The organism is Streptomyces sp. NPDC056452, from assembly GCF_042796085.1.
Taxonomy (GTDB): domain Bacteria; phylum Actinomycetota; class Actinomycetes; order Streptomycetales; family Streptomycetaceae; genus Streptomyces.
Genome location: NZ_JBHTRI010000007.1, coordinates 166,730 through 265,174 on the forward strand (window position 1 = coordinate 166,730; position 98,445 = coordinate 265,174).

At 71.0% G+C, this 98,445-nt stretch carries 78 protein-coding genes, 1 tRNA gene and 1 other RNA gene (1 of these 80 running past the window's edge); 29 read left to right on the forward strand and 51 right to left on the reverse strand.

All coding sequences use genetic code 11. From position 1 onward, the window contains the following. Window positions 1-147, forward strand: partial view of an isochorismatase family protein gene (locus ACFQ6X_RS09820; RefSeq protein WP_383178619.1) — the 3' portion only. 438 nt of this gene lie to the left of the window's left edge; only the last 147 of its 585 coding nucleotides appear in the window; the start codon falls outside the window, past its left edge; it ends in the stop codon at window positions 145-147. A gap of 14 nt (window positions 148-161) precedes the next feature. On the opposite strand, the gene ACFQ6X_RS09825 is transcribed toward ACFQ6X_RS09820, so the two are convergent. After that, entirely contained in the window at window positions 162-506 is a 345-nt protein-coding gene (locus tag ACFQ6X_RS09825) for a hypothetical protein (protein ID WP_356427374.1), read from the reverse strand. Between the two features lie 122 nt (window positions 507-628). Then, window positions 629-3,028 carry an immune inhibitor A domain-containing protein gene (locus ACFQ6X_RS09830; protein ID WP_383178623.1) on the reverse strand — a complete coding sequence of 800 codons (2,400 nt, stop codon included), beginning with the start codon at window positions 3,026-3,028 and terminating at the stop codon, window positions 629-631. A gap of 382 nt (window positions 3,029-3,410) precedes the next feature. Between ACFQ6X_RS09830 and ACFQ6X_RS09835 the strand changes: the two genes are divergently transcribed. Further along, complete coding sequence (locus tag ACFQ6X_RS09835; protein ID WP_383178626.1) at window positions 3,411-3,701, forward strand: hypothetical protein; 291 nt, start codon at window positions 3,411-3,413, stop codon at window positions 3,699-3,701. Between the two features lie 12 nt (window positions 3,702-3,713). Here the strand turns inward: ACFQ6X_RS09835 and ACFQ6X_RS09840 are convergent, their stop codons facing one another. Both ACFQ6X_RS09840 and ACFQ6X_RS09845 read right to left on the reverse strand, forming a co-directional pair. Further along, complete coding sequence (locus tag ACFQ6X_RS09840) at window positions 3,714-4,391, reverse strand: RDD family protein (RefSeq protein ID WP_383178629.1); 678 nt, start codon at window positions 4,389-4,391, stop codon at window positions 3,714-3,716. Window positions 4,392-4,501: 110 nt separating this feature from the next. Further along, window positions 4,502-6,022, reverse strand: coding sequence for an RDD family protein (locus ACFQ6X_RS09845; RefSeq protein WP_383178632.1), 1,521 nt, complete (start codon window positions 6,020-6,022; stop codon window positions 4,502-4,504). Between the two features lie 272 nt (window positions 6,023-6,294). Here ACFQ6X_RS09845 and ACFQ6X_RS09850 point away from each other — a divergent pair, with 272 nt between their 5' ends. Next, the gene (locus ACFQ6X_RS09850) at window positions 6,295-6,771 is read left to right on the forward strand and encodes an SsgA family sporulation/cell division regulator (RefSeq protein ID WP_329210539.1); all 477 of its coding nucleotides are present in this window, start codon (window positions 6,295-6,297) and stop codon (window positions 6,769-6,771) included. A 71-nt stretch (window positions 6,772-6,842) separates the two neighbouring features. Here ACFQ6X_RS09850 and ACFQ6X_RS09855 read toward each other — a convergent pair whose 3' ends face one another. Next, on the reverse strand, window positions 6,843-8,210 hold the full coding sequence (locus ACFQ6X_RS09855) for an FAD-binding oxidoreductase (protein WP_383178635.1): 1,368 nt from the start codon (window positions 8,208-8,210) through the stop codon (window positions 6,843-6,845). 97 nt (window positions 8,211-8,307) lie between these two features. Here ACFQ6X_RS09855 and ACFQ6X_RS09860 point away from each other — a divergent pair, with 97 nt between their 5' ends. Beyond that, window positions 8,308-10,002, forward strand: a complete 1,695-nt coding sequence (locus ACFQ6X_RS09860) for a tetratricopeptide repeat protein (protein WP_383178638.1) — start codon at window positions 8,308-8,310, stop codon at window positions 10,000-10,002. 96 nt (window positions 10,003-10,098) lie between these two features. On the opposite strand, the gene ACFQ6X_RS09865 is transcribed toward ACFQ6X_RS09860, so the two are convergent. Both ACFQ6X_RS09865 and hppD read right to left on the reverse strand, forming a co-directional pair. After that, window positions 10,099-11,310, reverse strand: a complete 1,212-nt coding sequence (locus ACFQ6X_RS09865; protein WP_383178640.1) for a hypothetical protein — start codon at window positions 11,308-11,310, stop codon at window positions 10,099-10,101. A 234-nt stretch (window positions 11,311-11,544) separates the two neighbouring features. Next, the gene (hppD, locus tag ACFQ6X_RS09870; RefSeq protein WP_383178644.1) at window positions 11,545-12,690 is read right to left on the reverse strand and encodes a 4-hydroxyphenylpyruvate dioxygenase; all 1,146 of its coding nucleotides are present in this window, start codon (window positions 12,688-12,690) and stop codon (window positions 11,545-11,547) included. A gap of 122 nt (window positions 12,691-12,812) precedes the next feature. Here hppD and ACFQ6X_RS09875 point away from each other — a divergent pair, with 122 nt between their 5' ends. The 8 genes from ACFQ6X_RS09875 to ACFQ6X_RS09910 all read left to right on the forward strand — a co-directional run bounded on the left by ACFQ6X_RS09875 (window position 12,813) and on the right by ACFQ6X_RS09910 (window position 19,242). Further along, window positions 12,813-13,286, forward strand: a complete 474-nt coding sequence (locus tag ACFQ6X_RS09875; protein WP_351175531.1) for an Lrp/AsnC family transcriptional regulator — start codon at window positions 12,813-12,815, stop codon at window positions 13,284-13,286. A gap of 15 nt (window positions 13,287-13,301) precedes the next feature. Continuing rightward, window positions 13,302-13,949: an ABC transporter permease gene (locus ACFQ6X_RS09880; RefSeq protein WP_329210527.1), complete on the forward strand. Its 648-nt coding sequence runs from the start codon at window positions 13,302-13,304 to the stop codon at window positions 13,947-13,949. Beyond that, window positions 13,942-15,210, forward strand: a complete 1,269-nt coding sequence (locus tag ACFQ6X_RS09885; protein WP_383178649.1) for an ABC transporter ATP-binding protein — start codon at window positions 13,942-13,944, stop codon at window positions 15,208-15,210. Before ACFQ6X_RS09880 ends, ACFQ6X_RS09885 begins: the two co-directional genes overlap by 8 nt. Next, on the forward strand, window positions 15,207-16,061 hold the full coding sequence (locus ACFQ6X_RS09890; RefSeq protein WP_383178652.1) for an ABC transporter permease: 855 nt from the start codon (window positions 15,207-15,209) through the stop codon (window positions 16,059-16,061). The genes ACFQ6X_RS09885 and ACFQ6X_RS09890 overlap by 4 nt, the downstream gene beginning before the upstream one ends. Continuing rightward, complete coding sequence (locus tag ACFQ6X_RS09895) at window positions 16,058-17,029, forward strand: glycine betaine ABC transporter substrate-binding protein (RefSeq protein ID WP_383178655.1); 972 nt, start codon at window positions 16,058-16,060, stop codon at window positions 17,027-17,029. The genes ACFQ6X_RS09890 and ACFQ6X_RS09895 overlap by 4 nt, the downstream gene beginning before the upstream one ends. Window positions 17,030-17,107: 78 nt before the next feature. Continuing rightward, window positions 17,108-17,725, forward strand: coding sequence for an ArsR/SmtB family transcription factor (locus tag ACFQ6X_RS09900; protein ID WP_383178658.1), 618 nt, complete (start codon window positions 17,108-17,110; stop codon window positions 17,723-17,725). 13 nt (window positions 17,726-17,738) lie between these two features. Next, the gene (locus ACFQ6X_RS09905) at window positions 17,739-17,921 is read left to right on the forward strand and encodes a hypothetical protein (protein ID WP_383178661.1); all 183 of its coding nucleotides are present in this window, start codon (window positions 17,739-17,741) and stop codon (window positions 17,919-17,921) included. A gap of 1 nt (window position 17,922) precedes the next feature. Next, window positions 17,923-19,242: an MFS transporter gene (locus tag ACFQ6X_RS09910; protein WP_383178664.1), complete on the forward strand. Its 1,320-nt coding sequence runs from the start codon at window positions 17,923-17,925 to the stop codon at window positions 19,240-19,242. On the opposite strand, the gene ACFQ6X_RS09915 is transcribed toward ACFQ6X_RS09910, so the two are convergent. Both ACFQ6X_RS09915 and ACFQ6X_RS09920 read right to left on the reverse strand, forming a co-directional pair. Next, complete coding sequence (locus ACFQ6X_RS09915; protein ID WP_383178666.1) at window positions 19,172-19,960, reverse strand: S16 family serine protease; 789 nt, start codon at window positions 19,958-19,960, stop codon at window positions 19,172-19,174. The two genes, ACFQ6X_RS09910 and ACFQ6X_RS09915, sit on opposite strands and share 71 nt — an antisense overlap. A gap of 117 nt (window positions 19,961-20,077) precedes the next feature. Beyond that, on the reverse strand, window positions 20,078-20,722 hold the full coding sequence (locus tag ACFQ6X_RS09920; RefSeq protein ID WP_069173008.1) for an IclR family transcriptional regulator: 645 nt from the start codon (window positions 20,720-20,722) through the stop codon (window positions 20,078-20,080). 666 nt (window positions 20,723-21,388) lie between these two features. On the opposite strand from ACFQ6X_RS09920, the gene ACFQ6X_RS09925 reads away from it, so the two are divergent. The 3 genes from ACFQ6X_RS09925 to ACFQ6X_RS09935 are packed head-to-tail and all read left to right on the forward strand — an operon-like array spanning window position 21,389 to window position 24,827. Next, window positions 21,389-21,838 (forward strand): hypothetical protein, encoded by a 450-nt coding sequence (locus ACFQ6X_RS09925; RefSeq protein WP_383178670.1) that lies wholly within the window; start codon window positions 21,389-21,391, stop codon window positions 21,836-21,838. Next, a complete protein-coding gene (locus tag ACFQ6X_RS09930; RefSeq protein WP_383178673.1) occupies window positions 21,838-24,132 on the forward strand; it encodes a DUF6571 family protein in 2,295 nt (764 codons plus the stop codon). The genes ACFQ6X_RS09925 and ACFQ6X_RS09930 overlap by 1 nt, the downstream gene beginning before the upstream one ends. 5 nt (window positions 24,133-24,137) lie before the next feature. Continuing rightward, window positions 24,138-24,827 (forward strand): hypothetical protein, encoded by a 690-nt coding sequence (locus ACFQ6X_RS09935; RefSeq protein WP_383178676.1) that lies wholly within the window; start codon window positions 24,138-24,140, stop codon window positions 24,825-24,827. A 63-nt stretch (window positions 24,828-24,890) separates the two neighbouring features. On the opposite strand, the gene ACFQ6X_RS09940 is transcribed toward ACFQ6X_RS09935, so the two are convergent. The 4 genes from ACFQ6X_RS09940 to ACFQ6X_RS09955 form a co-directional block, all read right to left on the reverse strand. Then, complete coding sequence (locus ACFQ6X_RS09940) at window positions 24,891-26,672, reverse strand: DEAD/DEAH box helicase (RefSeq protein ID WP_329210512.1); 1,782 nt, start codon at window positions 26,670-26,672, stop codon at window positions 24,891-24,893. 152 nt (window positions 26,673-26,824) lie between these two features. Continuing rightward, window positions 26,825-27,214, reverse strand: a complete 390-nt coding sequence (locus tag ACFQ6X_RS09945) for a type II toxin-antitoxin system death-on-curing family toxin (protein ID WP_383178680.1) — start codon at window positions 27,212-27,214, stop codon at window positions 26,825-26,827. Beyond that, entirely contained in the window at window positions 27,211-27,405 is a 195-nt protein-coding gene (locus ACFQ6X_RS09950; protein WP_383178683.1) for a ribbon-helix-helix protein, CopG family, read from the reverse strand. The genes ACFQ6X_RS09945 and ACFQ6X_RS09950 overlap by 4 nt, the downstream gene beginning before the upstream one ends. Window positions 27,406-27,432: 27 nt before the next feature. Beyond that, window positions 27,433-28,896 (reverse strand): MFS transporter, encoded by a 1,464-nt coding sequence (locus ACFQ6X_RS09955; RefSeq protein WP_383178686.1) that lies wholly within the window; start codon window positions 28,894-28,896, stop codon window positions 27,433-27,435. Between the two features lie 188 nt (window positions 28,897-29,084). Between ACFQ6X_RS09955 and ACFQ6X_RS09960 the strand changes: the two genes are divergently transcribed. Together ACFQ6X_RS09960 and ACFQ6X_RS09965 are read left to right on the forward strand one after the other, a co-directional pair. Further along, a tRNA-Cys gene (locus ACFQ6X_RS09960) sits at window positions 29,085-29,159 on the forward strand. Between the two features lie 133 nt (window positions 29,160-29,292). Then, window positions 29,293-29,850, forward strand: coding sequence for a hypothetical protein (locus ACFQ6X_RS09965; RefSeq protein ID WP_383178689.1), 558 nt, complete (start codon window positions 29,293-29,295; stop codon window positions 29,848-29,850). A 19-nt stretch (window positions 29,851-29,869) separates the two neighbouring features. On the opposite strand, the gene ACFQ6X_RS09970 is transcribed toward ACFQ6X_RS09965, so the two are convergent. The 9 genes from ACFQ6X_RS09970 to ACFQ6X_RS10010 all read right to left on the reverse strand — a co-directional run bounded on the left by ACFQ6X_RS09970 (window position 29,870) and on the right by ACFQ6X_RS10010 (window position 40,870). Next, window positions 29,870-32,206 (reverse strand): xanthine dehydrogenase family protein molybdopterin-binding subunit, encoded by a 2,337-nt coding sequence (locus ACFQ6X_RS09970; protein WP_383178692.1) that lies wholly within the window; start codon window positions 32,204-32,206, stop codon window positions 29,870-29,872. Window positions 32,207-32,297: 91 nt separating this feature from the next. Then, window positions 32,298-33,812 carry a 2Fe-2S iron-sulfur cluster-binding protein gene (locus tag ACFQ6X_RS09975; protein ID WP_383178694.1) on the reverse strand — a complete coding sequence of 505 codons (1,515 nt, stop codon included), beginning with the start codon at window positions 33,810-33,812 and terminating at the stop codon, window positions 32,298-32,300. After that, window positions 33,809-34,705 carry an FAD binding domain-containing protein gene (locus ACFQ6X_RS09980; protein ID WP_329210503.1) on the reverse strand — a complete coding sequence of 299 codons (897 nt, stop codon included), beginning with the start codon at window positions 34,703-34,705 and terminating at the stop codon, window positions 33,809-33,811. Before ACFQ6X_RS09980 ends, ACFQ6X_RS09975 begins: the two co-directional genes overlap by 4 nt. Before the next feature lie 248 nt (window positions 34,706-34,953). Then, window positions 34,954-36,585 (reverse strand): beta-N-acetylhexosaminidase, encoded by a 1,632-nt coding sequence (locus ACFQ6X_RS09985; RefSeq protein ID WP_383178697.1) that lies wholly within the window; start codon window positions 36,583-36,585, stop codon window positions 34,954-34,956. 1 nt (window position 36,586) lies between these two features. Next, window positions 36,587-37,429, reverse strand: a complete 843-nt coding sequence (locus ACFQ6X_RS09990) for a carbohydrate ABC transporter permease (protein WP_383178823.1) — start codon at window positions 37,427-37,429, stop codon at window positions 36,587-36,589. 8 nt (window positions 37,430-37,437) lie between these two features. Beyond that, window positions 37,438-38,409, reverse strand: coding sequence for a carbohydrate ABC transporter permease (locus tag ACFQ6X_RS09995; RefSeq protein WP_383178700.1), 972 nt, complete (start codon window positions 38,407-38,409; stop codon window positions 37,438-37,440). Window positions 38,410-38,411: 2 nt separating this feature from the next. Then, window positions 38,412-39,716 (reverse strand): extracellular solute-binding protein, encoded by a 1,305-nt coding sequence (locus ACFQ6X_RS10000; protein WP_383178703.1) that lies wholly within the window; start codon window positions 39,714-39,716, stop codon window positions 38,412-38,414. 263 nt (window positions 39,717-39,979) lie between these two features. Next, the gene (locus ACFQ6X_RS10005) at window positions 39,980-40,279 is read right to left on the reverse strand and encodes a DUF3039 domain-containing protein (protein ID WP_329210492.1); all 300 of its coding nucleotides are present in this window, start codon (window positions 40,277-40,279) and stop codon (window positions 39,980-39,982) included. Window positions 40,280-40,309: 30 nt separating this feature from the next. Further along, window positions 40,310-40,870 (reverse strand): YqgE/AlgH family protein, encoded by a 561-nt coding sequence (locus ACFQ6X_RS10010; protein ID WP_329210490.1) that lies wholly within the window; start codon window positions 40,868-40,870, stop codon window positions 40,310-40,312. A 297-nt stretch (window positions 40,871-41,167) separates the two neighbouring features. Between ACFQ6X_RS10010 and murA the strand changes: the two genes are divergently transcribed. Beyond that, window positions 41,168-42,508 (forward strand): UDP-N-acetylglucosamine 1-carboxyvinyltransferase, encoded by a 1,341-nt coding sequence (murA, locus tag ACFQ6X_RS10015; RefSeq protein ID WP_015608864.1) that lies wholly within the window; start codon window positions 41,168-41,170, stop codon window positions 42,506-42,508. Between the two features lie 360 nt (window positions 42,509-42,868). Here murA and ACFQ6X_RS10020 read toward each other — a convergent pair whose 3' ends face one another. The 6 genes from ACFQ6X_RS10020 to ACFQ6X_RS10045 form a co-directional block, all read right to left on the reverse strand. Then, window positions 42,869-43,150, reverse strand: coding sequence for an HU family DNA-binding protein (locus tag ACFQ6X_RS10020; RefSeq protein WP_003968811.1), 282 nt, complete (start codon window positions 43,148-43,150; stop codon window positions 42,869-42,871). Between the two features lie 378 nt (window positions 43,151-43,528). Beyond that, window positions 43,529-44,962: an NAD-dependent malic enzyme gene (locus tag ACFQ6X_RS10025; RefSeq protein ID WP_383178708.1), complete on the reverse strand. Its 1,434-nt coding sequence runs from the start codon at window positions 44,960-44,962 to the stop codon at window positions 43,529-43,531. 452 nt (window positions 44,963-45,414) lie between these two features. Then, complete coding sequence (locus ACFQ6X_RS10030; protein WP_383178711.1) at window positions 45,415-47,790, reverse strand: HelD family protein; 2,376 nt, start codon at window positions 47,788-47,790, stop codon at window positions 45,415-45,417. Window positions 47,791-47,874: 84 nt separating this feature from the next. After that, entirely contained in the window at window positions 47,875-48,750 is an 876-nt protein-coding gene (locus ACFQ6X_RS10035) for an anti-sigma factor family protein (protein ID WP_383178714.1), read from the reverse strand. Next, entirely contained in the window at window positions 48,747-49,334 is a 588-nt protein-coding gene (locus ACFQ6X_RS10040; RefSeq protein WP_329210482.1) for a sigma-70 family RNA polymerase sigma factor, read from the reverse strand. Before ACFQ6X_RS10040 ends, ACFQ6X_RS10035 begins: the two co-directional genes overlap by 4 nt. A gap of 103 nt (window positions 49,335-49,437) precedes the next feature. Continuing rightward, window positions 49,438-50,034 carry a CGNR zinc finger domain-containing protein gene (locus tag ACFQ6X_RS10045; protein ID WP_383178718.1) on the reverse strand — a complete coding sequence of 199 codons (597 nt, stop codon included), beginning with the start codon at window positions 50,032-50,034 and terminating at the stop codon, window positions 49,438-49,440. Window positions 50,035-50,143: 109 nt separating this feature from the next. On the opposite strand from ACFQ6X_RS10045, the gene ACFQ6X_RS10050 reads away from it, so the two are divergent. Then, complete coding sequence (locus ACFQ6X_RS10050) at window positions 50,144-50,767, forward strand: GNAT family N-acetyltransferase (RefSeq protein WP_383178721.1); 624 nt, start codon at window positions 50,144-50,146, stop codon at window positions 50,765-50,767. Here the strand turns inward: ACFQ6X_RS10050 and ACFQ6X_RS10055 are convergent. The 7 genes from ACFQ6X_RS10055 to ACFQ6X_RS10085 form a co-directional block, all read right to left on the reverse strand. Beyond that, a complete protein-coding gene (locus ACFQ6X_RS10055) occupies window positions 50,700-51,263 on the reverse strand; it encodes a GNAT family N-acetyltransferase (protein WP_383178724.1) in 564 nt (187 codons plus the stop codon). The two genes, ACFQ6X_RS10050 and ACFQ6X_RS10055, sit on opposite strands and share 68 nt — an antisense overlap. A gap of 20 nt (window positions 51,264-51,283) precedes the next feature. After that, window positions 51,284-52,426, reverse strand: coding sequence for a uroporphyrinogen-III synthase (locus ACFQ6X_RS10060; protein ID WP_383178727.1), 1,143 nt, complete (start codon window positions 52,424-52,426; stop codon window positions 51,284-51,286). Window positions 52,427-52,556: 130 nt separating this feature from the next. Continuing rightward, entirely contained in the window at window positions 52,557-53,888 is a 1,332-nt protein-coding gene (locus tag ACFQ6X_RS10065) for a nitrate/nitrite transporter (RefSeq protein ID WP_383178730.1), read from the reverse strand. 153 nt (window positions 53,889-54,041) lie between these two features. Then, window positions 54,042-55,454, reverse strand: a complete 1,413-nt coding sequence (locus ACFQ6X_RS10070; protein WP_383178732.1) for an acyltransferase family protein — start codon at window positions 55,452-55,454, stop codon at window positions 54,042-54,044. Then, window positions 55,451-57,580: a glycosyltransferase gene (locus ACFQ6X_RS10075; protein WP_383178826.1), complete on the reverse strand. Its 2,130-nt coding sequence runs from the start codon at window positions 57,578-57,580 to the stop codon at window positions 55,451-55,453. Before ACFQ6X_RS10075 ends, ACFQ6X_RS10070 begins: the two co-directional genes overlap by 4 nt. 72 nt (window positions 57,581-57,652) lie before the next feature. Then, window positions 57,653-58,312 (reverse strand): hypothetical protein, encoded by a 660-nt coding sequence (locus ACFQ6X_RS10080; RefSeq protein ID WP_383178735.1) that lies wholly within the window; start codon window positions 58,310-58,312, stop codon window positions 57,653-57,655. A gap of 165 nt (window positions 58,313-58,477) precedes the next feature. Next, window positions 58,478-59,458, reverse strand: a complete 981-nt coding sequence (locus ACFQ6X_RS10085) for a LysR family transcriptional regulator (protein WP_383178739.1) — start codon at window positions 59,456-59,458, stop codon at window positions 58,478-58,480. An 84-nt stretch (window positions 59,459-59,542) separates the two neighbouring features. Here ACFQ6X_RS10085 and ACFQ6X_RS10090 point away from each other — a divergent pair, with 84 nt between their 5' ends. Beyond that, window positions 59,543-60,724: an MFS transporter gene (locus ACFQ6X_RS10090; RefSeq protein WP_383178742.1), complete on the forward strand. Its 1,182-nt coding sequence runs from the start codon at window positions 59,543-59,545 to the stop codon at window positions 60,722-60,724. 84 nt (window positions 60,725-60,808) lie between these two features. Here the strand turns inward: ACFQ6X_RS10090 and ssrA are convergent. The 5 genes from ssrA to ftsE all read right to left on the reverse strand — a co-directional run bounded on the left by ssrA (window position 60,809) and on the right by ftsE (window position 64,712). Further along, window positions 60,809-61,197: a transfer-messenger RNA gene (gene ssrA, locus ACFQ6X_RS10095) on the reverse strand. Between the two features lie 109 nt (window positions 61,198-61,306). After that, the gene (gene smpB, locus ACFQ6X_RS10100; RefSeq protein WP_383178745.1) at window positions 61,307-61,795 is read right to left on the reverse strand and encodes an SsrA-binding protein SmpB; all 489 of its coding nucleotides are present in this window, start codon (window positions 61,793-61,795) and stop codon (window positions 61,307-61,309) included. Window positions 61,796-61,813: 18 nt separating this feature from the next. Further along, window positions 61,814-63,001 carry a S41 family peptidase gene (locus ACFQ6X_RS10105; RefSeq protein WP_383178748.1) on the reverse strand — a complete coding sequence of 396 codons (1,188 nt, stop codon included), beginning with the start codon at window positions 62,999-63,001 and terminating at the stop codon, window positions 61,814-61,816. Between the two features lie 68 nt (window positions 63,002-63,069). After that, complete coding sequence (gene ftsX / locus ACFQ6X_RS10110; RefSeq protein ID WP_329210457.1) at window positions 63,070-63,987, reverse strand: permease-like cell division protein FtsX; 918 nt, start codon at window positions 63,985-63,987, stop codon at window positions 63,070-63,072. A gap of 35 nt (window positions 63,988-64,022) precedes the next feature. Beyond that, window positions 64,023-64,712 carry a cell division ATP-binding protein FtsE gene (ftsE, locus tag ACFQ6X_RS10115; RefSeq protein WP_014046319.1) on the reverse strand — a complete coding sequence of 230 codons (690 nt, stop codon included), beginning with the start codon at window positions 64,710-64,712 and terminating at the stop codon, window positions 64,023-64,025. 258 nt (window positions 64,713-64,970) lie between these two features. Here ftsE and ACFQ6X_RS10120 point away from each other — a divergent pair, with 258 nt between their 5' ends. Beyond that, the gene (locus ACFQ6X_RS10120) at window positions 64,971-65,162 is read left to right on the forward strand and encodes a hypothetical protein (protein WP_329210455.1); all 192 of its coding nucleotides are present in this window, start codon (window positions 64,971-64,973) and stop codon (window positions 65,160-65,162) included. A 328-nt stretch (window positions 65,163-65,490) separates the two neighbouring features. Here ACFQ6X_RS10120 and ACFQ6X_RS10125 read toward each other — a convergent pair whose 3' ends face one another. The 4 genes from ACFQ6X_RS10125 to ACFQ6X_RS10140 all read right to left on the reverse strand — a co-directional run bounded on the left by ACFQ6X_RS10125 (window position 65,491) and on the right by ACFQ6X_RS10140 (window position 70,879). Further along, window positions 65,491-66,312: a hypothetical protein gene (locus tag ACFQ6X_RS10125; protein WP_383178753.1), complete on the reverse strand. Its 822-nt coding sequence runs from the start codon at window positions 66,310-66,312 to the stop codon at window positions 65,491-65,493. Window positions 66,313-66,666: 354 nt separating this feature from the next. Next, a complete protein-coding gene (gene prfB / locus ACFQ6X_RS10130; protein ID WP_383178756.1) occupies window positions 66,667-67,773 on the reverse strand; it encodes a peptide chain release factor 2 in 1,107 nt (368 codons plus the stop codon). Window positions 67,774-67,843: 70 nt separating this feature from the next. Next, a complete protein-coding gene (locus ACFQ6X_RS10135) occupies window positions 67,844-69,082 on the reverse strand; it encodes a serine/threonine-protein kinase (protein WP_383178759.1) in 1,239 nt (412 codons plus the stop codon). 147 nt (window positions 69,083-69,229) lie between these two features. Continuing rightward, window positions 69,230-70,879, reverse strand: coding sequence for a serine/threonine-protein kinase (locus ACFQ6X_RS10140; protein WP_383178763.1), 1,650 nt, complete (start codon window positions 70,877-70,879; stop codon window positions 69,230-69,232). Window positions 70,880-71,299: 420 nt separating this feature from the next. Here ACFQ6X_RS10140 and ACFQ6X_RS10145 point away from each other — a divergent pair, with 420 nt between their 5' ends. The 5 genes from ACFQ6X_RS10145 (at window position 71,300) to ACFQ6X_RS10165 (ending at window position 80,944) form a co-directional block, all read left to right on the forward strand. Further along, a complete protein-coding gene (locus ACFQ6X_RS10145; RefSeq protein ID WP_383178766.1) occupies window positions 71,300-74,653 on the forward strand; it encodes an FHA domain-containing protein in 3,354 nt (1,117 codons plus the stop codon). A gap of 215 nt (window positions 74,654-74,868) precedes the next feature. After that, window positions 74,869-76,227, forward strand: a complete 1,359-nt coding sequence (locus ACFQ6X_RS10150) for an ABC transporter substrate-binding protein (RefSeq protein WP_383178770.1) — start codon at window positions 74,869-74,871, stop codon at window positions 76,225-76,227. Between the two features lie 4 nt (window positions 76,228-76,231). Next, window positions 76,232-77,608, forward strand: coding sequence for a carbohydrate ABC transporter permease (locus tag ACFQ6X_RS10155; protein ID WP_383178773.1), 1,377 nt, complete (start codon window positions 76,232-76,234; stop codon window positions 77,606-77,608). Then, on the forward strand, window positions 77,605-78,522 hold the full coding sequence (locus ACFQ6X_RS10160; RefSeq protein WP_383178776.1) for a carbohydrate ABC transporter permease: 918 nt from the start codon (window positions 77,605-77,607) through the stop codon (window positions 78,520-78,522). Before ACFQ6X_RS10155 ends, ACFQ6X_RS10160 begins: the two co-directional genes overlap by 4 nt. A gap of 181 nt (window positions 78,523-78,703) precedes the next feature. Continuing rightward, window positions 78,704-80,944 carry a CDP-glycerol glycerophosphotransferase family protein gene (locus ACFQ6X_RS10165; RefSeq protein WP_383178778.1) on the forward strand — a complete coding sequence of 747 codons (2,241 nt, stop codon included), beginning with the start codon at window positions 78,704-78,706 and terminating at the stop codon, window positions 80,942-80,944. Between the two features lie 57 nt (window positions 80,945-81,001). On the opposite strand, the gene ACFQ6X_RS10170 is transcribed toward ACFQ6X_RS10165, so the two are convergent. From ACFQ6X_RS10170 to ACFQ6X_RS10195, 6 genes are all read right to left on the reverse strand, one after another. Next, window positions 81,002-82,150 (reverse strand): glycosyltransferase, encoded by a 1,149-nt coding sequence (locus ACFQ6X_RS10170; RefSeq protein ID WP_383178781.1) that lies wholly within the window; start codon window positions 82,148-82,150, stop codon window positions 81,002-81,004. Next, window positions 82,147-84,993: a CDP-glycerol glycerophosphotransferase family protein gene (locus tag ACFQ6X_RS10175; protein WP_383178784.1), complete on the reverse strand. Its 2,847-nt coding sequence runs from the start codon at window positions 84,991-84,993 to the stop codon at window positions 82,147-82,149. The genes ACFQ6X_RS10170 and ACFQ6X_RS10175 overlap by 4 nt, the downstream gene beginning before the upstream one ends. Beyond that, window positions 84,990-88,508 carry a CDP-glycerol glycerophosphotransferase family protein gene (locus ACFQ6X_RS10180; protein ID WP_383178787.1) on the reverse strand — a complete coding sequence of 1,173 codons (3,519 nt, stop codon included), beginning with the start codon at window positions 88,506-88,508 and terminating at the stop codon, window positions 84,990-84,992. The genes ACFQ6X_RS10175 and ACFQ6X_RS10180 overlap by 4 nt, the downstream gene beginning before the upstream one ends. 121 nt (window positions 88,509-88,629) lie before the next feature. Beyond that, a complete protein-coding gene (locus ACFQ6X_RS10185; RefSeq protein ID WP_383178790.1) occupies window positions 88,630-89,541 on the reverse strand; it encodes a TylF/MycF/NovP-related O-methyltransferase in 912 nt (303 codons plus the stop codon). An 11-nt stretch (window positions 89,542-89,552) separates the two neighbouring features. Next, window positions 89,553-90,287 (reverse strand): methyltransferase domain-containing protein, encoded by a 735-nt coding sequence (locus tag ACFQ6X_RS10190; RefSeq protein WP_383178793.1) that lies wholly within the window; start codon window positions 90,285-90,287, stop codon window positions 89,553-89,555. A gap of 91 nt (window positions 90,288-90,378) precedes the next feature. Then, on the reverse strand, window positions 90,379-92,409 hold the full coding sequence (locus ACFQ6X_RS10195; protein WP_383178796.1) for a CDP-glycerol glycerophosphotransferase family protein: 2,031 nt from the start codon (window positions 92,407-92,409) through the stop codon (window positions 90,379-90,381). 101 nt (window positions 92,410-92,510) lie between these two features. On the opposite strand from ACFQ6X_RS10195, the gene ACFQ6X_RS10200 reads away from it, so the two are divergent. Next, window positions 92,511-95,918, forward strand: a complete 3,408-nt coding sequence (locus ACFQ6X_RS10200; RefSeq protein ID WP_383178799.1) for a CDP-glycerol glycerophosphotransferase family protein — start codon at window positions 92,511-92,513, stop codon at window positions 95,916-95,918. Window positions 95,919-95,945: 27 nt separating this feature from the next. Here ACFQ6X_RS10200 and ACFQ6X_RS10205 read toward each other — a convergent pair whose 3' ends face one another. Further along, complete coding sequence (locus ACFQ6X_RS10205) at window positions 95,946-96,551, reverse strand: TetR/AcrR family transcriptional regulator (RefSeq protein WP_383178802.1); 606 nt, start codon at window positions 96,549-96,551, stop codon at window positions 95,946-95,948. Window positions 96,552-96,692: 141 nt separating this feature from the next. On the opposite strand from ACFQ6X_RS10205, the gene ACFQ6X_RS10210 reads away from it, so the two are divergent. Beyond that, a complete protein-coding gene (locus ACFQ6X_RS10210) occupies window positions 96,693-97,634 on the forward strand; it encodes an ABC transporter permease (protein ID WP_383178805.1) in 942 nt (313 codons plus the stop codon). 10 nt (window positions 97,635-97,644) lie between these two features. Further along, window positions 97,645-98,421 carry an ABC transporter ATP-binding protein gene (locus ACFQ6X_RS10215; RefSeq protein ID WP_383178829.1) on the forward strand — a complete coding sequence of 259 codons (777 nt, stop codon included), beginning with the start codon at window positions 97,645-97,647 and terminating at the stop codon, window positions 98,419-98,421. Window positions 98,422-98,445: the final 24 nt, after the last annotated feature.

A 98,445-nucleotide genomic window follows, 5' to 3' on the forward strand; every position in this document is an offset into this window, starting at 1 on the left:
GCCACGGCGCTGGACGCCGCCCGCGAGGGCTTCACCACGCACGTGCTGCTGGACCTGACGGCCGGCGTCGCCGAGGGGACCACTGAGCGGGCCCTGGAGGAGCTCCGCACCGCGGGCGTGGAACTGTCCGGCAAGCCGGTCGTCTGACCGCTCCCGGGCCCTCAGGCGGCCGGGCGGACCGGTCCCGCGTATCCGGTCGGTCCCAGCAGGGCCCGGATCGGGTGCCATAGCTCCTGGCCGGTCTGCGGCGCGGTCCGCCAGAGCAGCCCGTCCGGATGGTGCAGCACCGCTGTGACCTCGTCCTCGGTCGGCGGCTGGGAGTTGCCGCGGAGGTAGACCGCGCGCAGCCCCAGGTTGCGCAGCCTGGTCAGGGCCCGCGCCCGGGTGGCCGCGTGCACCAGTACGCGTACCGGGCCGCCGGGCCCCGTTCCGTCCGCCGGCCGGTTGAGGGCGACCGCCACCACCACCGTGCCGTTGGGCAACCTGCAGAAACCTCCGCCTGCCATGCTTCGAGCTCCCCCGTGAGACATCGCGTCAATAAGGATCGAACAAGACGCACCTAAACACGATCGGCCGCCGCCCGCTAGAGGGCGACGGCCGATCATGTTCTGACCTGCGGTGTTGCTGACTACTTGGTCGAGCGTCCGACCTTCACGGTCATCGTGGAGCCGCTGAGCGGCTCGCTGATGATCGAGATCCGGGTGTTGGTGTCAGAAACCTTGACACTTCCCGTCGGGTTCTCCGCGTACCAGTAGGTGCCCTTGCGGTCGTCGAAGACCGGGACGCCCAGCGAAGGCTTGATCTTGAGCGCCACGTCCGCGTTGTGCAGCGTGAAGCCCTTGTTCGGGTACCAGCTGAACGGCGCGTCGAAGGGCTGGATCTTGTTGCGCAGGAGCGAGCCGTTCGTCCACTTCAGCGGCTTGGCGTGCGAGTCCACCGGCAGGATCAGGCCCTGTCCGTGGTGCTGCGAGGTGTTGTTGTCCTTCTGGGCGGTGTCCCAGAGCCACACCATCAGACCGTTCTGGTACGAGTAGTGCTCGACCCAGTCGGGGCGGGTGGTGGAGAAGCCGAAGTTGTACGGCCCGACCTCGAGGGTCTCGTCGTACGACACGTACTGGCGGTTCTCGGCGATGTAGTACTGCGGGTAGTCGTTGGTGAACGACTCACCGATCCGCGAGAAGCCCTTGGCCGTCCAGCCGTTGTCGTCGCCCTCCGCGTTGTCCGTGAAGAGCGCGGCACCGTCGGCGTTGACCGTGATGGCGTCCGCCGTGAAGCCCTTGCCGCCCGCGCCGCCGTCCGTCTGGTAGCGGAAGCGGAGGTCGAACTTCTTGCCCGCGTACGCGTCGAGCGAGTACGAGAGCTTCTTGTACGTGCCCGACACGTCGGTCAGGGCCGGCTTGTCACTGGCGTCGCGCGGGATGGCCTGGCCGTCGGCCTTGCCGTCGAGCGCGGTCCAGCTGGAGCCGCCGTTCTCGGACACCTCGGTGTAGAGGTAGTCGTAGTCGGCCTCGATGTCGTACCAGCCGGACAGGTCCAGCGAGGCGGACGTCTTGCCGGTCAGGTCGACCGAGCGGGTCAGGGTGTTCGACAGGTCGTCACCCATGTCGCTCCACCACTGCTTCGAGCCCTCGGCGGGCTTCGTGACAGTCGTGGTGACGGCCTTGTCGGGCAGCTCGACGACGAGCGCCTGCTTGTTCTTGGTGTTGTACTCCGAGACGCCCAGCTTGTGGACGGAGTCCGTCGCGGCCTTGGCCGTGGCGTAGTCCAGCCAGCCCAGCTGCAGCTTGTCCCAGGCGGTCATGTCGCCCGGCAGGTTGCCGATCTCGCCCGTGCCGGTGCCGAGCCAGGAGCCCGCCGACATCAGGGACCAGAAGCCGACCGAGTTCTCGCCGCCGCCGGAGGTGTCGTACAGGTCCGGCAGACCGAGGTCGTGGGCGTACTCGTGGGCGAAGACGCCCAGGCCGCCGTTCTCGGGCTGCGCGGTGTAGTCGCCGACCCAGATGCCCGTGTCGCCGATCTGGGCGCCACCGGCCTTGTTGCCGGCCGGGCCGGTCGCGCCGGCGTTGGTGCCGTACGCGTACCAGCGGTGTGCCCAGAGCGCGTCGGTGCCCTGTGCGCCGCCGCCCGCGGACTCGTCCTCACCGGCGTGGACCAGCTGGAAGTGGTCGATGTAGCCGTCGGCCTCGTTGAAGTTGCCGTCGCCGTCGAAGTCGTAGCGGTCCCACTGGTCGTAGCCGGCGAGGTCCGCCTTGATCTGCTCCAGCGTGCGGCCCTTGGCCTTCTGGTCGGCGACCCAGGCGTTGACGCCGTCGCGGACCGTGTCCCACACGTTGGCGCAGTTGCTGGAACCGCAGTAGTTGGAGCCGTAACGGGCCTCGTTGTACGGGACCTTGACCCAGTCCGAGATCTCGCCGTCGACCGAGTAGCGCCCGGAGGACGTCTTCTCGTAGTACGTCTTCAGCGATTCCTTGCCCTTGCCCTCACCGAAGTAGAGGTCCTGGAAGTGCGCCTGGTTGTAGTCGGCCTGCCAGGCGGTGCTGTTGTCCTTCGCCGGGTCCGGCTCGGCTATCTCGTTGTGCTGGGGGCCGGGCGTGCCGCCGTACTTCTTGACCGGCGGCTTGGGGCCCTCGCCGTCCGGGTCGAACATCGTGGTGTCGTCGACCTGGTCGCCGAACTCCACGAGGATGGTGAAGATCTTGTCGGTCTTCTCCCGGCCGAGCTCGACGTACTTGTTGCTGCCGAGCTTGACGACCTTGGAGCCGCCGCGGGTCGAGACCTTCTTGTCCCCGGCCAGCACCTGCTCCAGCGCGGCCTGACGCTGGGCGTCCTGCTCCTTGCTGAAGGGGCCTTCCAGGTCGTGCTCGCTCGCCTTGACCGGTGCGGGATCCCGTCGGTCAACGATGGAGGCGCCGGATCCCGACGCCTTGTCATCCGCCTGGGCGGTGGCGAAAACCGACGCCGTCGCGGCGGTGGCGGCCAGCGCCACGGCTACCGCGGTGGCGCGTAGCGCCCGTCTCTGAGTGATCACTTGATGCAGTCCTCCCCGGCGTTTCGCGTCCGCGGCCAGGGGGTTGAGCAAAGCCGCGCGCGTCAACGCGTCACAAGTGACGACATTCGATCGGAAGTATGAGAGAAAAGACAGATCTTGACTTGCACAGGCCAACTGCACTATGCAGGAGCCGAATTCCGCTATCCGGACGTTCGAGGCTTTACCGTCGTCCGGTACAACCGGCGCGCCACGCCGCCCGATCGGCGATCGTGTGACTCAGTGCGCCCCCCGTGCACCGGTACCGTGGGTTAGGTCACGCTTACTACGTGTTCCTCCCGGGCATCCACCGTCGTAGAGTCGATTGACAGTGCGACCGTGTTGAGAGACTCCCCCAGCCGATGCCCCGAGGACGGATACCGCCATGCCGCGTCCGACTGCCGCACAGTTCTCCTACGGTTCGGTCACCGTCGTCTTCGCGACCCTCGCCATGCTGCTGCTGTCCCGCACGAACTCGGGCATCGGTGTGGCCGTCATCTGCACCGCGGCCCTGGGGCTCGGTCTGCTGGTGGCCGTGACCGTACCCCTGCCCAAGCGCACGAAGGTCCGGACGTCACCGGCGCCTGCCGCTGTCCGTACCCACCGCACGATCGAGGACATCGAGATCGCCACCGCGAACACGGAGCGCATCGGCGAGCACTCACTGCACCGCTGAAAGGCCCCGGCCTCACTGGATGGCGACCACGACCGTCTTGGACGCCTTGTCCTGCAGCGCCTGCCGGTACGGCTTGTCCGTGAACATCAGCACGATGTTGATCAGCCACCACAGGCAGGGGCAGCACAGCAGCGCCGGGACCCACAGCACGACGGCCCGCATCAGCGCCGAGCCGGTGTCGGGCACCGAGCCGTCGTTGAGCATCGCCACGCGCATCTTCAGCAGCCGCTTGCCGAGCGTCCGCCCGTCCTTGTGCGTCAGATACGTGTCGTAGGCGACGTAGACCACCAGGCCGATCAGCGACCAGAGCAGCTGATGCCCGCTGTAGGTGTTGCCGATGGCATCACCGAAGTCGTCGTCGCCACCGTCCGAGGTGACGTCGACCGCGCCGCCGAACGGCAGCGAGATCAGATACAGCGGGATCGAGATGATGAGGAAGTCGATCAGCCGCGCCAGGATCCGCTTGCCCGGCTCGGCGAGCGGCGGCATGCCTGCCAGCGGATCCGCACCGCCGTACTGCCCGCTGCCGCCGAACGGATCCCGGTCGTGCGGCGGTGGCGGCGGGGGTGGCGGCCCGCTGCCGTAGGGCGAGCCGCCGGACGGGGGCTCGGAGCCGTGCGGCGGCCTCTTGGAGAACGGATCGTCCTCGGGCGGCTGTCCGGGTGGTGGCGGCGGCGGTTCGTTGCTCATGGGGGCAGTGCACCCCGCCCCGCACAGGCCCGCAACGGCTCAGGTGCTTTCGGGGGACGGGGGTCGGCACACGGCGTAAGCGGGGCCGCCCCCCGACGGCTGACCCGCCCTCAGCCGGCGACGAACGTACCCGCCGCCTTGTCGTGCCAGCACTGACGCCACGGGCGGTCGAACAGGCACCACAGCACGTTGACCACGCCGATGACGAGGAGGCCCAGCACCCCGTACACGAGCCAGCGGCGCAGCGCCGCCCCGATCGTGGGCGGTCCGTGCGACTCGATGTCCCGCACCTCGAGACCGCAGAGCTTTTTGCCCAGCGTGCGGCCCCACTTGGCGGTGGGCAGCGCCTCCAGCACGAAGCCGAGCACCAGGAACGCGCCGAGCACGGCACCGAACAGCCCGGCCGTGGTGGAGTCCAGGAGCCAGACGGTGACCGTCTCGCCGGACTGCTTGGCCGCCTCAATCTTCTCGTCGATGTGGTCCATCGCCTGGGTGACCAGCGGGAATCCGATCGCGCCGACGACCGCGCCGAGCAGGACCGTGTCCAGGATCCGGGCGGTCAGCCGCTTACCGAGCCCTGCGGGCCGGGCGGAAGCCTGGGCCCGGGCGAGCTGCTGGAAGGGGTCCTCGACCGGAGGCTTCCAGGGCACGACGGGCGGCTGCTGCTGTTCGGGCCGGGCGCTCTGCTGCTGTGCGGGCATGGGGCGCTGCGGCTGTTGCTGCTGCGGGCGGGCCGCCTGCTCGGGCCGGCCGAGCTGATGCGCCTGCTGCGCCCAGGACGCGGACCCGCCGCCGGGACCGGGAGTCAGGGGCGTGTTCACCTGGGGCGCCTGCGCCGATGGCTGCGCCTGTGCCGGCGCCTGGGGCCGGGCCTGTGCCTGGGGCGGGTTCGGGGCCTGCGGCGGGGACGCGGCACCGGGCTGCACGGCGCGGATCGCCATCGTGCCGTCGGCGGGCGCCGGTCCCTCCTCGCGCGGACGCGGCGGACGGGCGCCGCCGTCCCGTCCCACGGCGCGGATCGTGACCGTGCCGTCGGTCGGCGGACGGTCGGCGTCACCGCTGCCGCCGGGCCTGTCGACCCGAATGGCGACGGTGCCGTCGGTCACGTCACCACTGCCGTCCCGCATACCGGGAAGAGCGCCGCGCGTCGGGTCCGCCACCCCGGGCCTGCGCGGGTCCTCGGGTGCGCCGGCCGCCGGAACGGCGGGGGACGACGGTGCGCCGTCGCCGGGCGTACGGGGATCCGGGCCGCCCCACGAGACACGGCGGTCACGTTCGCCGCCGAAGCCGGTCTGCCGTGACGTGTCGGCCTGCCAGGCCGTCGCGGGCTCCGGGCGGCCGCCGGCGGCACCCGCCTCCCCGCCCCCGCCGAGCCCGTCGGCCTCGTCGAAGAACATCGGCCCGGTCTCGTCCACCGGGGCGGTCCGCCGCGCCACCGGCTGCGGGGCGGCGTCCTCCGCCGATTCGGGCGGCGGCGCAGGGGTCGCCTCGCCCTGCCTGGGTGCGGGCCGGCTCGTACCGGGAACCCAAGACGCGCCGTTCCAGTACCGGACGTATCCGGGAATGGACGGGTCGGGGTAGTAGCCCTCGCGGGGGCTTTCGTCACCGGGTGCCGGGGTTGGGGCGCTCATCACCGTGGTCCCGTATCTCTTCGAGGCCTCAGACCGGCCGGCGGTCGGAGGGTGGCGTGGCACCGTCCGATCGCCGGCCGGCCTCCATACAAGGGTCCACATCTATCAGACCGCCGCGCACCCCCGGGCCGGTCCTGCCGTTTGGACCACTTTCCGGGTCCGCGGAAGTTTTTCTGGGAAGTCGCGTCATAGACGGCCGGGAGGGCGCTCTCTCCTTGTGCGGACCGGTCGAGGGACCGGCTCCTACGAGCATCGGAAGGTCGTGCACCCTCATGCAGAACATCGTGGAACGGGAACTGGAACTGAAGCTGGTCCTCTCGCCGGAGCGCTCCGTCCCCGTACCCGCCCGGCTGTCCTACCTCACCGACGACCCGTACGCCGTGCACATCACCTTCCACATCGGATCCGAGTCGCCGGTGCACTGGACGTTCGCCCGTGAGCTGCTCGTGGAAGGGGTGTTCAGGCCGTGCGGGCACGGGGACGTACGGATCTGGCCGACCAAGGTCGACGAGCACAGCGTCATCTGTGTCGCGCTCACCTCGCCCGACGGCAACGCCCTTCTGGAGGTGCCGTCGGCCGCCGTCTCCGCCTGGGTGGAGCGCACCCTGCGGGTGGTCCCCCCGGGCTCGGAGAGCGCGCTGCTCGGCCTGGACGGCGCGCTCGCCGAGCTGCTCACCCCCCTGCCGGCCGACGACCTGTGGCTGAGCGACCCCTGGCCCTCCGACGAGTCCCAGGACGGCGAGGCCTGAGTGCGGCGGGGCAGGAGCACCGGCGGGCAGGAGCGCGGCGGGCAGAGGGGGCAGGGCAGGAGCGGGACGGGTCAGAACAGTTTGCCCGGATTGAGGAGGCCCAGCGGATCGAAGGCCGCCTTGATGCCGCGCTGCACCTCGACGCCCACCTCGCCCAGTTCGCGGGCGAGCCATTCCTTCTTGAGCACGCCGACCCCGTGCTCGCCGGTGATGGTGCCGCCCAGTTCCAGACCCAGCGCCATGATCTCGTCGAAGGATTCGCGGGCCCTGCGGGACTCGTCGGCGTCGGTGTGGTCGAAGCAGACGACGGGGTGGGTGTTGCCGTCCCCCGCGTGGGCGACGACGCCGATGGTGAGGCCGAACTTGCCGGCGATGGCGGCGGTTCCCTCGATCATCGCGCCGAGCCTGGAGCGCGGCACGCACACGTCGTCGATCATCGTGGCGGACTTGATGGTCTCCATCGCCGGGAGCGACAGCCGACGCGCGTGCAGGAGGAGTTCGGACTCGGCGGCGTCCTCGGCGGGCACGACCTCGGTGGCGCCGGCCTCGGTGCACAGCTCGCCCACAGCGGTGAGGTCGGCCGCCGGGTCAGGGGTGTCGAAGGCGCAGAGCAGCAGCGCCTCGGTGGATTCGGGGAGTCCCATGGAGGCCATCGCGTTCACGGCACGGACGGTCGTACGGTCCATCAGTTCGAGGAGTGACGGGGTGTGGCCGCGTTCCATGATCCGGCAGACCGCGTCGCAGGCGGCCGCCGCGGAGGGGAACTCGGCGGCCAGCACGAGCTGTTGCGGGGGCTGGGGCCGGAGCGCGAGGACCGCTTTGACAACGATGCCGAGGCTGCCTTCGGAGCCGACGAAGAGCCGGGTCAGGTCGTATCCGGCGACACCCTTGGCGGTACGCCTGCCGGTGTTGAGGAGACGTCCGTCGGCGAGGACGACCTCCAGGCCGAGCACGTACTCGGCGGTGACGCCGTACTTCACGCAGCACAGTCCGCCGGACGCGGTGCCGATGTTGCCGCCGATGGTGCACATCTCCCAGCTGGAGGGGTCCGGCGGGTAGTACAGCCCGTGTTCGTTGACGGCGCGGGACAGCACGGCGTTGATGACACCCGGTTCGACGACCGCGATCCGGTCGACCGGATTGATCTCCAGGATCCGGTCCATCTTCACGAGGGAGAGCACGATGCAGCCGTCGGAGGCGTTGGCCGCACCGGACAGGCCCGTCCTGGCACCCTGCGGCACCACGGGGACGCGAAGCGCCGTGGCGGTCCGCATGACGTGCTGGACCTCCTCGACCGTGCGTGGGAGCACGACGACGGCCGGAGCCCCCGCGTCGCAGAAGCTCGCCATGTCGTGCGCGTATGCGGCGGTGACGTCCGGGTCGGTGATCAGGGCTTCGGCCGGCAGGCCCGCGCTCAGCTGTTCGAGAAGATCGTTCATGATCCAAGCCTGACACCCGGGGCCAATGGTGTGAACCCGTCTGCGCCAGCGATCGCGCAGCGCGATGTGATCTTCGCACTGACGCAGAGTGAGGCGCATGGATGCCATGCCGCAGCAGAATCCGGAGCCACCCCCCTCCACCCTGCCGCCGGAGGGCGCGACGGCCGTGCCACCGCCTCCCACGTCGATGCGCACGACACTGCGCAGGGCGGCGTTCGGTGCGGTGGCGGGCGCCGTGCTCGTGGCCGGCGCGGTGGTCGCCGTACCGGACGGCGACCAGGAAGCGGGGCCGCCCCTGCCCGGCCCCGTCGCCCGGGCGGAGGCAGCGGCGGCGGCCGGCTCCCCGGCGTCCCTCTCCGACCTCACGGCACTCATCGGGGACCGGCAGGAGTGGGTGGAGACGCATCCCTCCGACGCACCGTCCTGGGCGGTGCTCGGTACGGCGTACGTGGAATGGGGCCGGCGTTCCGCGGACGCGGCGTACTACACGCGGGCCGAGCAGGCCCTGCAGCGCTCACTGGCCGCGCAGCCCGGTGAACGCGGCAACGAGGAGGCCTGGGTGGGGCTGGGAGCTCTCGCCAACGCACGGCACGACTACCTCGCCGCGAAGAAGTGGGGCGAGACGGTCCGGGCCCGGCAGCCCAAGAACTGGACGGCCTACCCGGTCCTGATCGACGCGTACAACGGCCTCGGCGAGTATGCGGCCGCGAGCAAGGCCACGGAGAAGTTCGGTTCGCTGCGCAAGGGTGTCCCCGCACTCGCCAGGACCGCGGAGATGTACCGCGGCCAGGGCTGGCGCGAGGACGCCCTGGCCACTGCCCAGGAGGCCGCGGACCGCGCCACCACCCCCGCGGAGAAGGCCGAGGCCCTGCACCGCCTCGGCGACCTGGCCTGGGAGCGCGGCGAGCCCGCGGAGGCCGTCGCCCAGTACGAGGCGGCCCTGCGCACCGACGGCAACCACCTGGCCTCCCGCGCGGGCCGGGCCCGCGCCCTGGTGGCCCTGGACCGCACGGACGAGGCGCTGGCCGACTACCAGACGGTGACGGTGAAGCTGCCCCGCCCCGAGTACGTACTCGAACTGGGCGAGCTGTACGAGTCCCTGAGCCTGGACGGCGACGCCCGCACCCAGTACACGGAGCTCCGCAAGCTGCTCGCGCAGGCGAAGGCGGCCGGGGTGAACGAGTCCCTGACCGAGGCCCGCTTCGAGGCCGACCACGGCGACCCGGCGGCGGCGGTGGAGCTGATGCGCGCCGAGTGGTCGGCCCTGCACCGCAGCTCGGCGGCGGCGGACGCACTCGGCTGGGCGCTGCACCGCGCGGGCCTGTCGGAGGAGGCACTGCAGTACGCGGAACAGGCGGTGGAGACGGGCGTCCGGAACGCCTCGTACACGTACCACCTGGGTGCCATCGAGAGCGCCCTCTCCCAGAACGGCCCGGCCCGCGGTCACCTGGAGGAGTCCGTCCGTACGAATCCGTTGTTCTCCCCGCTGGCAGCTCCCCTGGCCCAGGCCGCCCTGGACTCCCTGGGCGAACCGGCTCCGGGCGGGCCGGCGGACATGCAGCCGGACCCCGCACCGGTCCCCGAGCCGGAACCGGCGAAGCCCGAACCTGCGAAGCCCGAATCCCCCAAGTCCGATGCGGCGAAGGGCGAGGCGCCGAGGGGCGAGGTGTCGGAACCCGAAGCCTCGAAGCCCGAACCGGCTCCCGCACGGCGACAGGCGCCGGCGAGACCCGCGCCCTCCGTATCCCCCGGAACGGGGCAGAGCGCGACGGCGTCCTCGCAACGCCCCTAGGAGGGCGCACGACCCGTCGGGGGTCACGCGAACGGGGCGCGGAGCCGGTCCTCACCGGCTCCGCGCCCCGTTCTCGCGATCGGTGGCGCGAGGGCGTCAACGCACCGTGGTGCTGGTGCTCACACCGGTCGGCCGGAGGGGCTCGTCGCCCGTGGCCAGGAGTTCGGCCCTGACCTTCAGACCGACGCGCCCGCCCGTACCGCCGTCACCGCCGTCACGCGACGGGTGGTCGCGGTGGGTGACGACGAGCGCGGTGCGGTAGGTGCCGTTCGGGTTCAGGTCGGCCCTCGGCGTGGGCGACACGACCGCGGTGAGCGTCCCGCCCGGACCTGCGATAAGGGTGAGGGGCCGGCCGTTCGCCGTCACGGTGAGGTCTGCGGGGGCGAGTGCCCGGCCGTCCGAGAAGACCAGGCGGGTGCCGACGCCCCGGTACCCGGGGCCGTCCGCCGGGCCTGCGAAGGAGACGAAGCCGCTCGCGGTGCCGCCCTGCGTGCGCGGGCAGGGCTGACTGACGTGGTGGCAGGGCCGGTCCTGGTTGCCTCTGTTCAGCACGATGCGGCCCCGGGCGAGCCCTTCGACGGCGAAGTCGTACGTGGTTCCGTTCGCGGTCAGGTTGTCCACGTAGGCGTCGAGCGGGGCTTCGACGTCACCGGGCCTGCCGACGTTCGCGAGGAGGCCGATGACCCCGTCACCGGGGGCGTCGCACCCGGCGGCATAGGTGCTCAGCGGCGCGTCGGATCCGGCGGGCAGCGCGGGGTCCGTCGGCAGCGCCCGTGAGGTGCGCCAGAGCGAGGCGCCGGTGGACTCGAAGTGCTGCCAGGTGTCCGGCACCACGCCGGCGCGGCCCCGGCTGTCGGTGGCGAGCTGCGGCTGGAAGCTGAGAGTGGTGAAGGCGCCCCGGCAGATCATGGGGAGCTGGAGGTTCGCGGCGGTGCCGGTGGCGCCCCCCTCCACGGTCTTCACGTAGGAGTCGTAGGACAGCTCAGCGGCCGCGACGGTGCTCAGCGGAACCTGGGCCGTGTAGTGCGCGGCCTGGGCCTGCTGCCCGCCCGCGATCGAGAGGTGAAGGCTGCCGTTGAACCGGACCGGGTCGGCGAAGGGCGAGACCTCCTGGACGCCGGGCAGCCTGTTCACGTTGGCCTGGTCGTCCTGGAGCCGGAGCCAGGGCCTCCACGGTCCCAGGTCGGCGGCCCTGACCTGCTGTACGACGTTCGCTGCCGCCGCGCCCACGGCGGAGGGGGCGAGCAGGGCGAGGCATGCGCCGGCCGCCACTGCGGCGGCGGAGACGGACGCGGTGAGGCGGTTCATCGAGTGGGGGCTCCCGTCGGAAGCTGCGGCGCGCTCGGCCGCAGGCCGCGAGGTCGCGGCTCCCTCATCCGTCCCACGCCCGGTCGGGACAACTCCCGCCGCGCCTCTACCTCACCCGATCAGCACGGTCAAGGACCCCGCCGGCCCCGAGCGTGTCCCCGTCGGCCGCACGCGGCACCACGCGGCGGGCGGGGCCCTCCGGCTGTCGGATGGCCCCGCCCGTCGCTCGGTGGATCAGAGGTTGCCGCGCTTCTCCTGCTCGCGCTCGATCGCCTCGAACAGCGCCTTGAAGTTGCCCTTGCCGAAGCCCATCGAGCCATGGCGCTCGATCATCTCGAAGAAGACCGTCGGACGGTCCTGGACCGGCTTGGTGAAGATCTGCAGCAGGTAGCCGTCCTCGTCGCGGTCGACCAGGATCTTCAGCTCGCGCAGCGTCTCGACGGGGACCCGGGTCTCGCCCGCCCACTCGCCGAGGGTGTCGTAGTAGGAGTCCGGAGTGTCCAGGAACTGCACGCCGGCCGCCCGCATCGCCTTCACGGAGGCGACGATGTCGTTGGTGGCGAGTGCGATGTGCTGGACGCCCGCGCCGCCGTAGAACTCCAGGTACTCGTCGATCTGCGACTTCTTCTTCGCGATCGCCGGCTCGTTGATCGGGAACTTCACCTTCAGCGTGCCGTCGGCGACGACCTTCGACATGAGGGCGGAGTACTCGGTGGCGATGTCGTCGCCCACGAACTCCTTCATGTTGGTGAAGCCCATGACCTTGTTGTAGAACGCCACCCACTCGTTCATCCGGCCGAGCTCGACGTTGCCCACGCAGTGGTCGATGGCCTGGAAGGTGCGCTTGGCCGCCGGTTCGACGATCGGGGCCGCCGCGGTGAAGCCGGGCAGGTACGGGCCGTCGTAGCCGGAGCGGTCGACCAGCGTGTGGCGGGTCTTTCCGTACGTGGCGATGGCGGCCAGGACGACCGTGCCGTGCTCGTCCTTCAGCTCGTACGGCTCGGTGATGCCCTGCGCACCGTGCTCGACGGCGTACGCGTACGCGGCGCGGGCGTCGGGGACCTCGATCGCGAGGTCGACCACGCCGTCGCCGTGGGCGTTGACGTGGTCGGCCAGGAAGGTGCCCCACTCGGTGGACGCCTTGATGACGGAGGTGAGGACGAAGCGGGCGGAACCGTTGGTCAGGACGTAACTCGCGGTCTCGCGGCTGCCGTTCTCCGGTCCGGAGTAGGCGACGAGCTTCATGCCGAAGGCGGTCGAGTAGTAGTGCGCCGCCTGCTTGGCGTTGCCCACGGCGAAGACCACCGCGTCCATTCCCTTGACCGGGAAGGGATCGGCCTGCCGGGCGGTGTCGGGGGTGGTGTGCAGAGTCTCAGTCATGTCCGAAGGTTCCCGCCGCTTCGCAAGGTGCGCAACAGTTCGCGTAATCGCTGGTCAATCTGTACAGCGGCTGGCGATGATGGGCAGGCTATCCGTACAGGGTGCCCATCAGGAGGCGGATCATGGCGATCGATCATCTGGACGGCCGGCTCATCGTGCTGCTGGCCCGTGAGCCCCGTATCGGTGTACTCGAGGCCTCACGGCGGCTCGGAGTGGCGCGCGGGACCGTGCAGGCGCGGCTGGACCGCCTTCAGTCGAATGGCGTCATCCGGAGCTTCGGCCCCGACGTCGATCCGGCGGCGCTCGGCTACCCCGTCACCGCGTTCGCCACGCTGGAGATCAGGCAGGGCCAAGGTGCCGATGTACGGGCCCATTTGAGTGGCGTGCCCGAGGTGCTCGAACTGCACACCACCACCGGACAGGGCGACATGCTCTGCCGGCTCGTCGCCCGCTCCAACGCCGATCTCCAGCGGGTGATCGACCGGGTTGTCGGTTTGGATGGCATTGTCCGGGCGTCCACGGCCATCGTCATGGAAAACCCGGTCCCCCTGCGTATTCTCCCGCTCGTCGAGCAGGCTGCACAGGACACCGACTGATCCGAGGAGCGTCATGTGAACTTCTGGGAGTACGTGAGCACCCGGCACCAGCAGCTGCTCACCGACGCGTTCCAGCACGTCAGCGCCGTCTTCCAGTGCATGGTCATCGCCACGTTGCTCGGCGTCCTGATCGGCGTGGTCAGCTACCGGAGCAGCTGGGGCGGGTCACTGGCCGTCACGTCCACGGCCATGATCCTCACGATCCCGTCGCTCGCGGCGATCGGCCTGCTGATCCCCCTGGTCGGCCTCGGGGTGCCGCCGACGGTGATCATCCTGACCCTCTACGGGCTGCTGCCCGTCGTCCGCAACTCCATCGTCGGGCTACGGGGTGTGGACCCGGCCCTCGTCGACGCGGCGAAGGGCATCGGGATGTCACGTACGGCGCAGCTGTGCCGGGTGGAACTGCCGCTCGCCTGGCCGCCCATCCTCACCGGGATCCGGGTCTCCACCCAGATGCTGATGGGCATCGCCGCCATCGCCGCGTACGCCTCGGGCCCCGGCCTCGGGAACGAGATCTTCCGCGGTCTCGCCTCGCTGGGCAGCGCCAACGCGATCAACCAGGTCCTCTCGGGCACGCTCGGCATCGTCATCCTCGCCCTGCTCTTCGACGCCGCGTACGTCCTGCTCGGACGACTCACCATCCCGAGGGGGATCCGTGTCTGAAACCGTCACCGGACCGACGGGGACTCCCGCGTCCGGCACCACCACCTCGGGTGCCACCATCCAGCTGGAGAACCTCACCAAGTCCTATCCCGGCAGCCCCGCTCCGGCCGTCGACAACGTCTCCATGGACATCAAGGCCGGCGAGACCGTGATCCTCGTGGGGCCCTCCGGCTGCGGGAAGTCCACCACGCTGAAGATGATCAACCGGCTGATCGAGCCGACGTCCGGGCGGATCAGGATCAACGACGAGGACGTCACCGACATGGACGGGGTGAAGCTGCGGCGCAAGATCGGCTACGCGATCCAGTCCTCGGGGCTCTTCCCGCACATGACGGTCGCGGAGAACATCGCCCTCGTACCGAAGATGACCGGCTGGTCGAAGTCAGGGGTGAAGAACCGGGTCGAGGAGATGCTCGACCTCGTCGGTCTCGATCCGAGGGAGTTCCACGGGCGGTATCCGCGCCAGCTCTCCGGCGGCCAGCAGCAGCGGGTCGGCGTGGCGCGGGCACTGGCCGCGGACCCGCCGGTGCTGCTGATGGACGAGCCGTTCGGCGCGGTCGACCCCATCACCCGCGACCACCTCCAGGACGAGCTGATCCGGCTCCAGCACGAGCTGCACAAGACGATCGTCTTCGTCACGCACGACTTCGACGAGGCGATCAAGCTGGGCGACCGGATCGCGGTGCTGCGGGAACGTTCGCACATCGCCCAGTTCGACACCCCGGAAGCCATCCTCACCAATCCGACGGACGACTTCGTGTCCGGGTTCGTGGGGGCGGGCGCGGCGCTGAAGAGGCTCAACCTCACCCGCGTACGGGATGTCGGGATCGCCGACTTCCCGACGGTGACCGTCGAGGACCCGCTCCAGTCGATCTTCGACAAGCTGCGCGACGGCGGGCAGAACGAGCTGCTGATGCTGGACCGCAGGAACCGCCCGTACAAGTGGCTCCGGCGCGGTGACCTGATGCGGGCCAAGGGCTCGCTGGCCCGGGCCGGACAGTTGGTGCACGACACCGTGACCCGGGACGCGACGCTCCACGACGCGCTGGAGGCCGTGCTGACCGACAGCAGCGGACGGGTCGCGGTCACGGGGCGGCGCGGGGAGTTCATCGGCGTCGTCGACATGCAGACGCTGATGAACTCCGTGCAGGAGCTCCTGGAGGCGGACCGGCTCACCGCGATGGAGCACCAGCACGATCTGGAGCACCTGCGGGTCCATCAGACGGAGCAGGAGCTGGAGGGGGGTGGCAGCGGGCTATGACCCCCAGTCATCAGGCACCCCCCGAGGGGACGCGGCCGCCCGGGGAGCAGGATGCGGGAGGCGACGCCTTTCGTGACGAGGAGGCGGAACCCTCCCCCGCGCCGCCCCGTCCGGCCCGCCGGATCACCTGGAAGAAGCTCGTGGTGGTACCGGCCGTCTGCGCGGTCGTCCTCGTGGCGACGTACCTGTGGATCTCCAACGTCGACCTCGACTCGATCGCGGAGAACTCGCTGGCCGGCGACATCGTCGAGGTGCGCTGGTGGCAGCACGTCAGACTGACCGCGATCTCCACCTTCTGGGTGCTGATCATCGCCATCCCCCTCGGTATCGCGCTGACCCGGCGCGGCCTGAACAAGGCGGCCCCCGGGGTCACGGTCCTCGCCAACATCGGCCAGGCGACCCCCGCGATCGGGCTGCTGGCGCTGCTGGTGATCTGGCTGGGCATCGGCCCGTCCACGGCGATCGTCGGGATGGTGATCTACGCGGTACTGCCGGTGCTCTCCAACACGGTGGCCGGCCTGAAGGGGATCGAACCGACGCTCGTGGAGGCGTCCCGGGGCATCGGGATGTCGCCCATGGGGACGCTGACCCGGGTCGAACTGCCGCTCGCCGTCCCGCTGATCCTGGCGGGCGTACGGACGGCCCTGGTCCTCAACGTGGGCACGGCGACCCTGGCCACCTTCGGGGGCGGCGGCGGACTCGGCGACCTGATCACCTCGGGGATCCAGACGCAGCGCATGCCCGTGCTGGTCCTCGGTTCCGTACTGACGGTGGTCCTGGCACTGCTGGTGGACTGGCTGGCCTCGCTGGTCGAACTGGCGCTGACACCGCGCGGACTGGAGGAAGCGTGAGGGTACGTACGGGCCTGGCATCGGCTGCCGCGCTCGCCCTGCTGCTCACGGGGTGCGGGCTGAAGAGCGGTTCGCCGCTGGTGGACGAGGTGGAACCGGGGTCGGTCGGGCAGGGGCAGCCGCTCAGGGGCGCCTCGCTGACGGTGACCTCGAAGAACTTCAGCGAGAACATCATCCTGGGGCAGATCATGGGCCTGATCTTCAAGGCGGCCGGCGCCGAGGTGCTGGACCGGACGAACCTGCCGGGGTCGATCAGCGCGCGCGAGGCGGTCGTCAAGGGCGAGGCCGACGCCCTGTACGACTACACGGGCACGGCATGGATCACCTACCTGGGCCATGCCAAGCCGGTCGTCGACCCGCAGAAGCAGTGGGAGGTCGTCCGCGACGAGGACAAGGGCAACGGGGTGACCTGGCTCCCGCCGTCCACGCTCGACAACACGTACGCCCTGGCCATCAGCAAGAAGAACAACGCCAAGTACCACCTCAAGACCCTGTCGGACGTGGCCGCACTCGCGAAGAAGGACCCGAAGGCCGTCACGGTCTGCGTCGAGAACGAGTTCGCCTCCCGCGACGACGGGCTGCCCGGTATGCAGAAGCTGTACGGGATGAACCTGCCGGCCTCGAACATCAAGAAGATGGACGCCGGGATCATCTACACCCAGGTGTCCAAGTCCGACTCCTGTCTGCTCGGCGAGGTGTACACCACCGACGGCCGTATCAAGGCGATGAATCTGGACGTCATGGAGGACGACAAGCAGTTCTTCCCCAACTACAACGCGGCCCCCGCCATCCACACGGCGACCCTGAAGAAGTACCCGGAGATCGCCGGACTGCTGGCCCCGGTCACCGAGATGCTGACGACGCAGCTCGCGCAGGAGCTCAACTCCAAGGTCGACGTTGACGGGGAGGACCCGCACGAGGTGGCGAAGGACTGGCTGGTGGAGGAGGGGTTCATCCGGGTGGGCTGAGCAGGCCGACAAGACTTCCAAAGAAGTCGTTGCAAAAAACGTGTTGCAAAGCAGTCTTTGCAACTCTATGGTCGTGTCATGCCACCGAACGAGCCCGAGGACCGGCCGGTCCCGTACGCCGACGACCCGAAGATCCACCACGTCGACGCCCGCACCCTGCGCGGCCTCGCCCACCCCCTGCGCATCCGGCTGCTGAACGCCCTGAGGGAGTTCGGCCCCGCCACCGCCTCCGGTCTCGCCGACCGGCTCGGCGAATCGAGCGGCGCCACCAGCTACCACCTGCGCCAGCTCGCCTCGTACGGCTTCGTCGAGGACGACCCGGAGCGCGGCAAGGGGCGCGAGCGGTGGTGGAAGGCCGTCCACGCGGGCACGATCTTCGGGCGCAGCGAGAACTTCATGCAGCACCCGGACCCCGAGGTGCGCGGCGCCATCGGAGTCGTGCTGCACGAAGTGGCGACCACGCACGCCCAGGAGCTGAACACCTGGCTCGGCACGATGCACGAATGGCCCGAGGAGTGGCGTCGGTCCTTCGAGATCAGCGACTTCAAGCTGCGGCTCACCCCCGAACTCTCGATGGAGCTCGCGGAGAAGATGCTCGACCTCGTGAACAGCTACCGGGGCCGCGTCCCCGAGGACACCGAGGGGTCGGCCGTGGTCCGCACCCACCTGCACATGTTCCCGCGCCCCACCGACTGAGGGGATCACCGTCATGCACAGCGACATCCACCACCTGTTGCACACCTACCGCGCCACCGAGCTCCGGGGCGACGCCGCAGAGTTCTCCCCCGTACGCCCCGGGCTGCGCCACCGGATGGGCTGGACGATGGTCGAGCTGGGCCTGCGTCTGGCCCAGTGCACGCCGCCCCCGGCACGCGCCGCTCGAACGGCCTGACGTGGACGGGGGGCAACAGGCGCGGGACCGCATCCCGCTCGCCGCCGTCCTGGCGGCCAACTCGATATCCACAGCAGGCACGTCACTGACCCTCATCGGGGTCCCGTGGTTCGTCCTGGAGACCACCGGAAGCGCCGGCCGGGCCGGTGTCGTCGCCTTCTGCGCGACCCTGCCGATCGTCGTCGCCGCACTGATCGGCGGGCCCGTCATCGACCGGATCGGCCGGCGCCGGGTCGCCGTCGCCTCCGACACGGTCTGCGGCGCGGCCATCGCCACGATCCCGCTGCTGCACTACGCGGGCGCACTCGAATTCTGGATGCTGTGCGCGCTGATGGCGCTGAACGGGCTGGCCCACACGCCCGGCAACACCGCGCGCTACGTCCTCGTACCCGATCTCGCCGAGCACGCGGGCACCACGCTCGCCCGCGCCGCCAGCCTCTTCGACGCGGTTTCGCGCGGCGCCCGCATGGTCGGCGCGGCGCTCGCGGGCGTACTGATCGCAGTCGTCGGCGCCGAGACCGTGCTCCTGCTGGACGCGGCGACGTTCGCCCTGTCCGCACTGCTGGTCGCAGCCGGCGTACGAGGGGTCGGTGCGGCCGAGCCCCGCAAGGCCGCCGACCCCGTGTCGCTGCGTACGTACCGCGCCGAACTCCGCGAGGGCTACACCTACCTGCTCGGCAACCGGCTGCTGCTCGCCGTGGTCGTCATGGTGATGTTCATGAACGGCACGGACCAGGGATGGAACGCCGTCCTGCTGCCCGTGCACGCCGAGGGCGAGCTGGGCGGGGCCACCGATCTGGGGCTGCTCACCGCGCTGTTCGGCGCGGGCGGCCTCACGGGCGCCCTGCTGTACGGGGCGGTGGGGCACCGCTTCTCGCGGCGGGCCGTGTTCACGGTGTGCGTGATGCTGTGCGGGGCGCCGAGGTTCCTGGTCGCCGCGCTGACCGGGACGACACTGCCGCTGGCGGTCACCATGGCGCTGGGCGGTGTCGCGGGCGGCATGCTCAACCCGATCCTGACGACGATGACGTACGAACGCGTACCCCAGGAACTGCGCAGCCGGGTGTCAGGGGCCCTCACCGCGGGCTGCGAGCTCGCCATGCCGGTGGGCGGTCTCGCGGCGGGCCTGCTGGTCGAGGGCATGGGAGCGACGGGCGCGCTGCTGGCGATGGGCGGGGTGTACTTCCTGGCGACGCTGAGCCCTCTGGTGTTCCCGGCCTGGCGCACCATGGAGGGGACCGGGGAGCCGGTCAGCAGCTCGGGACCTTGTTCCCCTGCTCCAGGGCCTTCAGCGAGGACACCGCGTTCTTCAGTGTCGTGACGGGGATCAGCCGCAGGCCCTTCGGCTGCTCCGCCTTCGCTTCCTTGCACTCGGCCCTGGGCACGAGGAAGACGGTCGCACCGTCGCGCCGGGCGGCCTGCGTCTTCAGGGAGACCCCGCCGACGGCCCCGACCGAGCCGTTGGCCTCGATCGTCCCCGTACCGGCGACGGTACGGCCGCCGGTCAGGTCGCCGCCGGAGCCGTCACCCGCGAGCTTGTCGATGATGCCGAGCGAGAAGAACAGACCCGCGCTGGGGCCGCCGACGTCCGCGAGGTGCAGGGTGATGTCGACGGACCCGGGGGCCTTGCCGAGGTACTTCAGGGCGGCGTCGACGGCGACGTCCTGCGACTCCTCCATGTCCTGGAGATTGTGCTGCTCGATCTCCTTCTCGGAGCCGCCGGTCGGGTAGACGGAGTCGCGGGGCATGACCGCGCGGTCCGTCCTGAACCAGCTGTCGACCACGTCCCCGATCCCGACGTCGGCCTCCGGTCCGGTGGCGACGATGGTCGTCATCCGCAGCTCGCCGTCGGTGGTGCGGGTCGGCGCGCCCTTGATCGTGATGACCGGCTTCCCCTGGTCGTCCCCGAGGACGTCGGCGGTCGTCCCGGGCTGCGCCAGGGTGAACGGCAGCGGCGCGAAGGCGGCCGTGCCGAACAGGGCGAGGACCGGCAGCGCGCAGAGGGCGAGGATGCGGGGGCGCGAGAGACGAATGAGCACCGGCCCAATCTATCCGCCGCCGCACGCCCCCTGTTCCGCAGGACTGCGCGGGGGGCCGGGTCCCCCCGGCCCCCCGCGCAGTCCCGGGGCGGAGGCGACTCCTGCCCCCACGCGCTTTCAGCGCAGCGCGTCCGCGACCTCCCGGGCCGCGTCGAGCACGCGCGGGCCGACCCTCTCCGGTACGGCGTCGGCGAGCATGACCACGCCCACGCTGCCCTCCACCCCGGACACCCCGACCAGCGGCGCAGCGGCGCCGCAGGCGCCGGCTTCGAGCTCTCCGTGGGTGAGGGTGTAGCCGGGATGGTCGGCGACCGTCTTCTGCCGGGCGGTGAGAATCGCCCGGCCCGCGGCGCCCCTGTCCAGTGCGTGACGGAAGCCGGCCCGGTAGGCGACGTGGTAGTCGGTCCAGGTCGGTTCGACGACCGCGACCGCGAGCGCATCGGCCCCGTCGACGAGGGTGAGGTGGGCGGTCGCCCCTATGTCCTCGGCCAGGGAACGCAGCGCGGGCAGCGCCGCCTCCCTGACGAGCGGATGCACCTGACGGCCCAGGCGCAGCACGCCCAGGCCCACTCTGGCCCGGCCACCCAGATCACGGCGGACCAGCGCGTGCTGTTCCAGAGTGGCGAGCAGTCGGTAGACCACGGTGCGGTTGACGCCGAGTTTGTTGGACAACTCGGTGACGGTCAGACCGTGGTCGGTATCGGCGAGCAGCTTGAGGACACGCAGTCCCCGGTCGAGCGTCTGAGAAGTCTCCGCGGTCACGACGCCCTCTCCCTCTTGGTGAGCGGGGCGGTTCTCCCGGAAGTGAGACGCCGGTCCCAGCGGCGACGCACGGAGAGGCCGCCGACTGGCCATGGCACCGGCTGCGCTCCGCGGCCACGCTGCCACGGGGCGTTTCATGTTTCGGGGACATTAGCGAGCGGGTCCGCTCAGCGGAAGCCCTCGTCCAGAATCCGGGCGCTCCCAAAAACGCGATGACATAACCGCCGGTCAGCGCGGAACCGTCCGGAACGCGAACATCTACGCGCGTTCAAGTCGCGTGACGTCGTCGCGACGCTCCGTACACCACACGTGAACGGTTGTTAACCCATCGTGAATAAAAATTTCAAATTTTTCCCACGCCCGGCGCCAACCGCGACTTCCCACGCCCCTCGGTGACGGATCGCGCCTCCGCGGCCGTGCCGCCCGGTGCGCCGCTTCACCCTGGCCGCGCGCGCCGATCGTGCACCGTGACCGTAGACACTCGCGGTCGAACCGGCCACCCCGGGCGGCCTTACAGGTCCTCCACACATCACCTGGAATTGATCATTTCAATTCATGGTCAACTCTTAAGCAAAGTGTCGGGCTCGACGGATGACTGACCCGCCACATCCCCATCGCAAGTGGGGCATACGGGAATTATCGGTGCTACGGGGAGGGGTAACCGCAATGGCGTGGGACGAATGGGAGCAGCTGAAATCCGAGGCGGCGGACAAGCACTCTGCGCGGATGCAGTTGAACCAGGTGCCGCCCGAAGCGGGCGGAGGGCCGCCACCTCAGGGAGACCTGAAGGTCAATCAGCAGGATCTGGCGGCGATCGGCAATACCGCGTACCGGCTGTACGGCGACCTCGAAAAGGCCGGTGACCACGCCCGCACGTCCACCCAGAAGGCCGCCGGAACCCTGAAGACGGAGACGTTCGCCCTGGGCGGGGCCCTCGATCACGTGGCCTCACGCTGGATCGACCAGGTCCGCTCCCTGTTGGACGCCTGCGCCCACATCTCCAACCACCTCGACTACACCAAGGGCGCGCACGCCGGCGACGAGGTCTACATCGCCACGGTGGTCAGCAACATCGACACCCTTGACAAGGGCTTCGATGAAAGGTCCGGCAACTGATGGATCTCGATTCCCTGCGCTTCGCAAACTTCTCCGACCTTGACGCAGCGATCACCGACTGGGAACAAATGGTCGCAAAGCTCAAAATTCTCCAGGAGGACGCGAAGGACGACCTCAAAGCCAAGTCCGACAAAGCGAACTGGGCCGGCGAGAACGCCACCGTCACCCGCGCTTTTGTGGACAAGACGGCCGGCGAGTTCACCGACGCCCACACCCAGGCCGAGACGATCAAGAAGATCGTCACCGACACCCGCGGTGAACTCGTCGGATATCGCACGCAGCTGAATGCAGCCATCGACCGCGGGCTGAAGAAGAACCTCACAGTACGTGACACGGGCGAGGGATCCTTCACCGTCACCATGAACATCCACCCCGACCGGGCGGCGAAGGGCACCTCGGTGCCCGAGCACACTCAGCAGGACGTCGACGCGTTCCGGGACGAGATCCAGAACATTCTGAAGAACGCCACGGAGAGCGACACCTCGGCGGCCAAAGTGCTCACGCTCCTGGTCGACCAGGCCAAGTACGGCTTCTCCGACGCCAGCTACGCGGACCGGGACTCCGCGGCCAAGGCCGTGGAGGAGGCGGAGAAGGTCGCCAAGATCCTCAAGAAGGACCCGCACGACGTCACGCTGACAGAGCTCGACACCCTCAACACCACGCTGTCCACCTACAAGAACGACCCGCTCTTCGCCGAGCGGTTCGCCACCCAGGTGGAACCGAAGAAGGTGCTCGAGTTCTACGCCGGCGTCGCCGACCCGTACCAGGGCATGGGGCGGGACCCGAAGTTCTACGAACAGGCGAAGCAGCTTCAGAAGAACCTCGGCATCACCCTGGGCACGGCCACGCTCTCCGACAGCGACAGGATGCAGGGCTGGGAAGCGAAGATGGTGAAGCTGGGCCCGGACCGGCTCGGCATCGACGACGCCAACGACCCCACGGGCTTCGGCGTCATGAGCAACCTCATGCGGTTCGGCGACTACGACGACCAGTTCCTCAACGCGTACGGCGACAAGCTCATCGCGTACGACAAGGAACGCAACGTCGAGGACATGAGCCCCTGGGTCAACAACTGGAACCAGGGCGACCTCAACTTCTGGGACAAGAACGACCGGGGCCGCGACCCGATGACGGGCTTCATGCAAGCCCTGGGCCACAACCCCGACGCCTCCACCCAGTTCTTCGCGCAGCCCGACGGCGCGGGGGACTCGGTCGACAAGGCCGATGAGGTCAACGAGCACCTCAAGTACCTGACCCAGGACCGCATCTGGCTCGCGGACCCGACGCTCGACGGCGACAGCAAATTCAACGCCGGCAAGGACGCACTGGGCCACGCGCTGGAGTCCGCCACCACCGGCTACGCGTACGACTCCGACCCGCTGACCGGAAAGGACCCCCTGCACCCCGGCAGCGGGGACCACCGCACGGCGGCAACGGCCGGGGTCATGGAGCAGGTGGCGTACCTGTACGGGAGCGATAAGGGCCCCGAGATGCTGCACAAGCAGTCGGAGCTGGCGGACAGCCTGGGCAAGATGGGTGCGGCGTACATCGACGACATCGACTACAGCCTGTCGGGCATCGGCGACCACGCGAAGGACGACGGCGCCTTCCCAGCCAAGTACGAGGGGCGTGCGAACTTCGGCAACACGGGTGCCATCAACTTCCTGAGTGTATTGGGCCAGAACGAGACCTCCCACGGGGTGGTCTCAGCCGCCCAGCACCTCTACACGCTCAGCGCGTTGGATGCTTTCCCGGCCACCAGTGACGGGAACATCGACAGTGCCCACGACGCTTTGACGACCGGCGCCGAGGCGCGGGGCATCCTGGACCACTCGCGCGTGCAGCAGGCGGAGACGGACTACGAGAAGGGCTCCGAAGAGGCCAACAAGTCCCTGGGACGGTCGGGGGACTGGATCGGCCTGGGCGCCGGCATCGTCGTGGGAGGAGGCATCGCCGCCCTGCCCGTGCCCGGCACCACCGTCGCGGGCGTGGCGATCGCTCCGCTGGTCACCGAAGCCGTCGGCGAGGCCGTCAACACCTTTATCGGGCAGGAGATCGACAAGGGTGTCGACGCAAGGGAGAAGGACCCCACGAAGGAGGCTCAAATGACCAGCGAAAAATTCTACGACAAGGGATTCGACCAGCTCGGTAGTGCCTACGACACCTATGTCAAGGAGAATCCCGAGCTGGGTGAAACCGGCGATGAGGAGAACTGGGCAGAGGGCATCAAGAACAGCTACGACCTGGGCTCAGGCCAAGACGACTATCGCGGGCGCGCCCCGTACGAGGGCTGATCGGCATGCGACGAGCAGTCACCCGTACCAGGAACGAAGCGCATGTGCGGGCGTCGGTGCGCTGGGTCGTCTGCGCGGTGCTCGCGGGAGGCGGGGCCACCGCATGCTCCGACAGCGACGCGGACCGCGTGAAGCCCCCTGAGGTCCTCTCGGCCTCCCAGGTCTGCGGCGGAACGCTGTCTGCGGAGGGCGTGGCCGCGCTGGAGCGCATCGGGGGAAAGACCGGGTACACCGAGCTGGAAGATCCGGAAAGGTGGTCGCCTGCTTCAGCCGCGAAGCGCCTTGAGGACTCCGCGGTCTCCCAGTACGAGTGCAACCTGTACCGGGAGGGCGACGAGAGCGGACGCCCTCTGATGACCATCGGGTTCATGGCGAGGAAGAGCCACCCGGATCCGGCTGAGGCAGCCAAGGACAAGGACTACAACCAGCTTTTCTACCCGCTCGGGTTGTACGCGTCGGCAACTGGAGACCTCGCCACCTCCTTGTTCTTCGCATGCCCCACGGAGCGAGCCGAAGGCAGTACTCCCTACGTGAAGGCCGACATGTACTCGGCGAAGAACAAAATGAACGCCGACAGCACCGGCAAGGACCGCATGACGATCCTCAATGACGTGTCCCGCGCCCTGGCCAAAGAACTGGGCTGTGCGGCACAGGCGAACCTGCCCGCCGAAGTGCCTGACGCCCTGCCCGGATGACACCGCGGCCCCGGTGCGGGAGCGGATCACGCCGCCCGTGCACCGGGGCCCTTCGGGCCGGGCTCACCGCATCCGGGTGGCCCACTCCTGGACCTTCTTGATCCGGTCCTGGATCTGCCCGGCCGTCGCCTCCGCGCTCGGCGGCCCGCCGCACACCCGCCGCAGCTCGGTGTGGATCACACCGTGCGGCTTGCCGCTCTGGTGCGTGTACGCCGACACCATCGTGTTGAGCTGCTTGCGCAGCTCCAGCAGCTTCTTGTGCGTGACCACCGGCCGGTTCTCGGCCGCCTTCTCCAGGAGGTCGGCCTCCGCGGCCGGCTTCTGGCGGCTGTGCGCGATCTGCCGGGTCTGCCGCTTCTGGAGGAGCAGCTGCACCTGGTCGGGTTCGAGCAGTCCCGGGATACCCAGGTAGTCCTGCTCCTCCTCGCTGCCCGGGTGCGCCTGCATGCCGAACTCGGCACCGTCGTAGAGCACCCGGTCGAAGACCGCGTCGGACTCCAGCGCCTCGAAGGGCAGCTGTTCCTCGGTCTCCTCGTCCTCGAGCCTCTCCGCGTCCGCGAGGAGCTGGTCCTCCTCGGCGAACGGGTTCTCCTCGTCGCTGCCCTTCTTCGGCTTGTCGAGCACGTGGTCGCGCTCGACCTCCATCTCGTTCGCGAAGTCGAGCAGCATCGGGATCGTCGGGACGAAGACGGAGGCGGTCTCGCCGCGCCGCCGCGACCGTACGAAACGGCCGACGGCCTGCGCGAAGAAGAGCGGCGTCGAGATGGTGGTGGCGTACACGCCGACCGCCAGGCGCGGCACGTCGACGCCCTCCGACACCATCCGCACCGCGACCATCCAGCGCGAGCCGTCCTCGGTGAACTGGTCGATCCGCTTGGAGGCGGCCTTCTCGTCGGAGAGGACGACGGTCACCTTCTCGCCGCTGATCCGCTTGAGGATCTTGGCGTACTCGCGCGCCGACTCCTGGTCCGTCGCGATGACCAGGCCGCCCGCGTCCGGAATGCCCTTGCGCACCTCGGTCAGCCGTTTGTCGGCGGCGCTCAGCACATTGGGGATCCAGTCGCCGGTGGGTGCCAGCGCGGTGCGCCAGGCCTGCCCGATGGCGTCCTTGGTCATCGGCTCGCCGAGCCGGGCGGCGATCTCGTCACCGGCCTTGGTGCGCCAGCGCATGTTGCCGCTGTAGCTGAGGAAGATCACGGGCCGGACGACGCCGTCGGCGAGCGCGTTGCCGTAGCCGTACGTGTAGTCGGCCGAGGACCGCCGGATGCCGTCGTTGCCCTCCTCGTACGCGACGAAGGGGATCGGGTTGGTGTCCGACCGGAACGGCGTACCGGTGAGCGCGAGCCGCCGGGTCGCCGGGTCGAACGCCTCCTGGCACGCCTCGCCCCAGGACTTCGAGTCACCGGCGTGGTGGATCTCGTCGAGGATCACGAGCGTCTTGCGCTGCTCGCACCGGTTGCGGTGCAGCATCGGACGCACACCGACTCCCGCGTACGTGACCGCGACCCCGTGGTACTCCTTGCTCACGGGCCCGGCGCTGTAGTCGGGGTCGAGCTTGATGCCTATGCGCGCCGCGGCCTCCGCCCACTGCTTCTTGAGGTGCTCGGTGGGTGCGACGACGGTGATCTGCTGCACGACGTGGTGGTGCAGCAGCCATGACGCGAGGGTCAGCGCGAAGGTGGTCTTCCCCGCGCCGGGGGTCGCGACGGCGAGGAAGTCGCGCGGCTGGTCCTGGATGTACCTCTCCATGGCGCCCTGCTGCCAGGCTCGCAGCTTGCCGGCCGTACCCCAGGGGGCGCGGCCGGGAAAGGCGGGTGAGAGGTGGTGGGAGGCGGTAGTAGTCACGGTCTCCGGTTCGGGGCACTCGGGTACGTGTGGCGCTGTCCGTACGGGGCCGGACCGGGCCCGTACGCGATACGACAACCGGGCCACCCTACCGGGGGCTCGACCGGAACCCGCCCTGAACTACGCCGCCGAGTACGTGATTGCGACGCCTCTCACACATCGACGACCACCAGTTCACGCAGCCCCTGGGAGATGGCTTTCACCTCGTCCGTCTCACCGGTCGCCACTGCGATAACCAGGCGTTCCGCCGCGTCGATGTCCGGGCGCAGGTCCACGCCGTTCATCGCCAGGAACGTGACGCACGACAGCCACGCCATCCTTTTGTTGCCGTCGAAGAGCGGACGGTTGATCGCCAGGGACTGCAGGAGGGCGGCCGCCTTGTCGACGAGATCCGGGTAGGCCTCCTCGCCGAACATGGCCGCGGACGGGCGATGGGCCGCCGATTCGAGCAGCCCTGCGTCACGTACGACGATCTGCATGTCCGCACAGGCGTACCCGGCGATGACGAGGATGTCCTCGGAGTTCAGATAGACGCAGCTCACTTCAGCCGCTCCATCAGCTCGCCCCACTTGGCGGCCTGCTCCTTCGCCGTCTTGCGGACGATGGCCTGCTGGGCGGTCCTGGCCAGGTAGTCGTCCACAGCCTGGAGGAGTATCGCGTGCATGCTGGTGCCCTCCTGCTCGGCCCGCTGCTTGAGTGCTTCGGTCTGGTCGTCACGAAGACGCAGGTTCATCCACCCGGTGGGGTCAGAGTGGTACCACTATTCCGTCCGCACCCGCGTGGCCACCCACGCCCCCACCAGCGCCACGCCCGCCATCGGCAGGAACACCGCCGCGAACGCCCCCGGGTGCGACCCGGCGGCCCCGCTCCCCACCGCCCCGTGCGCGGCCGCCCCCACCGCACCCCCGCCGAGCGCGGCGAAGGCCGCACCTCCGCCGGCGAGCAGCAGCACGTTGGACAGCCCGTCCGAGATCTGCAGGGCGGCGGAGTTGCCGCCCGCCTCCTGCGGGGCCGACAGCTTCAGCAGCAGCACGCTCGTCGACGCGATCACCATGCCCATGCCGAAGCACCCGACGGCCCACGCCACGGCCACGATCCAGACCGGCACGGACTCGATCAGCACGGTCGGCGCCGCCGCGATCGCCAGGGCGACGAGAACCATGCCCACGACCATCAGGGACTCCCTGCGCTCCTCCAGGCGGGGCCGGGCCAGGACGTACGAGCCGAGCGCCCAGGTCAGCCCCCCGGCCGCGAGCGAGAGCCCGGCCATCGTCGGGGACATCCCGCGCTGGGTCACCAGCATCAGGGGGACGAAGGACTCGGCGGCGATGAACGACCCGGCCGACACCCCGCGCAGCAGGATCACGGCGGGCAGCCCCCGCGCGGCCCGCATCGTCCCCCGGGGCAGCAGCCCGCGCACGGCGGGTACGAGCAGCGCGGCACCGGCCGCGGCGGGGACCAGCGAGAGCCAGCGCAGCTCCTGCCCGGCGAACTGGAGCAGCCCCGCACCCAGCGAGATCCCCAGCGCGAGCCGGATACGCCGCCCGTCGAACGGCTCGGCCCCCGCCGCGGCGTCCGTGGGCCCGGCGGCCATCCGCCGTATCGCGGGCAGCGCCAGGCCCAGCGGCAGCACGATGAGCACCGGGATCCCGACGAAGACCCAGCGCCAGCCAAGGTGCTCGGTCACCGTCCCCGACGCGAGCGGCCCGACGACGGACGGGACGATCCAGGCCGCCGAGAACGCGGCCATGATCGCCGGACGGATCCGTTCGGGGTAGGCCCGCCCGATGACGACGTACAGCGCCACGATCACGAGCCCGCCGCCGACGCCCTGGACGGCCCGCCCCAGGATGAACATCCACATGCTCCCGGCCGTCCCGGAGAGCAGCAGCCCGGCCCCGAAGGCACCGATCCCGGTGGCGAGCGGCGCGAGCGGCCCACGCCGGTCGGCCCACTGCCCGGAGAGCACCATGGCGAAGAGGCTGGTCGTGAAGTACGCGGAGAACGCGAACGCGTACAGCGGAATGCCGTGCAGCTCACGGGCTGCGACCGGCATCGCGGTGCCGACGGCGGTCGCCTCGAAGGCGATCAGCAGCACGACCGAGACGATGCCGGTGCTGAGCGCCCGGTAGGTCCGGCCCAGCACGCCCTCCGGCGGGGCCGCGTCGACGGTGTCTTCGAAGGGGATCGTGACGTCGGCGTCACGCGGTTCCAGGGCGCTCATGGAGTCAGAGTAAGGGGCAAACAATCAATTGGACCCTGTCGGTGGGCGGGGTCCCCCTCGTCCCTTGGTCGTAGGACCGTCGGCGGAACATGAACGCGGTATGGCAGTCGCGTTGCAGCGCGCCCGGCACCCTTGAGGCCCGTGCGTCCCGCGCCTAACGTCGACACCGGAACGAAGAAGAGGCACATGGCCGTGTGCCCGAGTGGTTTAGGGGCTCGACTGCAACTCGAGTTACACCGGTTCGATTCCGGTCACGGCCTCCAGCGGGAGAACCCGAAAGGGAACGGCCGCCCCCATGGTGCGGGGGCGGCCGTTCCTGTGTGCGCCCACGGCTGCGCGGGGGCCGGAGCGTAGGATCTGGCGCCTTGTCCGGCCGGGTCCTCGGGGAGTGCGTGCATGGGTGTCGTCGTCTTCTTGTTCGTCATAGCCGCGGCGTTCCTCGTCGTCGCCCTGGTCGGCCCGTACCGGCTGTACTGGCGGGCCAGGCCGCGGGCGGCGCGGCAGCCGTCGGAAGCGGCTCTCGCGGTGGGGCGGGTGGCCGCGCTCGGGGTCGCCGGGGTGTTCGTCTTCGGGGGCTGCCAGGTCCGGGCGGGCGTCGACGAGCGGTCCTGGAGCGCGAGCGAGGTCCGGGAGGCCGCCGAGAGCGCGGCGGGGTCCCTGGCCGCCGAACCGCAGACGCGCCGCGACCCGTCGGACGGTTACGCCTCACTGATCGAGGCGGACGTCACGAGGGCGGGTGAGGACCAGGGGCCCTCGTACGGGATCTCCGTGGAACGGGCCGGAGGCGGGCACGACTACGAGATATCCGCAGGCAGCGCCGGCACCACCGTCTGCATGCACGTCACGGAGGAGGAGTCCGCACAGGGCGGAGTCTTCGTCCCGGGAGCGGACGGCGGCAGCAGCTCCATCCCCGAGTACGACCTGACCGCCACCGTCGACGACGGCGCCTGCTGATCCGACAGGCGCCGCCGGATCAGGACTTGGGAGTGGCCACCGCCGCCTGCGGACGGATCGGGAGGCGGTTGACCGGTCGGCCCGTGGCCGCGCGGACGGCCGCGGCCACCGCCGCGGGGGACGTCACCACCGGTACCGCCGAGGCCGCCTTGGCGCCGAAGGGGGCAACCACGTCGCGTTCCTCGATCAGTTTCACGATGCGGATGTCCGGGGCGTCCAGGGACGTCGGAAGCGCGTACCCCGTGAGGTCCGGGTGCCGGATCAGGCCGCGGGCCGTGCGGAGGTTCTCCGTGAGGGCCGCGCCGATGCCCTGGGTGACTCCGGCCTCGATACGGGTCGCCAGCTGGGACGGGTTGAGGACCCGGCCGACGTCCTGGGCGACCGCCATCTCGACGACACGGATCGAACCGAGCTCGATGTCGACGTCGACGACCGCGCGGACCGCACAGAAGGCCAGGCCGACGAAGGCGTCTCCCTGGCCCGACGCGTCCAGGGGTTCGGTGGGGTGCGGGCGGCACTGGGCCGTGGCCCAGAGTTCCTTGCCGTCCATGGCTTCCATGACCGTCGTGGAGAGCACACCGTCGTACGAGGTGATCTTGCCGTCGGCGATCTGGAGGAGCTCCGTGGACATGCCGAACTTGTGGGCCAGGGGCTGGAGGAGCTGCGTGCGGACCATCTTGGCCGCGCGCTCCACCGCACCGCCGGAGACCCAGGTGTGGCGGCCGTGCGTCGCCGGGCCCGCGGGGGGCTGGTCGGTGTCCACCGCCGCTACGTGCACCTCTTCGATGCCCAGGGTCTCCTGGACGATCTGGCGGGCAAGCGTGGTGAAGCCCTGGCCGGTTTCGACGGCCGCGCAGATGACCGTGGCGACGCCGTCGTGGACCCGGACGGTGGCCGTGGAGACCTCGTCCGTGCCCTCGGCGCCGAGCATGTGGACCATGCCGAGCGCGTAGCCGACTCCGCGGCGTACGGCTCCGGGCTCACCCGCGCCCTCGGGGCCGCCCGGGAGCAGCCAGTCGTCCTCCGGGGCGTCCTTCGGGAGCGCGGGGAGGGGGAAGTCCCGGACCTCGCGGAGCAGTTCCGCCACGGGGGCCGGGCACGTCACGGTCTGGCTGGTGGGAAGGATGTCGCCGGTGGACAGGGCGTTGCGGAGGCGGAGTTCGGCCGGGTCGATGCCCAGCTTCGCCGCCAGCTTGTCCATCTGGCCCTCGTAGGCCGCGCAGACCTGCATCGCGCCCTCGCCGCGCACATGGCCGGAGGGCGGGTTGTTCGTACGGACCGCCCAGCCCTCGATGAAGGCGTGCGGAACGACGTACGGGCCGCAGGCGAAGGCCACCGCTGCGGCCAGCGATTCGGACGAGGAGTCGGCATAGGCGCCGGCGTCCAGGAGGATCTGGGCCTCGACCTTGACCAGCCTGCCCTCGGTGTCCGCGTGGTGGCGGTAGCGGAGCAGCGTCGGGTGGCGGTGGGCGTGGCCGAGGAAGGACTCCTCGCGCGTAGCTGCCAGTTTGACCGGGCAGCCGGTGCGCAGGGCGAGCAGGCCGAGCGGGATCTGGAAGCCGGGGTCCTCCCGGTCGCCGGTCGCTCCGGGGACGCCGGTGACGACGACCTTGACCCGGTCGGGCTCCAGGCCGAAGCAGGCGGCGGCGAGGTCGCGGTCCGTGTGCGGGTCGGTGGACGCCGTGTACAGCTCCACGCCGCCGTCGGGGCGGGGCACGGCGAGTCCGGCCTCCGCCCCGATCGGGGCGGGGTCCTGACGGCCGATGCGGTACAGGCCCTCGACGATGACCTCGCCCACGGTGTCCGGGTCGCCGTAGCGCAGCGGGATGTGGCGGATGAGGTTGCCGTCGGGGTGGAGCGGTTCGGCCGCGAAGGCCTTCTCCGGGTCGGTGACCGGTTCGAGCACCTCGTACTCGACGGCGATCGCCGCCGCGGCCAGGCGGGCGGTGTCGGGATGGTCGGCGGCGACCGCGGCGATCGACTCGCCGTGGTGGCGCACCAGCTCGGAGGCGAAGACGGGGCGGTCGACGACACTGCGGCCGTACGCCCCGTCGCCGGGGATGTCCTCATGGGTGACGACGGCGCGTACGCCCGGCATCTCGGCGGCGGCCGACGTGTCGATCGACAGGATGCGCGCATGGGGGTGCGGCGAACGCAGCACGGCCGCCCACAGCAGGCCCTCCGCCCAGAGGTCCGCCGCGTACGGGAACGTGCCTTCGGTCTTGGCACGGGCGTCGGCAGGCGGGAGCGACGCGCCCAGACCGAGCGCGGGCACTTCCTCGTCCTGGCCGGTTCCCTCGGTCGGCGGGGGGTTCGTGCGGGTGGTACCGGTCGCGGTGGCTGCGTCGTTGCTCACGCCGCCTCCTTGTCGTTCGCCCCGCTGCGGCAGCAGCTGATGGTGGAGGTGTGGGTGGTGTGGGTGACCGGTGCTGAGGGGGGCGCGGTGCTCACCGGGCGTCTCCCTCGTGGGGGTGGGTGCGGACGCTGCCCGCGCCGGGGGCCGCCTGCTGCGGGATCCGCGGCTCCTCGGCGTCGGCGTGGGCCGCTTCCGCGGTCGCCTCCCGGCCCGCGACGACCTCGCGTACGGCGTCGAGCACGCCCCGGTAGCCGGAGCAGCGGCAGAGGTTGCCGCACAGGGCCTGCCGCGTCTCCAGCTCGCTGGGGGCGTGGTTGCCCTCCAGGAGGTCGTGGACGGTCATGGCCATCCCCGGGATGCAGAAGCCGCACTGGACGGCCCCGCACTCGGCCAGGGCGCGCTGGACGTCGGACGGCTCCCCGTCGACCGCGAGGCCCTCGACCGTACGGACCTCGCTGCCGGCGGTGGTGGCTGCGGGGACCAGGCAGGAGGCCACGAGCCGGCCGTCCACCTGGACGTTGCACGCGCCGCACTCGCCCTGCGAGCAGCCGTCCTTGGCACCGGCGAGGCCGAGGCGCTCGCGGAGCACGTACAGGAGGGACTCGCCGATCCAGGCGTCGGTGACGGGGCGGTCCACGCCGTTCACGTGCAGGACGTACGAGGCGGCGGGGTGCTCGCTGGGGGCGTCCGAGAGGGCCGTTGCGGGCTCGTCGAACGCCGGGGCGTGCGCGGTGGCGTCGTCCTCGGCCGCCCCGGAGTGCTCGGGAGCCTCCTCGGGCTCACCGGGTGCGCCCCGGGGGTCGTCGTGCTCGTTGCCCGGAGCCCCGGGCATACCGGTGAGGGTGTCCTCCCCGGAAGCGTGCGGCGCCTCGTGCTCCGCCTCGGCTGCCGGCTCGTGCGCGGCGGCCTCGTGCGCGGCCTCCTGCTCGGGCTCCGGCGAAGGCGTGGCCGGGTCCTCGGGCGACGGCTCGTGCGGCTGCGTGGCCCACGGCGCCGGCGCACCGCCGGGCAGCGTGGCGGGGGGCGCGTCCGCGTACCACTGGGACGCGAGCGCCGAGGCCGCGAACTCGCCGGACTCCTCCGGGAGGTCACCGCCCGCGACCGGGATCGTCCACTGGCCGGTGTGCCCGGCGGGCTCGGCTGAGACGGGGGCGGGGTCCGAAGCGGCGGCATCCGGCCCGATGGCCTCGCTGAAGTTCCACTGGGCGGTCGTCGACGACGTCTGCCCGTACTGCGAGGTCTCCGGGTACGGCTGCCGGTAGGGCTCCTGCTGGTTGGGGTCCGGCCAGTGGACCGCGTCCGGGGCCGGCTCCGTGCCCGCCTCGCGGTCGGCCCGCTCCTGCTGGCTCTGCGTCCGCACGACCCAGCTGCCCGTCGCGGCGGGGTCCAGCCCGGCCGCCGGGGTCAGCGGAAGGATCATCGGCGGTACGTAGCCCTGGCCGGGCGCGGCCAGCGGGTCGTTACCGAGGTTGGCGAGGTCCTCCGGAGGCAGGTGGACGAAGGCGGTCGCCTCGGCGTCGTACTCACCGCTCTGCGGGGTCGGCTGCCAGCCGCCGTACGGGTCGGGCTGCCCGTGCTGCTGCTCGGGGTTCTCTTCATTGCTCACGACAGTGCCCTCCCCAGCGCGCGTCGGGCGAGCGCGGCGACCGTGCGCCGCAGGTGGAGTACGGCCGGGGGCAGCGGCGGTGCCTCTCCCCCGTCGTCCGGTGGTGCCTGGTCCGGGATGCAGGCCGCGGCGACGTACTCGCCGAAGGCGGCCAGCGCGTCGGCGGCCAGGCCCCGCTCGCCGTCCCAGTCGATCAGGGAGGCGATCCAGCGTTCGGCCTCCAGCGGCCGCAGCGGCATCGGGGCGATCGCGCCGACCGCGCAGCGCACCCCGCGCCGGGCCGGGTCGAGGACGATCGCGACGGAGGCGGTGGCACGGCCGGGGCCGGTGCGGCCGGTCGCCTTGAGGAAGACCTGGGGGGCGTGCAGCAGCGGTACGCGGACGAAGCCGATCAGCTCGGCGGGCCCGAGCATCTCGCGGCCGGCCAGCAGGTGCGACACGGGGATCTCGCGGCGCGAGCCGTCCGGCCCCGCGATGACCAGTTCGGCCTCCAGGGCCGCCAGCACCGGCAGGGCGTCGCCGGTCGGGGCCGCGGTGGCGATGTTGCCGCCGAGCGTGCCGGCGTTGCGGATCTGGGGCGGGCCCGCGGCGCGGGCGGAGGCGGCCAGCGCCGGGATGAGGGCGGCGAAGTCGGGCCGCCCCATGCGTGCGTGGGTGAGGCCGGCTCCGAGCAGGGCGTGGCCGTCCTGGTAGTGCCAGCCGCGCAGCTCGCTGATCCGGCCCAGGCCGACCAGTCCCGAGGGGCGCAGGAGCCCCTTGTTGACGGCCGACATCAGGTCCGTGCCACCGGCCACAGGAACGGCTGCAGGCATGGCGCCGAGAGCCGCCACGGCCTCGTCGAGCGAGGCCGGCAGCGTTACCGACTGCATCGCCTGCGGTGCGTGCGTGGTCAACCCAGCTGCCCCTTCCCGGTGTCCCGGCAGTCCCGCCTGTCCGCCGTACGGTACGTGCTCACGGCCGGGACGTGGCAACTCTGGCACATCTTCCGGGCGGACCGGCGCGAGGGTCCACGAAGGGTGTATCTGTCCCTGACCAGCGGAAAAATAACCTTTCGCACAACTTCTGCTCTGCGCACGAATTGACACTCTTCAGCGAGTTCGTACGACTTGTTCGTTTCGCGCCGGACCGGCCCGGACGGGACTCACACGTTCGGGGGCGCTCCCTCGATCGGGCGACCCAGGACTCCGGGGCGCCGTTGCCACGGCAGCGGGCCGCCCGGCGGGCGGTAGTCGACACCCAGGGCGTCGAGCCGCGCGTAGTGCGTGCCCATCCGGCGTTCGAAGTCGGCGAAGTCCCGCTCGCCGGGGGCCGGGAGCCGTGACCAGGCGACCTCGGCGAAGGCGGCGAGCCGCGGGAAGACCTGGTAGTCGACGCGGGCCCGGTCCTGCATGACCTCGGTCCAGACGTTGGCCTGGGTGCCGATGATGTGGCCGGCCGCTTCCTCGGAGAGCCCCGGGGGTACGGGTTCGAAGCGGTAGACGTCCTGCAGGGTGCGGACGAATCCGATGGGCATCGGTTCGTCGGGGCCGCCGTCCTGACGGTGGTCCAGGTACACCTGCTGCTCGGGGCACATGACGACGTCGTGTCCCGCCTCGGCGGCGGCGATGCCGCCCGCGTAACCCCGCCACGAGGACACCGCGGCGCCCTCGGCGAGTCCGCCCTCCAGGATCTCGTCCCAGCCGATGAGGCGACGTCCCCGGGCGGTGAGCCAGCTGTCGAAGTGCCGGATGAACCAGGACTGGAGCTCTTCCTCGTCCGTCAGGCCCAGTTCGGCCATCCGGGCCTGGGCGGCCGGTGACTCCTTCCACTGGTCCTTGAGGCATTCGTCGCCACCGATATGGATGAACGGCGATGTGGCCGCGGGAAAGAGGTCGAGCACCTCCTCGAAGACCCCTTCGAAGAAGCGCAGGGTGTTGTCGGTGGGAGCCAGTACGTTCGGGTTGATGCCCCAGGTGTCCCACACGGAAAGGGCGGAGGTGTCGACGACGTCGGTGTTGCCCAGTTCCGGATATGCGCTGATGGCTGCCTGCGAGTGCCCCGGGATGTCGATCTCGGGGACGACCCGGATATGCCGCTCGGCGGCGTACGCGACGATTTCGCGGATGTCGTCCTGGGTGTAGAAACCGCCGTGCGGGGTCTCGTCCCACAACTCGGAGGCCCGGTGACCGTATTTGGTGCGTGTGCGCCAGGAAGCGGTCTCCGTGAGCCCGGGATGGCGCTTGATCTCGATGCGCCAGCCCTGGTCGTCGGTGAGGTGGAAGTGGAAGACGTTGAGCTTGTGTGCGGCCAGGAGGTCCAGATAGCGCAGGACGTCGTCCTTCGGCATGAAGTGCCGCGCCACGTCGAGCATCAGGCCCCGCCAGGGGAAGCGGGGGCTGTCCTCGATCTCCGTGTACGGGATGCCCCGCTGCGTGCCGGGACTGACGGGCGCGCGGCGGAAGGCCTCGGGCCCCAGGAGCTGACGCAGGGTCTGCGCACCCCAGAACACTCCGGCGGCACTGCCTCCGGTGATCCGTACGCCCCAGGTGGGCGTCACCTCCAGCCGGTAGCCCTCGCTCTCCAGGGAGTCGTCGACGCGCAGTTCGACGGTGTTCCCGCTGTCGCCCGCCCCCGGGGCGAGCGGCAGGCCGAACGCGGCGCCGAGGGTGGCCCGGAGCCAGCGCTCCGCCGTCCCGGTACCCGCCCGGGCGGTGATGGTGGTGGACGGGTCCAGGAGGAATCCGCGCCTGTCTGGGTCGCCGATGTGTACGGGCGCCGGAATCAGGTTGTGCACGTCAGTCCTTAACCGCTCCGCCCAGTCCCGAGACCAGACGGCGCTGTACGAGTACGAAGAAGACCAGCACGGGAACGGTCATCACCGTCGAGGCGGCCATGATCCCTCCCCAGTCGTTCTCATCGGGTTTGAAGAAGACCAGCAGCGCCATGGGGAGCGTCGACTGGGAGGTGTCGCTGATGATGAACGATTTCGCGAACAGGAAGTCGTTCCAGGTCGAGATGAACGAGAAGACGCTGGTCGCCACAAGTCCTGGGAAGACCAGCGGGAAGAGGATCTGCCACAGGAAGCGGGTGCGGCTCGCCCCGTCGATGTAGGCGGCCTCCTCCAGCGCGTCGGGAACTGCCTTGACGAATCCGCGCAGCATCCAGATCGCGAACGGCAGCGAGAAAGCCAGATGCGGGAGGATCAGCGAGCCCAGGGTGTTCAGCTGCCCGAAGTCCCGCATGAGGAAGAACAGCGGAATGGTCAGCGCCTCGACGGGCACCATCTGCGCGACCAGGAACATGATCAGCAGGGTCGTGCGGAACTTGAAGCGGAATCTCGTCACCGCCGTCGCGGCGAGGAAGGCGATCAGCGCGGACGCGATGACGACCGTTCCGGCGACGAGCAGGCTGTTGAGGAAGTAGCGGCCGAAATCCTGCTGTTCGAAGACCCGTCGGAACGAGTCGAAGGACGGGGACAGCGTCCAGGGCCGTGCTTCGGTGGACTGGATCTCACCCGCCGGCTTGAACGCGGAGAGCACCATCCAGTACAGGGGGAAGGCGACCACGACGGCGATGACGAGGGCGGCCGCCTCCGCCGCCAGCCTGCCGGGGCGCCGGATGCGCAGACGGGTGGTCATCGGCGTGCTCACAGTTCCTCCCCCTGGCGTCGCACCAGGCGCAGATACACGAGCGTCACGGCCAGCAGGATCACCAGCATCACGACGCCGATCGCCGATCCGAGGCTGTACTGCGAGGACGCGAACGCCTTCTGGTACGCGTACACGTTGAGCACCAGGTTCTGCCCGGCGATGCCGCCGCCGTTGGTCATGACGTAGATCTGGGTGAAGACCTTGAAGTCCCAGATGATCGACTGGATGGTGACGACGATCAGGATCGGCCGCAGCATCGGGGCCATGACCGACCGCCAGATCCGCCACTGCGAGGCGCCGTCCAGCGAGGCCGCCTCCAGCACCTCCGTGGGGATCGCCCGGATGCCCGCGTACACGGTCACCATCACGAACGGGAACGAGCACCAGAGCACTTCGAGGAGCACCAGGGCGAAGGCGCTGTAGCGCCCGTACGTCCAGGAGAAGTCGCCCAGCCCCAGCACCTTGTTGACCGGGCCGAAGTCCGGGTCGAAGAGGAAGACCCAGACGGTCGAGCCCGTGATCGCCGGGGTTGCCCAGGCACCCAGTGCGGCCATCATGAGGGCGAGCCGGGGCAGGGCCCGGATCCGGGTCAGCAGGACGGCCAGGGCGCAGCCGACGAGCAGGGTGGCGAGCACGCAGGCCGTGGCGAAGAGCACGGTCGCGAGGAGCACCTGCCAGAACTGGCTGTCGCCGAAGAGCGTCGCGTAGTTGCCGAAGCCCTGGAAGGTGGTCGGCTCGCCACCGCTGACCTGGGCCTGGGTGTACTCCAGGAAGGAGATCAGGCCCAGTTGGTAGATCGGGTAGACGAGGAGTCCGCCGAGCAGGACCAGCGCGGGCAGCAGGTACAGCCAGGGGGTCCAGCCGGAGCGCCGCGCGGGAGATGCCGGGCGGCGCCGGGGCGGGCGGTCCGGGGGGCCGGCCGCCCCGGCCTTCTCGGGAGCTTTGTACGCCGTCGTGTTCGCGGTCATCGTCAGCCCGCGTCGGCGAACGCCGCGTCCATCTTCTTCGCCGCGTCGTCGGAGGCGGCATCCACGTCCTTACGGCCGCTGACGATCTCCTGGAACATCGTCGGCAGGACCAGCGACGCGTCGATCTGGCCCCAGGCCGAGGAGGCGGGGACGAACTTGGCCCCGGAGCCGAGTGTGGTGACGAACGGCGCGACGAAGGGCTCCTTCTCCGCGACCTCGGCCCGTACGTCCGTGTACGTCGGCAGCCAGCCCATCGCGTCGAACATCTTCGCCTGGGTCTTCTTGCCGGTCAGCGACTTCATCAGGTCGACGGCGAGGGTGCGGTGCGAACTGCTCTTCAGCACACCGATGTTGTTGCCGCCGGCGAACGCCGGGGCGATCGAGCCCTCCGCCACGCCGGGCAGCGGCACGACGGCGTACTTGCCCTTCACCGCGCCCGCCTCGACGGCCGCGTGGCTGAAGTCGCCGCCGATCGCCATGGCCGCCTTGCCGGACGCGAAGGCGGTGACGGTCGCGTTGCCGCCCATGGAGGCGCACTTGGCGGCGGGGCAGTTGTCGTCACCGAAGAGCGAGGTGTAGGCCTCGATGCCCTTGCGCGCCTTCTCGCTGTTGATGGCCGCCGCGTAGGTCACCCCGGTCTCGTCGGCCAGCTCGCCGCCGTGCGCCCAGATGAAGGGCATCGCGCCGTAGGTGTACGCGCCGCCGACCGCGAGGCCGTACAGGTCCGGCTTCTCCTTGTGGACCTTCTTGGCCGTGGAGATCAGCTCGTCCTGGGACTTGGGGGGCTCGATGCCGAGGTCCTCGAAGATGTCGGTGCGGTAGTACAGCGCCCGTACGCCGACGAAGAGCGGCGCCCCGTACACCTGGCCGCCGACCGTGACGGACTGCTTGGCGGTCGGGTCGGTGTCCTTGGCGTCGTCCCAGGCCGCGAACTCCTTGCTCACATCGGCCAGCCCGCCGTCCTTCACGTAGCCGGCCGTGTCCGTGTTGCCGTACTCGATGAGGTCGGGGGCGCTCTTCGGGTCGTTGAAGGCGGCCTTGATGCGCTGGGCCCGGGTGTCGACGGGTATGTACTCGACTTCGACCTTCGCCCCCTCGTGGGACTTCTCGAAGTCGGCGACGGCCGCGTCGACGACCTTCTCCTTGGGCTTGTTGCCGACCTCCTGGAAGAGCCAGACGCGAAGCGTGCCGCTCTTCTTGTCCCCGTCGGCGCCGGTGTCGGAGGTCTGGGGCGCGCAGGCGGTTGCGGTGAGACCCGCCAGCACAAGTGCGGCGGCCGGGGCGGCAATTCGGGCAGAAAGCTTCATCCGGAACCCTTACCGGTCAGTCGTTGCACCCTGTGCAACGCACGTTTCGTTCTGCACAACTTGCAGGAGAGTAAGGGCGCACCCGCACGCCGACAAGTGGTCTCAACCACTCTGTGACCACCCGGCGCAGCCCGCGCAACGCACACCGCACTCGCATACCCGTCCCCGCGCACACGAAAGACCCCGGGCAGACAGAAGACCCCCGGAGCGCGCATCGCTGCGCGCCCCGGGGGTCAGGTCCCGGAGGGTGAAAAGGCCGCGGACTACTTCTTGCTGCTGTCCTTGCCGCCCTTGCCCTTGTCCTTGTCGCCGCCGGCGCCCATGGACTCGTAGATCTCCTTGCACATGGGACAGACCGGATACTTCTTGGGGTCGCGCCCCGGTACCCAGACCTTGCCGCACAGTGCCACCACGGGAGTGCCCTCGAGGGCGCTCGCCATGATCTTGTCCTTCTGGACGTAATGGGCGTAGCGCTCGTGGTCGCCGTCGCCGTTCGACACCTGTGGCGTCGGCTCTACGAGGGTCCCCGTACCTGCCCCGCGCTCGGGCTCAAGAGTGCTCATAACTGCCAAGCGTACTGAAAGCCCGGGGCATCAGTTCAGCGAAGGGTCGTCCGCATACGTCGCGATCATGGCGAGCTCGCTGCGCTGGCGCCGCAGAACGGCCCGCCAGAGGCTCTCCGGGCGCGGCGACGACACATCGCCCGGCTCCGACTCGACCACGTACCAGGCGCCGTCCGTCAGCTCCGTCTCGAGCTGCCCGGGCCCCCAGCCCGCGTACCCCGCGAAGATCCGCAGCGAACCGAGCGCCGCGGCCAGCAGCTCCGGCGGCGCCTCCAGGTCCACCAGGCCGATCGCCCCGTGCACCCGTCGCCAGCCCAGCGGACCCTCGTCCCCGGGGATCACCGCCACACCCAGTGCCGAGTCGAGCGAGACCGGGCCGCCCTGGAAGACCACGTCCGGCTCACCGGTCAGACCGGCCCAGGACGCGAGGATGTCACCGACGCCGACCGGGGTCGGGCGGTTCAGGACCACGCCGAGCGAACCCTCCTCGTCGTGGTCGAGGAGGAGCACCACCGCGCGGTCGAAATTCGGGTCCGCCAGGGCGGGTGCGGCCACGAGCAGCCGCCCTGTGAGCGAGGACACCTCGGTCATGGCAGAAATGATCCCGCATCTTCGCCCTCCGTGGGGACCAACGTGCCCGCCCGGCCGCCGCGGGCGGTGCTGTGCAGCTCAGGGCGCACAGCCACGGCACAGGCGCACGGGGAGCGTACGAATCCGACCGGATCGGACCGCTTCGCGGACGGTAACCCTCCGCAAGGCTTGTGGGGCAGAACGTGTTGTGGCGGATTCATGACGTTCGTACACCCCCCTGTGACTTACGGAAGGGGGGTGGGGGGCCATTACCCTTTTCGATGGCCCCCTGCCCGACCACTCCGGAACGCGAGATACATGACCGGCACAGACGATGTCCTGCTTGTCCACGGCGGCACCCCGCTGGAGGGCGAGATCCGCGTCCGAGGCGCCAAGAACCTGGTGCCGAAGGCAATGGTCGCCGCGCTGCTCGGCAGCGGGCCCAGCCGGCTCCGCAACGTTCCCGACATCCGCGATGTGCGGGTGGTCCGGGGACTGCTGCAGCTGCACGGTGTGACCGTCCGCCCCGGTGACGAGCCGGGCGAACTCATCCTCGACCCCTCGCACGTCGAAAGCGCGAACGTCGCCGACATCGACGCCCACGCCGGCTCGTCGCGCATCCCGATCCTCTTCTGCGGCCCGCTGCTGCACCGTCTGGGCCACGCGTTCATCCCGGGGCTCGGCGGCTGCGACATCGGCGGACGGCCGATCGACTTCCACTTCGAGGTGCTGCGCCAGTTCGGCGCGACCATCGAGAAGCGGGCGGACGGCCAGTACCTGGAGGCCCCGCAGCGACTGCGCGGCACGAAGATCCGGCTGCCGTACCCGTCGGTGGGCTCCACCGAACAGGTGCTGCTGACCGCCGTCCTCGCCGAGGGCGTCACCGAGCTGTCCAACGCGGCCGTCGAGCCGGAGATCGAGGACCTCATCTGCGTACTGCAGAAGATGGGCGCGATCATCTCCATGGACACCGACCGGACCATCCGGATCACCGGTGTCGACAAGCTCGACGGATACACCCACCGGGCGATCCCGGACCGCCTGGAGGCGGCCTCCTGGGCGTCGGCGGCGCTGGCTACCGAGGGCAACATCTACGTGCGCGGCGCCCAGCAGCGCTCGATGATGACGTTCCTCAACACCTTCCGCCGGGTCGGCGGCGCCTTCGAGATCGACGACGAGGGCATCCGCTTCTGGCACCCCGGCGGCGCTCTCAACGCCATCGCGCTGGAGACGGACGTCCACCCCGGTTTCCAGACCGACTGGCAGCAGCCGCTCGTGGTCGCCCTGACGCAGGCCGCGGGCCTGTCGATCGTCCACGAGACGGTGTACGAGTCCCGGCTCGGCTTCACCTCGGCGCTCAACCAGATGGGTGCGCACATCCAGCTGTACCGCGAGTGCCTCGGGGGCTCCGACTGCCGCTTCGGCCAGCGGAACTTCCTGCACTCGGCGGTCGTGTCCGGGCCCACGAAGCTCCAGGGCGCGGATCTGGTCATCCCGGACCTGCGGGGCGGCTTCTCGTACCTGATCGCCGCTCTGGCGGCCCAGGGAACGTCCCGGGTGCACGGCATCGACCTGATCAACCGCGGCTACGAGAACTTCATGGACAAGCTCGAGAAGCTCGGCGCGAAGGTCGAGCTGCCGGGCGGTTCACTCGTCTGACACCGCGCCGGACGCGCTCCGGCGTACGCACAGTGCTGCCGCACACAACACTGCGCACCCGCGCACCACAGTCCGCCGCCCCGGCCCCGCACAAGGGTCCGGGGCGGCGGTCCGTTCACCGCCGCGCACGGCCGGACGCCGGACGCACTGCCCCGCAGACGCCCCAGGACGCCCGTACAGGCCCGTACGGGCCGCAACCGCCCGACTCCTGCACCTGAGGCTCACAGCGGCCGTACGGGCCCTGTGCGGGCGCGGCAGGTGTCACCGCTCCCCCGCCGCAGGTGCCACCGCCCGCCTGCGGACATGCCGAAGGGCGGCCGTCCCGGTCGGGACGGCCGCCCTTCTTGATGCCTACGGGGCTTACTTGCCCTTGGCGGCTTCCTTGAGCTTCGAGCCCGCGGAGACCTTCACGCTGTAGCCGGCCGGGATGTTGATCGGGTCGCCGGTCTGCGGGTTACGAGCGGTGCGAGCGGCACGGTGGGTGCGCTCGAAGGTCAGGAAGCCGGGGATGGTGACCTTCTCGTCGCCCTTGGCGACGATCTCGCCGACGGTCTCGGCGAGGGCGGCCAGAACGGCGTCGGCGTCCTTGCGGGTCACCTCGGCACGGTCGGCCAGGGCGGCCACCAGCTCACTGCGGTTCATGTTGTTACTCCCGTGTTCTTCTTGCCTGTGAGGCGTGAGATCGAAGCCGATGCTGCCAGGGCCCTCTGACAGTCCCCGGACCCGGGTCTGATGTCAGACCCTCGCGCCCGAATACGCATCCTGCCCCCACCTGCGGCGGTAACGCCAATCCGGAACCCCTCGACGTCACACGAAAAGCGCCACTGATTGCCCGTGGTGACGTTCCGTCGACTTCTTGAAGCGGTCCGCAGCGGATGCCGGGCCTGTGGGGCTCGCTGCCCGCCCACCCTAAAGGGGCGTTTGGGACGTCGCGACCCGCGACGCGCCGTACGGGGCGCGCGGACGTGAGGTACGGCACCGTCCACAGGGGCCGTGGCCGACCCCCGCGGACGGCGTGTGCTAGACGGGATCCGGCGTCGCTCCGGCGGCGCCTGCCGCCTTGGCGGCGTTGCGGACCGCGCCCGCGACCGCTCCCGCGACCTTGTCGTTGAAGACCGACGGGATGATGTAGTTCGCGTTCACCTCGTCCTCGGCGACGACACCCGCGAGGGCGCGCGCGGCGGCGAGCATCATCTCCGTGTTGACGGTGCGGGACTGAGCGTCCAGCAGACCGCGGAAGACGCCCGGGAAGACCAGGACGTTGTTGATCTGGTTCGGGAAGTCGGAGCGGCCCGTGGCCACAACTGCCGCCGTCTCGCGGGCGATTGCCGGGTCGACCTCGGGGTCCGGGTTGGCGAGGGCGAACACGATCGCACCGTCGGCCATCGCGGCGACGTCGTCGCCGTTGAGGACGTTGGGGGCGGAGACGCCGATGAAGACGTCGGCGCCCACGACGGCCTGCTTGAGGGTTCCGGTGACGCCCTCGGGGTTGGTGTTGTCGGCGATCCAGCGCAGCGGCGAGTCGGGGTCGGCGGAGACGAGGTCCTCGCGGTCCGCGTGCACCACTCCGTGGATGTCGGCGACGACCGCGTGCTTGACGCCCGCGGCGATGAGGAGCTTCAGGATGGCCGTACCGGCGGCACCCGCGCCCGACATGACGACCCGTACGTCACCGATCGCCTTGCCGACCACGCGCAGGGCGTTGGTCAGCGCCGCGAGGACGACGATCGCCGTGCCGTGCTGGTCGTCGTGGAAGACGGGGATGTCCAGCGCCTCGCGCAGCCGTGCCTCGATCTCGAAGCAGCGGGGGGCGGAGATGTCCTCGAGGTTGATGCCCGCGAAGCCCGGGGCGATCGCCTTGACGATCTCGACGATGGCGTCGGTGTCCTGGGTGTCCAGGCAGATCGGCCAGGCGTCGATGCCCGCAAAGCGCTTGAACAGGGCCGCCTTGCCCTCCATCACGGGGAGCGCCGCCATCGGGCCGATGTTGCCGAGGCCCAGCACCGCGGAGCCGTCCGTGACCACGGCGACGGAGTTGCGCTTGATGGTCAGGCGGCGGGCGTCCTCGGGGTTCTCGGCGATCGCCATGCAGACCCGGGCGACACCCGGGGTGTAGATCATCGAGAGGTCGTCACGGTTGCGGATGGGGTGCTTGGACGCCATCTCGATCTTGCCGCCGAGGTGCATCAGGAACGTACGGTCGGAGACCTTGCCGAGGATGACACCCTCGATGTCGCGCAGGCCTTCGACGATCTCGTCCGCGTGCGAGGTCGACGATGCCGCGATGGTGACGTCGATCCGCAGCTTCTCGTGGCCGGAAGCGGTCACGTCGAGGCCGGTGACCGAACCGCCGGAGGACTCCACGGCCGTGGTGAGCTGGGAGACCGCTGTGCCGCTCGCGGGCACCTCCAGCCTGACCGTCATCGAGTACGAGACGCTGGGCGCCGTTGCCATGGCCGAGTCCTTCGCTTTCCTGAGCTTCATTGCTGCCGCACGCACATGGGATCCACCCCGTACGCGCGTTCCGATCGTCGCACCTACCGGCCGGTAGCCGGTAATGACTGCCACCTTTCGGAAACTTTCTTCCACCATACGAGAAGCTACTCGTTCGAGGGAACCCCTTGCAGGTCCCGCACGCTCCCGCACGCCCCCTCGGAAACGAAAACAGACCCGCGCCACCCTCAGGTGACGCGGGTCTGTCTTCTTCACTCAGGTGGCACCGACCCGCCATGCTCGCCTCGCGGCAAGTGGTCGCTCGAAGCGACGAAGGTTGGGCCCGGGGGCTTGGATCGAGCCGGTGCCAACACCAGGCTAACAAACACCCTGGAGAAGTGATTCCTGCGCGACGGGTTGACTCGGAAAAGTACCGCCGCCTGCAGCAGCCGACTTCCCCGCGGCCCCTCGGCTCAGTCCCTCAGCAGGTCCGGAACACCGTCCTCGTCCGGCAGATCACGCTCCCCCGAGACCACGGTCAGCTGCTGCGTCGCCCGGGTGAGGGCCACGTACAGCACCCGCAGGCCGGCCGGGGACTCGTCCGCGATCTCCGCGGGCGAGACGACGACGGTGGCGTCGTACTCCAGGCCCTTCGCCTCCAGGCTGCCCAGCGCCACCACCCGTTCGCCGAGCTCCGCCAGCCAGGCACGGGCCTCCGCGCGCCGGTCCATCGCCACGACCACACCCACGGTGCCGTCCACCTCGCCGAGGAGCCTGCGCGCCTCCTCGCGGACGGTCCCGGCGAGATCCCCGTCCCGCACGGTCTCGAAGCGCGGCTTCACCCCCGTCGAGCGGACCGCGGCCGGGGATTCCATTCCCGGCATGGCGAGCGCCAGCACCTTCGCCGCGAGCTCGGCGATCTCCGCCGGGTTGCGGTAGTTGACCGTGAGGGTGAACCGGCGCCGCGGCCGGTTGCCGAGCGCCTCGTCACGGGCCGCCGACGCCTCGTCCGGATCGGACCAGGAGGACTGCGCCGCGTCGCCGACGATCGTCCAGGTGGCGTGCCGGCCCCGGCGGCCGACCATGCGCCACTGCATGGGCGTCAGGTCCTGCGCCTCGTCGACGATGACGTGCGCGTACTCGGTGCGCTCCGCCGCCAGCCGCTCGGCACGCTCGCGCTGGGTCTCCTCGCGCTGCGGCATCAGCTCCTCCAGACCCGTGAGCTGGTCCAGCGGGTCGAGCTCACGCTTCCGCTTCGGGCGGTGCGGGGTCCCCAGCAGCGTCTGCAGCTCGTCCAGGAGCGCCACGTCATGGACGGAGAGCGGGCCCTTGCCGTCCCCGTCCAGCCGCTTCAGCGAACGGGCGAGGCGGCGCACCTCGCCCTGGTTGAGGATCCTGCGCGCCCAACGGCCCAGCCGACGCTCGTCGGCCATCGCGGCCAGCACCCCGCGAGGGGTGAGTTCCGGCCACCAGGCGTTCAGGAACGTGAGGAACGGGGTCTCCGTGGACACGTCCTCGTCGAAGGACGAACGGAGCTCCGCGGCGAGCTCGGGGTCGGTGTAGCGGCCCCGGCCCGACGACTTGTTCCACAGGGCGTCCAGGAGCAGTTTGCGGGCGCGCGGGCGCAGCAGGTTGACGGGCGCGGTGCCGCCGAGCACGTTGTGCCGGATGCGCCGGAGCTCGTCCCCGTTCAGCTCGACGCGGGCGCCGAAGGCCACCACCCTCAGCTGGGTGGGGGTGACGGCCGCGTCCGGGGCCTCCGCCTCTCCGAACGCCAGCTGCCCCTCCTGGGAGGCGGGCCGGGGCGCGGGCTGCTCCAGCGCCCCGCGGGCCACCTTGCGCAGCACGTGGAGCATCCGGGAGGAGCCCTTGATCCGGGCCACGGCCGGCTCGTCGTACGTGGTGGCGCCCTCGATGCCCGCCGCCTCGTCGGACAGCGAGCCGACGGCACGGATCGCGACCTGGCCCTCCTCGCCGAGCGAGGGCAGCACCCCTTCGGTGTACGCGACCAGGAGCGGCGTCGGTGAGACGACGAGGATGCCGCCCGCGTACCGGCGCCGGTCCTGGTAGAGCAGATACGCGGCCCGGTGCAGGGCGACCGCCGTCTTACCGGTGCCGGGCCCTCCGGAGACCTCCGTGACGGAGGCGGCGGGGGCGCGGATCACCATGTCCTGCTCGGCCTGGATGGACGAGACGATGTCCCGCATGGTGTGGCTGCGGGCCTGGCCCAGCGCGGCCATCAGGGCACCGTCGCCGATGACGGGCAGCTTGTCGCCGCCCAGGTACGCGGTCAGCTCCGGACGCATCAGGTCGTCCTCGACCCCGAGGACCCTGCGGCCCTTGGAGCGGATGACCCGACGGCGGACGACCCTGCCCGGGTCCTTGGGCGTCGACCGGTAGAACGGCGCGGCGGCCGGGGCCCGCCAGTCGATCACCAGGGGCGCGTAGTCGGAGTCGAGTACTCCTATGCGGCCGATGTGCAGCGTCTCGGCGACATCGGCGGTGCTGTCCTCCCGTACGGCGTCGTCGGCGGGCTCGACCGAGGTGAAGGCGCCGTCCGGGCCGCGTTCGCCGTCCTTGCCGTGGAGGAGGTCGATCCGCCCGAAGAGGAAGTCCTCGAACTCACTGTTCAGCCGGTTGAGGTGGACCCCGGCACGGAAGACCTGGGCGTCCCGCTCCGCGAGCGCGCCCGGCGTGCCGACCTGCCCCCGCTTGCCGGCGTCGTGCATGAGAAATTCCGCCTCGTCGATCTTCTCTTCGAGACGGTGGTAGACCCGGTCCAGATGTACTTGTTCGACACCGATTTCCCGGTCCCGCAACGAATCGACAGCGGCATCCTGCGCGGCCACCGAGGCCCCCTTCTGACGTGCATTGGGCAGCCGTCAACCGTACGCGAAAAGGGGCCCCCGGCGCACCTGCCGCCCGTATTGCGTTTACGCGTCGATCTCCACCAGCCGCTCGCCGTCGAAGGTGCGCACCTCGAAGTGGTCGATGTCGTTGCGCGCCATCGCCGCTCCGCCGTGCACGTACAGCGGGTACTTCGCACTCGCGTGGGTGGAATTCTCGATCCCGTACCCCCACTTCGGAACGGACCAGGAAGTGACGACCTCCTCCTCGCCGGTCTTGGACACGGCGATCAGGCTGCATTTCTGCGGGCCCTTGACGTTCTTCAGCTGCAGGACCGTGTGCGTCCCCCAGGCCTTGGGCTCCATTCCGACCGTGGCGTCGACCCGGGTGGTGGGATCCGTCGCCTGCAGCTTCTCCGTCATGTGGTGGAAGAAGGCGTCCTCGGCCGGGCTCGTCGGATGGGGATCGGCTGCCTGGACCGACTTCCCGGTGGTGTCGTCGCCCGTGGCGGTGACCGCGACCACGGGACCGCCGATCACGAGAACCGCGGCCGCCGCGATCAGATATCTGCTGCGCCGCCGCCGCTGCGCCCGCTTCTGCGCGACCTCGTCGACCAGGCTGTCCAGCAGCCGCGGGGCCGGCCGCTCGGGGACGTGCGGCACGGGGCGGGCACCGGGGAGGGCCGCAGGAGCCTCGGCGAGCATCGCCAGCATGGGTTCCATCCCGGCGAATTCGTCGAGGTGGGCGGCGCACAGCGCACAGCCGGCCAGATGCGCCTCGAAGGCGCTCGCCTCGGCGTCGTCCAGGATGCCCAGGACGTAGGCACCGGCGGCGTCGTGCTCCGGACCTTCCACGGGGAACTCGAAGGGGCCCGCGGACGGGCGTGGGGGGCCTGACGGCCCCGAGGGACCGCGGGGACCCGACGGCCGGGGCCCGAACGGCTGCCACTCGTGGTCGCTCATGCCGTGATCCCCCTCTCTTCGAGTGCGAGCTTCATCGAACGAAGTGCGTAGAAAACCCGGGATCGCACAGTCCCGCTGGGGATGCCGAGTACCTCGGCGGCCTCGTTGACCGTACGGCCCTTGAAGTAGGTCTCGACCAATGCTTCCCGGTGAGCCGGGGTCAAATCGTCGAGCGCGTCCGAGAGCGTCATCAGCCACAACGCCTTGTCAATCTCGTCCTCCGCGGGAATGACCTCCAGCGGCGACGGATCGACCTCGCGGGGCCGGGCCTGCCGGCTGCGGTGGCCGTCGATGACGATGCGCCGGGCGACCGTCACCAGCCAGGGGCGGACTGAGCCGGTGGCCCGGTTGAGCGAACCGGCGTTCTTCCAGGCACGGATGAGCGTTTCCTGCACAACGTCCTCGGCCCGCTGGCGGTCACCCGCGACGAGGCGGAGTACGTAGGCGAGCAGGGGACCGGCGTGTTCGCGGTAGAGCGCCCGCATCAGCTCCTCGTCGGGGACGTCGGAGGGAGATCGGGGCGGTTCACTGCGATGTCGAGCCCTGTGCGGACGGTCATCGGCCACGGCCGCATCCTTGCGCACACGATCCTCCTGGTCGAGACCCTGTCGAGCTCTGTGACCATCGATACGCACGCGGGTGCCGGTTCATTCAACGGACTGAGAACTTTCTTTCGCGACTTGCGTCCTACGGAACGGCCTTGACCCGGCGGCGGTGCCGGGCCACCCGCTCCCGGTTGCCGCAGACCTCGCTCGAGCACCAGCGGCGCCGCCGCCCCCGTGATGTGTCCAGGTAGAGCCGACGGCAGGCATCGCCCTCGCAGCGGCGCAGCCCCTCCCTGGCCGCCGGATCCGTCAGCAGATCCACGGCGTCCCGGGCCACCACCGCCAGCAGCCCGTCGCACCCGGGGCCCGCGCTCAACGCCCGTACGAGCACGCCGCCCTTGCCCCGCACGGCCCGCAGGCCGGGGGTCGGCACGGCCGCGAGTGCGTTGATCCGGTCCAGGGCGCCGTCGTCGCCGCGGCCGGCCAGCTCGGCGGTCACCAGCAGGTCGATGCCCGCCCGTAACTCCCGGAAGCGCGCAATCCAGGTGTCGTCCACAGCAGTCAGCGGCGTGCCCTTCGGGACCAGCCCGGACGCCACCAGCCAGTCGGCGAGCCGTGCGGGGCGGTCCAGCTGCTCGCAGGCTCCGGCTCCGGAGCTCCCCGTCCCCGTCGCCACCAGGTCCAGACAGATACGGCCCGCGTCGAAACGCCAGCCGTACGAGCTCGTGCCCGCCGCCATGCGCCTGTCACCACCCTGGGGTCACCGTGGGAGTCACCTCCAGAGTGCCCGTCCCCGGCCCCGCCCGGAACCCCTCCTGCCGCCCCGGCCACCGCCGTACCGTGTCCCCATGAACGACGAGACGGTCACGCTGACGGCCGGGCCGCTGCTGCTGCGCCCCTGGCACCCGGACGACATCCCGGCGCTTCTCACGGCGTACGACGACCCGGCGATGCGCCAGTGGGTGCGGGTCCCGGTGTCCGACGTCGCGGACGCGGAGCGGTGGATGGCGGTCCAGCGTGACGGCTGGGCTTCCGGCAGCCGCTTCAGCTTCGCGGTGACCGATACGGCGCGGGGCGGCGAGCTCGTCGGCAACCTGGCCCTGAAACGCCCCGTACAGGGTGCGGAGAGCGCCGAGGCGGGCTACTGGACCACGGCGGCGGCACGCGGCCGCGGCGTGGCGTCACGGGCCCTCCAGGCGCTCACCGGCTGGGCGTTCACCACGTTCGCCGCGGAGGGCCTGCGGCGGCTGGAGCTGCTCCACCAGGTGGACAACGAGGCGTCCTGCCGGGTCGCGGAGAAGGCCGGCTACCCGCTCGCCGAGGTCATCTCCGCGCTGCCGCCGCAGTATCCGCTCGACGGCCACCGGCACGTCCGGCAGGCACCCCTCGCACCCCGGGAACCGCTCAGCGCTGCGGCGGTCCGTCGTGCAGGATCCGCTGGAACATCCGGTGGTCCTGCCACGCACCGTTGATGTGGAGATAGCGCGGCGCCGTACCGATGAGCTCGAACCCGGCCTTCGCCAGCACCCGTTGCGAGGCCGTGTTGTCCACGACCGTCCCGGCCTCGATCCGGTGCAGCCCGAGCCCGTCGCGCGCCACCTCGCAGACCTGGCCGACGGCGGCGGTCGCCAGCCCCTGGCCCGCCCGGTCGACGTCGACCCAGTAGCCGAGCCGGGCGTTGCGGAACGGACCGCGCTCGATCGACGCGAGCGTCATCGCGCCCACGACCCGGTCCTCCTCGTCGGCCAGTACCCAGGGCATGGCACGCCCGGCCTCCCGGTCAGCCAGCAGCCCGGACAGGCGCCGGGCCTGGCCCTGCGGGGTGTAGAAGGCCTCGGGCCGTACGGGCTCCCAGCGGCGCATGTAGGCGCGGCTGCGGGTCAGGGCCTCGGCGAAGGACTCGGCGTCACCGGGCGTCGCGGGCCTCAGCCGGACGCCCGCGACCAGGGGATGGGTGTCGTTGATCATCCCCGCACGGTATCGACCCGTCAGGAGTCCGCGTACTTGGTGTCGGCGGACGGGTCCAGCGCCAGCCTGTAGCCGCGCTTGACGACCGTCTGGATCAGCCTGGCCACGCCCAGCGCGGTGCGGAGCCGGGCCATCGCCGTCTCCACCGCGTGCTCGTCCGAGCCGCTGCCGGGCAGCGCCCGCAGCAGATCGGCGCGCGACACCACCCAGCCCGGCCTGCGGGCCAGCGTGTGCAGGAGCGCCATTCCCGCCGGCGGCACCGGGCGCAGGGCGCCGTCGACCAGCGCGGCCTGCCCGCGGATCTCGAGCACGTGCCCGGCGACCGGGAGCGTCCGGGCACGGGCGGGCAGTTGGGTGCAGAGCACCTGGACGAGGGGGCCCAGCCGGAAGCGTTCCGGCTGGACGGTGTCGATGCCACGGGCCTGCAGGGGCAGCGCGGTGACCGGGCCCACGCAGGCCGTGACGACGTCGTGCTGCAGGGCGGACAGGACCTCCGGGAGCATCCCGCGTGCCTCGGCCCGGTTCAGGTACGACGCGGCGGCGGGGGCGCTGGTGAAGGTGAGGGCGTCCAGGCCGCGGGCGACCGTGACGTCGAGCATCCGGTCGAGCGGGGCGATGTCCTCCGGGGGCATCCACCGGTAGACGGGTACACCGACGACCTCGGCGCCCGCCGCCCGGAGCGACTCGACGAAGCCGGGCAGCGGTTCGCCGTGCAGCTGGAGGGCGACCCTGCGTCCGTCTACGCCCTCGCCGAGCAGCCGGTCCAGCACCTCGGCCATCGACTCGGACCCGGGCGACCAGGCTTCGGTGAGCCCGGCGGCCCGGATGGAACCCTTGACCTTGGGTCCGCGGGCGAGCAGTTCGACGCCGCGCAGCAGGTCCAGGAGCTGGTCCCCGATGCCCCAGCCGTCGGCGGCCTCCACCCAGCCCCGGAAGCCGATCGCCGTGGTGGCGATCACGACATCGGGTGCGTCGTCGATCAGTTCCTTGGTGGCGGCCAGGAGTTCACTGTCGTCGGCGAGCGGCACGATCCGCAGGGCGGGGGCGTGCAGAACCGATGCGCCCCTCCTCTGGAGGAGCGTTCCGAGCTCCTCGGCGCGACGGGCGGCGGTCACCCCGACCGTGAAGCCCGCGAGGGGCCCGTGTTGTGAGTCGTCGTGCATGGCGTGATACCCGGCTCTCGTCCCGCTGCTGCTCGATGGTGCGGAGGACCGAGACTGCCAACCCTGCGTGACAGTCTCGGTTCACATATATTTCCCGCCCGTTACGTCGCCTGACGCCTTGTGGTCATCCTCACACCTCGGCATAGCTGAGCTGGGGCTTCGCGGGCACGGGCGCGGTCCGGCGAAGGTATACCGCCCACGTGAGGGTGAAACAGACGGCGTAGAAGAGCAGGAAGGACCAGAAGGCGGCCGTCCCCGCGCCCGAGGTCGCGAAGGACTGGCGGAAGGCGAGGTTGATCGCGAGGCCGCCCAGGGCCCCGACCGCCCCGATGAGCCCCATGGCCGCACCGGACAGCCGTCGCCCGTACGCCGCCGCCTCCTCGCCGCGCAGGCCCTTGCTGATCCCCTTGGCGTGGAAGATGCCCGGGATCATCTTGAACGTCGAGCCGTTGCCGAGTCCCGTCAGGACGAACAGGGCGATGAATCCGACGAGGAAGACGGAGAGCGACTCGATCCCGGAGGCGTAGACGACGACTCCGGTCGCCGCGGCCATCCCCGCGAAGTTCCACAGCGTGATCCGGGCGCCGCCGTAGCGGTCCGCGAGCCAGCCGCCCGCGGGCCTGATCAGGGAGCCGAGCAGCGGTCCGATGAAGGTGAGCGAGGCGGCCTGCAGCGGGGTGCGGCCGAACTGCGTCTGCAGGACGAGGCCGAAGGCGAAGCTGTAGCCGATGAACGAGCCGAAGGTGCCGATGTAGAGCACCGACATGATCCAGGTGTGCGGGTCGCGTACGGCCTGGGCGGCGGCCCCGGTGTCGTTCTGGACGGGCCGGAGGTTGTCCATCCGGAACGCGGCGCAGAGTGCGGCGACGATGATCAGCGGTACGTAGATCCCGAGCACGATCCGCGGGTGCGCCGCACCGGCCGTGCCGATCACCAGCAGCCCGACGAGCTGGACGACGGGGACGCCGATGTTGCCGCCGCCGGCGTTGAGCCCGAGGGCCCAGCCCTTCTTGCGGAGCGGGAAGAAGGCGTTGATGTTCGTCATCGACGAGGCGAAGTTGCCGCCGCCGATACCGGTGAGCGCCGCGACGACGAGGAAGGTGGTGTACGAGGTCCCGGGTTCCATCACCATGAAGGCGGCGACGGTCGGCACCAGGAGCGTCAGCGCGCTGAAGATGGTCCAGTTGCGCCCGCCGAACATCGCGACCGCGAAGGTGTACGGCACCCGGACGACGGCACCGACGAGGGTGGCCGTGGAGATCAGGAAGAACTTCCCGGCCGGGTCGATCCCGTACTCGGGTCCCATGAACAGGACCATGACGGACCACAGGGACCAGATCGAGAATCCGATGTGCTCCGAGAGCACGGAGAACCACAGGTTCCGCCGTGCCACACGCTCGCCGGACTCGCGCCAGAAGGTCTCGTCCTCCGGCTCCCACTGTTCGATCCAACGACCGGCCATCACGCGCCTCCACAGGGGTCGGGGTGTTGTCCTGCCGACGTTATGGAAGCCGCGTTTCGGTGCGGTGCCGTGAGGTGACCGGTGCGCAACCTTGCTCTCACTCGGCCGTCGGGGGTGCGGTGAGCCGGGCCCGCCGCACCCCTGTCACCGGCCTCAGGCCCGGCGCTTGTCCGCCCCGTTGGGCCACAGCCGGGGCCGGCGCTTCGCGGCGACGTCCTCGACCCAGCCGAACGCCAGGATCGCCAGCCCTATCAGCGGCCAGATCACGATCAGGACCAGCACCTCGTACGACTGCTCTATGTACGTACCGAACGTGTCGCCGAGCCACGGGACGGACCAGAGTTCGTCGACGAGCTGCACGGCGGCCATCAGCAGCAGGTTGTGCCACAGGTAGATCGTCACGGCCCTGTTGTTGGCCAGCGTGACCAGGCTGTCCCACCCGGCGAGCTTTCCGGGGAGCTTCTGCCAGGACGGCGCGTACACGAGCAGGATCGCGCAGAAGCCGAGGGACCAGGTGGCCTGGGCCAGCGGGATCTCGTCCAGGTTCCAGCCCTCCTCGGTGAGGTGGCCGGACGCCCACCACAGGCCGAAGCCCATGACGATCGCGGCGGACGACACCGCCAGGTAGCGCGGGATCTCCTTCAGCAGCCCGTCGTTGTGGGCGAAGCCCAGGATCCAGCAGGAGCCGAACACGGCGAAGTCGGCGAGACCCTCACCGAAGGTGCCGGGCACCGTCACCAGGCCGGTGCCGATCACGGCCGTGAGGCCGATCGGGGCGAGCAGCGTCACCCACGGCAGCCTGCGGAACGCCTTCAGCAGCAGGGGCGAGGCGAGCACGAACCAGAGGTAGGCGCGGAGGTACCAGAGCGGGCCCGCCGCCTGGTCGGCCCAGGTCAGCTCCAGCCAGCCGCCGGCCGAGCCGCTCTCCTCCGGGTACGGCGGGGTGCCCACCGGGAAGATGTAGTAGGCGATCCTGACGAACCACCACAGCCCCTCCTCGCGGACGGGCTTCCAGCTCAGCGCGAACATCACCGGCACGACGACGAGCGAGAACGCCCACATCGGCGGGAGCAGCCTGCGCAGCCGGCTGCGGATCACGCTTCCCGCGGGGCGGGCCAGCGAGCGGGCCATCAGCGAACCGGCCAGGGCGAACATCACGCCCATGGACGGGAAGAGGACGGTCAGCCAGGCCCAGCCGAAGAGGTGGAAGAAGACGACGCGGACGAGGGCCACGGCCCGCAGGACGTCGAGGTAGCGGTCCCGCCCAGGCTTGGCGGCCGGGGCGGACCCGGTGCCGGCCGCCGGGCCGGGCACGGAGGGCGGGGCGGTGGGCGGAGCGGCATGGCGAGCCGTCCTGGTCGGGTCCGGGAACGCACCGACGTGCGCCGGGCGGGCGCCGGGGACCGTCTGCGGGTGGGCGACGGGCTCGGCGGCGAAGGGACCGCCGGCGGGCGGGTACTGGACGTACTCGCCGTGCCGGCTGTCCGCGCCGTACTGGCCGTTCTGGCCGTACTCGCCGTCCGGCGGGTACGGGCCGTCCTGCCGGGGCTGGTTCGGGTAGGTCATGCGACCGGCCTCCGGTCCCTGCCCGCGTCGTTGCGGCGGTTCTGCGTCGCACCGGGCGCTTCCACCGCTCCCGTACGGCGCAGCTTCTGCCAGCGCAGCCGACCGCCGGTGAGAGCGGTGATCCAGGACTGGAGCAGCACGACGTACATGAGCTGCCGGTACAGGATCTGCTGGAGCGGCAGGGAGATCAGGTGGACCATCCGCTCCCGGTCGAGCCGGAACGCGTACGCGGCGCAGACGGCCTGCACCAGCAGGACGCCGAACCAGGCGGCGACCGTCTTCCCCGTCGGGCCGAAGACCAGGCCGTACAGCAGGAAGACGTCGATGAGGGGCGCGAGCAGCGGGGCGACGACCATGAACAGGGAGACGAACGGCAGTCCGACCCGTCCGAAGCGGCCCGAGGGGCCCCGTTCGATGACGGCGCGGCGGTGCTTCCAGATGGCCTGCATCGTGCCGTACGACCACCGGTAGCGCTGCGACCACAGCTGCTGCACGGACTCCGGGGCCTCGGTCCAGGCCCGTGCGTTCTCCGCGTAGACGACGTCCCAGCCGTCGCGGTGCAGGGCCATGGTGACGTCGGTGTCCTCGGCGAGGGTGTCCTCGCTCATCCCGCCGATCCGGTCCAGCGCGTCCCGGCGGAACGCGCCGACCGCACCGGGGATGGTGGGCATGCAGCGGAGCATGTCGTACATGCGGCGGTCGAGGTTGAAGCCCATCACGTACTCGATGTGCTGCCAGGCGCCGATCAGCGAGTCACGGTTGCCGACCTTGGCATTGCCCGCGACCGCTCCGACCCGGGGGTCGGCGAAGGGCTGTACGAGCTCGCGCACGGTGGAGGGTTCGAACACCGTGTCGCCGTCCATCATCACGACGATGTCGTAACGGGCGTTCGCGATGCCGTTGTTCAGCGCCGCGGGCTTTCCGGCGTTGCGCTGGCGTACGACGCGGACGTTCGGGATCCACATCTCGTCGACGAGGTCGGCCGTCCCGTCCGTCGATCCGTCATCGATGACGATGACCTCGATCGGGTAGTCGCTCGCCACCAGCGAGCGCACGGTGGCGGCGATGCACTCGCGCTCGTTGTACGCGGGGACGAGGACCGTCACCGGGCGGGTGAAGGGTTCGCCCCAGCTGAAGTCCTTGCGGCGCACCCGCCTGGCGTGCAGGAAGGAGAGCAGCAGCATGAGACCGAAGCGGGCGAGGACCAGCGCGCCGATCACCGCGAGGCCGACCACCAGCACGCTGGTGACCTGCTCGGAGATGTCCACGGCGGTGACGAACGCCTTGCCCTTCCAGAGCGCGAACCCGGTGACCGGGGTGTGCGCGCTGGGCGCGCCGAGGGCGGCGGTGAGGTTGGTGAAGGCGTAGCCGCGCTCCTGCATCTGCGGCAGGAACTTCCCGAGGGCGGCCACGGTCTGCGACCGGTCACCACCGGAGTCGTGCATCAGGATGATGGCGCCCTCGCCGTTCTTGGGCGTGGCCCGCTCGATGATCGCGGACACCCCCGGGCGCTTCCAGTCCTCACTGTCGGTGTTGTTCACGACGGTGAGGTAGCCGCGGCTGCCGATGTACTGCGTGACCGGCCAGGACTTGTTGTCCATCGCGTCGGAGAACGACGAGTACGGCGGCCGGAACAGCGACGTACGGATACCGGCCGCGCCCGCCAGCACCAGCTGGTTCTGGGAGAGCTCCCGGTCTATGCGGCTGGTGGACTGGAACGACAGGTCGGGGTGGTTGAACGTGTGCAGCCCGACCTCGTGCCCCTCGTCGACCATGCGTTCCACGAGGTCGGGGTAGCGCGAGGCCATGGTGCCGGTGACGAAGAAGACGCCGTGCGCGTGGTGCTTCTTGAGCTCGTCCAGGACCCGCGGGGTCCAGACCGGGTCGGGGCCGTCGTCGAAGGTCAGGACGATCTTGTGGTCGGGTATGCGAAGGGTCTTGGCGTTCCCGCCCTGGGCCCGGGCGTCGATGACCGGACCGCCTTCGAGAACACTGTCCGGCACCTGGGTGGTGGGGGCCGGGGCCTGGATGCGGTGGTCGGCGAGGATCTCGCTGTGCACGTATCCGCGCAGCATCAGCATGGCGAGCAGGGCGACAAGGAGGAGCGACGGAAGCAGGTAGCGCATGGGAAGCCTGCGCCGGACGGTCCGCTTCTTCTTCCGGTTGTGCCTGCCCCGCGGGGCGGGGGTTGTCATTTTTTACTGTGCGCCTTCTTGTTGGACCACCGGCGGGGCCGAGGTCTCTTCTGGCGGGGGCGGGCTCGACTCGGCCGGTCCGCCTGGATCGGTCGACGGCGGGGGGCTGGCGGGCAGTGTCTCGGAGGCCGACGTCCCGGGAGCGGGCTGCGTGGCGACGTCGTTGCCCTTGGGAGGCGCGTTGCTCGCGGAGGCCGAGGAAGCCGTGCCGGGCGAGGGCGATCCGGCGGACGCGCCGCCGGACGCGCTCGCACTCGTGCTGGGGCCAGGACCGGAGGCGGTGGAGCTGGGCGTGGGCCCGGGAGTCCCGTCCACCGAACCTGTGCGGTCGGTCGGGGCGGGCTGGACCTCCACCCCGCCCGACTTCTTCTCCTCCTGTCCGGAGAGAGGAAGCCAGGGGGCGCTGGAGTTGCCGCCGATCACGGCGACGACCAGCGTCACGGCGTAGACGGCACAGATCGCGGCGAGTACCCAGCCCAGGCGCCGGTACGTCTTGCTGCGGCGGCCACTCTCGTCGACGAAGACCGGACCGTCGGTGCTGTCCGGCGGAGTCGGTTCAACAGGCAGTTCGGAAAGCTGCCGGCCGAGTCCGTCCAGCTGGACGGTGACGTCGTTCGGCTCGTGCGTGTGCCCGGTACGGGTACCTTCGCGCCAATTTTCCACAGGTGTTCGCACTTCCCCCACTCAATGAGTCGGGTGCGCGCGATTGACTGGATTTCTGCCGTCGGACCGGGCCCCCACCCTGTCCGTACGCCCCCCACGCGGTGCACCCGGAAACATGAATGTAGCGCACGCCGGTGACCGTCAGGCCCCCGTGTGAGGTGTTGTTCATGAACGGTGACGCATGAGTGACACATCGGCTTCGGGCAGCCACGAATCGGGTGGCCTGACCATCCATCCCTCTGTCGCAGCCAGTTCGGCCGCGGCAGCACGCAGGGCGTCCAGACCGGGGTGCCTCGCCCCGGCGCGCCAGACCAGCAGCAACGGAGACAGTGGGACGGGACGGACCAACGGGCGCACCACCGTCCCCGGCAGCGGCGGGAAGTCGACAACGGTCAGGACGGGATGCCCGGACTTGGCCATCACCCGTTGAAATTCAGCCACTCCGACGGCCAGTGGAGCCGGCGGGGCCAGCACGATGCCCCACTCACCGAAGAGCCGGGCGGCGAGCTCGGTCCATTCCCGGGTGCGCGCATTGCCCGCCCCCGCGTAGACGGTCTCCCCGGACAGTTCGTCCAATGCGACGACACGGTGCACGGCGAGAGGATGATCGTGCGGCAGCAGGACGGCCATCGGCTCGTACCGCACCGGCTGTACGGAGAGCCGGGAGAGGACCGCGGGGTCGAGCCCGGCCGCCCGGCCGAAGGAGGCGTCGAGCCGCCCCGCCAGCACCTCGCCCGCCGCCCAGGTCAGGCCGCTCTCGAAGCGGGCCATCAGCTCGCAGTCGGGCGCGAGCTCCCGCGCCCTGGCCAGGACCCGCGCCGCGGTCATCCCGTCGATGTTGAGGTCGACGAGCAGCGGGCGGGCAGCCGGGTCGCCGAAAGCGGCGGCAAGCTCGGCGTGCGCGTCGAGTACCCGCCGGGCGTACGGGAGGAGGCGTTCCCCGTCAGGGGTGAGCGACACCTGGCGGGTGGTGCGCTCGAAGAGTTCCGTGCCGAGCGCGCGTTCCAGTCGGCGGATGTCCCGGCTCAGCGCCTGCTGCGCGACGTAGAGCCGTGCGGCGGCACGGGTGAAGTGCAGGTCCTCGGCCACGGCGACGAAGGCGCGCAGGAGCCGGGGGTCGGTATCGGAGGTCGAGGAGGCGGACACACGTCGGAATTTACAACAACGGTGCGTGAATCGGCTCGGAGCAGGTGTTGGACGGCACGGGCCACGCACGGTGAGGGTTGATCCGTGCTCCAGAAAACCGCTGCCTCCCCCGCCGGCAACCCGTACCTCCGTCTGCTCGCCACCCCCGGCGCACGCGCCTTCACCGCGGGCAACCTCCTCGCCCGGCTGCCCATGGGGATGTTCAGCGTCAGCGCCGTCATCATGATCGCCGGTGCGCACGGTTCGTACGCCCTCGCAGGCGCCGTCACCGCCACCGGCCTCGCAGCGACCGCCCTGGTCGCCCCCTGGACCGCACGGCTCGTCGACCGGTACGGCCAGGCCAGGATCGCCGTGCCCGCCACCGCGATAGCCACGCTCGGCTCACTCGCCCTGCTGCTCTGCGTGCACTACGACGCCCCGGTCTGGACACTCTTCGCCGCGTACGTCGCCACGGCCACCACCCCGAACACCGGAGGCATGTCCCGGGCCCGCTGGGCTCATCTGCACCAGGGCGACCCGGCGGCCCTGCACACCGCGAACTCCTTCGAACAGGCCGCCGACGAACTGTGCTTCATGCTCGGCCCGGTCCTGGCCGCCACCCTGTGCGGAGCCCTGTTCCCCGAAGCGGGCACCCTCACCGGCGCGGTCCTCCTGATGACCGGCGTCCTGCTCTTCGCCGCACAACGGGCGACCGAGCCCCCGGTGGCACCCCGTACCCACGCGGCCTCTCCCCTGCGGACCCCCGGCATGCCCGCCCTGCTCACCGCGTTCGTCGCGACGGGCGCGGTGTTCGGCGCCCTGGAGCTCGTCTCGATCGCCCACGCCGGGGGCGCGATCCTCGCTCTGCAGGCGGGCGGCTCCTGCCTGGCGGGGCTGCTGTACGGGTCGCTGCGCCCCGCCGCGGACATCAGGCGCCGGCTGCTGCTCTGCCTCACGGGGATGACCGTGCTCATGTCGCTCCCCCTGATCGCCGCGGCCACCACCGGCTCCCTGTTCGTCCTCGCGGGCTGCCTGCTGGTGGCAGGTGCGGCCACAGCGCCGACCATGGTCACCGTGATGACGCTGGTGCAGCGGCTCACCCCGCAGGCCCAGCTCAACGAGGGCATGACGCTCGCGGTCACCGCGCTGCTCGGCGGAGTGGCCGTGGGGTCGGCGGTCGGCGGCCGGCTGGTGGAGCACTCCGGGACGGTCTCCGGCTACGCCGTACCGATGTGTGCGGCGGCCCTGGCGCTGGTGGTGGCGGCGGCCGGGATACGCAGGGTCTGAGGCGGGCGCACACGGAGAACCGGGCACACAGCAAAAACGAGGACCCCGCTGCCAGGGGCAACGGGGTCCTCGTTCACATGGGAATTGTGGAGATGGCGGGAATCGAACCCGCGTCCAACGGTGCAGAACCAGGGCTTCTCCGAGTGCAGTTCGCTACGCTTTTCTCGGCCCCGGAGATCTCGCGAACAAGTCTCCGACGGGCCCAGTCACTGTTTGATTTCCCACCGAGCCCCGTGACCGGACTCAGTGGTTTAGTCCCCTAGATTATGCCAGGATCCGGGTCGGGAACACCCCCGGGCTGACACCCATTAAGGGTCCCTCACTCACTGCTTATTAGGCAGCGAGGGCGAAGGACTGGGAATCGCTCTTGGAATTGGCGATTATTGGTTGCGACATATGGTTAACGAGATCATTGCCGCTTCCTCGACTCGCTTCCCCTGCTTCGACATCCGCTGTCGAAACCGATCATCCCCATGTTGATTTTTCAATCCGCGCACCTTCTGTGAGGTGCACGGCCCATCGTACGTGACCGACGCATGCCGGTGCCACCGTATTTTCCGCAGCTCCGGGGCGAGCCCCGTACTACGCGCTCCGCTGGCGCCGGCGGGCCGCCGAGATCGCACGGTTCGTCTCCCGCGTGTCCTGCTTCTCACGCAGCGTCTGGCGCTTGTCGAACTCCTTCTTGCCCTTGGCGAGCGCGATCTCGACCTTGACCCGGCCGTCCTTGAAGTACAGCGCGAGGGGCACGATGGTGTGGCTCGTCTCCTGCGACTTCGACTCCAGCTTGTCGATCTCGGCCCGGTGCAGGAGCAGCTTGCGCTTCCGCTTGGCGGCGTGGTTGGTCCACGTGCCCTGCACGTACTCCGGGACGTGGATGTTGTGCAGCCACGCCTCGTGGTTGTCGATCTGGACGAAGCCGTCGACCAGCGACGCCCGGCCCATCCGCAGCGACTTGACCTCCGTACCCATGAGCACGAGGCCGCACTCGTAGGTGTCGAGGACGTGGTAGTCGTGCCGCGCCTTCTTGTTCTGCGCAATCATCTTGCGCCCGGTGTCTTTTTCCTTGGCCATAGTGCGGTCATTTTCGCACTAAGACCCACCCCCGAGGCCAATCAATACTGTCTCGGCCCGCTGCTGGGCCTCCGGACCTGCCCCGACGTCCGGCGTGATGCCGTGCCCTTCGACGCTGCGGCCCGCCGGAGTGCGGTACTGCCCGACGGTCAGCTCGGCCACCGAACCTCCCGGCAGCTTGCTGGGCATCTGTACGGAGCCCTTGCCGAAGGTGCGCGATCCGACGGTCACGGCCCTCCCCCGGTCCTGCAGGGCGCCGGTCAGCAGCTCGGCCGCGCTCATCGTGCCGCCGTCGACGAGGACGACCACGGGCCGGTCGGTGTCGCCGCCGGGCTCGGCGTAGAGGGCGCGCTGCTCGCCGTGCACGTCGTAGGTGGCGACGAGCCCGCCGTCCAGGAAGGCCGAGGAGGCCGTGACGGCCTCGGTGACCAGTCCGCCCGAGTTGGCCCGGAGGTCCAGGAGGATCCCCGCGTCCCCCGGGGCCGTGCGCACGGCGTCGCGGATCGCGGTGCCCGCCCCCTTGGTGAAGGCGGCGACCTTGATCAGCACGGCGGCGGAGGGCTCCCCGCCCAGCCGCCGCACGGTGACGGGCTGCGTGGCGAGCCGGGCCCGGTACAGGGTCTCGGTCCAGGAGCGCGCACCTCGACGGAGCCCGAGGACCACGGAGGTGCCCTCGACCGCTCCCGTACGGTCGCCGCGCAGGAGGGCTACGACATCGGCGACGGGGCGCTTCTCGACCCGGAGGCCGTCGACCGTACGCAGCAGATCACCCTTGCGGACACCCGCCAGATCCGCGGGTCCGCCCGGCTGGACGCCCGTCACGACGACGTCCCCCCGGGCCGAGCGCTGCGCGGAGATGCCGACCCCGGTGTACGAGCCGTCCAGGGCCTGCTCGAAGTCCTCGTACTCGCGCTCGTCGTACACAGCGCCCCAGCGGTCCCCGCTGCGGCTGACGACCTCCGCCGCGGCGTCCGTCCCCGACTTCCCGTCGGCCTCGGCGTCGGCCGCGGCTTCCTCGATCTCCTCACGGTCCACGGAGCCGACGGTGGAGGAGACGGAACGGGTCTTTATCTCCGCCGCGGTGTCTTCCTCCCGCGGCAGGGACCCGGTGGCAGCGGCGGTGGCGAGCACGCTCGCGAAGACCAATGTCAGGGCCGCCCCGCGGTAGATACCGCGGGGGTTCAATCGGTGCGTGAGGCCCGGCATGGCGCCGAGTCTAGGACAACGCCCCGGCGGCACACGGCTCGTTGGCCGCATGCCGCACGGGGCGCTTGTCACACCTTGAGGTACTTGCGCAATGCGAAAAGAGCCGCAACGGCGGGCATCAGCAGGCCGATCGCGAGGACCAGCGGGAGCTTGGTGAGCACCGCTTCCCAGCCGATGAAGTCGATCAGATTCAGCTTCTCCTGGAGCGCGAGACCGCCGTCGATCAGGAAGTACCGGCCGGCGAGCAGCATCACGCAGGCGAGCAGGCCGCCGATGAGACCGGCGAACGCCGCCTCCATGATGAACGGCATCTGGATGTAGAAGCCCGAGGCGCCGACGAGGCGCATGATGCCCGTCTCCCGTCTCCGGCTGAACGCCGAGACGCGGACGGTGTTCACGATGAGCATCAGCGCAATGACCAGCATCAGCGCCATCACGAACAGCGCTGCCACGTTCATGCCGTTCATCAGCCCGAAGAGGTTGTCCAGGATGCTGCGCTGGTCCTGGACGGACTGCACCCCGTCACGGCCCGCGAAGGCCGTCGCGACGACCTTGTACTTCTGCGGGTCGTCGAGCTTGACGCGGAACGACTCCTGCATCTGGTCCGGCGTGATGTTGCCGGCCATCGGCGAATCGCCGAACTGCTCCTGGTAGTGCTTGTACGCCTCGTCGACCGTCTCGAAGCTGACCTTCTCGACGGCGTCCATCTTCTCGAGATCGGCTTCGATCTCCTTCTTCTGCTGCGCGGTGACAGCACCCTTGGCGCACTTGGGCACGTCCTTGGCGTCACTCTTGTTGCAGAGGAAGATCGAGACGTTGACCTTGTCGTACCAGTAGGTCTTCATCGAGCTGACCTGCTCGCGCATCAACAGCGCACCGCCGAACAGGGCGAGCGAGAGGGCGACGGAGACCACGACCGCGAAGGTCATCGTGAGGTTGCGACGAAGACCGACGCCGATCTCCGACAGGACGAACTGGGCGCGCATGGCGTCCTTTCAGTACTCGATGCTCGTGCAGGTGCTCAGTGCTGGTAGCCGTAGACGCCGCGCGCCTGGTCACGTACGAGGCGGCCCTGCTCGAGCTCGATGACGCGCTTGCGCATCTGGTCGACGATGTTCTGGTCGTGGGTCGCCATGATCACGGTGGTGCCGGTCCGGTTGATCCGGTCCAGCAGCTTCATGATGCCCACGGAGGTCTGCGGGTCGAGGTTTCCGGTCGGCTCGTCCGCGATCAGCAGCATGGGGCGGTTGACGAACGCCCGGGCGATCGCGACGCGTTGCTGCTCACCACCGGAGAGCTCACCGGGCATCCGGTCCTCCTTGCCCCCGAGGCCGACGAGGTCGAGAACCTGCGGCACGGCCTTGCGGATCTCGCCGCGCGGCTTGCCGATGACCTCCTGCGCGAAGGCCACGTTCTCGGCGACGGTCTTGTTGGGGAGGAGCCGGAAGTCCTGGAAGACCGTGCCCAGCTGGCGGCGCATCTGCGGCACCTTCCAGTTGGACAGCCGCGCGAGGTCCTTGCCGAGCACATGGACCATGCCCTGGCTGGCGCGCTCCTCGCGGAGGATGAGCCTCATGAAGGTGGACTTACCGGAGCCGGAGGAGCCCACCAGGAAGACGAACTCACCCTTCTCGATGTCGAGTGAGACGTCCCGGAGAGCTGGACGGCTCTGCTTCGGGTAGGTCTTGGAGACGTTGTCGAATCGGATCACGGATGCACCACGGTCGGCCGGGAGTAGGTGTGCGTGACCATACGCGAAGCGGGCTGACGCGTGCAGTCGGCGTCCAGCAATGGGCGATATGTAACAGAACGCGACCGGGTACGAATCGGGGCGTGCCGGGCCTTGTCCGGCGGGCCGCGCCGAAACCGGCGCGAGCTGGCACAGTGGTAGGGGGAACGGTTGCGTTTCCCGGAGCGTTGTGCGGAGAGAAAGCGTATGCGGCTCCGCCGCGCGGGAGGAGGAAAGCGCATGACCTATGACCGACTGGTGTGCGCAAACTGCGCGGCTCCCATCAGCGAGGGCCGCTGCCGCGTCTGCCGGGCGAGCCGGGAGCGCATGCAGGAGGAGGGCCCGTTCGCGGGGCTCAATCCGGCGATGCTGATCGCCCTGATGGTGATCCTGGTGGCCGCCCTGGCACTGCTCGCGCACCAGGCCGTGTGACCGACCAGGCCGTGCGCCTGGCCGCGGTACCCTCACCCTCCGCCCGTCGTCACTGCGGCGGGCGCGCACAAGGCCCCCTGACGCTCCGCAGTCGCGCCCACGGAGCCGGAGCCGCGTCGCCGGGCCCACGGGCGCAGACGCAGCGCCTACCGGCCTCCAGAGCGCTACGGCGACTCCTGTCGCGCCCGAGCCGACCAGGAAGCCGGCCGACAGAACACCCGGCAGCCGTCCCCACGCACTGACGGTGTCCGCCACACACGCACAGAGGGACCCGGCCCGCGGGAAGCGGACCGGGTCCCTCTGTACGTACCTGTACCGCTAGCGGTTACTAGGCGACCGTACGGCCGTTCACCAGGCGCGGGAGGATGCGGAAGCCGATACCACCGGCGATCATCGTCGCGGCACCGAGCAGCAGGAACGTGGTCTCGGCCGCACCGGTCTCGGCGAGCTCGTCCTTGCCCTTGCCCTGCTCGACCGGCTGGTTGCCGACACTGTCGGTGTCCGTGCCGACGCCGTCACCGTCGGTGTCACCGGTCGCGGAACCGGTGTTCCCGCCGTCGGCGCCACCGTCGGCACCGCCGTCAGCACCACCATCGGCGCCACCGTCAGCACCCCCGTCAACGCCACCGTCAGCACCGCCGTCGACACCACCATCGGCACCGCCGTCAACGCCACCATCGGCACCGCCGTCGACACCACCATCGGCACCGCCGTCAACCCCACCGTCAGCACCGCCGTCGACACCACCATCGGCACCGCCGTCAGCACCGCCGTCGACACCACCATCGGCACCGCCGTCAACGCCACCGTCAGCACCGCCGTCGACACCACCATCGGCACCGCCGTCGACACCACCGTCAGCACCGCCGTCAACGCCACCATCGGCGCCACCGTCAGCAGCGCCACCATCGGCACCGCCGTCAGCGCCACCATCAGCGGCACCGCCGTCAGCACCGGCGTCGACTCCACCGAGGGGGTCGTCGAGGGTCACCTCAGTGGAGATTCCGGTCTCGTCGGCGTCCACACCGATACCGATACCGAGGCCGAGGCCCGAGGCCTGAGCCGCACCCGCAGCGGTGAGCGAGGCTCCCGCGGCAATAACCGCGCCGGCGGCTATCCGCGCGACGCGGAGTCGCGTCTTCTTGGTCATCTGTTGCTACCCCCAGTAGCTGATCTTGTCGATGGAGCAGCCATATGCGGTCCACGGCCCTGCGGGGTCACACTCTGCAGGGCCACGCCGTACCGTGGTCATCCCGCCCGCCCCCGATCACACCTGTCCCAGACATACGCATGCTGCTCCAGCAGCCTGTCCAGAGTTAAGGACTACGTCAAGGCCGTTCCGGGGGCATACGCGCCGCTATGGGGGTTCTTGACGGCTATTCGGGACCACGACTGTGACGCATTCACCACACGGTCCCCTCAACTCGCCTTCACGCGACGGGAGAACGAGAACGGGCCCGGGGCAGGTTTCCCTGCCCCGGGCCCGACCGCCGTACGGGTACGGCTACTTCTCGCTCTGCTTGCGCCAGCGGATACCGGCCTCGACGAAGCCGTCGATCTCGCCGTTGAACACCGCTTCCGGGTTGCCCATCTCGAAGTCCGTACGCAGGTCCTTGACCATCTGGTACGGGTGCAGGACGTACGAACGCATCTGGTTGCCCCAGGAGTTGCCGCCGTCGCCCTTGAGCGCGTTCATCTTCGCCTGCTCCTCCTGGCGGCGGCGCTCGAGGAGCTTCGCCTGGAGGACGTTCATGGCGGACGCCTTGTTCTGGATCTGCGAACGCTCGTTCTGGCAGGAGACGACGATGCCGGTGGGCAGGTGGGTCAGGCGCACCGCGGAGTCCGTGGTGTTGACGCCCTGGCCGCCGGGGCCCGAGGAGCGGTACACGTCGACGCGGAGCTCGGACTCGTCGATCTCGACGTGGTCCGTCTGCTCGACCACGGGCAGCACCTCGACACCCGCGAAGGACGTCTGGCGGCGGCCCTGGTTGTCGAACGGGGAGATCCGGACGAGCCGGTGGGTGCCCTGCTCGACGGAGAGCGTGCCGTAGGCGTACGGCACCTCCACCGCGAAGGTGGTCGACTTGATGCCGGCCTCTTCGGCGTAGGCGGTCTCGTAGACCTCGGTCTTGTAGTTGTGCCGCTCGGCCCAGCGGAGGTACATGCGCTGGAGCTTCTCGGCGAAGTCCGCGGCGTCGACGCCACCGGCCTCGGCGCGGATGGTGACAAGGGCCTCGCGCGCGTCGTACTCACCGGAGAGGAGCGTGCGGACCTCCATCTCGTCCAGCGCCTTGCGGACCGACTCCAGCTCGGACTCGGCCTCGGCCAGCGCGTCGGCGTCGCCCTCGTCCTCGGCGAGCTCGAAGAGGATGGAGAGGTCGTCGATGCGGCCGCGCAGGGCCTCGGCCTTGCGGACCTCGGCCTGGAGGTGTGAAAGCTTGCTGGTGATCTTCTGCGCCGCCTCCGGGTCGTCCCAGAGGGACGGCGCCGCCGCCTGCTCCTCGAGCGCGGCGATATCGGCCCTCAGCGCATCCAGGTCCAGGACGGCCTCGATCGACCCCATGGTCGAGGAGAGGGACTTCAGCTCTTCGGAAATATCGACGACTGCCACGGGTCCAGCCTAACGGCTGGACGAGTGAACCTGTTCCTCCCCCGGGACCGGGCCGTCCCGAGGGTGGTCCTCAGGGCACCGCCGGCGCCGAATTCTCGGTGTCCTGGGGGGTCGCGCCCGCGTCGTCACCGCTCGTGGCGAGCCAGCCGCCCACCCCTATGGCCACGCACAGGGCGACCACGGCAGCACCGAGGGTGATGCGGCGCTTGCGGACGGCGGCGGACTTGTTGCGTGCCGATCCGGGCCTCGGACGCCCCGGGGCGCGCGGGGCGCGTGCCGTGCCCAGAGGGCCGCCGGCCAGCTCGTCGGGGGCGGGGACCCGCATGCTCGTATGGGTGTCCCGGTTGGAGTCCGGGGAGGAGCCCGGTACCAGCGGGACCGCGCCGCGGCGGCGCGGCTCCTCGTGGGCGGGGGTGTACTGCTGCTCGTCGTACATCTGCGGCTCGGCCTCGGCGTCGGGCTCGTCCACGTCCAGCGGAGGTATCCCGGACAGCAGGGGAAGCAGCTCGCGCAGGCGGACCGCGAGCTCCGAGGCGCGCAGCCGGGACGCAGGCGCCTTGGCCAGGCACTGGACCAGCAGCTGCCAGAGCTCCTCGGGGATGCCCGGGAGGGGGACGACCGTCTCGGTGACGTGGCGGCGCAGCACCGCGCCGGGGTGGCCGCCGCCGAAGGGCGTGAAGCCTGCCAGGAGCTCGTACAGCACCGTCGCGAGGGCGTAGATGTCCACGGCGGCGCGCGGCGGGAGGCCCTCGACGATCTCGGGGGCCAGATAGTCCGGCGTACCGATGATCTTGGTGGCCTTGGTGCGGCGCGGGGTGTCGATCAGCTTGGCGACACCGAAGTCGGTGAGCAGTGCCGGGTGCGAGCCCCCGGGGCCCAGGGGGCCCTCCATGTCGAGCAGGATGTTCTCCGGCTTGACGTCGCGGTGGACCACTCCGGCACGGTGCGCGGCCGCGAGCCCGTCGGCCACGTCCGCGATGATCGCCGCGGCGGCCTCGGGCGCGAGGCGGCGCTCCCGGTCGAGCCGGGTGCGCAGATCGGTGCCCCGCACGAGGTCCATGACCAGCGCGAGGTCGTTGCCGTCCACGACGAGGTCGCGCACGGCGACCACGTGCGGATGATCGAGCCCGAGCAGGGCTGTGCGCTCCTGCACGAAGCGGCCCACGAGCTCCTGGTCGGACGCGAGGTCCTCACGGAGCAGCTTGATGGCGACGGGGCCCTCGGGCCCCTCGCCGAGCCACACCGTGCCGGCGCTGCCGCGCCCCAGAATCTGGTGGGCGGTGTACCGGCTGCCGATATTCCGTGCCAAGACTGCTCCCTCAGCGGCTGGCGTTGACCCCCCGGTCGACAAAGTTACGCGGCTATCGGGGTGTTGCGTGCCCTGGATGGCGCCAACCTTCACTTCTGCGGGCGAAATAGCCCCGCAGAAGTCGACAAAGGAACAGACTGGGTGACGTTACTGGCCGCTGGGCGGCACGTCGCCGCTGTTGCCGCCCAGGTCCTCGAACCAGCCGGAGACCTTGTCGATCCCGTCCCCGATGGCCTCCCAGTACCCCTTGCCCTGGGCCACCCAGTCCTGCAGGGGCGTCAGTTCCCAGATCAGCCAGCTGGCGACGACCAGCAGCACCAGGGTGAACAGACAGCCCTTGAGGCAGCCGAGTCCGGGGATGCGCATCGGGTTGGAGCTGCGCTGCCTGGGCTGGCGCGGGGCCGGCGGCTGGGGTGCCGGCTGCTGCGGGGGCGCGTACTGCTGGCGCTGGGGCTGGCGTTGCTGCTGCTGCTGCGGCTGGTAGCGCTGAGGCTGCTGCTGCGGGTACTGCTGGGCGCGCTGGGGCTGCGGGCGCTGATCCTGCGGAGGCTGCCGGCGCTGCTGAGGCTGCGGGGCCTGCTGCTGGCGCTGGGGGCGGCGGCGCAGCGGGTCCTGGCTCGGGTCGAGGTACTGGACCTGCGTCTGCTCGTTGCGGTCGCGGGCCGCCCTGAGCTGGGACTGCCAGGGGTGCGGCTCGTCGGCGGGCGGAGCGCCGGCGGGACGCGGGGGCACGGGAGGCATGACCGCGGTCGGGTCGGCGTGGCCGCCGCCTCCCGGGGTCTGCTGCATCACGCTGGTCGCGGCCGACGGATCGTAGGATCCCGCGTTGCTCGGCAGCACCTGCGTCGGGTCGGCCGCACCCGGGGTCTCCGGTACGGCTGCGGGCGCCGGATCGGGCGCGAGCAGGGCGCCGACGCCCTCGGCCGCGGCGATCTGCGCCGAGTTCGCGTGCACCCCGACACCCGCGCCGACGGTGCGCAGCGCGCGGGCCAGGCTCACGGCGCTGGGCCGCTGGTCCGGGTTCTTGCGCAGGCAGCGCTCTATGACCGTCCACAGCGGCTCGGGAACGTTTCCGGGCCGCCTGGGCTCCTCGCTGAGGTGCCGGTGCAGCACCTCGAGGGCGGTGCCCCCGGCGAACGGCGGACGTCCCGTGACCAGCTCGTACAGCAGGATGCCCGCGCCGTAGATGTCCACGGCGGAGGTCTGCGGACGGCCCTCGGCCGACTCGGGCGCCACATAGGCGGGCGTACCGACGAACTCATGGGTCCGGGTCAGGCCCGGGGAGTCCGCGAGGCGCGCGATGCCGAAGTCGGTGAGCATCGGGTGCATCGCGCCGTCCCGCTCGTCGAGCAGCACGTTGGCGGGCTTCAGGTCGCGGTGGACGACGCCGTCGGCGTGGCTGGCGGCGAGCGCGTCCGCGATCTGGGCGGTGAGCAGGGCAGCGGCGACCGGGGTGAGCGGGCCGTTCTCGCGCAGGTAGCGGTGCAGGTCCGGGCCGTCGATCAGGTCCATCACGAGGGCGAGGAGATCGCCCTCGACGACGAGGTCCCGGGTCCGCACGATGTTCGGGTGGGTGAGCCGCAGCAGCACGGAGCGCTCACGGAGGAACCGCATCACGACATCCGCGTCGTTGGCGAGCTCCTCCTTGAGGACCTTGATCGCAACGGTCTCGCCGGGCTGCCCGGCGACAGCCGCCTCGGCACCCGCGGTCTCCCGCTGGCGGGCTCGCCAGACGGTGCCCGTGGCGCCGCGTCCGAGCGGTTCCTCGAGCAGGTACTTGCTGCCTACCGGCCGCACGTCATGCGCTCCCTGCTGATCGTTGTGCTTGCGGTCCCCCGGGTCCGCCCGGATGCTCCGGCCCACTCTAGTGCCGCCGTACCGGGCACCGGCGGGTCGTCCTCAGGTCGTGCCGGTGCCGTGTCCGGGGAAGACGCACAGGCGCGACAGTTGGTTGCCGAACGAGTGTGCAGCACTCCCCGGGCAGGACCAAGCAGGCACTTTTGCACCCACAGCCGACCATTCAAGATCACTAAGCGGTCACCCCCGGGCGTGTTGTCAGTGGCAGGTGCGAGGATGCCTCAAGCACGGAACTGTGGGGGCTGGGACCTTCGCGCTCCGTGACGACCTGTACCGGACGACGCGTCCGTGCCGGGTGGGGGGAATCACAGGGCACCACCCCCTGCCGGGCACCCCGCGCAGAAGGGACCGCTGACGGCGATGCAGATCCGGCTGACCGTCCTCGCGCCGCGCAGCGGCCAGACCCCCACGCGCGCCTGCGACGTGCTCGTCACCGCCCCCGCGGGGACGGCTCTCGCGGCTGTCGCCTCCAGCCTGGCCGCGGCGGTGTCGGGGCCCGAGGGCTCCCTGGGCGGCGGCGCCGTCGTGCTGTACGCCGGGCGGGAGCGGCTCGACTCGCAGCGCTGCGCCCTGGGTGAGCCGCCCCTGGTCGACGGCGCGGTGCTCTCCCTCCAGGTTCCCGGCGAGGACGAGACGGCGGACGACGCCGTCCCCGCGCAGCTGCACGTGATCGCGGGACCCGACGCGGGCGGGGTCCACCTGCTGCACGGCGGGCAGATCCGGATCGGCCGCTCCGCCGACGCCGACGTACCGCTCGACGACCCGGACGTGTCCCGGCTGCACTGCGCGGTGACGGTCTCCGAGGACGGCCGGGTATCGGTCGCCGACCTCCGCTCCACCAACGGCACCGCCCTGGACGGTACGGAGATCGGCGAGCGCCCGGTCCCGCTGACCCCGGGCGCACTGCTCCGCCTCGGCGAGTCGACACTCCGGCTCACGGCAGGCACCCGTACGCCGGGCCTGGCGACGGCACCCGACGGCGAGGGCCATCTGAGGGTCGCCCGGGCGGATCCCAGGGACACCGCGGGGGCCGGTGCGAGCGTCCATGGGGACGGGGAGCGGGAGGAGCACGGCGGCTGCGGAGGGCACAGCCATGCCTACAGCCCCTCCCCGGCGGACCACTCCGGCCACGGCGCGGACGAGGCGTACGGCGACACCCCCGCAGGACACGGCGAACACCGGAGCGGACCGGCCGGTGCGAGGCCGCAGCTCACCCACGGCCGCGGCGACGCCCTCACGGAGGGCGAGGCTCCGCGGCGCGGCGGCATAGGGGCCTGGGCGCGGCGCCTGGCCGGCGGCAAGGGCGGCCCCGGCAACGGGGCGGCCGGTGCGCCGCTCCCGGCCGCCGGCGCCGAGCAGGCCCGGCTCTCCCCCTCATCGGGCTCTCCCGCTCCCTCGGCCCCGGCAGGCACCTGGCCCGACCCCGCGACCGTGCTCCTCACCGCGCTCGGCCCCGGCCCGCGCCTGTGGGAGCGCGACGCGAGCCACCCGGAGGCCCTGGTCGTACGGCTGGGGACGACGGAGCGGGCCGACCTGCCGGCCGTGCCGGTCACCGTGGGGCTGCGGGAGGCCGGTTCGCTCGGGCTCGCAGGGCCCAGGGCGCGGCTGTCCGGACTCGTCCGCTCCACGGTGGCGCAGCTCGCCGCGCTGCACTCCCCGTTCGACCTGGAGATCGTGCTGATCAGCACGGACCGGACCCGCAGCACCGACGAACGGCGGCGGGAGTGGTCCTGGCTCGGTTGGCTGCCGCATCTGCGCCCCATGCACGGCCAGGACTGCAGGCTGCTCCTCGCCTACAACAGGGAGCAGGCCGAGGCGCGGACGGCCGAGCTGGTGCGCCGCCTGTACGAAGGACCCCTCGGCCCCGGCTGGGCGAGCGCGGACCGGGCCGCGGTGGCCGAGGCCGCCCGCCACCACTCGGGGCCGTTCACGGTGGTCGTCGTGGACGGCGACCCCGGTTCGGCGGCGCTGCGCGAGAGCACGGCCGGGCTGGCCGGTGCAGGGGCGGCGGCCGGAATCCATCTGATCTGCCTGGCCGAGACGCCGGCGGCCTCACCCACCTCTCCGGTCGCCGCGACCTACGACACCGCGTGCCGGGCCTCGATCGCCTTCCGCGAGTGCGGGGCGGTCGCCATGCTGAGCGGCGATGTGGCGACCGCGTTGCGTCTGCTGCGTACGGCGGGCGGCCAGGCCGCCGGGCACGGCACCGTCGCCGCGGTGGACGCGGTGTCGGCGGCCTGGGCGGAGCGGTTCGGGCGCGCCCTGGCCCCGCTGCGCGACGAGGGCTCGGCCGCGTTGCCGGGCAGGCCCATGGCGGCGGCCGCGCTGCCCCCGTCCGCCCGGCTGCTGGACGAGCTGGGCCTCGCCAGGGCCACCCCTGCCTCCCTCATGGCCCGGTGGGCGTCCACGGCGGAGGACCAGCCGGGGGCGACGGTGCGCACGACCGGCACCGCGGACCTGGACACGACGGGTTCCGGCCGCACCCTGAGCACCGGCCCCCGGGTGGGACAGCAGCGTGCGGCCCCGGACCCGGGGCACACGCCGTTCCGGGGCAGCGGCCCCACCAGCTCCGGGTCGGGCCGTTCCGCGTACTCCCCGGCGCCCGGCGTGCCCGAGCAGCGGCGCGAGGCGCAGGCGCGAGGCGCGGCCGTGTCCTCCGGCTGTGCCGGGCGGCCCGTGATCGTGCTCGGCGCCGGACCCCGAGGACCCCTCTCCATCGATCTGGCCGACGAGGGCCCGCACCTGCTGGTCGAGGGACCGGCCGGCAGCGGCCGTACGGAACTGCTGCGGGCCGTCGCCGCGTCGCTGGCGTCCGCCGCCCGGCCCGACCGGCTCGGCATCCTGCTGATCGACGGGGCGGGCGGTGAGCACGGGGAGCGCGGCGAGGGTCTGCGTCCCTGTACGGAGCTGCCGCACGTGTTCACGCACCTCGTCGCCTCCGACCCCGTACGGATGCGGGAGTTCGCCCAGGCGCTCGGCGGCGAGCTGAAGCGCAGGGCCGAGCTGCTCGGCACGCTGGACTTCACCGAGTGGCACGCGCGGTACGAGGAGTCGCAGGCGCCCGTCGGCCGCCGTCCTGCCGGCGTCGTCGAACAACGCGGCGATCTCGAATCACCCGCCAGCGGCACCCTGCGGCTGCGGACCACCGCCCGGTCCACGGATCCCGGCCCCTCTCCCCTGCCCCGCCTCGTCGTGCTGGCCGACGACTTCGACGCCCTGGTCGCCCCGGCGCTCGGCAGCCCCGGCCGCCCGGCCGCCGGATCCGTCGTACGGGCGCTGGAGGCCGTGGCCAGGGACGGCGGACGCCTCGGTGTCCATCTGGTGGCCACCTCCGCCCGCCCGGACCGCACCGAGGACACGGAGCTGGCCCGCGGGGCCCGGCTGCGGATCGTGCTCGACCCGCCCGTCGTACCGCCGTCACCCGACGAAGCGGCCCCGGGCCGTGGCCGGCTGGGGCATCCGGACGGCCGGGTCACCCCGTTCCAGGGCGGCCGGGTCACGGGCCGCATCCCGCGCACGGCGACCCTGCGTCCCACCGTCGTCCCGCTGGAGTGGGAGCGGATGGGCGATCCGCCGGCCCGGCGCCCGGTCCGTGAGCTGGGCAACGGGCCGACGGACCTGGCTCTGCTGGCCAGCGCCCTCGAGCGGGCGGCCCGTTCGGTGAACGCCGAGCGGCTGCCCCCGCTGATCCCGTTCCCCGCGTCTCCGTCCTGAAAATCCGTTCCCTCTCCGGCGCATTGATCTCACGTCACGAGCCCATCACGATCAACCGGTTGATGCCGAGGGTGGTATTGCGGCGCCCGTGCACCCGGCGTAGGACTGTGCGCACGGACGATGTGAACCGCACGATGTGAGACGTGAGCGGCACCCGCAGGTCCCACCGTTGGTGCCGGTCCGCACACATGCGCGCAGGAGAGACGGGGCAGGGAATGCGCACAACCCTTCGAATGCGTAGGGCCGCACTGGTGTTCACCGCGATCGGGTCACTGGCCCTCACGGGATGCGGTGACGACGGCGGCTCCAAGGACAAGGCGGGCGAGGGCTCGGGCAAGGAAAGTCCGTCGAGCGTCGCACTGCCGAAACTGGACGGCGAGAAGGTCTCGGTCGCCGCGGTCTGGACGGGGCCGGAGCAGGCCAACTTCACCAAGGTGCTGGACGAGTTCGAGAAGCGCACGGGCGCCACGGTGACCTTCGTTCCGGCGCAGGACCCGATCGTCAACTTCCTCGGTACGAAGATTGCGGGCGGCCAGCCCCCGGACGTGGCGATGATCCCGCAGGTCGGCGCCATCCAGCAGGCGGTCGCCAAGAAGTGGGCGAAGCCGGTGGGGGCCGAGGCGAAGGCCGAGCTCGGCAAGAACTACGCGAAGGTCTGGCAGGACCTCGGTGCGGTGGACGGCACCCAGTACGGCGTCTACTTCAAGGCCGCCAACAAGTCCCTCATCTGGTACAACGCCGCGGCGTTCGAGAACGCGGGCGCGAGTGAGCCGAAGACCTGGAAGGACTTCCTGGCCACCGCCGAGACGGTCTCCGCCTCCGGTGTCACCCCCGTCTCCGTCGGCGGCGCGGACGGCTGGACGCTCACCGACTGGTTCGAGAACATCTACCTCTCGCAGGCCGGCCCGGAGAAGTACGACCAGCTGGCCAAGCACGAGATCAAGTGGACGGACCCGTCCGTCAAGGACGCGCTGACCACGCTCGCCGAGCTCTTCGGCAAGCCGAGCCTGATCGCGGGCGGCGCCGACGGGGCGCTGCAGACCGAGTTCCCGGCGTCCGTCACCCAGACCTTCACCGGCGGGGACCAGCCCAAGGGCGCGATGGTGTTCGAGGGTGACTTCGTCTCCATCAACATCGCACAGACCAAGGCGAAGATCGGTACGGACGCCAAGGTGTTCCCGTTCCCGGCGGTCGGCGCGGACTCCCCCGTGGTGACGGGCGGCGACGCCGCCGTGGCGCTCAAGGACAGCAAGGGCGCCCAGGCGCTGCTGACCTGGCTGGCCTCGACGGACGCGGCGAAGATCTGGGCAGAGGCGGGCGGGTTCATCTCGCCCAACAAGGGCCTGGACGTGGCCGCGTACCCGAACGACGTGCAGCGCAAGATGGCCGAGGCGCTGATCGCGGCAGGCGACGACGTCCGGTTCGACATGTCCGACCAGGCGCCCCAGTCGTTCGGCGGGACCCCCGGGAAGGGTGAGTGGAAGACGCTCCAGGACTTCCTGAAGAACCCGAAGGACATCGCGGGGACTCAGGCGAAACTGGAGTCCGACGCGGCCGAGGCGTACAAGAGCTGACGGGATGACCACAGCGACCGCGGGGGGCGCCGGAGCGGTGCCCCCCGCCGACAAGCGTCCTGATGGCGAGCCGAAGCCCGTACGCACGCGCGGGAGCGTGACCGGCACCCGCAGGGTGTTCGCGGCGGCGTTCCTGCTGCCCGCCCTGGTGCTGCTCGGCGCACTCGTCGTCTATCCGATCGTGTACTCCGTCTACCGGTCCTTCCTCGACCAGTCGGGCACGGGCTTCGCGGGCATCGACAACTACACGTCGCTGTTCACCGACGACACCATCCGTACCGCGGTCAAGAACAACCTGATCTGGGTCGTCCTCGCGCCGACGGTCTCCACCGTGCTCGGGCTGATGTTCGCGGTGCTGACCGAGCGCATCAAGTGGGGCACGGCGTTCAAGCTGATCGTCTTCATGCCGATGGCGATCTCGATGCTGGCCGCGGGCATCATCTTCCGCCTGGTGTACGACCAGGCGCCGGAGCGCGGGGTCGCCAACGCGGTGGCGGTGGGCGTGCACGACACGTTCTCCGAGTCGTCGGGCTTCCCGAAGGCGCATCCGCTGCCCGTCCATCCGCTGAAGGCGGGCGGCGGCGGTTCCTTCGTCACGAAGGAACCGGCGCGGGCCGGCACGCCGGTACAACTGCCGCTCGTCGGTGTGGCGCCCGCGAAGATGCCGGGCGACGCGGAGCCGGCGAAGGCCGCCACCGCGGTGGACGGGAAGATCACCGGTACCGCGTGGCTGGACTTCACCAAGGGGGGCGGCGGCAAACCGAACGTCGTGGACCCGAAGGAGTTCGGCCTGAAGGGCATCACGGTCGAGGCGGTCAAGGACGGCAAGGTCGTCGCCTCCGCGCAAGCGGGCGCGGACGGCGTGTTCACCCTGCCCGCATCGGCCGACGGCGCGGAGCTGCGGCTGCCCGCGACGAACTTCCGCGAGCCGTACAACGGGGTCGACTGGCTCGGCCCGTCCCTCGTGACACCGGGGATCATCGGGAGCTACGTCTGGATGTGGGCGGGCTTCGCGATGGTGCTGATCGCGGCGGGCCTGGCGGGCCTGCCGCGCGAACTCCTCGAAGCGGCCCGGGTGGACGGCGCCAACGAGTGGCAGGTGTTCCGCCGGATCACCGTCCCACTGCTCGCGCCCGTCCTCGCGGTGGTGCTGGTCACCCTGATGATCAACGTCCTGAAGATCTTCGACCTGGTCTTCATCATCGCGCCCGGCTCCACCCAGGACGACGCGAACGTCCTGGCGCTCCAGCTGTACCGGTCCTCGTTCGGCACGGACGCGGATCTCGGGGTCGGCAGCGCCATCGCCGTGCTCCTGCTGCTGCTGGTGATTCCGGTGATGCTCTTCAATGTCCGCCGGATACGTAAGGAGGGGCGCCGATGACCACGACCGAGCCGGTAAGGGCCACAGGGGTCCTCGCTGCCACGGCCGAGCCGGTGAAGGCCAGGCCGTCCCTCGCCGCGCGGGTGGCCGCCCGCGCGGGCGGCGGTTTCATGCGGGTCTTCCTCGTCCTGGTGGGCCTGTTCTGGCTGATGCCGACCATCGGACTGCTGCTGTCCTCGCTGCGCGGGGCCGACGACATCGCGGCCTCCGGCTGGTGGAAGATCTTCACCGCCCCGTCGGAGCTCACGTTCGACAACTACCAGCGTCTGCTCGACAATTCGGTCATCACGGATTCGCTCCTCAGTACGGTCCTGATCACCGTCCCCACCACGTTCCTTGTCGTGGTGATCGGCTCGCTCGCCGGATACGCCTTCGCCTGGATGGAGTTCCCCGGCCGCGACTGGTGGTTCCTGGTGGTCGTCGGCCTGCTGGTGGTCCCCGTGCAGGTCGCGCTGATCCCCGTCTCCGAGCTCTTCGGCACCATCGGGATCTTCGAGACGACCTTCGGCGTGATCATGTTCCACACGGCGTTCGGTCTGCCGTTCGCCATCTTCCTCCTGCGGAACTTCTTCGCGGAGATCCCCCGTGAACTCCTGGAGGCCGCACGGCTCGACGGTGCGGGCGAGATCCGGCTGTTCACCCGGGTCGTGATGCCGCTGGGAGGCCCGGCGATCGCGTCCCTGGGGATCTTCCAGTTCCTCTGGGTGTGGAACGACATGCTCGTCGCGCTGATCTTCGCGGACTCGGAGTCCCCGCCGATCACCGTGGCCCTGCAGCAGCAGGTCCGCCAGTTCGGCAACAACATCGACGTCCTGGCGCCCGGCGCCTTCGTGTCGATGGTGATCCCGCTGGCGGTGTTCTTCGCCTTCCAGCGGCAGTTCGTCTCCGGTGTGATGGCCGGCGCCGTCAAGTAGCGGCACCCCGGCGCCACACCCATGGCGTACATGCGTTCGTCAATGACGCGGCGGCCCGGTCACTCCCGACCGGGCCGCCCTACCTCGTACTTCCCCCGAATGCCACATCCGGCGTAACCAAGTCACTCCATCGGCCGTTTGCGGGCCACCTGCCCGCCCGCGAGCGACCCCTGGATGTGTTGTGCCCCGGTTCAGTGTCATCGTGCCCGCGTACCGGGTCCAGGCGTATCTGCACGCGTGTCTCGACTCCGTGCTGAACCAGTCCTTCAAGGACTACGAAATCATCGTGGTCGACGACTGTTCACCGGACGCCTGCGGCCCGATCGCCGACGAGTACGCCGCGCGCGACCCCCGGGTCAGCGCCGTCCACCTCCCGCACAACTCCGGTCTCGGACCGGCCCGCAACGCCGGGGTGGCCAGGGCGAACGGTGACTACCTGCTCTTCCTCGACGGCGACGACACCTTCGCCCCCGAGGCGCTGCAGACCATCGCCGACCGGCTCACCGCGACCGGCGGTCCCGATGTCCTGGTCTACGATTACGCCCGCACGTACTGGTCGGGCGAGAGCGTACGCAACACCTTCGCCCGGCACCTCGCCGAGACCGGACCCGCCTCCTTCCGGCTCGCGGAACGCCCCGAACTGCTCAAGGTCCTGATGGTCGTCTGGAACAAGGCCTACCGCCGCGAGTTCATCGAGGCCGAGGGCTTCACCTTCCCGCCCGGCTACTACGAGGACACCCCCTGGACCTATCCGGTGCTGATGGCCGCCGGATCGATCGCCGTCCTGGACGCGGTCTGCGTCGGATACCGCCAGCGGCGCCGCGGCAACATCCTCTCCACCACCACCCGCAGGCACTTCGACGTCTTCGACCAGTACGACCGGGTCTTCGCCTTCATCGACGCCCGCCCCGAACTCGCCGTCTGGCGTCCCGTGATGTTCCGCCGGATGCTCGACCACTTCTCGACGCTGTTCACCTCCCGCGGCCGGCTCCCGCGCGGCACACGGGGCCAGTTCTTCCGCCTCGCCCGCGCCCACTGCCGCCGCTACCGCACCCCGGGCGCCCCCGTACCGCGCCGTGCCCGGCTGCGCCACGGGCTGTTCCGGCTGGGCGCCCATCGCACGTACCGCGCCCTGTGGGCCGCCCAGCAGCTGCGCGGCCGGCTGCGCCGCGGTACCGCGGCGCTGCGCCGGGCGGTGCGCGGGGCCGTCCTCCAGCTGCACTACCGCATCCAGCTCCGGCTCCCGGTGCGGCCCTCGGAGGCGGTGTTCGCCGCCTACTGGAACCGCGGCTACACCTGCAGCCCCGCGGCCGTCGAGGAGACGGCCCGCGCCCTGGTCCCCGGGCTGCGCACCTCCTGGATCTGCCGCCCCGAGGACGCGCACACCGTGCCGGCGGCCACCCGGGTGCTGAACCCGGGGACCTTCGCCTACTGGACGGCCCTGGCCCGCTCCAAGTACCTCGTGAACAACGTCAACTTCGACCGGCGGCTGGTGAAGCGCCGCGGCCAGGTGCTGCTGCAGACCCACCACGGGACGCCCCTGAAGACGATGGGCACCGACCTCGTGCACCGTCCCGCCGCAGCCGGCTCCATGGACTTCGAGTCGCTGCTGCGCAACGTCGACAAGTGGGACTTCTCGCTCTCCGCCAACCAGCACTCCACCCTCGTGTGGGAGCGGACCTACCCCTCCGGCTACACCACGCTGGAGTACGGCAATCCGCGCAACGACGTCTTCCGCCGCACCGGCCCCGCCCGGATCGCGCAGCTGCGCGAGAGCCTGGCCGTCCCGGCGGGCAGCACCGCCGTCCTGTACGCCCCGACGCACCGCGACTACCGGCGCGCCCAGCACCACACCCTGGACCTGGACCAGCTGGTCCAGGTCCTGGGCCCGCACTTCGTCATCCTGGCCCGCTCCCACTACCTGGACACCGGCTCCGCGGCCCGCACCGTCGCCGGACGCCCCCCGCACCCCCAGATCATCGACGTCAGCGCCCATCCCTCCGTCGAGGACCTCTGTCTCGCCTCGGACGCACTGATCACGGACTACTCGTCGCTGATGTTCGACTACGTCAACCTGGACCGGCCGGTCGTCCTGCACCTCGAGGACAGACAGGCCTACGAGGCGGCGCGCGGCACATATTTCGACCTGGAGGGGTTCCCGCCGGGGGCTGTGGCGCGCAGCCAGGACGAGCTGCACGAGATCTTCGCCACGGACCACTGGCGCGGCCCGCGCTCGGCGCAGCGGCGGGCGGCGTTCCGGGCCCGGTTCTGCCCGTACGACGACGGGCACGCGGCGGAGCGGGTGGTGCGCCGGGTCTTCCTGGGCGACACCTCGGGACTGCCACTGCCCCTGCCGACCGGCGGCCGGGGGCCCACGGGGGTGCCCCGGCAGGTGACGGTGCGGGAGTACACCAACGGGTGAGGTGTACGGGGCGGACCGGCCCTTCCCGTACGCCCCGTACACCTCACCGCGGAACGCTCAGCGCTCCAGGAACGCGAACAGCTCCTCCCAGCGGCGCATGATCTCCACCTCGGAGAACCGCTGGACGTCGGCCCGCGCCCGGTCCCCCATCGCGTCCCGCATCCTGGGGTTGCCGGTGAGCCGCAGGAGCCGGTCGGCGAGCTCACCGATGTCCCCCGCGGGTGCGAGCAGCCCGTCCTCGCCGTCGCGCACGATCTCCCGCACTCCTGGTGCGCAGTCGAACGCCGCACACGGGACACCGCTCGCCATGGCCTCCATCAGCGCGAGCGGAAAGCCCTCGCCGCGCGAGGACTGCACGAAGACGGACGAGGCCGCGAGTGCTCCGGGGACATCGTCCGTGCGGCCCCTCCACGCGACCGAGCCGTCCAGGCCCAGGTCCGCGCACTGCGCCCGCAGGCCCGCCTCGTCCTCGCCCGCCCCGTACACGTCCAGACGCCAGTCGGGGCGCTGCGGGGCCACCAGCGCCCAGGTGTCCAGGAGCATGTCGATGCCCTTCTGGTCGGTGAGCCTGCCGATGCTCGCCACCACCTTCTCGCGCCGCGGGGAGGGCACTTCGGGCAGCGCGGCCAGGGCGTTGGGCATGAAGCCGACGTTGTTCATCCCGTCCCCCGCCCAGATGTCGGCGTCCGCCTCGGTGAGGACGAGCCAGTGGTCGAGCCCCGTGTAGTGGTTCTTGATCCAGCGGTAGCGGTGGCTCGCACGGGAGTAGTCGTAGGACTCGTGGCTCATCCCGATGACCCGCAGTCCGGCGGTGTCCGCCTCGCCGACCCATTCCATCGCCCAGACCTGGCTGACGATCACCACACCGCCGGGCCGGGCGGCGCGGAAGATCTCCGAGAGCCGGTCCACGGCCTGCCGTTTACGGGCCGCCCGGGCCGCCTCGTCGCGCCGTGCCGTGAACCGGAAGCGGTCGCGTACACCCCGGGGGGTCCAGGGGGTCGGCGGATGGGACGGGTACAGCGGTGTGACGGGGTAGCCGGGCGGTTCGGGCAGGGCCATCCTCAGCTCGGCGGCGTGGATGCCGATGGTGTGGACCCGGTGGCCCTGCTCCTGGAACAGCTGGGCCGTCCGGTGCATCCACGCGGTGACACCACCGAGTTCGTCCGTGCTGTTCGCGACGATGAAGACATCACGGCTGCGGCTCATCGGCCCGCCTCCCCGGTACGCACGTCGGACACATGGCGGGCGAACACGGTGTCCACGACGGCACGTGCCGCGTCCCCCCGGTCGTAGCCGCCGAACTCCTCGGCAAAGGCCCTGCGTTTGGTCTCGAACCCGGTGTCCGCGGCCTTCAGGCGGGCCAGCACACGGAACAGTTCGTCCTCGGTCGCCACCACCGGCCCCGGTGCCTTGGCACGCAGGTCGAAGTAGCTGCCCCGCTCGGCGGCGTACGCGTCGAGATCCGGCGCGAAGAGAACGACCGGCCGGTCCAGGAGCGCATAGTCGAACATGATCGACGAGTAGTCGGTGACCAGCACGTCGGCGAGCGCCAGCAGTTCGCTGACGTCGTGGTGGCCCGAGACGTCCACGACCGTCCCCGGCGGGCACACGGGCAGACTCGCCGCCTCCAGGTAGTGCGCACGGACCAGCAGTGTGTACTCGTCCCCGAAGTGTTCCGCGAAGCGCGCGGCATCCAGCAGCAGCCGTCGGCGTTTGCGCTTCCCCGGCCCGCCCCGGAACGTCGGCGCGTACAGGACCACCTTCCGGTGGTCGGGCAGGCCGAGTTCCCCGGCGAGCGCCGGACGCGGCAGCCGCCCCTCCGCCTCGTCCCTGGCCCGTGCGGCCACCAGGACGTCGTTGCGCGGATAGCCGGTGCGCAGCAGAGCCTTCTCCGGAAGCCGGTACGCGCGCGCGAGGGTGCGCACATCGTGCTCGGAGCGGACGAGGAAGTGGTCGAAACGGTGCACCGCCTCCTGGAGCCGCTCACGCTGCGGGGCGTTCTGCAGGCGCACCCGGGTCTCGTCGAAGCCCATGCGCTTGTACGCCGATCCGTGCCAGGTCTGCAGGTAGGTGGTGCGGGATGGCTTGCTCAGGGACTGCGGGAATCCCTGGTTGTCGACCCAGTACTCGGCCCGGGCGAGCTCCCACAGATACCGCCACGACCAGCGGCGCACGAGGCGTGTGCCGGCCGGGAAGCCGTCCGGGGAGCTCTCGTACGACCAGACGCAGCGCAGCGGAAGCCCTCTGCCGCGGACCTCCTCGTGGATGGCCCGGGGGCTGTCCCCGTAGCACGTGCCCATGTGGCTCTCGAAGACCACGGACCCCTTGCGTACGGGCAGCCGGAGGAACCAGGAGTGGTAGACGGAGACCTTCAGCCCCCGGGCGTGCAGCCGGTCACGGCGCCTGCCCAGGGCCCGCGCCAGCTGCCTCACCCTGCGCGCGGGGCGGAAGTGGGTGGCGTAGTGGACCAGTCGCCGGACCGTGCGGGCCGGGCGGCGGCGGGCTTCGAGCCGGAGCGCCAGATGGTCCCTGAGCGTGACGTAGGGCTGCCAGGTGTCCCCGGCGGCCCGGCCGAGGCGTGGCCGGGCGGGAGAGCGGTCCGCCGGACCCACGAGGTCGTGGGCGGCGAAGAGGTCGCTGACCGAGCGGACCGGGCCGTCCTCCAGCACCATCCGGGCGTCCCACACGGTGTCGCGGGCGCCGAGGGGGCGCAGGACCCGGGTGAGGTCGGCGCGGGTCCGCCAGCTGATTCCGGTGGCGTCGCGCCGGAGTTCGTCGACCGGCAGGACGAAGGTGCGGGAGCCGTCCCGTACCCGGAACTCCAGCCGGGCGCTCGGGGAGTCCCCCGGGCCCGTGTGCGCGGGCAGGACGAGGCGGCCCTCGAGCAGCACCCGGCCGCCCCCGGCCTCGTACCGGGTGAGCCTGTTCATCAGCTTCAGCTCGCCGAACGTACGGTGCTGGTGGCCGAGTTCGGTGACGTCCAGTGCGGGATCCTGCTCCTCGCCCTGCCAGTACACCCGCCCGTCGTCCCCGGTGGTGAGCGGTGCGGCCACCGTGCCCCGCCTGCGCAGCGCGTAAGCCGCCGCGAGCGTCCCGTCCGCGTCACCGCGCTCCAGCAGCCGGACGCCCACGCGTTCGACAGGGGCCAGGGTGAGCAGCGCAGGTTCGGGGACGCACTCCGGCAGCACCCGGACGGCCCGCCGGGCGATCCGTTCGCGCTCGGCGGCGGGCAGCTCCGGAAACGAGCGCACCAGCGGCACGAGATGGTCGGTGAGGAAGGCCCGCTCGCGCTGCTCGCACAGGTCGGTGAGCCCCTGGGCCACCAGGACGTGGCACACGCGCCGGTGGGCCTCGACGAGCCCTGCGAGGCCCGGGCCCCGGTCGGGTACGGCCTGCCCGGAGACGATCCGGCGGCGTACCAGCGCGATCCGGCCGACCACCGCCGCGGCCAGGGGGCCGAACATGATCTCGCTGTGGGTGAGGTCCTCGTCGTAGCGCAGTCCGTGCCGCTCCAGGGCCTCGCGCCGCAGGCAGAAGCCCGTCCCGAGGGCATCGTGCACGGAGAGTTCGGGGGCGTCGGTGAAGCGGGCGAGGGTCCGCGAGCGGGCGAACAGCGTGTTCTGCCAGGCCGGTTCCTGTTCCTTCGCCCCGTCCCCGGTGAGCCGGCTCCAGCACCCGGCGACCAGGTCGGCGCGGGTGCGGGTGCCGGCCTCCCAGAGGTTGCGGCAGGCGTGCTGCTGAAGGCGTTCGCCCCCGCCGAGCACGAGGACGTAGGTGCCCCGGGCCGCGTCCAGGCCGGTGTTGCGCAGAGCGGCGGTGGAGCGGGCCGGCGGCTCGGCGACGAGGAGGCGGACCCGGTCGGGGGCGAGCCCGGCGAGGGATTCGGCCGCCGCGCGGACGGCGGCGTCGCCGTCCGTGGGCAGGACGACGAGGGCCTCGACGGCGCGCAGGCTCTGGTCGAGCACGGACTCCACGGACGCACGCAGGGCCGCGGCGTCCGTGGAGTCCGCGGCAGAGGTGACCACACAGCTGAAGTCGGGGGCGTTCACGCCTGCGCCCCCTTCAGCATCAGGTCCACGACCTGCGCCGCCGCCGTACCGTCGTCCAGATCGCAGAACGACTCACGGAAACGGGCGTACGCGTCGCGGTGGCCGGCGCTCGCGTACTCCGGGTCGCGCAGGGCCTCGACGACACCGGCCGAGGTGGGGATCAGCGGGCCGGGCGCCCGGCCCTCGAAGTCGAAGCAGAAGCCGCGCAGGGTGTCGCGGTAGTGCTCCAGGTCGTAGGTGTGGAAGAGCATCGGCCGGCCGGTCTGCGCGAAGTCGAACATCAGGGACGAGTAGTCCGTGACCAGCACATCGCTGATCAGCATCAGCTCCGCGACGTCCGGATAGCGCGACACGTCGCGGACGAAGTCGCTCTCCGGGACGCTCCCGCCGACCAGGTAGTGGCGGCGCACCAGCAGGACGTGGTCGTCGCCGAGCGCCTTCTGCGCCTGTTCCAGGTCCAGTTGGAGATCGAGGCCGTACCGGCCGCTCCGCCTGGGCCCGTCCTCGCGCCAGGTGGGGGCGTACAGGACGACGCGGCGGCCTTCGGGGACCCCGAGCGACTCCCGTACGGCGGCGGCGACCTTCTCCCGGTCGGGGGCGTACAGCAGGTCGTTGCGCGGGTAGCCGCACTCCAGGACCTCCCCGGTGTGGCCGAAGGCACGGCGCAGGACCGGGGTGGAGAAGCTGTTCGGCGACACGAGCACACTCCACTGGGCGGCGCGCCGCGGCAGGGAATCCATGTACGCGGTGTCCGCGCAGGAGGTGCCGGCCAGATCCCGGCCGATGCGCTTGAGGGGCGTGCCGTGCCAGGTCTGTACGACGCACTGCCCCTCGGCCCGTTCGAACCACTCGGGCAGCTGTGTGTTGGTGACGATCCAGCGGCTGCGGGCCAGCGCCTCGTGCCACTCGGCGCTGTACAGGGCCACCGCGCGGACCCCGGCGGGCACGGCGGCCTGCTGGTCGCGCACCACCCAGAGGTGCTCGGCACCGGTGTCGCGTCGCGCGAGTTCCTCGTGCACGGCACGGGGCGAGTCCGAGTACTGGCGCCCGTCGAAGCTGGAGTACAGCACGGCCGGACGCAGGTCCCCGCCGCGCAAGGCGGCGTAGCGCTCGCGCAGCAGGCGCTGCCCGTAGGCACCCCGGTCCCGCACCTGAAGGGCGCTCCCGGACCGCAGGGCGAGCCGGTCGTGGGAGAGGCGCTCCAGGGTGAACCCGCGCCCCCCGGAGTCCCGGTGCAGCGGCAGACCGGCGTGGAGCTGGGGCGCCACACGCAGCGGCAGGTAGTTCTCCGGATCCCTCTCGCCCCGCTCACGGAGGAAGGGGTACCAGCGGCCCTCGGCGAGCGGGAGGGTGCCCCCGGTCCCCTCGACGGCCTCGGGCGAGAACACCGCACGGAATCCGGCGCCCACGTGCTCCGTGTGCTCCACGTGCTCCACGTGCTCCACGTGCTCCACGTGCTCCACGTGCTCCACGTGCTCCACGGCGAAGGCGGCCTCCTCCTGATGACCGCTGTGGCGCAGGCACAGTTCGGCCCGGCGGCCCGCGGCCACCGGGAGGTTCCCCTCGATGACGAGTCCGCCGCCGTCCGGCCACGACAGGCGCACCGCGACGGCCTGCACGGTCCGGTCGGTGAGGACCAGGTCGCCGGAAGGGTTGGCCGCCACGTACAGTTCGCGGCCCCCGGCCAGCGGATACCGGCCGGCTTCGGTCTCCGGGCGGGCGGCCACCGTCAGCCGGCCTCCCCCTCCGACCAGTTGGACACCCCAGTCGCCGTCGGAGCCCCGGAACGCGTCGAGCGGTACCTCGGCGAAGACGGTGTCCGGCCCCGCCCCCTCCTCGCTGAGCACCAGGGGGAACTCCCGGGTCTCCTTCGTACGCCACTCCTGGATCCGCAGGGCTGTCGGCGCCCCGCCTCCGAGGACCCGTACCGCGATCCGGACGCCGTCCCCGTCAGCCGTCGCCCGGTGGCCGGCGAGGACTGCGCCGATCCGCTCGGCCCGCAGCTCCAGCTTGTTCCCGGAGAGCACGGGGACGATACGGGTGCGCTCGTCGACGTACCGCACGGCCGGTGCCGCGGGATTGCCGAGCAGCCGCATCGGCCCCCGGCGCGGCCGCCCCCCGCCGACGACGACGGACTCCAGCTTCCAGACCGTCCGGGTACCCCGGTCCGTCCCTCTGGCGGCGAGCCGGCGCGGGTCGACGACGGTCTCGAAGCCGGACCGTTCGTAGTGGTGCAGCGACCGCCCCGATCCCGCCGCCGCCTCGTCCGTCACCGTCGTACGCATCCGTAGCGGGATCAGCCGCCGTCCCGACCTGAGCCAGCCGGCCCCGGCCGACTTCCCCGGCGCGTTGCGGACGTACGCGTACCCCTTGAGGTGCAGCATCCCGTCCCGCCAGACGGCCTCGGTGAGATGCGCGTGCACGGGGAGGTCCGCGCCGGCGAGCGCGGTGACGCGGCGCGGGAGAGGGCCCTCGACGCCCGGGTACTGGGCCCTCGGGCGCAGCAGACCCCGGACGTGGAAGGTGTCCCGGTCGCGTGACTCATGGGCGAGGAGAGCGAGCAGTTCCGTCATCCTGCGTTCCCGGATCAGCTGCCACTTGACCCGCAGGTGCAGGGGCAGCGCGTCGAGGACGGACTGTTCGACGGTGTCGGCGAAGGCGTTCGCATGCGTGAGGAAGGCCTCCCGGAAGGCCGCGTCGCCGTCCGGGAGCGCCTCGATGAACAGCCACAGATCGCCGGAGAGCACGTGCTCGTGGTAGCGGCGCCGGGCTTCCGCCATGCCGCGGTCGGCGAGGAACCGGCTCACGGTGGAGACCGCGGTGACCCGGTCGCGGATGCCCCTGGCCACCGCGCGCCGGGTGGTGATCGAACCGTCGCGGTCCCGCCAGTGGTAGACGGGCTCCTCGACGACGTCCACGGAGCCGGCCAGGAAGTACGCGGGGAGGACCACGGCGATGTCCTCGTACAGGACACCGGTCGGGAAGGCGAAGGAGTGCAGGTCCCAGAACGACCTGCGGAACACCTTGTTGCAGGCGATGCGGTCACCGAGCAGGATCCAGTCCCGGGTGACGTGCGTGGCCCTGCGGGCCCTCTCCATCGGCCTGCGGAACATCGGGGACTGTTCGAGCGCTCCGTTCGCACGCAGCCTGAGCACGTTCCCGGTGACGAAGTCCGAGCCCGAGCCGTCGAGTTCACCGAGCATCCGCGCGTAGGCGCCGGGCGGGACGATGTCGTCGCTGTCGACGAACGCCAGGAACTCCCCGTCCGGATGGGCCTGTCCGGCCCCGGCGTTGCGCGCGGCACCGAGCCCGGCGTTCGCCTGCCGGATCAGCCGGAAACGCGAGTCCCTCCTGGCGAACTCCAGTGCCACATCGGCACTGTTGTCGGTCGAACCGTCGTCGACCATGACCACCTCGAGATCGGTCATGGTCTGGTCGGCCAGTGAGTCCAGGCAGGCTCCGAGGTACTCCTCGACGTTGTAGAGCGGGACGACGACGGTGAGACGGGGTGCCATGCGCTGCGCACGATCCTTCCGGGCGGAACCTCAACTGGTCTTCTGCAACAGGTCTTCTGCTTGACGAACGAGCCCCGTGCCGGGGAGGCACGGGGCTCGCGGGTACCGGCGGACCGACCGCTCACGGCTTGACGGCGATCCGGCCCTCGTCCATGCGCAGCAGGAGCAGCTGCGCGCCGGTCTCCTCCAGGAACTCGTCGACGGCCTGGCGCGATCCCTGCCAGTACCCGTAGTCGTCGATCAGGAGCACCCCGCCGCTCACCAGACGCGCATAGAGGTGCTCCAGCTCGTGCTTGGTCGAGGCGTACCAGTCGGTGTCCAGACGGAGGATCGAGATCTGCCCGGGCGCCTGTTCCGGAACGGTGTCCTCGACCTTGCCCTGCACGTAGTGGATCCGGTCCTTCGGATACGGCACGTTCTCGAACCCTGCCTGTACGTCCTCCAGCGAGGCCACCGCCCAGATCGGCCGGTCCCTGCCCTGGGCGTCCAGGAGCTCCTGGGCCGGCCGGCCGTCGCGCCGCAGGTCCTCCGCGGTGGGCGGGGTCATGCCCTCGTACGTGTCGAAGAGGTACAGGTCGCGGCCGGTCTCACCGAGCGACAGCAGCGTCTTGGCGCAGGCCTGCATGGAACCGCCGCGCCAGACACCGCACTCGACGATGTCGCCGGGGATGTCGTGCTTGACGATGTGCCGGGTCGCGAGGACGAAGGCGTTGAGCCGCTCCGGCGAGGTCATCGTGTACGGCTTGACCGCACGGATGATGTCCTTCGCCTCGTCGTCGTAGTCCGCCGGGAAGCGGGGCGCGGCCTTGGCTGCCGGCTTCTTCGCCGCCGCAGGCTGCTTCGCCGCAGACCGCTCCGCCGGGGGCGCCGCCGCCGGCTGTCGGTCCGCCGAGCCCGTCGTCGGTGCCGGGGCGGAGCGGGGAGCGGGCACGGCCGCGCGCCTGAGCTGGTACCCGGTGAGTTGCTGAAGGACGCCGTTGACGGCGTTGCGCCAAGCCATGCCGCCGGAGGGTACGCGCGTTTTGCGGCTCATGTCATCTTTCGTCAACCTGCCGTTGATGTGACGGGCCGGCTCTCCGGGCGCCCGCAGCGCTCCCGCCCGTCCAGTGGGTGCGGCAGCGGCACCCGGTCCACTCCGCCGACCCGGTTGGCCCACCACACCGCCGTCTCCCGCACGGCGAACATCGCCAGCCGGCTCCTCAGCCGCACCACCGGCCGGGGATGGCGCTGCGGCCTGCGGAAGACGCCGACGGAGTCGCCCCAGTAGGCGGCCTTCGTGTCGATGGACCCGTAGTCGTGCCAGATGCCCTTCGTGGGAGGGAAGTCCGTGTACGCCTCGCAGAGTTCGAGGCGGGAGTGCGCCGCCATCGCACGGAAGCCGTCGGGGTAGTAGCGCCAGCAGTCCTGCGCGTCGTGGGCGTGCCCGCGCGAGGGAGCGGTGATGAAGGCGTAGCCGCCGGGCTTCAGCACCCGGGCGATCTCCAGCATCGACACCCAGAAGAACGGGATGTGCTCGAACGCCTGGCCGGACAGGACGACATCGGCACTGCGCGACTTGGCGGGGATCCGGTAGGGCCGCCTCATCACCGCGTCGACGTTGGGCCCGTCGAGCACGTCGACACCGAAGTAGTCGATGTCGTGGCCCGCCAGCAGCCCCCGGTGCGTACGGGTCTGCTTGCCCGAGATCCGCGAACCGAGGTCGACGACGCGGTGCCTGCGGGACTTGGGCAGATACTCCTGGATGCAGAGTTCCATCTGCTCGTAGGCGGACCTGTGCATGGCCTTCTCCCAACGTTGCGGTGTGCGCGCGCTGTTGAACACAACGACGAAGGGGTACGGAGGGGTCGCCCCGTACGGGTGATGCGAGGCGTCAGTCCGGGACGACGGGGAAAACTCGCCGCACGACGCGTTCCGCCGCGTGCCCGTCGTCGTACGGGCAGAACCGGCTGCGGAACGCGGCGCGCAGCACGGCGGTCTCCGGCGACCGCCACGCCCCGCTGAGCAGCAGCTCCCGCAGCTCGTCCTCCGTGGTGGCGACGGCCCCGGGAGCGTCGCCGGGGCGGCCGGAGAGCAGATCGACATAGGTACCGCGCGCGGCACGGTAGGCCGCCCAGTCCGGGGCGTAGGTGATGATCGGGCGGTCCAGGCAGGCGTAGTCGAACATCAGGGACGAGTAGTCGGTGATGAGCCCGTCGGCGGCCAGGAAGAGTTCCTCGACCCGTGGGTGTCCGGTGACGTCGACGACCCGCTCCCCCGCGCCGAGCCCGGCCGCGCGCCCGTAGAAGTAGTGGGCCCGCACCAGCACCACGTACTCCGGCCCCAGAGCGCGGGCGAAACTCTCCAGGTCGAGACGGGGGACGAAGCCCTTGCGGTAGTCGCGATGGGTCGGCGCGTACAGCAGGACGGTACGGCCGGGGGCGATGCCGAGGCCGGCGCGGATCTCCTCGGCCTGCTCCCGGGTGGCCGTGAAGAGGATGTCGTTGCGCGGGTAGCCGAGGGGCAGGTGCTCGTACGAGGAGGGGTAGACGCGGTCCCAGACCTCGGTGGTGTGCGGGTTGGCCGACAGGCTGAAGTCCCACTGATCGGTGTGGGCGACGATCCGCTCGAAGCTGACACCGCCGGTGAGGGCGGGGTACGGACGCTGGTCCAGGCCCATGGTCTTCAGCGGGGTCCCGTGGTGGGTCTGCAGGTAGATCTGGCCGGGGCGCTTGGTGAACCCCCCGGGGAAACTGGAGTTGTTGACGAGGTACGTGGCGGTGGCCATGGTCCGCCAGTAGGCGCGGGAGCCCTCGATCACGTACGGCACCCCGGGCGGCATCCGGTCGCGGTGACGGGAGGAGACGACCCAGACCCCGCGGATGTGCGGGGCGAGTTCGCGGGCCTTGGCGTAGATCGCGGCGGGATTGCAGGCGACGCCCCGGTTCCAGTACGCCCCGTACACGGCGAGGCCGGGGTCCAGCGGCCGACGGAGGTCCAGGAGGTAGGCGGCGCGCATCACGCGGGCGCGCAGCGACTTCCTGCCCGCGCGCAGGGCGGCTCGTGCCCGCGTGCGCCGGGCGACGACGGCTCCCCGGGCGCGGTGTGCGGCGTACCGGCCGGAGAGCCCTGCGGCACGGAAGAAGTCCGCACGGTCGGCGGGGGTGATGCGGCCGGGGTCGTCGAGCACCGCCCTCAGGTGTGCGGTGCGGGCGGCCCGGACCCGGGGGTCGCCGCCGGTCTCGGTGGCCAGCTGCCCGTACGCGTCGATGACGGCGAAGTGCGCGCGGCCGGGAGTCGTGGCGAACGTGCCGGTGCGGCGCAGGTGGTGGCGCACGCAGACCCGGTCGAGTGCGGCGAGGGTGCCCGCGTCGGAGGCGAGGAGGGCCGCGCGGTGGACGGGCACGACCTCGTCGTACGGCCCCTCGGTGAAGCGCAGTCCGTGAGCGGTCCAGAACGCACGGCGGAAGAGCTGCTTGTGGGCCGCGGGAAGGGCGTCTCCCGGCCGGACCTCGCCCCACCAGTCGATGCGGTCGTGGCCGAGGCTCAGCACGTCCGGCCTGTCCGCCGCCACCCGTTCGGCGATCTCCGCCAGCGCGCCCGGCAGCAGCAGGCCGTCCCCGTCGAGGAAGAGCAGGTAGGTCCCGCGCGCCTCGGCGGCCCCGGCGTTGCGGGCGGCGCCCAGGTCCCCGGGATTGCCCAGGTCCCCGGGAGCGTCCGGCTCGCCGGGACCGTCCCGGTGCAGTACGCGCACCCGGGGGTCGCGCTCGGCGAACTCCTGCGCGATGGCCAGGCCGCCGTCCGGCGGGCCGGTGTCGACGGCGATCAGCTCCCAGTCCCGTACCGACTGGTCGATCACGGATTCCAGGGCCGCCCTCAGGTACCCCTGAACGCGGTGGACGGGCACGACAACACTGAGGAGCATGGCAGCCGAGCGTAGTGCGGACCCCACACCCCCCGGGACGAACATTCACCCGTTCGGGTCAGCGTCGGTGACCCGGGGCGCTCACCCGGGTTGAGCCGTACATGAAGCCACTCCTCAGCGTCGTCGTCCCCGTGCACAACGTCGAGGAGTACCTGGAGGAGTGCCTCGCCTCCCTGGCCGGCCAGACCCTCGACGCGCTCGAAGTGGTGCTCGTCGACGACGGATCGACGGACGGCAGCCGCCGGATCGCGGAGGACTTCGCCCGCCGGGACGCGCGCTTCCGCTGCGTCCACCAGCCCAACGCGGGACTGAGCGCCGCCCGCAACACCGGGGTTGCCCGCACCACCCCCGGCGTCCCCTACCTGGCGTTCGCCGACAGCGACGACATCGTCGTGCACGACGCGTACGAACGGATGGTGGCCTCCCTGGAGTCGACCGGCTCGGACCTGGCGACGGGCAATGTGTGGCGGCTGAACGAGCAGGGAAGGCAGCAGGCCTGGCAGTACCGGTGGCTGACCGCCGACCGCCCCCGTACCCACATCACCCGCGACGCCCGGCTGCTGTCCGACCGGGTCGCCTGGAACAAGGTGTTCCGGCGTTCCTTCTGGGACCGGCACGCGTTCACATTCCCGGTGGGCAAGCTCTACGAGGACACCCCCGTGATGATCCCGGCGCACTACCTCGCCGGATCGGTGGATGTGCTGCGCGAACACGTCTACTACTGGCGGGTGCGGGAGGGTTCGATCACCCGGCGGCGTACGGACGTGAAGGGCGTACGGGACCGGATCGAGGCCTGTGAGCAGGTCAGCGCGTTCCTGGCGGGCCGGGATCCCGTGCAGCGGCGGCGGTACGACGCGTCCTGTCTGCGCGACGACTTCGTGTACTTCCTGGAGGGGCTCACGATGGGCGGCCCCGCCTACCGCACGGCGTTCATGGCCGGCGCGGGCGCCTTCCTCGACCGCGCGGGCAGCGCGGCGCAGGCCGGGCTGCCGGCCGAGGCCAGCATCAGGTGGCAGCTGGTGCGCGAGCGCAGGCTGGACGAACTGCTGGCCGTCCTCGCCTTCGAACGGACCAACGGAGCGGGGACGTTCGCGGTGGAGGGGCTGCCGGGGCGGCGCCGGGCGGTCCACCCGGCGGTCGCCGGCGGCATCGGCGCGCGGCTGGGCCGGGGCGATCTCCCCGCGGTGGCACGACTGGTGGGGGCCTCCTGGGGCGAGGGCGGGAAACTGACGCTCCGCGGGTACGCGTACATCCGCAACCTCCCGGCGGAGGCGGCCCGGCACTCGCTGAAGACGGGAGTGCTCCGTACGGCCGGGAGCAGGCGGCTGCGTGCCGTGCCCGTACGCACGGTCCGGATGCCCCGGGCGACCGCCGACTCCGGTCAGGAGCTGCACTGTTACGACTACGCGGGCTTCGACATGGTCCTGGACCCGGAGCGGCTGGGGCCGGGCAGCCGGATGGTGGGCGTCGTGGTGGCCGGACACGGCGTCGTGCGGCGGGCGGCCCTGCGCGCGGTGGACGCCGCAGCCGCCCAGCCGCTCGTCCACGACCTGGACGACGGGCGGCGGGCGGTGCTCGGCTACCGGGACGGCAGGCTCGAACTGACCGTGACGCAGCTGCCCGCCCTGGCCCTCGCGCACGACGGCGGGCACGACACCCTGGAGCTGACCGGGCGGCTGCACGGGACCGCCCGGCCGACCGCCCTCGTACTGACCCGGGAGGGGGCGGCCGAGCACAGCGTCCCCGTGCGGCACGGGGACGGCGGCCTGTTCACCGTACGGATCCCCCTCGCACAGCTGGCCGCCGAGCCGCCCGGTGCGCACCGCACCCCCCGTGAGGTGGCCCCGGAGCCGGGAACCCGGTGGCGCGCCGCCCTCGTGACCGGCGGCACCCGTGTCCCGCTCGCCGCCGCCCCGGACCTGCCGCCACCGGCCCTCGCGGACGCGGCGGGCCACCTGGTGCTCGATGTGACCGGCCACCCGTTCGTGGACCACGCGGAGCCCGCACCGGGCGGCGGGCTGCTCGTCGAGGGGTCCCCGTACGCCCCGGGGGCGCTCGTCCTGCGGCACAGCACCCTGGGCGGGACGGTGGCCGTCCCCGCCGAACGGCGCGGAGACCGGTTCTCCGCGCTGCTCCCCCGCCCGCCCCGTGAGGGCGACTGGGAGGTGCACCTGGACGGCCGGCCCGTACGCGTGGGGGCCTCGCTGGCCGCCCGGCTGCCGGTCCGAGCCGCCACCGCCGGGTCCACCCCCGGGTCGACGGCCGGGCCCACCCCCGGGTTCCGGCTCGACCGCCGTCACGGCGACCGGCTGACCGTGCACGCGGAGCCGGCGCTCGGCGAGTCCGAGCGGGGCGCGTACCGCCAGGGCCGTCTGCGTACGGCGCACTACCCGGCGCAGCGCAGGCTGCCGCTCCGGGACGCCGTCCTGTACACCGGCGGTGACTCCCCACTCGCCGTGCACGCCGAGCTCGTACGCCGGACCACCGATGTCGAGCACCTCTGGGTCACCGACGGATCCGCCGCGGGCGCGGACCGGGTACCGCCCACCGCCGTGCCCGTCGTGGCGCACGGCACCGCCTGGTACGAGGCGCTGGCGCGGGCCCGCCGGATCGTCACCGACGGTCCACTGCCCGCCTGGTTCGAGCGCCGTCCGGAGCAGACGGTCGTACAGACCTGGCACGGCACCCCGCTGGGCCGGTTCGGCCTGGACCTGGCCGACACCCTGTACGCCGACCACCAGGACCTCGCCTCGCTGCCGCACCGCTCCGCCCAGTGGTCGGTCCTGGTCTCCCCCAGCCGCTTCGCCACCCCGCACCTGCGGCGCGCCCTGGCCTACGGCGGCGAGGTCCTGGAGGCGGGCTCACCCGCCAACGACCTGCTGTTCGCGGCAGGCCGGGACAAGACCGCCGAACGGGTACGTCGGCAGCTCGGCATCCCGGAGGGCCACCGCGTGGTGCTGTACGCCCCGACGTACCGCGACCATCTCGCCCACGCGCCGGGCAGCATCCCGGCCGGTTCGCCCCGGCTGTACCGCTGGGAGCCCGCGCTGGACCTGCCTGCGCTGGTGCGGTCGCTCGACGGCCGCACCACGGTCCTGGTCAGCAGGCATCCGCGGGTGACGGGCGGCCTGCCGGCCGGCCCGGCGCTGCGCGACGTCTCCGCGCACCCCTGCACGGCGGAGCTGCTGCTGATCGCCGATGTCCTGGTCACCGACTACACGGGCCTGGTGTTCGACTTCGCACTCACCGGCCGCCCGGTGCTCTTCCACACCTACGACCTGGAGCACTACCGGGACACCGTGCGCGGCTTCTGCCTGGACTTCGAGACCCGTGCGCCGGGCCCCCTGCTCGTCACCACGGACGAGGTGGCCCAGGCCCTGCGGGCCACCCCGGCGTCGGCCGCCCTGCACGCGGACGCGCTGGAGAGCTTCCGGCGGGAACACTGCGACCTCGACGACGGCGGGGCGGCGGGGCGGGTCGCGGACCGGCTGCTCGGCGGCGGCGCCTGAGCGCTGCCGGCGGTCCGGGCGGCCTTCTCAGGCCTTGAGCGCCCGGACCGCCGATGCCGCGAGGTCGTCGAGGTACCCCTTGGGCAGATCGCCGCGGACCACGACGAGGCGCCAGTAGAGCGGCCCGACGATCAGGTCCAGCGCCCGGTCCGGATCGCTGCCCTCGGGCAGTTCGCCCCGGGCCACCGCCGCCCGGACGACAACGGCGGCCACACCCTGCTGCTGATCCAGCAGGGCGGCCTTGATGGCGTCCGAGATCTCCGGGTTGCGCGCCGCCTCGACCAGCAGGTCCGGGATGACCTGCGAGGCGACGGGGTGGCGCAGGGCGTACGCGGCGAGTTCGAGCACGGCGCGCACGTCCCCGTACAGCGAACCGGTCGCCGGTGCGGGCATCCCCTGCGCGGCGACCGCCGCGACCAGGTCCAGGACGAGGTGGAGCTTGGACTTCCAGCGGCGGTAGACGGCGGTCTTGCCGACGCCTGCCCGCCGGGCGATGCCCTCGATGGACATGCGCGCGAAACCCACCGCGGCGAGCTCCTCGAAGACGGCGCCGCGGATGGCGTCGGTCACGTCCTCGCGCAGCACGGCGGCGCCTGCCGGGGTGCGGCGCCTGGTTCCCCGTTCGGTGGTCATGGTTCGCATGATAGTCCGTAACGACGAAACGGTTGCGTTGCGACGTACATACGTCCTAGTGTCAGCGTTGCGACGATACGGTGCCGTCCCATCCGCCGAATCCGCCTCGCCCTGTTCCTCCTGCCTCCGTCGAAAGCGATCGTGGTGAGCCAGACAGCAGCCCCGCCGGCCCCGGTGGACCCCGCTTCTCCCCTCCTCCTCCCCGTGCACGAACCCGGTGAGCTGGCCGCGCTCGCCGCCCGGCACGGGCTGACCGTCAGCGGGGCCCGGCCCTCGCTCGGGGAGTACGTCCGGCAGCTCTGGGGGCGCAGGCACTTCATCACCGCGTTCGCCACCGCCAAGCTGACCGCGCAGTACAGCCAGGCGAAGCTCGGCCAGATCTGGCAGATCATGACCCCGCTGCTGAACGCGACGGTCTACTACTTCATCTTCGGCGTCCTGATGAACACCAAGCACGGAGTCCCCGACTACGTGCCCTTCCTCGTCACCGGCGTCTTCATCTGGACCTTCACCTCCAGCTCGATCACGGCGGGCACCCGGGCCATCAGCGGCAACACCGGACTCGTGCGCGCCCTGCACTTCCCGCGCGCCTCCCTGCCGATCGCCCTGGCCCTCCAGCAGCTCCAGCAGCTGCTGTTCTCGCTGGGCGCGCTCTTCATGATCCTGCTCGTGTTCGGCCAGTACCCGCGGCCGTCCTGGCTGCTGGCGATCCCGGCGCTCGCCCTGCAGGCCCTGTTCAACACGGGGATCTCCATGGTCATGGCACGGCTGGCCGCGAAGACCCCCGACATCGCCCAGCTGATGCCCTTCGTCCTGCGGACGTGGATGTACGCGTCGGGCGTGATGTGGAGCCTCGACACACTGCTGACGGGCGACCGGGTCCCGCAGCTCGTCCTGCTGGCCCTCGAGTGCAATCCCGCCGCCGTCTACATCGACCTGATGCGGTACGCGCTCATCGACAGCTTCACCGGGGCGCAGCTGCCCCCGCACGTATGGGCCGTCGCGACGGGCTGGGCGCTCGTCTGCGGGATCGGCGGTTTCGTGTACTTCTGGAAGGCCGAGGAGCGGTACGGACGTGGCTGACACCCCCGACATGGACATGCGAGTTCCCACCGTCGTCGTCGACGACGTCCACATCACCTACACGGTCAACGGCGCCCGCACCGGGAGGGGCAGCGCCACCTCCGCGCTGAACCGGATCGTGTCGCGCGGGCAGCCGCGCGGCGCCCGCCAGGTGCACGCCGTGAAGGGCGTCAGCTTCGCCGCGTACAAGGGCGAGGCCATCGGCCTGATCGGTTCCAACGGATCCGGCAAGTCGACGCTCCTCAAGGCCATCGCCGGTCTGCTGCCCCCGACGAAGGGCCGGGTCCACACCCAGGGCCAGCCGTCGCTCCTCGGCGTGAACGCCGCCCTGATGAGCGACCTGACCGGGGAGCGCAACGTCGTGCTCGGCGGGCTGGCCATGGGCATGACGCGCGAGCAGATCCGCGAGCGCTACCAGGACATCGTCGACTTCTCCGGCATCAACGAGAAGGGCGACTTCATCACGCTGCCGATGCGGACGTACTCCTCCGGCATGGGTGCCCGGCTGCGGTTCTCGATCGCAGCCGCCAAGAGCCATGACGTCCTCCTGATCGACGAGGCCCTGTCCACGGGCGACGCGAAGTTCCAGCGGCGCAGCAAGGACCGGATCCTGGAGCTCCGCAAGGAGGCCGGCACGGTCTTCCTCGTCAGCCACAGCAACCGGTCCATCACCGATACGTGCGACCGGGCGCTCTGGCTGGAGGCGGGCACACTGCGGATGGACGGTCCGGCCAAGGACGTCGTGGCGGAGTACGAGAAGTTCACCGCCCCCGCGAAGAAGAAGTGACACGACCGCCGGACGGGCCGATGG

Coding starts and splice junctions, on each gene's coding strand:
- ACFQ6X_RS09825 (WP_356427374.1), bottom strand. CDS start 506: ATGGCAGGCGGAGGTTTCTGCAGGTTGCCCAACGGCACGGTGGTGGTG.
- ACFQ6X_RS09835 (WP_383178626.1), top strand. CDS start 3,411: ATGCCGCGTCCGACTGCCGCACAGTTCTCCTACGGTTCGGTCACCGTC.
- ACFQ6X_RS09840 (WP_383178629.1), bottom strand. CDS start 4,391: ATGAGCAACGAACCGCCGCCGCCACCACCCGGACAGCCGCCCGAGGAC.
- ACFQ6X_RS09845 (WP_383178632.1), bottom strand. CDS start 6,022: ATGAGCGCCCCAACCCCGGCACCCGGTGACGAAAGCCCCCGCGAGGGC.
- ACFQ6X_RS09850 (WP_329210539.1), top strand. CDS start 6,295: ATGCAGAACATCGTGGAACGGGAACTGGAACTGAAGCTGGTCCTCTCG.
- ACFQ6X_RS09855 (WP_383178635.1), bottom strand. CDS start 8,210: ATGAACGATCTTCTCGAACAGCTGAGCGCGGGCCTGCCGGCCGAAGCC.
- ACFQ6X_RS09860 (WP_383178638.1), top strand. CDS start 8,308: ATGGATGCCATGCCGCAGCAGAATCCGGAGCCACCCCCCTCCACCCTG.
- ACFQ6X_RS09865 (WP_383178640.1), bottom strand. CDS start 11,310: ATGAACCGCCTCACCGCGTCCGTCTCCGCCGCCGCAGTGGCGGCCGGC.
- hppD (WP_383178644.1), bottom strand. CDS start 12,690: ATGACTGAGACTCTGCACACCACCCCCGACACCGCCCGGCAGGCCGAT.
- ACFQ6X_RS09875 (WP_351175531.1), top strand. CDS start 12,813: ATGGCGATCGATCATCTGGACGGCCGGCTCATCGTGCTGCTGGCCCGT.
- ACFQ6X_RS09890 (WP_383178652.1), top strand. CDS start 15,207: ATGACCCCCAGTCATCAGGCACCCCCCGAGGGGACGCGGCCGCCCGGG.
- ACFQ6X_RS09900 (WP_383178658.1), top strand. CDS start 17,108: ATGCCACCGAACGAGCCCGAGGACCGGCCGGTCCCGTACGCCGACGAC.
- ACFQ6X_RS09905 (WP_383178661.1), top strand. CDS start 17,739: ATGCACAGCGACATCCACCACCTGTTGCACACCTACCGCGCCACCGAG.
- ACFQ6X_RS09925 (WP_383178670.1), top strand. CDS start 21,389: ATGGCGTGGGACGAATGGGAGCAGCTGAAATCCGAGGCGGCGGACAAG.
- ACFQ6X_RS09930 (WP_383178673.1), top strand. CDS start 21,838: ATGGATCTCGATTCCCTGCGCTTCGCAAACTTCTCCGACCTTGACGCA.
- ACFQ6X_RS09935 (WP_383178676.1), top strand. CDS start 24,138: ATGCGACGAGCAGTCACCCGTACCAGGAACGAAGCGCATGTGCGGGCG.
- ACFQ6X_RS09950 (WP_383178683.1), bottom strand. CDS start 27,405: ATGAACCTGCGTCTTCGTGACGACCAGACCGAAGCACTCAAGCAGCGG.
- ACFQ6X_RS09955 (WP_383178686.1), bottom strand. CDS start 28,896: ATGAGCGCCCTGGAACCGCGTGACGCCGACGTCACGATCCCCTTCGAA.
- ACFQ6X_RS09965 (WP_383178689.1), top strand. CDS start 29,293: ATGGGTGTCGTCGTCTTCTTGTTCGTCATAGCCGCGGCGTTCCTCGTC.
- ACFQ6X_RS09990 (WP_383178823.1), bottom strand. CDS start 37,429: ATGACCACCCGTCTGCGCATCCGGCGCCCCGGCAGGCTGGCGGCGGAG.
- ACFQ6X_RS09995 (WP_383178700.1), bottom strand. CDS start 38,409: ATGACCGCGAACACGACGGCGTACAAAGCTCCCGAGAAGGCCGGGGCG.
- ACFQ6X_RS10000 (WP_383178703.1), bottom strand. CDS start 39,716: ATGAAGCTTTCTGCCCGAATTGCCGCCCCGGCCGCCGCACTTGTGCTG.
- ACFQ6X_RS10005 (WP_329210492.1), bottom strand. CDS start 40,279: ATGAGCACTCTTGAGCCCGAGCGCGGGGCAGGTACGGGGACCCTCGTA.
- ACFQ6X_RS10010 (WP_329210490.1), bottom strand. CDS start 40,870: ATGACCGAGGTGTCCTCGCTCACAGGGCGGCTGCTCGTGGCCGCACCC.
- murA (WP_015608864.1), top strand. CDS start 41,168: ATGACCGGCACAGACGATGTCCTGCTTGTCCACGGCGGCACCCCGCTG.
- ACFQ6X_RS10020 (WP_003968811.1), bottom strand. CDS start 43,150: ATGAACCGCAGTGAGCTGGTGGCCGCCCTGGCCGACCGTGCCGAGGTG.
- ACFQ6X_RS10025 (WP_383178708.1), bottom strand. CDS start 44,962: ATGGCAACGGCGCCCAGCGTCTCGTACTCGATGACGGTCAGGCTGGAG.
- ACFQ6X_RS10035 (WP_383178714.1), bottom strand. CDS start 48,750: ATGAGCGACCACGAGTGGCAGCCGTTCGGGCCCCGGCCGTCGGGTCCC.
- ACFQ6X_RS10045 (WP_383178718.1), bottom strand. CDS start 50,034: ATGGCGGCGGGCACGAGCTCGTACGGCTGGCGTTTCGACGCGGGCCGT.
- ACFQ6X_RS10050 (WP_383178721.1), top strand. CDS start 50,144: ATGAACGACGAGACGGTCACGCTGACGGCCGGGCCGCTGCTGCTGCGC.
- ACFQ6X_RS10055 (WP_383178724.1), bottom strand. CDS start 51,263: ATGATCAACGACACCCATCCCCTGGTCGCGGGCGTCCGGCTGAGGCCC.
- ACFQ6X_RS10060 (WP_383178727.1), bottom strand. CDS start 52,426: ATGCACGACGACTCACAACACGGGCCCCTCGCGGGCTTCACGGTCGGG.
- ACFQ6X_RS10065 (WP_383178730.1), bottom strand. CDS start 53,888: ATGGCCGGTCGTTGGATCGAACAGTGGGAGCCGGAGGACGAGACCTTC.
- ACFQ6X_RS10070 (WP_383178732.1), bottom strand. CDS start 55,454: ATGACCTACCCGAACCAGCCCCGGCAGGACGGCCCGTACCCGCCGGAC.
- ACFQ6X_RS10075 (WP_383178826.1), bottom strand. CDS start 57,580: ATGCGCTACCTGCTTCCGTCGCTCCTCCTTGTCGCCCTGCTCGCCATG.
- smpB (WP_383178745.1), bottom strand. CDS start 61,795: ATGGCCAAGGAAAAAGACACCGGGCGCAAGATGATTGCGCAGAACAAG.
- ACFQ6X_RS10105 (WP_383178748.1), bottom strand. CDS start 63,001: ATGCCGGGCCTCACGCACCGATTGAACCCCCGCGGTATCTACCGCGGG.
- ftsX (WP_329210457.1), bottom strand. CDS start 63,987: ATGCGCGCCCAGTTCGTCCTGTCGGAGATCGGCGTCGGTCTTCGTCGC.
- ACFQ6X_RS10120 (WP_329210455.1), top strand. CDS start 64,971: ATGACCTATGACCGACTGGTGTGCGCAAACTGCGCGGCTCCCATCAGC.
- ACFQ6X_RS10125 (WP_383178753.1), bottom strand. CDS start 66,312: ATGACCAAGAAGACGCGACTCCGCGTCGCGCGGATAGCCGCCGGCGCG.
- ACFQ6X_RS10145 (WP_383178766.1), top strand. CDS start 71,300: ATGCAGATCCGGCTGACCGTCCTCGCGCCGCGCAGCGGCCAGACCCCC.
- ACFQ6X_RS10150 (WP_383178770.1), top strand. CDS start 74,869: ATGCGCACAACCCTTCGAATGCGTAGGGCCGCACTGGTGTTCACCGCG.
- ACFQ6X_RS10155 (WP_383178773.1), top strand. CDS start 76,232: ATGACCACAGCGACCGCGGGGGGCGCCGGAGCGGTGCCCCCCGCCGAC.
- ACFQ6X_RS10160 (WP_383178776.1), top strand. CDS start 77,605: ATGACCACGACCGAGCCGGTAAGGGCCACAGGGGTCCTCGCTGCCACG.
- ACFQ6X_RS10170 (WP_383178781.1), bottom strand. CDS start 82,150: ATGAGCCGCAGCCGTGATGTCTTCATCGTCGCGAACAGCACGGACGAA.
- ACFQ6X_RS10180 (WP_383178787.1), bottom strand. CDS start 88,508: ATGGCACCCCGTCTCACCGTCGTCGTCCCGCTCTACAACGTCGAGGAG.
- ACFQ6X_RS10185 (WP_383178790.1), bottom strand. CDS start 89,541: ATGAGCCGCAAAACGCGCGTACCCTCCGGCGGCATGGCTTGGCGCAAC.
- ACFQ6X_RS10190 (WP_383178793.1), bottom strand. CDS start 90,287: ATGCACAGGTCCGCCTACGAGCAGATGGAACTCTGCATCCAGGAGTAT.
- ACFQ6X_RS10195 (WP_383178796.1), bottom strand. CDS start 92,409: ATGCTCCTCAGTGTTGTCGTGCCCGTCCACCGCGTTCAGGGGTACCTG.
- ACFQ6X_RS10200 (WP_383178799.1), top strand. CDS start 92,511: ATGAAGCCACTCCTCAGCGTCGTCGTCCCCGTGCACAACGTCGAGGAG.
- ACFQ6X_RS10205 (WP_383178802.1), bottom strand. CDS start 96,551: ATGACCACCGAACGGGGAACCAGGCGCCGCACCCCGGCAGGCGCCGCC.
- ACFQ6X_RS10215 (WP_383178829.1), top strand. CDS start 97,645: ATGGACATGCGAGTTCCCACCGTCGTCGTCGACGACGTCCACATCACC.